At 36.8% G+C, this 115,343-nt stretch carries 91 protein-coding genes, 3 pseudogenes and 2 riboswitches; of the genes and pseudogenes, 12 read left to right on the top strand and 82 right to left on the bottom strand.

The annotated features are described in order from the left end of the window. Positions 1-164 precede the first annotated feature (164 nt). The 22 genes and pseudogenes from AC6I0I_RS02405 to AC6I0I_RS02300 form a co-directional block, all read right to left on the bottom strand. A complete protein-coding gene (locus tag AC6I0I_RS02405) occupies positions 165-1,259 on the bottom strand; it encodes a sensor histidine kinase (protein WP_262953543.1) in 1,095 nt (364 codons plus the stop codon). Positions 1,260-1,463: 204 nt separating this feature from the next. Then, positions 1,464-2,189 carry a LytR/AlgR family response regulator transcription factor gene (locus tag AC6I0I_RS02400; protein ID WP_262950146.1) on the bottom strand — a complete coding sequence of 242 codons (726 nt, stop codon included), beginning with the start codon at positions 2,187-2,189 and terminating at the stop codon, positions 1,464-1,466. 1,121 nt (positions 2,190-3,310) lie between these two features. Further along, on the bottom strand, positions 3,311-5,647 hold the full coding sequence (locus tag AC6I0I_RS02395; protein ID WP_262953544.1) for a hypothetical protein: 2,337 nt from the start codon (positions 5,645-5,647) through the stop codon (positions 3,311-3,313). Positions 5,648-5,660: 13 nt separating this feature from the next. Further along, positions 5,661-6,194 (bottom strand): hypothetical protein, encoded by a 534-nt coding sequence (locus tag AC6I0I_RS02390; RefSeq protein ID WP_262953545.1) that lies wholly within the window; start codon positions 6,192-6,194, stop codon positions 5,661-5,663. 12 nt (positions 6,195-6,206) lie between these two features. Then, positions 6,207-8,357, bottom strand: coding sequence for a hypothetical protein (locus tag AC6I0I_RS02385; RefSeq protein WP_161832142.1), 2,151 nt, complete (start codon positions 8,355-8,357; stop codon positions 6,207-6,209). A 24-nt stretch (positions 8,358-8,381) separates the two neighbouring features. Next, positions 8,382-9,311 (bottom strand): type IV pilus modification PilV family protein, encoded by a 930-nt coding sequence (locus tag AC6I0I_RS02380; RefSeq protein ID WP_161832141.1) that lies wholly within the window; start codon positions 9,309-9,311, stop codon positions 8,382-8,384. Between the two features lie 9 nt (positions 9,312-9,320). Further along, positions 9,321-10,637 (bottom strand): hypothetical protein, encoded by a 1,317-nt coding sequence (locus AC6I0I_RS02375; protein ID WP_262953546.1) that lies wholly within the window; start codon positions 10,635-10,637, stop codon positions 9,321-9,323. Then, positions 10,627-11,187 carry a PilN domain-containing protein gene (locus tag AC6I0I_RS02370; RefSeq protein WP_161832139.1) on the bottom strand — a complete coding sequence of 187 codons (561 nt, stop codon included), beginning with the start codon at positions 11,185-11,187 and terminating at the stop codon, positions 10,627-10,629. Before AC6I0I_RS02370 ends, AC6I0I_RS02375 begins: the two co-directional genes overlap by 11 nt. Before the next feature lie 198 nt (positions 11,188-11,385). Further along, positions 11,386-12,516 (bottom strand): pilus assembly protein PilM, encoded by a 1,131-nt coding sequence (gene pilM / locus AC6I0I_RS02365; RefSeq protein ID WP_161832138.1) that lies wholly within the window; start codon positions 12,514-12,516, stop codon positions 11,386-11,388. A gap of 135 nt (positions 12,517-12,651) precedes the next feature. Continuing rightward, complete coding sequence (locus AC6I0I_RS02360; RefSeq protein ID WP_317453422.1) at positions 12,652-13,050, bottom strand: prepilin-type N-terminal cleavage/methylation domain-containing protein; 399 nt, start codon at positions 13,048-13,050, stop codon at positions 12,652-12,654. Between the two features lie 77 nt (positions 13,051-13,127). Beyond that, on the bottom strand, positions 13,128-14,330 hold the full coding sequence (locus AC6I0I_RS02355; RefSeq protein ID WP_262953547.1) for a type II secretion system F family protein: 1,203 nt from the start codon (positions 14,328-14,330) through the stop codon (positions 13,128-13,130). Positions 14,331-14,340: 10 nt separating this feature from the next. Then, positions 14,341-16,029, bottom strand: a complete 1,689-nt coding sequence (locus AC6I0I_RS02350) for a GspE/PulE family protein (RefSeq protein WP_262953548.1) — start codon at positions 16,027-16,029, stop codon at positions 14,341-14,343. A gap of 60 nt (positions 16,030-16,089) precedes the next feature. Then, positions 16,090-16,764 (bottom strand): prepilin peptidase, encoded by a 675-nt coding sequence (locus tag AC6I0I_RS02345; protein ID WP_161832134.1) that lies wholly within the window; start codon positions 16,762-16,764, stop codon positions 16,090-16,092. A gap of 266 nt (positions 16,765-17,030) precedes the next feature. After that, complete coding sequence (locus tag AC6I0I_RS02340; RefSeq protein ID WP_262953553.1) at positions 17,031-17,768, bottom strand: prepilin peptidase; 738 nt, start codon at positions 17,766-17,768, stop codon at positions 17,031-17,033. 750 nt (positions 17,769-18,518) lie between these two features. After that, a complete protein-coding gene (locus AC6I0I_RS02335; protein WP_161832132.1) occupies positions 18,519-19,547 on the bottom strand; it encodes a type IV pilus twitching motility protein PilT in 1,029 nt (342 codons plus the stop codon). A gap of 367 nt (positions 19,548-19,914) precedes the next feature. After that, positions 19,915-21,360 (bottom strand): glutamate/gamma-aminobutyrate family transporter YjeM, encoded by a 1,446-nt coding sequence (gene yjeM / locus AC6I0I_RS02330; RefSeq protein ID WP_262953549.1) that lies wholly within the window; start codon positions 21,358-21,360, stop codon positions 19,915-19,917. A 119-nt stretch (positions 21,361-21,479) separates the two neighbouring features. Then, entirely contained in the window at positions 21,480-23,126 is a 1,647-nt protein-coding gene (locus AC6I0I_RS02325; protein WP_497993652.1) for an EAL domain-containing protein, read from the bottom strand. Positions 23,127-23,310: 184 nt separating this feature from the next. Beyond that, a riboswitch (cyclic di-GMP riboswitch) is annotated at positions 23,311-23,394 on the bottom strand. A gap of 299 nt (positions 23,395-23,693) precedes the next feature. Continuing rightward, positions 23,694-25,211, bottom strand: coding sequence for a sensor domain-containing diguanylate cyclase (locus tag AC6I0I_RS02320; protein WP_262953551.1), 1,518 nt, complete (start codon positions 25,209-25,211; stop codon positions 23,694-23,696). A gap of 58 nt (positions 25,212-25,269) precedes the next feature. Further along, positions 25,270-25,950 carry a prepilin-type N-terminal cleavage/methylation domain-containing protein gene (locus AC6I0I_RS02315; RefSeq protein WP_161832128.1) on the bottom strand — a complete coding sequence of 227 codons (681 nt, stop codon included), beginning with the start codon at positions 25,948-25,950 and terminating at the stop codon, positions 25,270-25,272. Between the two features lie 1,412 nt (positions 25,951-27,362). Then, positions 27,363-29,486 carry a putative mucin/carbohydrate-binding domain-containing protein gene (locus AC6I0I_RS02310; protein WP_497993667.1) on the bottom strand — a complete coding sequence of 708 codons (2,124 nt, stop codon included), beginning with the start codon at positions 29,484-29,486 and terminating at the stop codon, positions 27,363-27,365. Positions 29,487-29,972: 486 nt separating this feature from the next. Then, positions 29,973-30,401, bottom strand: a pseudogene (locus AC6I0I_RS02305) (hypothetical protein); the annotation flags it as partial. A gap of 217 nt (positions 30,402-30,618) precedes the next feature. After that, entirely contained in the window at positions 30,619-31,509 is an 891-nt protein-coding gene (locus tag AC6I0I_RS02300; RefSeq protein ID WP_161832126.1) for an immunoglobulin-like domain-containing protein, read from the bottom strand. A gap of 1,116 nt (positions 31,510-32,625) precedes the next feature. On the opposite strand from AC6I0I_RS02300, the gene galU reads away from it, so the two are divergent. Continuing rightward, entirely contained in the window at positions 32,626-33,510 is an 885-nt protein-coding gene (gene galU, locus AC6I0I_RS02295; protein WP_161832125.1) for a UTP--glucose-1-phosphate uridylyltransferase GalU, read from the top strand. 68 nt (positions 33,511-33,578) lie between these two features. On the opposite strand, the gene AC6I0I_RS02290 is transcribed toward galU, so the two are convergent. The 11 genes from AC6I0I_RS02290 to AC6I0I_RS02240 form a co-directional block, all read right to left on the bottom strand. Then, complete coding sequence (locus tag AC6I0I_RS02290) at positions 33,579-33,983, bottom strand: hypothetical protein (RefSeq protein ID WP_161832778.1); 405 nt, start codon at positions 33,981-33,983, stop codon at positions 33,579-33,581. A gap of 380 nt (positions 33,984-34,363) precedes the next feature. Then, positions 34,364-34,819 (bottom strand): IS200/IS605 family transposase, encoded by a 456-nt coding sequence (tnpA, locus tag AC6I0I_RS02285; protein WP_161832950.1) that lies wholly within the window; start codon positions 34,817-34,819, stop codon positions 34,364-34,366. A gap of 248 nt (positions 34,820-35,067) precedes the next feature. Then, on the bottom strand, positions 35,068-40,101 hold the full coding sequence (locus AC6I0I_RS02280; protein WP_262953844.1) for a CehA/McbA family metallohydrolase: 5,034 nt from the start codon (positions 40,099-40,101) through the stop codon (positions 35,068-35,070). A gap of 143 nt (positions 40,102-40,244) precedes the next feature. Beyond that, complete coding sequence (locus AC6I0I_RS02275; protein ID WP_161832776.1) at positions 40,245-41,384, bottom strand: YibE/F family protein; 1,140 nt, start codon at positions 41,382-41,384, stop codon at positions 40,245-40,247. A 296-nt stretch (positions 41,385-41,680) separates the two neighbouring features. Further along, complete coding sequence (locus AC6I0I_RS02270; RefSeq protein WP_497993651.1) at positions 41,681-46,306, bottom strand: NPCBM/NEW2 domain-containing protein; 4,626 nt, start codon at positions 46,304-46,306, stop codon at positions 41,681-41,683. 801 nt (positions 46,307-47,107) lie between these two features. Next, positions 47,108-50,347, bottom strand: a complete 3,240-nt coding sequence (locus tag AC6I0I_RS02265; protein WP_262953842.1) for a DEAD/DEAH box helicase — start codon at positions 50,345-50,347, stop codon at positions 47,108-47,110. Between the two features lie 257 nt (positions 50,348-50,604). Beyond that, positions 50,605-51,141 (bottom strand): hypothetical protein, encoded by a 537-nt coding sequence (locus tag AC6I0I_RS02260; protein ID WP_262953841.1) that lies wholly within the window; start codon positions 51,139-51,141, stop codon positions 50,605-50,607. A 159-nt stretch (positions 51,142-51,300) separates the two neighbouring features. Further along, positions 51,301-52,725, bottom strand: a complete 1,425-nt coding sequence (locus tag AC6I0I_RS02255; protein ID WP_262953840.1) for a sensor histidine kinase — start codon at positions 52,723-52,725, stop codon at positions 51,301-51,303. Then, on the bottom strand, positions 52,722-53,390 hold the full coding sequence (locus tag AC6I0I_RS02250; protein WP_262953839.1) for a response regulator transcription factor: 669 nt from the start codon (positions 53,388-53,390) through the stop codon (positions 52,722-52,724). Before AC6I0I_RS02250 ends, AC6I0I_RS02255 begins: the two co-directional genes overlap by 4 nt. 145 nt (positions 53,391-53,535) lie before the next feature. Next, positions 53,536-54,048: a hypothetical protein gene (locus tag AC6I0I_RS02245; RefSeq protein ID WP_262953838.1), complete on the bottom strand. Its 513-nt coding sequence runs from the start codon at positions 54,046-54,048 to the stop codon at positions 53,536-53,538. Positions 54,049-54,207: 159 nt separating this feature from the next. Then, on the bottom strand, positions 54,208-54,963 hold the full coding sequence (locus AC6I0I_RS02240; RefSeq protein WP_262953837.1) for a trypsin-like serine peptidase: 756 nt from the start codon (positions 54,961-54,963) through the stop codon (positions 54,208-54,210). A gap of 193 nt (positions 54,964-55,156) precedes the next feature. Between AC6I0I_RS02240 and AC6I0I_RS02235 the strand changes: the two genes are divergently transcribed. Beyond that, positions 55,157-56,443, top strand: coding sequence for an ISL3 family transposase (locus tag AC6I0I_RS02235; protein ID WP_289461271.1), 1,287 nt, complete (start codon positions 55,157-55,159; stop codon positions 56,441-56,443). A gap of 202 nt (positions 56,444-56,645) precedes the next feature. Here the strand turns inward: AC6I0I_RS02235 and tnpC (AC6I0I_RS02230) are convergent, their stop codons facing one another. The 6 genes and pseudogenes from tnpC (AC6I0I_RS02230) to AC6I0I_RS02205 form a co-directional block, all read right to left on the bottom strand. Next, positions 56,646-57,941 carry an IS66 family transposase gene (gene tnpC / locus AC6I0I_RS02230; protein WP_262953812.1) on the bottom strand — a complete coding sequence of 432 codons (1,296 nt, stop codon included), beginning with the start codon at positions 57,939-57,941 and terminating at the stop codon, positions 56,646-56,648. Further along, entirely contained in the window at positions 57,938-58,171 is a 234-nt protein-coding gene (locus AC6I0I_RS02225; RefSeq protein WP_262953809.1) for an IS66 family transposase, read from the bottom strand. The genes tnpC (AC6I0I_RS02230) and AC6I0I_RS02225 overlap by 4 nt, the downstream gene beginning before the upstream one ends. Before the next feature lie 107 nt (positions 58,172-58,278). Continuing rightward, positions 58,279-58,635: an IS66 family insertion sequence element accessory protein TnpB gene (gene tnpB, locus AC6I0I_RS02220; protein ID WP_262953810.1), complete on the bottom strand. Its 357-nt coding sequence runs from the start codon at positions 58,633-58,635 to the stop codon at positions 58,279-58,281. Further along, positions 58,625-58,819 carry a hypothetical protein gene (locus AC6I0I_RS02215; RefSeq protein ID WP_262953811.1) on the bottom strand — a complete coding sequence of 65 codons (195 nt, stop codon included), beginning with the start codon at positions 58,817-58,819 and terminating at the stop codon, positions 58,625-58,627. The genes tnpB (AC6I0I_RS02220) and AC6I0I_RS02215 overlap by 11 nt, the downstream gene beginning before the upstream one ends. A 407-nt stretch (positions 58,820-59,226) precedes the next feature. Further along, positions 59,227-59,679 (bottom strand): type III toxin-antitoxin system TenpIN family toxin, encoded by a 453-nt coding sequence (tenpIN, locus tag AC6I0I_RS02210; RefSeq protein WP_262953931.1) that lies wholly within the window; start codon positions 59,677-59,679, stop codon positions 59,227-59,229. A gap of 335 nt (positions 59,680-60,014) precedes the next feature. Beyond that, a pseudogene (locus AC6I0I_RS02205) lies at positions 60,015-60,951 on the bottom strand (transposase). A gap of 304 nt (positions 60,952-61,255) precedes the next feature. Between AC6I0I_RS02205 and AC6I0I_RS02200 the strand changes: the two are divergent. From AC6I0I_RS02200 to tnpC (AC6I0I_RS02185), 4 genes are all read left to right on the top strand, one after another. Beyond that, positions 61,256-61,450: a hypothetical protein gene (locus tag AC6I0I_RS02200; protein ID WP_262953811.1), complete on the top strand. Its 195-nt coding sequence runs from the start codon at positions 61,256-61,258 to the stop codon at positions 61,448-61,450. Then, positions 61,440-61,796, top strand: coding sequence for an IS66 family insertion sequence element accessory protein TnpB (tnpB, locus tag AC6I0I_RS02195; RefSeq protein WP_262953810.1), 357 nt, complete (start codon positions 61,440-61,442; stop codon positions 61,794-61,796). Before AC6I0I_RS02200 ends, tnpB (AC6I0I_RS02195) begins: the two co-directional genes overlap by 11 nt. Positions 61,797-61,903: 107 nt before the next feature. Continuing rightward, the gene (locus AC6I0I_RS02190; RefSeq protein WP_262953809.1) at positions 61,904-62,137 is read left to right on the top strand and encodes an IS66 family transposase; all 234 of its coding nucleotides are present in this window, start codon (positions 61,904-61,906) and stop codon (positions 62,135-62,137) included. Continuing rightward, entirely contained in the window at positions 62,134-63,429 is a 1,296-nt protein-coding gene (tnpC, locus tag AC6I0I_RS02185; RefSeq protein WP_262953812.1) for an IS66 family transposase, read from the top strand. Before AC6I0I_RS02190 ends, tnpC (AC6I0I_RS02185) begins: the two co-directional genes overlap by 4 nt. Before the next feature lie 250 nt (positions 63,430-63,679). Here tnpC (AC6I0I_RS02185) and AC6I0I_RS02180 read toward each other — a convergent pair whose 3' ends face one another. From AC6I0I_RS02180 to nrdD, 7 genes are all read right to left on the bottom strand, one after another. Beyond that, positions 63,680-64,393 (bottom strand): LytR/AlgR family response regulator transcription factor, encoded by a 714-nt coding sequence (locus AC6I0I_RS02180; protein ID WP_338506840.1) that lies wholly within the window; start codon positions 64,391-64,393, stop codon positions 63,680-63,682. Positions 64,394-64,398: 5 nt separating this feature from the next. Further along, positions 64,399-66,258: a diguanylate cyclase domain-containing protein gene (locus AC6I0I_RS02175; protein WP_262953798.1), complete on the bottom strand. Its 1,860-nt coding sequence runs from the start codon at positions 66,256-66,258 to the stop codon at positions 64,399-64,401. Between the two features lie 405 nt (positions 66,259-66,663). Further along, positions 66,664-68,511: a LysM peptidoglycan-binding domain-containing protein gene (locus AC6I0I_RS02170; RefSeq protein ID WP_338617494.1), complete on the bottom strand. Its 1,848-nt coding sequence runs from the start codon at positions 68,509-68,511 to the stop codon at positions 66,664-66,666. Positions 68,512-69,083: 572 nt separating this feature from the next. Beyond that, positions 69,084-70,088: a hypothetical protein gene (locus AC6I0I_RS02165; protein ID WP_262953801.1), complete on the bottom strand. Its 1,005-nt coding sequence runs from the start codon at positions 70,086-70,088 to the stop codon at positions 69,084-69,086. Positions 70,089-70,166: 78 nt separating this feature from the next. Next, the gene (locus AC6I0I_RS02160; RefSeq protein WP_262953802.1) at positions 70,167-70,652 is read right to left on the bottom strand and encodes a dUTP diphosphatase; all 486 of its coding nucleotides are present in this window, start codon (positions 70,650-70,652) and stop codon (positions 70,167-70,169) included. A gap of 22 nt (positions 70,653-70,674) precedes the next feature. Next, complete coding sequence (gene nrdG, locus AC6I0I_RS02155) at positions 70,675-71,178, bottom strand: anaerobic ribonucleoside-triphosphate reductase activating protein (RefSeq protein ID WP_262953803.1); 504 nt, start codon at positions 71,176-71,178, stop codon at positions 70,675-70,677. A gap of 112 nt (positions 71,179-71,290) precedes the next feature. Next, on the bottom strand, positions 71,291-73,414 hold the full coding sequence (gene nrdD, locus AC6I0I_RS02150; protein ID WP_262950725.1) for an anaerobic ribonucleoside-triphosphate reductase: 2,124 nt from the start codon (positions 73,412-73,414) through the stop codon (positions 71,291-71,293). 751 nt (positions 73,415-74,165) lie between these two features. Between nrdD and AC6I0I_RS02145 the strand changes: the two are divergent. Continuing rightward, positions 74,166-74,933 (top strand): annotated as a pseudogene (locus tag AC6I0I_RS02145) (Rpn family recombination-promoting nuclease/putative transposase). A gap of 163 nt (positions 74,934-75,096) precedes the next feature. Here AC6I0I_RS02145 and AC6I0I_RS02140 read toward each other — a convergent pair. The 8 genes from AC6I0I_RS02140 to AC6I0I_RS02105 form a co-directional block, all read right to left on the bottom strand. Beyond that, on the bottom strand, positions 75,097-75,918 hold the full coding sequence (locus AC6I0I_RS02140; protein ID WP_161831059.1) for a metal ABC transporter permease: 822 nt from the start codon (positions 75,916-75,918) through the stop codon (positions 75,097-75,099). Beyond that, on the bottom strand, positions 75,911-76,621 hold the full coding sequence (locus AC6I0I_RS02135; protein ID WP_161831058.1) for a metal ABC transporter ATP-binding protein: 711 nt from the start codon (positions 76,619-76,621) through the stop codon (positions 75,911-75,913). Before AC6I0I_RS02135 ends, AC6I0I_RS02140 begins: the two co-directional genes overlap by 8 nt. Before the next feature lies 1 nt (position 76,622). Then, positions 76,623-77,723, bottom strand: a complete 1,101-nt coding sequence (locus AC6I0I_RS02130; RefSeq protein WP_161831057.1) for a metal ABC transporter solute-binding protein, Zn/Mn family — start codon at positions 77,721-77,723, stop codon at positions 76,623-76,625. 1,125 nt (positions 77,724-78,848) lie between these two features. Beyond that, on the bottom strand, positions 78,849-79,688 hold the full coding sequence (locus AC6I0I_RS02125; protein ID WP_497993650.1) for an Rpn family recombination-promoting nuclease/putative transposase: 840 nt from the start codon (positions 79,686-79,688) through the stop codon (positions 78,849-78,851). Positions 79,689-80,162: 474 nt separating this feature from the next. Then, complete coding sequence (locus tag AC6I0I_RS02120; protein ID WP_161831056.1) at positions 80,163-80,897, bottom strand: hypothetical protein; 735 nt, start codon at positions 80,895-80,897, stop codon at positions 80,163-80,165. A gap of 2 nt (positions 80,898-80,899) precedes the next feature. Further along, positions 80,900-81,265, bottom strand: coding sequence for a hypothetical protein (locus AC6I0I_RS02115; protein ID WP_262950730.1), 366 nt, complete (start codon positions 81,263-81,265; stop codon positions 80,900-80,902). A gap of 376 nt (positions 81,266-81,641) precedes the next feature. Then, positions 81,642-82,718, bottom strand: a complete 1,077-nt coding sequence (locus AC6I0I_RS02110; protein ID WP_161831054.1) for a glycosyltransferase — start codon at positions 82,716-82,718, stop codon at positions 81,642-81,644. A 277-nt stretch (positions 82,719-82,995) separates the two neighbouring features. Next, complete coding sequence (locus AC6I0I_RS02105) at positions 82,996-83,388, bottom strand: hypothetical protein (protein WP_161831053.1); 393 nt, start codon at positions 83,386-83,388, stop codon at positions 82,996-82,998. A 452-nt stretch (positions 83,389-83,840) separates the two neighbouring features. Here AC6I0I_RS02105 and cls point away from each other — a divergent pair, with 452 nt between their 5' ends. Next, positions 83,841-85,376: a cardiolipin synthase gene (gene cls / locus AC6I0I_RS02100; RefSeq protein ID WP_262953805.1), complete on the top strand. Its 1,536-nt coding sequence runs from the start codon at positions 83,841-83,843 to the stop codon at positions 85,374-85,376. 82 nt (positions 85,377-85,458) lie between these two features. On the opposite strand, the gene AC6I0I_RS02095 is transcribed toward cls, so the two are convergent. Beyond that, complete coding sequence (locus AC6I0I_RS02095) at positions 85,459-85,947, bottom strand: DNA-deoxyinosine glycosylase (RefSeq protein WP_262953806.1); 489 nt, start codon at positions 85,945-85,947, stop codon at positions 85,459-85,461. Positions 85,948-86,073: 126 nt separating this feature from the next. Further along, positions 86,074-86,715, bottom strand: a complete 642-nt coding sequence (locus AC6I0I_RS02090; protein ID WP_262953807.1) for a YoaK family protein — start codon at positions 86,713-86,715, stop codon at positions 86,074-86,076. 702 nt (positions 86,716-87,417) lie between these two features. On the opposite strand from AC6I0I_RS02090, the gene AC6I0I_RS02085 reads away from it, so the two are divergent. Then, the gene (locus AC6I0I_RS02085; RefSeq protein WP_161831049.1) at positions 87,418-87,942 is read left to right on the top strand and encodes a flavodoxin domain-containing protein; all 525 of its coding nucleotides are present in this window, start codon (positions 87,418-87,420) and stop codon (positions 87,940-87,942) included. A gap of 44 nt (positions 87,943-87,986) precedes the next feature. Continuing rightward, the gene (locus AC6I0I_RS02080) at positions 87,987-88,505 is read left to right on the top strand and encodes a hypothetical protein (protein ID WP_262953808.1); all 519 of its coding nucleotides are present in this window, start codon (positions 87,987-87,989) and stop codon (positions 88,503-88,505) included. 390 nt (positions 88,506-88,895) lie between these two features. On the opposite strand, the gene AC6I0I_RS02075 is transcribed toward AC6I0I_RS02080, so the two are convergent. The 12 genes from AC6I0I_RS02075 to AC6I0I_RS02020 all read right to left on the bottom strand — a co-directional run bounded on the left by AC6I0I_RS02075 (position 88,896) and on the right by AC6I0I_RS02020 (position 101,179). Next, entirely contained in the window at positions 88,896-89,423 is a 528-nt protein-coding gene (locus AC6I0I_RS02075; RefSeq protein WP_161831047.1) for a VanZ family protein, read from the bottom strand. A 236-nt stretch (positions 89,424-89,659) separates the two neighbouring features. Next, the gene (locus tag AC6I0I_RS02070; RefSeq protein ID WP_161831046.1) at positions 89,660-90,979 is read right to left on the bottom strand and encodes an amidohydrolase; all 1,320 of its coding nucleotides are present in this window, start codon (positions 90,977-90,979) and stop codon (positions 89,660-89,662) included. Positions 90,980-91,045: 66 nt separating this feature from the next. Continuing rightward, on the bottom strand, positions 91,046-92,098 hold the full coding sequence (locus AC6I0I_RS02065; RefSeq protein WP_161831045.1) for an ABC transporter substrate-binding protein: 1,053 nt from the start codon (positions 92,096-92,098) through the stop codon (positions 91,046-91,048). Between the two features lie 22 nt (positions 92,099-92,120). Next, entirely contained in the window at positions 92,121-93,149 is a 1,029-nt protein-coding gene (locus AC6I0I_RS02060) for an ABC transporter ATP-binding protein (RefSeq protein WP_161831044.1), read from the bottom strand. 10 nt (positions 93,150-93,159) lie between these two features. Then, positions 93,160-93,942: an ABC transporter permease gene (locus tag AC6I0I_RS02055; protein WP_161831043.1), complete on the bottom strand. Its 783-nt coding sequence runs from the start codon at positions 93,940-93,942 to the stop codon at positions 93,160-93,162. Continuing rightward, entirely contained in the window at positions 93,935-94,768 is an 834-nt protein-coding gene (locus AC6I0I_RS02050) for an ABC transporter permease (RefSeq protein ID WP_161831042.1), read from the bottom strand. Before AC6I0I_RS02050 ends, AC6I0I_RS02055 begins: the two co-directional genes overlap by 8 nt. Positions 94,769-94,799: 31 nt before the next feature. Further along, positions 94,800-94,900: riboswitch (purine riboswitch) on the bottom strand. Positions 94,901-95,177: 277 nt separating this feature from the next. After that, complete coding sequence (locus AC6I0I_RS02045; RefSeq protein ID WP_161831041.1) at positions 95,178-95,906, bottom strand: HAD family hydrolase; 729 nt, start codon at positions 95,904-95,906, stop codon at positions 95,178-95,180. A gap of 216 nt (positions 95,907-96,122) precedes the next feature. Further along, on the bottom strand, positions 96,123-96,449 hold the full coding sequence (locus AC6I0I_RS02040) for a hypothetical protein (protein WP_161831040.1): 327 nt from the start codon (positions 96,447-96,449) through the stop codon (positions 96,123-96,125). 89 nt (positions 96,450-96,538) lie between these two features. Then, positions 96,539-97,858 carry a hemolysin family protein gene (locus AC6I0I_RS02035; RefSeq protein ID WP_161831039.1) on the bottom strand — a complete coding sequence of 440 codons (1,320 nt, stop codon included), beginning with the start codon at positions 97,856-97,858 and terminating at the stop codon, positions 96,539-96,541. A gap of 214 nt (positions 97,859-98,072) precedes the next feature. Then, positions 98,073-98,750: a hypothetical protein gene (locus AC6I0I_RS02030; protein ID WP_161831038.1), complete on the bottom strand. Its 678-nt coding sequence runs from the start codon at positions 98,748-98,750 to the stop codon at positions 98,073-98,075. Between the two features lie 47 nt (positions 98,751-98,797). Then, positions 98,798-99,271, bottom strand: coding sequence for a hypothetical protein (locus AC6I0I_RS02025; protein ID WP_262950744.1), 474 nt, complete (start codon positions 99,269-99,271; stop codon positions 98,798-98,800). Positions 99,272-99,622: 351 nt separating this feature from the next. After that, entirely contained in the window at positions 99,623-101,179 is a 1,557-nt protein-coding gene (locus tag AC6I0I_RS02020; protein ID WP_317453424.1) for a glycerophosphodiester phosphodiesterase, read from the bottom strand. Positions 101,180-101,347: 168 nt separating this feature from the next. Between AC6I0I_RS02020 and AC6I0I_RS02015 the strand changes: the two genes are divergently transcribed. Further along, positions 101,348-101,599 (top strand): DUF1653 domain-containing protein, encoded by a 252-nt coding sequence (locus AC6I0I_RS02015; protein WP_161831035.1) that lies wholly within the window; start codon positions 101,348-101,350, stop codon positions 101,597-101,599. Between the two features lie 30 nt (positions 101,600-101,629). Here the strand turns inward: AC6I0I_RS02015 and AC6I0I_RS02010 are convergent, their stop codons facing one another. From AC6I0I_RS02010 to AC6I0I_RS01995, 4 genes are all read right to left on the bottom strand, one after another. After that, positions 101,630-102,184, bottom strand: a complete 555-nt coding sequence (locus tag AC6I0I_RS02010; protein WP_237658871.1) for a DUF1836 domain-containing protein — start codon at positions 102,182-102,184, stop codon at positions 101,630-101,632. Positions 102,185-102,200: 16 nt separating this feature from the next. Beyond that, complete coding sequence (locus AC6I0I_RS02005) at positions 102,201-103,052, bottom strand: DegV family protein (RefSeq protein WP_161831033.1); 852 nt, start codon at positions 103,050-103,052, stop codon at positions 102,201-102,203. Between the two features lie 462 nt (positions 103,053-103,514). After that, positions 103,515-104,294, bottom strand: a complete 780-nt coding sequence (locus tag AC6I0I_RS02000) for an Rpn family recombination-promoting nuclease/putative transposase (RefSeq protein ID WP_262953685.1) — start codon at positions 104,292-104,294, stop codon at positions 103,515-103,517. A 272-nt stretch (positions 104,295-104,566) separates the two neighbouring features. Next, a complete protein-coding gene (locus tag AC6I0I_RS01995) occupies positions 104,567-104,812 on the bottom strand; it encodes a hypothetical protein (protein WP_338506805.1) in 246 nt (81 codons plus the stop codon). Between the two features lie 487 nt (positions 104,813-105,299). Between AC6I0I_RS01995 and AC6I0I_RS01990 the strand changes: the two genes are divergently transcribed. Then, the gene (locus AC6I0I_RS01990) at positions 105,300-106,286 is read left to right on the top strand and encodes an HD domain-containing protein (RefSeq protein WP_262953684.1); all 987 of its coding nucleotides are present in this window, start codon (positions 105,300-105,302) and stop codon (positions 106,284-106,286) included. 278 nt (positions 106,287-106,564) lie between these two features. On the opposite strand, the gene AC6I0I_RS01985 is transcribed toward AC6I0I_RS01990, so the two are convergent. The 10 genes from AC6I0I_RS01985 to AC6I0I_RS01940 form a co-directional block, all read right to left on the bottom strand. Next, the gene (locus AC6I0I_RS01985; protein WP_262950747.1) at positions 106,565-107,818 is read right to left on the bottom strand and encodes an ABC transporter permease; all 1,254 of its coding nucleotides are present in this window, start codon (positions 107,816-107,818) and stop codon (positions 106,565-106,567) included. After that, the gene (locus AC6I0I_RS01980; protein ID WP_338506801.1) at positions 107,815-108,732 is read right to left on the bottom strand and encodes an ABC transporter ATP-binding protein; all 918 of its coding nucleotides are present in this window, start codon (positions 108,730-108,732) and stop codon (positions 107,815-107,817) included. Before AC6I0I_RS01980 ends, AC6I0I_RS01985 begins: the two co-directional genes overlap by 4 nt. A gap of 76 nt (positions 108,733-108,808) precedes the next feature. Further along, entirely contained in the window at positions 108,809-108,982 is a 174-nt protein-coding gene (locus tag AC6I0I_RS01975) for a hypothetical protein (RefSeq protein WP_202618692.1), read from the bottom strand. A gap of 254 nt (positions 108,983-109,236) precedes the next feature. Further along, the gene (locus AC6I0I_RS01970; protein WP_161831027.1) at positions 109,237-109,383 is read right to left on the bottom strand and encodes a cyclic lactone autoinducer peptide; all 147 of its coding nucleotides are present in this window, start codon (positions 109,381-109,383) and stop codon (positions 109,237-109,239) included. Positions 109,384-109,394: 11 nt separating this feature from the next. Beyond that, a complete protein-coding gene (locus AC6I0I_RS01965) occupies positions 109,395-110,702 on the bottom strand; it encodes an ATP-binding protein (protein WP_161831026.1) in 1,308 nt (435 codons plus the stop codon). A gap of 2 nt (positions 110,703-110,704) precedes the next feature. Next, the gene (locus AC6I0I_RS01960; protein WP_161831025.1) at positions 110,705-111,412 is read right to left on the bottom strand and encodes a LytR/AlgR family response regulator transcription factor; all 708 of its coding nucleotides are present in this window, start codon (positions 111,410-111,412) and stop codon (positions 110,705-110,707) included. Positions 111,413-111,577: 165 nt separating this feature from the next. Beyond that, positions 111,578-112,411 (bottom strand): cysteine ABC transporter substrate-binding protein, encoded by an 834-nt coding sequence (locus AC6I0I_RS01955; RefSeq protein ID WP_161831024.1) that lies wholly within the window; start codon positions 112,409-112,411, stop codon positions 111,578-111,580. Beyond that, a complete protein-coding gene (locus AC6I0I_RS01950) occupies positions 112,408-113,145 on the bottom strand; it encodes an amino acid ABC transporter ATP-binding protein (RefSeq protein ID WP_432766973.1) in 738 nt (245 codons plus the stop codon). The genes AC6I0I_RS01955 and AC6I0I_RS01950 overlap by 4 nt, the downstream gene beginning before the upstream one ends. A gap of 34 nt (positions 113,146-113,179) precedes the next feature. Beyond that, a complete protein-coding gene (locus tag AC6I0I_RS01945; RefSeq protein WP_161831022.1) occupies positions 113,180-113,857 on the bottom strand; it encodes an amino acid ABC transporter permease in 678 nt (225 codons plus the stop codon). Beyond that, positions 113,838-114,497, bottom strand: a complete 660-nt coding sequence (locus AC6I0I_RS01940; protein ID WP_161831021.1) for an amino acid ABC transporter permease — start codon at positions 114,495-114,497, stop codon at positions 113,838-113,840. Before AC6I0I_RS01940 ends, AC6I0I_RS01945 begins: the two co-directional genes overlap by 20 nt. Positions 114,498-115,343 lie beyond the last annotated feature (846 nt).

The following is a 115,343-nucleotide window of genomic DNA, read 5'->3' as shown; positions in this document are numbered from 1 at the left end:
TTCACCTTTTATGAGATATCTTTCTACCACATAGGGAACATCGTAATAGCAGATAGTTTTTATACTGAAATAACTACAACAATTTTAATTTTAGTTGCTCATCGAAAATACAATTAACACTTAATAGATAGTTACTTCGTGTAATCACCAGCATTGAGTATCAATTACTTGTTAATAACATTCATTAATAAGATATCTGTCTCAAATACATTATTTTCATAATTCGTTAAAATATATCCATCATATTTCTTAACGATTTTATGTATTTGCTTCATTCCTAGTCCATGATCCCCTTTAATTTTACTAGTTAAATAATTGCCATGAATATCAGTCTTAACATCATTTGAACAATTTTTCATCTTAATTGCTAAATTTTTTTTGATAATAGTTAAATCTAATTCAATAAAAAGGTTTTCCCCTGTATACCGATTACATGCCTCAATCGAATTATCTAAAAGATTAGAAAAAAGTGTACACAAATCAAATGTAATTATCGATAAATTTGATAAATCATCAATTTTTATTTTAATGGCTATCCCCTGCTCCTGGGCCATCAATCTTTTAGAATTCAAAATATAATCCATTGCCTGATTTCCTGTTTGTATATAAAAAAAAATTCCATTAATGTGTTGAAACTCTGCCTTCATTTGCATTAAGTATTCTCTGGCCTCTTCATAAAATTGCTCTTCCATAAAAAATGATAATAATTGTAAATGGTTTGCCAAATCATGACGATATTTACGAACTTCTAAATTTGCCGCCTCGACATCCTCATCATACTTAGATTTCAAGTCTATGTTTTTATATGCCATTTCCACATAAATTAATCGATTAATATGGTGTAATAGTAACCCCTCAACTAAAACATAAATCGTATATGTGAGTAAAAAAATGAAACAAACTAATAATGAGATACGACGATCAGATGCATAGATTAATTCGTCGAATATAAATAACCAAAATAGATTTATTGCCGTTAATATCACAATCATACGTTTTTCTAAATACACTAATTTAGGAAACCACTTTGTAATTTCATATAAAACAACCCACTGCATCCCTAAAAAAAGGGACATTATAGGGAAAATAGGATATTCAGTCGCCGTCTCTAAGTGAAACATTTTATAAAATAGCAATTGACAAAATAAATAAATTCCACTCGTCGCATTTTGAATGACCGTCATCCAATATATTTTTTCTAGAATTCTACCTTTTCTGTAAAGAATGATATAGATTAAGCAGATTAAAAAAGCACTCATAGTCCCCTTAGAAAAGAAAAAAATATCCAAAATGACAAAAACACTACTTATTAACCCTATTTTTAAAAAGAGGGTCAAGCTATTTTTATTATTTAAGGGATTATATTCTTGCCGTTCAAAATTTTTGATTAAAAAAAAGGTGAGGATTCCATTACTAATTATGTAAAATAAGATTTTCAAATCAAACAACACCTCTTTTCCATTTTAACGATTATTTTTAAAATAAGTAATAAAGGATTCATACACTTCCTTAAGACGACTTTTACTGACTGGAATTCGCACCCCATTGTCTAAGACAATTTCATTTTTATTAATTACATCGATACATTTTAAATTAACAATATACGATCGATGACATCGACAAAACTGTGGATTTGGTAACTCGCTCTCAACTTGACTTATTTTCTCCTTAAAAGTCAAAACGTCATCAACCGTATGAATATCAATATAGTGATCAAAAGAAATGAAGTAATAAATATCATCATAGTTAACTTTTATTAACTCCTTCCCCCTTTTAACTAAATAATACAAGGCTTCTTTCCGTGAATATTTTTCATACCATCTATTAAGCGTCTCCACAACATTTTTCTTACTGATAGGTTTCATTAAATAATCTAACGCCTGAACCTTATATCCTTCAAAAACATAAGAATCTCCACCAGTAATAAAAATTATCGCGACATCCTCATCTTTTTGACGAATATATTTAGCACACTCGATACCTGACATTTTTTTCATCAAAATATCTAAAAAAATAATATCATAGTGTTTTATCCCATTCCAATGAAACAAAAAACTTTCTGCATTTTGATATGATGAAATCTCTACCTTTACTCCTTTTAGTGACGCCCAGTATTCTATATAAGTTTGATTAATGTGTAATTGGTCGATGTTATCTTCACAAATAGCAATACGGATAGGTATGTTCATGATTCCAACTCCTTACATAATAAATTTACCTAATTCACTTTAAGAATCCTTATCTCTAACTCGAGGTTATACTCCTAATAATTCACAGTAAAGTTTAAAAGAATCCTAGAAAATGACATTCACCTATCCTCCCATCACCTAGACGGGTACCATTCTCAAAATAATAAAAAGGTTGGCTTTTAGAAGATTATTAACTCTGATTCTTTACTCTATAAAAAACTGTAACTCTTCCATCAAATGATTATGCATAAAGTCGATACTGATCCCACTTACTATCCTAATTCCTGTATATCTATACACATCACGATAATATTTAGTCTAGATGGTCTTCAGCATTAAACACATTGAAATAGAAAATACATATAATTTTAAAATTGTTGATTACTCCTCTATTCAGATATAGATATCAAATTTTTATTTAATTCACATTCTTTTAAAACGAGTCCCCCTGAAATCACACTCGAAAATTTACCTATTTAATCCCCTATAAGTTACTTCCCATTTTATCAATTAAAATATTATTCATGTTATTATGATATCCTATTTTACAAAAAAATTACAGATATTTTACCAAAAATATCTTATCTTTTTAACCTTCATCCAGATGCTATTATTTTAATTTTATCTCATTACTGAAGACATAATACCTTCCTCATCTATCTCTCACCCGCCTACGATCCAGTCCCTCTTTTTATTTTATCATAAGGTACGCTCACCTAGATATTGACATGCACTTTCAAAGGGACAATCAGGGCAAATAACCTGAATTCGTCTAAATGTTGACACTATATTTTGTAAATTACGGATTTATTAGGGAGACGATTAGTAACGATATAAAAAGAAAAGCTATCAATTCCGTAGTTTCAGCTTACAGAATTGGTAGCTTTATATGCCTCTATATTATTACATGCTTACTAATCTCATTCCTTTGTATCATATGGCTAATATATATTAATTAATCACAAGTTAGAATAAACTTATGATTAATTTTCCCTAAAAAATTATTCATTGAAAATTGGGCTTCAATGCCTACGATGTTCGTATCTTATCTCTTAAAATTATCTTGGAATAGAACTAAACAAATTCGACGAAAACGTGCACACACATAGATATATTTTATTTCAAAATAAAGATGGTAAATTTCCTTTTGGTGCGACATCATTATCGACATCAAGACCTTCTATTTCAATGAACTTTTCGGTTTCATCAATGGTTACTGTACTTCTATACTTATGACTCCCTTTAGGCATCTCAACATGATATAAAATGAGGAGTTGATCATTGGCCTCTACTTTATTATATAAGTTTAAGCGAACATGCGTGTATGTGGAAAAAGAAGCAATATATTGTTTCACCGACTCAATCGGCTCCAAATTTATTTGTCCAGTATCATCTCGCTGGATACGATAGGTACGTATTGACTCTTCACTTACTGGTAATCTTGAGTCAATAGAAAAGGAATAATCTTGATAATATGGCTGATATTCGAAAAGAGCTGCTATATAAACCATTGAACCTTCAATAAAACGTTTAGGTGCGTTCATTTCATGAGAAATAATTTCGATCTTATCACCATGAACTCCACCGTACAATCCATAATCTAATTTAACTTCCGGTTTTATTACCGTAAAATTCGGCGATAAAATCGTTTTTTCAGCTTCGGATCCATCTCGTTGCTCATAGTGAATGATTGATTGATTTTTAAATGTGATTTGCTCATCAACCTGCGCATTCGTCACCCTTACTTTAAAGAATACCTCAACAGGTTGAGCACGATATTCACATCCTGTAGAATCCAACTGATACTCAATTTCCAATGGTAAGGTTTCATATCTTGTATCCCCCACGTTCTGTAGGCCCTCAATAGCTTCAAATTTATTTCCTAAATCAAAAACTAATGTTGGACTCACGGTGAATGATGAGACTGGTTCAGTTAACATTTTATTTACCTGCCCTATCGTTTCCTTGAATTCGGGCTCACTCGATATCGAAAATACCGTAACCCATTCATTATCTGATAAGGACACTAATGATTCGTTCTTCTTCTGAGATAGGTCAAGAATAATTAACTTACAATTTTGATGTTTCAAACGTTCTATCATCTCAGAGTCCAACTCAAATGAATGATTAGACACCATGACAATTGCCTTAGAATCCGTTTCAGTTGAAAGAGAGATTAGACGAGTTGCAGCATCTAATGACTGTTCTATATCCCACTCATTCTTTGACTTTTTAATTGATAACTGTCTTAATTCGTTCATTAATGAAGACTTTTCTGCTTCATTCGCCAATGAATAAATTGGGGGTGCTATATCTGTTAAACGTTTAATCTGTTGTAATTTAGGACTCATCACGCCAACTTTCATTGGTGATTGAATACTTTCTAACATCTTTTCCATCCCTACAACTACCGAATTCAAGTCCATCTTCGATAATGAGTTAGTTGGATCGACTAAAAATAATGTTTCTGTAAAAGTGGGAATTAAGCCTTCACCCGATTGTACTGGTTGAGGATTAATTTGATAACCTATATTCACAAGTTCATTATTATGAACCGTTGTATCTAGACCTGTTGTTAACTCCACCTCTAAATTTGGACTATAAACCTTCTCAATTGAAATATGCTTCACAGGATGATTATAACTTAATTCAACCATTCGGTTTTCATTTTTAATCATCCACCCTTCAGGTAATGAAGATTCATCAACAACTAAAATATACTGTCCCGACGGGATATTTTCAAATAATATCTGCTGACTTTCTATTTGACTTATTTCGTAAAATTCTAATCTATTTGACAACGGGATTTCAATCGTCTGATTTAAGATCTCTGCCCGTTCGTTCCCGTGTAAAGCTGAATCTGCTTTAACTAAATATAATTTCACTTGTTGAAGCAAATCTGCATCTAACCCTTCTTCTAATATAACTTTCACTTGTCCTTTTTTAACTTCAAAATTTGGCGTATAGACAGATTGAGTTCGATACCGTTCTGTCAAAGTCCCCACTAGTTGATAGCTTTTTGGGGCACTGTCTAAAATACTATCAATTTTTATTTGAAATGTGTATGAAGGATTCTCTGAACTCAATATAGCTTTTGAAGGACCGATGAGATGAAATTCTTTAGGCATTTGCATTAATGATAGATTAAATGGAACTTCTTCCTCATAATTTCCTTTTAAGGTAATCGTTGCTTCGATGGAATCCCCAACTAAATATCCTGACTGGGATACCATAAAATCGACCTCTTCTTCTACAGTGGGTTTCGAATTCGTTTTTGAATTTTCCAATATAAAATCACGATTACTAAAATACTCTTTAGACTGGGATAAGGGAAGTTTTGAGTTTAAATCATATATAGAATCGGAAGATAATTTTGCATAGGTATTCATGTTAGGGATTAGGAAGCATCCTAAAAGAAGTCCGACATTAAAGATTGATATTCTACGTTTTTTTCTCATCCCATTCAACTCCTCAATTTTTAAAATTTCTAAAAACAATATAGTTATCTAATTGATATTCCAATGTGTCCATTCCCCTCTTTTTTTCTAAAGAAACGTTCAACTCAATATAGTTAGAAGTTTTTAAGTCTTGACTGGATGATGGAATTACTTGTATTTTTTGAATTAACGAAGAAACGGTTTGTGTCTGAATCAGTTCCTGTTTCCCCTCATTATTTATCTCATATAGTTTATAAATTAATTTTCCGTCCTCTACTAAGTATTGATGAAAGAAAACCTCATTTTTAAAAACAATTGATTTAAGAAAATTCCCTTCATTATCAAATTCGACGTCCACCACGCCTTCGGATTCTAATATGCAATTAAAAAGGTGAGCCTGAATATTTTGGGCATGCAATTGTAATTCTGATAACGTATCTATTCTATCTAAAATTTTATTATTATTAATTGAAAGAACCGTAATAACACTTCCTACCATTAACATAATAGACATTGAAATAATAATCTCAATTATGGTAATTCCCTTCTTTTTTATCTTTTTTTTCATACTTTATCACCGTTATTTTACTAATCGCCAGTTATTAACAGCTATATAATCTTCGACATAGTAGTTTGTGTTCATTTTGTCTAATGTCGCACCATCTACAACCTCAACCTCTGTTTGATTAAGGATTTCAGTATTCCTATTAAAAAGGTTTTTGAAAGAGTCGTAATTTAAGGCAATAATTTGTTGAGTGACTTTCTTATCATAGACTAATTGAATCCCATCCTGATCAGAATTATCAGCTTCCATTATTAAATCTCCACCTGCAATGACATTACCTATTAAATAAACATTTCCTACAAAATGTACATCGCCTGCCGTCACAATAAACGCTTTATTAACATCCGAAATTCGTTTTACTACATTATTCTTTTGACGGTCAACATAAATAATATCATTCGTTCCAAATTCATTTTTTTCAACCTTAATCACAATATTTTCGTCGGCATTTGCAATTACTTCTCCATAATAATTTCGAAACTCTAGATTGGGATGACTGCGAAGATAATCAAAATTAATTTGTGCCTCACCGTTTTTACCGCTTGTAATACTTTTTAACACCAGCCCTTTCTCGTAATCACTTACCTCTGCCTTCATTCCCATATTGTAGACTTGTCTTGCATACTCCTGACGTTTATCCATTAAAAAATTGATCTCATCTTCTGAAAAGGTAGCCTGTCCTTTTCCAACAGGTTGTTGTTCGCTAACCCATGCTCCTATGGTATGAACATCTTGAGGATTTAAAGAGACGCCACCTGTGCTAAGCGTTAGTGCCCCATCCTGAGCTGACTTAACAAAGTATTCTGCTTTTGCTTGAATGGATGAATCATTTTCAATAGATTCAACAAGGAGCATTGGATCATAATATTTCAACTGAACTTTTCCCTCATAACCAGGTAAAATACGATTATAAACTAAGTAATTGCCTCGAACTGCAACAGATTCACCGGTTTGATAGGGATCTTTCGTGTCAATATAGGCAACACCTGACAAATAAGTAGAATCCTTAACCGTAACTTTTGCTCCCTCACTATTGATAATTAAACTACTAGATTCCCTGAATGGTGTTCCGTCTGCCTTCAGTTCATTTTTATCATTTAGCCCATACAGATTACTCATCCAAACTTTAGTTGTTATTTTTTTATCTAATGCCGCTTGCGGATTAACCACTAAATCATTATCTAATAACAAACTTTCTTGAACTATTAATTCGGCGTGTGTTGGAAGAGCTGTTTCGTTCGTAAACTCTCCAATATAAAGATTTCTCGCGAAGATATTCCCATCAATTTCAACGTTTGATTGGTTATGTAAAGAGACAGTCTCATTCGTCATTAAATCTCCCTCAAGTTTTACAAGAGCGTCTTTAATAATAATCCCATTTTCATACTTTGAATCTAGAGATTGAATAGAAGTTGACGCTTTCTCCTTTCCTTTAATCCGAATATTTCCCTTAATATCTATACTTCCTTTGAAATCCGCATTTCCGTCAATATTAACAACGCTATCTGTAAATACTGGATAATTAGGAATCGTCTTCGTAACTAATTGTTGTTGAAGAGCCCCTTGGTAATGAGGCACTTTCATGGTATATTGAACACTAACTTGACGTTCACTGACCTCTTTCGTCATACTATGTTTCATAAATGTCGAAATAAACAAAAACTTAAATGTCAAATTATCAGGATCTCTGTCTTGTACGACCTCAATCTCGATTTCTCCCTCTGGCTTAAAATCAATCGATTGAAATCGGGTTTGTGATTGCCCCTGAGAATTAGGATTAAAAACAGGATAAGTTAAGTTATTGATAGAGTCTTGTAAAATCCCTTGCGAATTCTCACTTTCTTTTGTTTCAAACACTTTAATAAAGGTGGATTGAAATAGTTCGTTCATCTCTTCTTGCGACTTTTCTAAATCCATGTTTGAATCAAACTTTGTTTCAACCTCATGATTGGCTCTATCAACCGCATAATCAAAAACCTTCACTAAAATATTGTATGCCGTCTCAAGACCCGATTCGGCTCCATATAAACTAGCAACATTTTCACTATTCCGATTTGACATCTTGAAATCATTTAAGACAACTGAAAGAAAAACCATTCCAACTGTAAGAATAGTCATCATAAGTACTAAAACGGTGATCATCGTTGCCCCTTTTTTCTTTTTCATCAAAACTACCTCCCTTCCTTAATTTTATTTAACTTCTTTTATTTTTAAAGGAAGAACACTTTTACTTTCATACAAAGCTCCCTTGGAATTAATTTGCTTAATTTGGACAACCACCTCATAAAGATCACTTACATTTTCCATCAATGAATCCTGAGGTAATTCAGATAAATAACTAACCGAGGTATCTAAAGAATTTACAGAATTATTTTCATAATCAAATTTAAGATTAGAACTATCCTGAGCCTGGTCTAGTTGAACATAAATATTAATATTGTAACGAGATTCATTCACTACAGGAATTTCAAATTTACGACCTAATTCTCCTTTTACTCTTATTGTCACCAAAGCTTCATTTTTCATTGTATCCTCTTGATAATCAAGCACAAATTTATCCTTCACGCATTTTTTTGTTGTTTTATCTTTTGTTAACTGACATAATTGGACTTCTTGTGCCCCTGTCGATTTATCTCCAACTCGTAAAACAAATGTTGGACTCATTAACTCCCCATTAATTAATAAATGAGATGAACTACCTTGCAATCCCTCAAGGATAAAGTTTGGTTGTTTCATTAATTGATTCATACTGGGATTATTAGAATAACGATTATTATCTATCACTTTCTTTAATGTTAACATCACTTCCAAGTTATCCTCTGTTTGTGCCGTAGCACTAAAGCTACCATCTGTTCCCTCTAATTTAGAAAAAGAAAGGCTAAGCCCTATTTCCTCCAAACTATTTTCAAGTGTAATAGACTCTTTTCTTCCTAAATATTCAATAATCCGTTGCCCTAGTAAAGTAGCTTGCTGACTCTGAGAGCTATTTTGGCTTATCTTAATATTGGTCGTAATCGTCATAAGAATCGGTAGCGATAAAATAGCAAGTAATGCAACGCTAATGATGACCTCTATTAACGTAAATCCTCCATTTTTTTTATAACGATAAAATTTATTCAAATTACCCACCTACTTAGTTATAACATTTACAGGCGAACCTTTACTCACAACTTTGACACGTGGATTCGTCGAATCATCGCCGCTTACTTCAACTTCTACCGTTAAATCCGTTTGATTATCTACGGTTAATTCGACTCCTGACTTATCTGTTACATCTGGGCGACTTTCACTCATGACTTGGAAATTAATCGTTTTCTGTGTAGGAATAAACTTTTGAGGTTGTGGATCTTTTGGATATTGCCCCTCACTTGTTTCAAGACGATAAAAATAGTCATCTCCCACTTTTGTTAACGTCACCTTCACTTTTTCAACTTCATTTTTATCTACCATTAAATAGGATTCACGCGTCTCATCTAAAGCCTTTCCTACCGTTACTGATGGTAAATCAGAGACTGATGAGCGAACAAGCATCATAAAATCATACGTTTTAACCCCCGCTGATAATAATTTCTCCATCGTTTCACTGTAAGCCCCTGTCGCTATTCCTCCCATAAATGGATTCACCTTTCCATAAACATTTTCAATTGTCCACTTTATATATTCTTCATCTTTATTTTCAAGCCGCGGAATCGCGTAACACTCTAGTGTAAAGTTACCTGATACCCCCGTATCTGTCGGGGTGAGTGACAGGTTCGTAATCACAAGATTATGCTCCCAATTTTGAATGTCCTCAATCATATTCTTTACATTTTCATAAGCACCTGTAAATGCAATGGAAATACTCATCACTTCCACCGTTGCTTCACTTGTAGATGGATCCTCTAACTCGGCTTGTCCCGTAGAAGATTCCCCCTCTACATTAGTTGATTCATTTAAATCGGGTATCGGTGTTTGATTCTCTGTGATCACGCTCCCATTCAAATTAGGATTTTTAGTAACTCCACTCTCCGTTGTTGAACCCATTAAGGCATCATACTTTTCCGCTAAAGGGTTTAATGAACCACGAGGAACTTCATAAACTCCACCTGTAAAAGGCGTAATCGGTTGGGCATCTATTTCTGAAAAACTAATAGTCGCTTGAATTTGATGATTAGTAAGTAGCTGGTCTAATTCTAAAATAATTTTTTCTTGAATTAGTGTCGGATATAACTGATTGGTTCTTTCAGCAATCGACGTACTCAGCTGTTCAATAGTCTTCAATCTTGTCTGTAGTGTACTAATATTTTCAAGTACTTGTTCATGTCTCATTTCAATAGCCGCTAAATTCTGAGAAAGCTGCTTTACTTTCGAACGATCCTTGAGAAAAATAAACTGATAATAAAGAAAAAGAATAGTGATTCCAATAATAATCATTAATATACCTTTATCCCGCTGGCTAATCTTCATATTGTTGATCCCCCTTTACGGTACATGTCACGCTAATCGTATACGGTGCTTGCTCAGAAATACCTCCAACATAGACATCTACAATGAACGGTAATTGCTTCAAGTTGTGCTGAAATTCTGCTACCGATGGACGAGAATCTGAGGTTGCCTGCATCGTAATTGAACCGTCTGTAATATTCAAACTCCCCAACGAAACCCCACTTGGTAGCGTTGCACTGATTTGATCTAATAAAACTTTTGTGATTAAATCTCGTGATTGAATACCTTTTACTAACGGCGTTAATTGTTCATCATAACTTTTTAATACTTCTAGCATTTGAAATGCAAAATCTGATTCCGCTATTTGATTTGCAATAGGTGGAGCTGCTAAAAGGTCCTCCACTTCTTGAATAGACTGCTTTAAATGCAACAATTCAAATTGATTAAACAGAAATGTTCCTGCAATACCCGCACCAATAACTCCTAAATATCCATATCGGAAGATACTCCGTCTTTTTTCAGACTGATTTTTTAATACATACGTACTAAAAAAGTTAATATCACGTTGCATAACTGACCTCCTTGTAAAAAAGTAATCTCACCTTTTTAATCTAACTAAATACCCTCCCATTAACTTTAATTTTTCTCTCTCCTTATTTCAATGAATTAAAACTAAGGGATATTTGCCTCTACTCTATAGGCGACACTTAAATGTGTGCGCTTCATGAAAAGGAAGGGAAACACCACCTACTTCTCCCCACCTTTGTCGTTATAAACGAATGATAGCCCCTATAGCATTCGCATAAAATGGAATATTCTCATCAGGTACTTCTAATGAAACACCTGTTAATTTCTCTAATCGTGTGGTCGGGATACCGATTTTAAGCCCTATATAATCCGCCAGTCCCGGAATAACCGTTGATCCTCCAAAAATATATATATGATCAACGCTATTCCCGACCACTTTATTTTGATAAAAGCGAATGACCCGAACTAACTCATAAATCATTTCATCAACGGCTGCTACAACCGCTCGGGACTCTACATCTTCCCCATATAAGTCTACCTGATCAAAAGATACTGTTGATTTTATAGACAGATTCGACAATTCACTTACTCGATTTTCAATAGCAGTACTTCCCGATTTAATTAAACGTGTAAACTGAATATTTCGCTTATTAAAAATACTTAAATCGATAAATTGACTTCCTATATCTACAAAAGCAAGAGTACCTTCTTCATTTGACACTCCTTTTAGTAAATTAGAGTAATTAGCTAATTTACCGATTGCATTATAGCTTAAATCGAGTGCATACGGCTTTAACTGACACTTTTTCAATAACTCATAATAACTTAAGGCGATTTTTTCTGGGAAAGTAATGACATTCAATTTTAACTTTTTCTCTTCATTTATTACCACTTCATCAAGTACAACATATTGAATTAAATAATCTGACATATTAATCGGTAAAAATTGTTGTATTTCATAACGGATGACCGTGTCCATTTCCTCTTCATCTACTGGCATAACAAACAACTCACGATTAATGATTTGTGTTGAATTTATAATACAAATTGTATCTTTTGCTTTAATTCCATGAGCTTTTAATTGCTCAGTTAACAATGCAATGAGTTTCGTTTCATTGGTAATCATTCCATTCTCAATACATTGCTGATGAGGAATCGTTATACATTTCATGATTTTTAAATGATTTTTTTGATATCTTCCTTCTACAACTTTAATCGATTCTGACCCAAAATCGAGTGAAACTACTAGTTTAGGTAATGCCTCTACTTTTTTTATCTTCTTTTTACGCCATTTAGAAAAATTTTTTTGGTTAAAAATATCTTTAATATCTAATTTCATCAATTCACGAAGATCAAGCTTTTTATCTTCCATTTTTTCACCTCAACTTACCTTATATTTGGAAAAAGTGTAAAGTTTGATCTTTACACTTTTTCTCTCGTATTATGAATTAAATAATTATCATTTCCTATATTGCTCCAAATTTACTTCTTCGTAAGAGGAGATATCCTATTCCGGTTTAGTAGGAGTTGATCCAGGATAAAGTTCATTCCCTTCCTCATCAAAAATCTTTACATTTCCAGCATTATCAATAGTGAATTTAAATGCTTCTCCCTCTTGTGTTTTTGGAATTGTCGTTAATCCCCACGCACCAACATTTTCCGCTGATACCTCGGTTTCCCTTTCATATTTTTGTAACTCTTGGCTTGTCATCCCTTCAGCCACTTTTGCTGTGATAACTGAGTAAATTGTACGCGCATTTGCTAATTCTGTTGTATTATTAGCTTTTTCACGAATGTTTCCAAAAGCTGGAATTGCGATAGCTGCTAAAATGGCAATAATAGCAATAACAATAATTAACTCAATTAAAGTAAATCCACTTTTCTTCTTTTTTAATTTTTTTAACATACTACTACCTCCATGTATTTTTTATTTTTATCTTAACTTAAGACTTTATCAGTCTAAGAAGTTAACAGTTTTATGCTTTACAATTGCGTATACATCTCAAACATTGGAATCATAATCGCCATGACAATAACCCCAATGATAATTCCCATAGCAACAATCATTAATGGTTCAACTAAGGCAGTTGTCATCTGAATTTGAGCCTCTAACTCATCTTCATAAAAATCCGCTGTCTTATGTAAAATATCATCTAAAGATCCTGTTTGTTCACCAATATTAATCATCGACGCTAACATTGATGGAAAGACCCCGCTATCACGAATTGCGTGACTAAATATTTCTCCTTTAATGACCTTTTCCTTCACTTCCGTCAATTTATCTTCTACTAATTTATTTTGAACGACTTCCGATGTCATTTGAATCCCTTGTGCAATGGGAATTCCCCCGGCTAGAAGGGTTGAAATAGTACGTGTAAATCGTGCAACAACAATTTTTTCATTTAACGGTTTTAAAATAGGCGCCCATAGTTTAAACTGACTCAATCGATAATATCCTTGATCAGTTTTCGAATATAATCTAAATAAAAATATAACAACAAAACTAACGCCCATAACGATGAAGAAATAAGAAGATAAAAAACTACTTACTGCTAACAAACCTTTAGTTAAAAGCGGCAGTTCAACTCCATTTTGATTAAACATCTCGATGAATGTCGGCATAACATAAGTTAAAATAATCATAACTGCAACAGTTGCAACTGAGGCTAAAACCGTGGGATATATCATCGCACTTTTGATTTTGTTACTCACTTTATTTTCTTTTTCATAATAAGTTGACATTCGTAATAAAATCACATCTAAATTTCCACTAATTTCTCCAGCTGAAATCATTTTAACTAGTAAATTGGGAAACACGTCACTATGGTGATTCATTGCTTTTGATAACATGGTTCCATTTTTAACTTCATTATGTACATCGGCTACCGCTTGTTTTAAAACCGGATGAGTTAACTGTGTAGCCAGGATATGTAAACATGAATCAAGTTTTACACCCGCATCGACCATTGTATAAAACTGTCGACAAAATATTGCGATATCTTTTAGTTTAACCTTTTTTTTAAAACCTATTTCAGTATTTAGTAAATCATTGACTTCTTCAACCAATAAAGGATAATGATTATTTGCCACTAAGATTGAGATAACCTCATCTTTAGATTTTGCTACATAGAAACCCTCAACTTTTTCTTTCGTTGCGGTTAACGCACGATATCTAAACTTCGCCATTTCATTCCTCCTAATGGTTTAGCCCTGCAATGTCAATCATCTCTTCTATTGTTGTTACACCTTGTAACACGAGCTTTCGACACTCAGTAGATAACTCTGTCATTCCATTTTGTAACGAAATCTCGCGTAAGAATGTGGCATCTTTATTTTGCGTAATTGCAATCCGATGGTCTTTCGTAATTTCCATTATTTCATAAATCCCGATTCGACCCGTATATCCTGTATACTGACAATGTCCGCATCCAGCCCCACGATGTAAGATGAGCGATTGTTCAGTTGGAATATTTAAATAGGACTTTTCCATTGGGGATGCTTCATACGACTCTTTACACTGCTGACAGATTCGCTTTACCAGTCGTTGAGCGATTACACCTGTAATGGAGGAGGCCACAATATACGGCTCCCCTCCCATATCAATCAAGCGATTCACTGTCGTTGGTGCATCATTGGTATGTAACGTACTTAAAACTAAATGTCCCGTAATGGCAGCACGCATTGCGATTTGTGCAGTCTCTTCATCACGGATTTCTCCGAGCATCACTATATCTGGATCCTGACGAAGAATACTTCGTAATCCACTCGCAAATGTTAATCCTGCTTTATTATTAACATTTACCTGGTTAATTCCTTTTAACTTATACTCTACGGGATCTTCAACTGTAATAATATTCACTTTTTCGGTGTTTAGATCATTTAATAGTGTATAAAGCGTCGTTGTTTTACCACTCCCTGTTGGGCCTGTAACTAAAATAATTCCATGAGGATTGCTTAATAGTCGATCAATTTTTGCATTATTATCTTCACTAATTCCTAGATATTCGCGTCCTACTTTAAACGCTAGTTTATTCAAAATACGAATAACAATCTTTTCACCATCTGCCACGGGTAAAATAGAGACACGTAAATCTACATCATAATTATCGGTTTTCATCATAATCGAACCATCTTGTGGAATACGTTTTTCCGCAATATTAAGTCCCGCTAAAATTTTAATCCTCGCAACAATTGGAGCTAATAATTCAATACCTAATTTATTAATGAGACATAAGTCTCCATCAATTCGATAACGAATTCGGACTTCATCTTCAAAGGGCTCAATATGTACATCTGATGCTCGCATCTCAATTGAATTTTTAAATAAGAACTCGACCATTTTAACAACTGGCGCATTTTGAAGGTCTTCTAACTCTGCACCATCATCAATCATGGATTGACTATTTAAGGATTCTTGACTCAAAGCTTCAGCTGCTTTTGTCACTTCTTCACTTGTATAGTGAATTTTAATAAATCTCTCGATATCTCTTAAAGGGGCAATGTACACTTGTACTTCCAAAGCGGTTGCAATTGAAATATCATCAATTGCAAAAATATTCAACGGGTCACTCATTGCCACTTTAATTTTATTAACATCTAATTCAATTGGAATTAATCCATATCTTTCACATAAGTGAGGTGACACCGTTTTAAGTGCCCGTTTATCAAATGTTATTTCGTTTAAATCAATCGATTGAATCCCTGTTTGTTCTTGAATTGCATCTATAATATCGGATTCAGTTAATATATTCTGTTCAACTAAGACCTCACCTAACTTCTTACCTAATAAACGTTGTAATTTTAAGGCCTCTTGTAATTGAAAATGAGTAATCTTTCCGGCTTCTACTAAAAGATCGCCTAACCGTTTTTTCTCCATTAACGCCATATTTATCCATCCTTTTATTAGCATGTTATCTTAATTTAAACACATGAATCCTTTTTAAATTTAAAATAAGCTCAAATAAAAACCAATGATTTCTTTTGCACCTATCATTGAAATCATTGCCCCTGCTACCAAATAGGGACCAAATGGCATTTCATCACGCAACGTCTTAGAACGTCTAAGTAATAAGACAACACCACCTAATCCCCCAAATACAATACCCATAAAGAGGGTTAATAAGACTCCCTCTATACCTAGAAACAATCCGCATAACGCAGCGATTTCAATATCACCCTCTCCCATCCCATGAGTTAAATACACAATAAGTGCAATCACAGCAAACCCTATAAACGCACCAATTAACGACGAAATAGGCGATATAGCGAAGACAATATACTCTAAAAAAGTAAAGGTAATCCCAATACACATCGTCACGATAGTCGTCACGCGATAAACACAGAGCACTTTAAAATCAATATAAGCAATTAATCCCATCATCATCATAAAAAACAGATTTTTAACAAACATGAACGATAATCCTAATTTTAAATAAAGAAGTACAGCAATAACGCCCATGCTAAATGAAAACCAATTGAATAGCTTTCCTGCTTTTAATTGTTGATACCCTTGGATTAAACTTTTTTTATCGAAGGATTCAGGTTCTAGCATCAATACATTCCCAGTCAATTGAATGATGACACCTACTATTATTCCAATCATTGTTATGAATATTAACATAAAATCCCCTTTATTTCAGATGAACATTCCATACGCAATAATAGAAGAACTGCAACAATCATCAATTGTTTTTTTTTATTTTTTATGTTAGATTTTTCCTCGTATGAATGGTTCATTCAATTTAAATTAATAGACTTTCCCAAATTAATATATCTTAGCATTAGACAAATTTCAATATTTTTTTCGTAAATGAATGGTTATCGTACGTATATTATGTTCCATCTTCAATCAATATACTAGGACTATTTCCCCATCTCATCTTCTTATCAGTAAATCTCCATTAATTTCCCTAATAAATAACAATAACTGATTAAAAAAATTCCCATCGTTAATAACATTGCCGGATACTTCACTCGGTGAATAAACAGATCGCCTATTTTAACACCCACCACGATGAATATAGCTGTCATGAATATTGAACTTTGTCCTAACAAATATCCCACCAATGCATAAAAAAGAACCTTTCCTTCGATCAATTCATGAATTTTTAATTTTATGACATTGAGTTTACAGCCAATTAAACTAATAAAACAACCAATTCCTGCCTCAGCTAATGTCATTAGGAAATCTTGTTTCAAATAAATGACTTGCCAAAGAAGTAACAGACTTAAGAAAAATAAAATTACATTTTGCGGGGAATTTTGATAATAAAATTCTGAAACCCCAACAATAATGAATAAGGATAGGACTAACCAAACAAGATAAATCGATCCGTTAGAAAACCCATTCCACCCATAAAGAATAACGGGAATTAAAAATAAAATTCCGGCTAACACCTCAGATAGTAAATAAATAGGCTTAATCTTTACTTTACAATGTCGACATCTTCCTCTTTGAAGTACATAAGAAAATATCGGAAGAAGTTCGTAAAATCGCAACTCGTGTTGACAGGCTAAACAGCGAGAACGATCATTCACCCAATTTTCACCAATTGGTAATCGATATCCTACGACATGATAAAAAGAACCTAGACAGGTTCCTAAAAAGAAAACTAAACTATACATCACTAACAACTTTCTCTCTCCTTGTATAATAAGTTGACGCCCTTATTAATAGGCGTTATTTGTTATTTGAAACCTAAGTGTTCACTTTACTTTTCTTTACATCAGTTCACTTAACGGATTCTCGTCTCTTTGTCTAGAAATTTCTCAATCATCCTACATTATAGGGAGTGCGACTACATCCATCAGAAATATACCTATTCCTCCATAACCTACTACCTTTAAACACCACGCCACGCCTATGCGGCGTGCATGCAAAATACATCGATTTTCCTCACCTCTTCTTAATAGACCAAGATTGAATCACAAGAGAAGAGGTTGAATACTTATAAACAGATGGGTCGTTAAATTTAGACCTCCAAAATATTTTTCCTCAAAAAAACTATTCTAAAGTCTCACCCATCAATTAACCAAAAAGAGATAGTGAAAGGACTAAAACTCAGTTCAATTTATACCTTTTAGCCTAATACGTTTTTATCTGAAGGCTTCGACGTAAAGTAACTTAGATGCATTGAGGTTGTCGTACAAACTCCCCTTTCTCGAACCTCTCTGCTATAAACATGATTCCCTCTCAAAGGAGTTCGATACTTTTATTTTGATGTTAAGATACTTTAGCCTCTTTCTGACATTCAATTAGATTTTTAAAGTGATTCGATTTTCAAATTTATTTCACCTAAGTGATTAAAGACTTGAACCACTATGATAAATAATCTATTTTCTTTATACTCTGAACTTTTTTCAAAGCATAACGTGTCACTTTTGATCTAAATAAGCTAGTGAATCTTCTGTTCCAATAACCCCGCGCATGATCCATTCATGAATGGCCATTTCCATTGTCTGCATTCCAATATCGCGTCCCGTTTGGATAACACTTGGAATTTGAAACACTTTCTCTTGGCGAATGAGATTCGCAATCGCTGGGGTGTTAACCATGATTTCACATACGGCTTGACGTCCATTCGTATCTTGGCGCTTAAATAGTCGTTGTGCCACTACCCCAACTAAACTTCCCGCTAATTGTGTTCTAATTTGTGTTTGCTTTTCTGCCGGAAAAACATCGATAATACGCTCAATGGTAGAAGCAGCAGATGATGTATGTAACGTTCCTAAAACTAAATGGCCCGTTTCCGCTGCGGTTAATGCAATTTGGATTGTTTCAAGATCACGCATCTCTCCAACTAGAATAATATCTGGATCTTGACGTAATGCGACTCGTAATGCCTGATTAAAATCATGAACATCTGCCCCTATTTCACGTTGATTAATGATACATTTTCGATGATTATGTTGAAATTCAATTGGATCCTCTAATGTAATAATATGTTTTTGAAAATTTTCATTTACATAGTCAATCATCGCCGCAAGCGTTGTCGATTTCCCCGATCCAGTTGGTCCAGTAACCAACACCAATCCTCTTGGCTTTTCAACGAATTGTTTTAAAACAGGTGGAAGTTGTAATTCTTCAAAACTTGGAATTTGAGTCGGTATAGGACGAATCGCTAATGCCCATTGTTGACGTTGATGATAGGCATTCACACGAAAACGTGAAAAATTTGGAATCTCATACGAAAAGTCTAATTGTAAGTTTTTTTCAAATTCTTTGAACCCCTCCTCTGAAAGTAACTCTTTTACTAATTCTTCAATGTGCTCTTGAGTCATGACTTCTTGATTAAGTGCTACTAATTCACCGCGTAAACGTACCATGACGGGAACACCTACCGTAATGTGAATATCTGAGGCCTTTAAACGAACGGCTTCTATTAATAAATCATTAATTTTCATTCTTTCTTCCTCCTATTCTTCATTAAAACTCGTGCATCTTTTTAAATGAAACTAGGCTAATGCATGACTTTTAAAATAGAGTATCACTTTAACTTATTTAAAAGCCCATCTGGCCTCTTCATTAAACTTTTCCCATAGGTCATAAGTATCATACATAAAAAAACAATTTATTTATCAGATAATCTTGCAAATTTTAAATCGTTTAAAAACCTTTAAAATTTGTTTCTTTATCAAACGAACCCCCTACCCTTCATTTAATATTCTCAGATGAAGGGAGAGGATTTCGGAAAACTTGCCATAAAAACAAAGCAGTTCATCTCAATCTATCTAAACCCAGGTGACTAGCTTTTCTTAATTAGACTACATCCTATCTTTTATTTTTAAATCGATTGACATACGTTCGTTGATATCGACTATAGATTAAATTTGAAATAACACCAAAGAAAATTGGTCCACTAACGATCCATCCAAACGTCTGATAATCGTGATTTAATAATGGATTAATAATTGTAAACAAACTGGCAAAAGTAATGGCACATATAGCTACTATACTAATCATCAACGTAAACCATTTATTTTTATAAATAACAAAGGTACGCCCCTCTTTCTTTATAAATCTAAAAATAATAAATGAGCTCACTAAAAAGATAGTTGGAATCGCTCCTGAAATACCTGTCATTAATAATAGTTTATCAAATAAATACGTCGCTGCATTTCCTCCAAAAGAAACAGTTAAAATTAAGACGATACATACCACAGTTTGAAATGCCATCGCCGAAATAGGGGTTCCACGTTGGTATCTTACAAATAATTTTGGCCAAATTTGTCTTGGCGTTCCTTCAATTAATTGTTTTAATGGAGCATACGAAAAAATAACCATCGCAGCACTTAATGAAATAAACATCGATACTCCAACGTACCTCATTAAAAACATTCCCACTTGTAAACATGTTGATTCCCTGAAACCAAGAGCCATTCCTAATTCATATCCTAAATTTTTTATAACAATGTAAATAAAATTACCCGAGTTAACCTCACTATTTGCTAATACGCTGTTCCAATCTACTACGGATTCGACAGCAAATATTCCTATAATATACAGTAGCGGAATGACCAGAATTGATCCTATAAACCACTTGAATATTTTTTCAATAGAACCTTCAACTTGACTTACAAAACTAATAACCGTTTCAATCCCGCCAAAAGCTAAAATAGTTAACGTGAAAAAGGAGAGCATTGGCACTATTCCTTGAAAATCGATATTAAATGATGGCAATACAAAGTGTTTAATCTCATAAAGGGCTTCCCACTTATTAACTATTAATATTGTTATACCAATAAGAAATATCATTACATTTAATATAATATTAATGATTCCGCCAATTAAAGTTGCTCTCATTATACTTTTTAAACCACGTGAAGTAATAATAAAAATAATAAGAAAAAAAGTCCATCCTAAAATACCAAATAGTTGTGCATTAGATATCCCTAACATTTCAAATCTTTCTTGGGAACTAGAAAATAACCCAGGTAGTGGAGCCCATATCGTAAAAGCCGTATTAACCATCCAAATCAAATAAGATGTATACCATAAAAATGTAACGATAAATGCCCATCGCGATCCAATTAAGTTTTGCATCCAATCATAAATTCCATTATGATTTTTAAAACTAAAGGAAAATTCACTCATCATAAACGAAAATGGGATGAAAAAAACTACAGCTGCTAAAATAAACCAAAATATCGCCTGATATCCCATGAAATAATATCCCCGCATAATTTGATTAAAACCAAATATACATGTCAACATCATGAAAGGTATCTCAAACCCTCTGAAATTTTTTTCATAATTCACCCGCTCCTGCTATGATTTTATAAATAATAAAAAATGTTTTTATTATAAGAAAATGTAAATCTAATAGATTTACATTTTTAATCTTTTTTATTTTCTATAACTTCTATTTCTGGAATTGTGAATGTTTTAATCGATTCAATTCCGATAGGAGGAGAATATAAATAACCTTGGATATAAACAGATCCCGGATATAACTTTATTAAAGAATCTAATTGTTCTGGATATTCTACTCCTTCCATTACCATCTTGCGATTATTATGTTCAATAATTCTACCAATAAATAAAACCGTTTCTTTTCGTATTTGTGAAGATTGAATCTCATCAATAAAATGTTTATCTAATTTAATAACATCGTATTCGATTTTATCTAATATATCTAAATTCGAATACTCCACACCAAAATCATCAATGGCAATTTGGATTCCTAATTGTCTTAGCTCAGCAATAATACCATTCATAAACTCACGGTCTTCTAATTGATAACGTTCCACAATTTCAAAGCATAATTTAACTTTCGTTAAGTCAACATCTTTTAATATTCGCTTAACTTCATCGATAAATGTACTACTTGCTAATTCTTTGAAGGAAACATTCATCGAAATGTAGAACTCCTCATCTAAGTCCTTAGTATTTGCTTTAATTTCTTCAAAATCCTTTAAAATTTGAGATAAAACCCATAATGTCATTTCTTCCATTAAGTCTAATTCATAAATATCGTTTAGAAAAAATGCTGGACTTAAAACCTTGTCTCCATCTTTTTTACGCAATAAAGCTTCACAGGCTATAATTTTATGTTTTTTAAAATCAATAATAGGCTGATAGTATACAATAAATTGATTATTATTGATTTGTTCTTTTAACTGCCTACAACTCACCCCATTTTCCATTTTAATAATTACTTTATAGATAACAAATCCTATCCCCGTAAAGAAAACAAGAACGAATAATAAGAGATAGATTTCTGATTGTTTTTTATAGTCATTAAAATATGAACTATACAAGTCTTCTATTTTTTCCCTAGATGTACTATCCTCAAAGAAAGAATCAATCTTTTTCATTACATCTTCATTTTCTTTCGTTGACATCATATAAACCGGCCCTACAGAAATTTCATAAATTTTATTAAATTTTTGAAATGACTGATCGGTTGAAGATGCCAATGTGAAATCAATTTCATTATTTTTTAACATAAGGGATAATTCATCAAGAGAGGACACCTGCTCTCTTTTCACTGAGATATCAAATGAATCCAATATATCAGCAAATTGTTGAAAGCTTAATATGTTTATATATCCGTAGGTTAATCCTTTTAATGCATCTATATGACCAAATTTGATATTAGGATCATTTGTATAAACGCCCATACTATCAATACCGATATAATATTTACTATAAATAAATTCTTTTTCACGTTCAGGCGTTTTTCCAGCACCAAAAACCAAATCTATTTCATTATTTTTCAAATTTTCAATAGCTGAATCTAAAGAGATATCAACATATTCATACTCAATCCCCGTTGATTTCGAAATAAGTTCCATTAAATCGTAATAATACCCCATTCGCTTTCCATTATCATCGAAATAGTAAAACAAATCATCCGGATAAAAGCCTATCTTTATAACTTTTTTATCCTGTGCTAATACTTCTTCGGATAAATTAGTCCCTCCCAAAACGAGTTGTCCTAAGAAAATAAAAATAGTCGCATATCCTAAAATATTAACCATTAACTTTTTTAAACCTCTTGTCTTAATCCTCTGACTTTTTATAAACTCCTTTATATCTATAATAGTTTTTTGTTTTTTCATTATTACCCTCCAATTACATATTCAACTCGTCCTACTTTTTCACCACTCATTATAATTTTCTATACAAAAGATAATCTTTGAGTCGCGAGGACTATGATAAATTTGTAAGTTAGCCGGTTGTGCCATTTTCTCCTGATTTCCAAGGCACCCATATACAGAGAAATCCATCATCGAATCTAAACTTATTTTATATATTCAAGTTGTTATAAGAAAAAAGAATTTTCAAAACAATTAAAACCTAATAATTAATAATTTAATTTAATCTACTCAACAGAAGACAAACATTTATTTTAATATTATCATATGTCATATTTGCTATCTAAAAGGAACCTATTCAGAAAGTGTTTATGAGAAATAAGGGCCTTCATCCCCCTCTCCTCCGGCTTCAATTACAACCAGTGAGTCATTCAATACTAGTTCATCATTCGCAGGAAAATCTTTAATCGCTATTTTTAATGATTCTTCTTATAGCGTTTCTTTATACATTTAATCTTCAAAAAAGTAAACTTTATCTTTTCCTTTATTTTTTTTATGCTTATACATCATAAAATCACTTTTATCAATTAATTCTTCTAGTGTTTCACCGTCGTATGGGTAAACAGCAACCCCCAGAGAAAATTCAATATTAACACTAATTTCCTCCGTTAATGCTTCTGGGGATTCAAAAAGAGGCGCAATATACTGTTGATAATAATCAATAAACTCAGATCTATCTTCATATCCTTTATAAATGAGAATAAACTCATCCCCGGAATAGCGCGTCACAATCCCTCGATTACCAAGTGCTTGTTGCATTTTTTCGCCAAATCGAATTAACAGTAAATCACCCATTGTATGTCCATAAACATCATTAATCATTTTAAATTTATTTAAATCAACGAACACCAATGCAAATGGCTCCTTAGTTTTCAAGAGCTCTGCTCCTAATAGAGCTAATTTTTTTCGATTCGGTAATGAGGTTAATTCATCATAATAAATGAGGGACTGAATTTTATTATCAAATGTTTTCTCTAACGAACTCGCTAACAATTCTAGCTGTTTAAACTCGTCAACTGAATGTAATGAGTGTTCTTCATTCGATAAACTTTCTATTAAATCTTTCAACTTTATAATCGCCTTTAATGCAGGTCTAAAAGCCAATTTAACCCCTGATACTAAAGAAACTGCGATAACTAATCCTGTTAAAAAAGCTGAGATTCTAAAAGTAGATAGACTGTTAGTAATGAGTTTATTTGCTTTTATTGAATCAAGATTAAAAGTGAATTTAACCTTGTTATTTCCGAATACCCCTTCAAGATCTCTCGTATAATAAGATTTACTATCATTTATTTGAGCGCCTATTGACGAACTATTACTTTTTAAGTAGAGGGAAGCACTCAAATCTCCTGAATAAAACGTTGCATCAATATATTCAACTAACTTATCAACAAAAACATCAAGTACAACTGCTCCTAATAAGTCATTATTCTCATCAGAGTAAATAAACGTTACAATTCCAATTGCCTCTCTTCCGGTACTATAATCGGTATGAAGGTCTGTAATGATCGTTCCCGGATTCTCAATTAAATACTCCTCTTTAAACCATGGACGAGCTGGTAGTATAAAGTTATTATACAGTTCCCCACCCGTGAATAAGTATTCTCCTTGCAAACTTACAATATTAAGCGTCTCAGCAAAAGGATACGTATTCAATAGCGTTTCAAAATTATCTATTTGTAACATAATATCATCAATATCATCTTTCGTTAGTAGTTGATATTCATGATTTCTTTCTAGTATATCTACAATCGTCTGATTTGTGGATATTTTCTCCGTCATGGATTTCAATACTTCAACATCTCGTGTTAACTGATTACTCATCTGATTATAATGAACATTCGCAGTTAATTTAACGGCATCATCTAGCAAAAATCCTGTTAACCATGACGTGGAGTATAAAAAGGTGGCTAAGAAAAGACCTGCAATGAAAATTAATCGATGGTTTACCTTACTAATTAACCTCAATCTTAATCCCCTCACTTCTTCTTAAATTAACCCATTCAACACTTATCATTATCAACCTTTATTCCAATGGTTTTAACTCTCCTGATATCGGATCCATCACACCCTGATTTATACTTCCATCTTGATTATCCAATACAATAATCGTTCCGTCATCTGTCACTACCGTTACATTAGTGTATCCACCTAGAATTAACTCACCAGACGTATGGTTTGGATTACTGTTCTCTGACTTATATTGATAATCATAATGAAGAATAACCATTTTGAATAATCGCCCAGAATAAGGATCGATAATCGAATCAAGATAGTTTGAAAATGATGGGATTCCTTGGTTTGGTTTACTTGAATCTGATATTAAAGTACAACTAGATGCTGGAAAATCCGGATAGAAAGGATTTTTACAATTTTGTAAAAGTCCGAATGTGTCTGGACTAATATAGGTTTCCCATTTATACGAATCTCCGTCACTAATCCCAATTATCTCAAGGCTTGTGTATTTTTTATTGGTTGAGTCATACTTAAAGCCTCCTAATTGACGAATCGCCTCATCATTTTCTGTCACATAATGAACAAGTGATTTCATTAAACGGTCCGCTGTGACAGTCATCGCTGTATTCTTTGATTTTTTCACCACTGATCCAAACGATGGGACTGCAATAGCAGCAATAATTGCAATAATTGCAATCACAATAATAAGCTCGATTAACGTCATCCCCTTACGTTTTATATTTTTTTTCATAAATTATCTCTCCTCGTATAATAAATTTATGCCATTTTTTCTGGAGGTTACGCACCCTAACAAACTCAAGAGAAACTTCAATTTTCCTTTTTTCATTTCATTTAACAGTTCCCCTTTTTTTGTCTAATATCTTCACCGACATTTCACAATATAGGTAGTAGAGTTAAGCTATCAGAAATACACCCTTATACCCTATAGTTTGGCTAATTTTTAAGACTACGACCTAGACCAAATCTTTACGGTATACCTTAAGGATCTATCGACTCCCTTCATGATGCCTTCCATAGTTGGCTAGGAGGCACGATGGAGCGAAATTTTAGAATGCTTGTCCTCTATGTTTTTCCCCTGTGTTGAACCCAAGAGAGATTCATTCGCATTCGAAGTTATTTCAAATTTGTTACAGGGGAAGGTGTTCCCTTCTATAAAATCGTTGATTGGTATGGATGTGAACCCCGAAACCTCACCACCTTTAACTCAGCTGAAGCTATAATGGCTAATTTACGTGATATTATAGCATATAATCAAAAAATAATTCAAAAAACGACATAACCAATTATTTTTTATACGTAAAATTTATGACGCAAGTACAAGCTGCTAATTAAAAAAAGGAGAATAGATGCCTTCAACTATCTTGAAATCTAAAATTTATTAAACAATTGATTTTCTTAGAAAAAAGCTTGATGGATCATCTAGCAAAAAAAGTAAAGTTTCCCAAATCAATTTCCTTCTTCAATACAACTCATATGAGAAGCTTCTTAGACAAACAGCGAATGAATAGAGAAAATTACATCTCTTCAATAAAAGGCATTAGGTCTTAATTCAAATTAGCAAAAGGTTTATCGGATGAAGCATTTAATAGTATAACGACTAGAGAGGTATATACATATACGCTTTATAGTCACTCACTGTCCTAATAGTTGAGGATAGCGATGAATTTTTCTACCACTTTACATTTCGGGTAGCCTATCCCACTTAAAGAATCAAAAGGAATATAAAACTAATTTTCTTTTCAAACATTACTTAAAGATGATTTTTTAAGACACCTAAAAAGGATAAGAAATCCAATATATAGTACCAGTTATATTTTAAAAAAATAACTGGTACTCAACATACTGACATTGCTTGTGAAAATGTCACTGTAAAATTCGTCGGAAATAGGAGTTCATTTATCTTTCTCCCTTCACCTCTTCATCATAAAAATCAAACTCATCAAGTTTATACACAAATAATGATGTATTTCCTACGAGTTTTATAATAATAAAACCCCTCTATATCAGGACTATGATTTATGAGCCTTATATTTAAAATGAAAATTTAATGTTCATTTATACTTCTAAGGTTTCCGATTCGTCTAGCAACAGAAGAACCAAAGGGAGTACAGGTGAATAATTAATGGAATGCATCGTATTTAATTATTTTTTCTTTCTAAATGTAAGAAGCCCTCCCGCAACAAGTAATAAACTACCTAAATATCCCATGATATTTGTATATCCTGTGATAGGTTTTGAAGGTTGAGGCTTAACATCCGGTTGTCCTGGATTCTCCGGTTGTTCCGGTTCACCTGGTTGTTCTGGTTCACCTGGTTGTTCCGGCTCACCTGGTTGTCCTGGATTCTCCGGTTGTTCCGGTTCACCCGGTTGTTCCGGATTCCCTGGTTGTTCCGGTTCACCCGGTTGTTCTGGATTCTCCGGTTGCTCCGGTAACTCTGGCTGTTCTGGTAATTCCGGCTGTTCTGGCAACTCAGGTTGCTCCGGTAACTCAGGTTGCTCCGGTAACTCAGGTTGTTCTGGTTCACCTGGTTGTTCTGGTAACTCAGGTTGCTCCGGTAACTCAGGTTGTTCTGGTTCACCTGGTTGTTCTGGTAACTCAGGTTGCTCCGGTAACTCAGGTTGTTCTGGTTCACCTGGTTGTTCTGGATTCTCTGGTTGCTCCGGTAACTCAGGTTGTTCTGGATTCTCTGGTTGCTCCGGTATCTCAGGTTGTTCCGGCTCACCTGGCTGTTCTGGTTCACCTGGTTGTTCTGGTAACTCAGGTTGTTCCGGCTCACCTGGTTGGCCTGGATTCTCAGGCTGTTCTGGTAACTCCGGTTGTTCTGGTAACTCAGGTTGGCCCGGATTCTCAGGTTGTTCCGGTTCACCCGGTTGTTCTGGTAACTCTGGTTGTTCTGGTTCACCTGGTTGTTCCGGCTCACCTGGTTGTCCTGGATTCTCCGGTTGTTCTGGATTCTCAGGCTGTTCTGGTAACTCAGGTTGTTCTGGTTCACCTGGTTGGCCTGGATTCTCCGGTTGTTCTGGATTCTCAGGCTGTTCTGGTAACTCAGGTTGTTCTGGTTCACCTGGTTGTCCTGGTTCACCTGGTTGTCCTGGATTCTCCGGTTGTTCTGGTAACTCAGGTTGTTCTGGTAACTCAGGTTGTTCTGGTTCACCTGGTTGTCCTGGATTCTCCGGTTGTTCCGGCTCACCCGGTTGTTCTGGTAACTCTGGTTGTTCTGGTATCTCAGGTTGTTCCGGTAATTCGGGTTGGCCTGGATTCTCAGGCTGTTCTGGTAACTCAGGTTGTTCCGGCTCACCTGGTTGGCCTGGATTCCCAGGCTGTTCTGGTAACTCAGGTTGTTCCGGCTCACCTGGTTGGCCTGGATTCTCTGATTGTTCCGGTTCACCCGGTTGTTCTGGTTGCTCAAGTACAGTAATTTGGATTGAAAGATCTAGCCTATTTTTATCTGAATCAAAAATCACGTAGTTAACGACGTAGCTCCCCGGGATGTTGACATCTAAATCTGTTGTAATTTGAGTATTTTCCGATGTTAATGTCAATATTCCGTCTTCGTTGTCTTTAGCTTCAATCAGGCTATACAAATCAATTTCTGCCCCTACAGTAAAGCTGAACTCTTTTATTTCAACTAACTTCGGTATCCCGCCTCTTTTTATTCGATCATACAATGTTTTATATTTAACTTGATCCTCAGTTCTTAACATTTCGATGGCCATTAAAATCTCTTGCTTCACGCCAATATTTTTATGTTTGTTTTCTAACTCTTCTTCTGTTACATTTTCTTGATATTCATCTATTTTTCTTGTTAAATAACTTTTTAAACGTTGATAGCTAGCATTAACCCCCTCTTCCTCTGACATAGTTTCTTTACGGAATCCATAATCAGTAACAATATATCGGGTAGTTACCTCTGTTGTACTATAATCTGACAGTTCTTCTCCATCTAACGTACTAAAAACTTTTACATGATTTCTCGGGTTAACGTGATAAACTTCAACAATATATCTAGAATCAATATCAATATCAGTCACTATTGCCCCTGATGCGCTAAAATATTCTCTACCTTTTACTTCTTTTTTATAAACCTCATTATTTTGGTTATCATAAATAGTAACTGAGGTGTAAATTTTATCTGGTTGAGATTCCCACGTACTATTTTGATTTCCTAAATTAGCAGCGCCTAATGTAATTTTTGCTTTATTAGATTCTGTTAATTCTAATTTAAATCCGTAAGTATTATAAATACCTTTAATTCCTAACCACATACTATTGTTGTAATCAGGCGCTGATAGAGTAGTATATTCATACTCTTTTTTACTTTCTCCCTGACTCACAATAACATAGTCATAATCGTATTTATAATTAGACATTTCATTAGGAATAGACATTTCATTAGGAATAGGCATTTGTAATTTATAAGTTCCTAGTGGCATATTCTCTAATTCAATTATTGGATTTTCAACTTTAACTTTTTTAACTAATCGGTCACCATCTAATAAGTATAGGTACTTATCTTTAATTTGGTTAAAACCATCAATCTTAATATCAATTTGTAATTTACCCGTTAATTGAAACTTATTCAAAAGATCATTACTCACTAATGAATAGTCCCCTGCTAATCCTTCATCTACCTTAATGTTTGTCGTTAGACCCTCATCAGTAACCATATCACCAAGCACACCTAATAGCTTATAGTCATTGTCAAAAATCATCTCTTTTGTTTCTGAAGATACTTTTATTCCCCAAGCTTCAAAGTAAGGAATCACATTATATCCATACTGTTCTGCAATCATTCGTACAAATGCATCTTGGTTATTTATTGTATTTTTATAATCATGAGCATCACAATATCGTCGATACCATTTATTTAATTCTCTTAATGTTTTTTCAGAATCGAGACTTTCGAAGAGATTTAATAAAACATACAGCTGTTTAGAAAAATCCAAATCATAAAACGTCTTACCCTCTATCCTTTCTTTATTAGGTATGGTTTCTGATTCATCTATTAAACCTCTACTGCTGCTTCCACCAAGCCCACCAGCAAAATCGTAGTTAGTTGAAAATCTATCGGTATACATGCTATAGTACTGAAAAAACCATCCAAAAAAGTTGTTAGAAACCTCTCCTAACGGCATCCCTACTTTTCCTAAAGAGCCTTGATATCCGTGGGCAAATTCATGTAATCCCCCCCAATTCCGTTGAAAAAAAGAAGCAACACTAGGTCATTAACACCAACGTGGTCAATCGAGTAATATGCAGCACCAGCACCATGCCTATTAGCTTTTACTTTATACCGGCTTCTTACATTCTGATCAAGTGGGTTCTCTGGATTAAAGTCTAATCCTAAACAGTAATCGAAAAAATCCACGACTTCTTGCCAATAATATAAAAACTCGTCTAAAATGTATGGAACCCATTGGAAAAGTCAGTTGGAATTGTAATCTTATCAATATCATGATAGGGAACGAGCACTGTAACAACTTCGTTTTCAATAACCGCATAACTATCAGTATCCTTTCGCCAATTCTCCATAAATGATGTTTCGTCATCTTGATAATGATAATAATTCAGTGATTTGATATTTGGGTCTATGAATTCGATTTCTACAACTTCCTTTTCCAAATTATCTCCGCTATTAGTTTTAAGAAAAGGTACAGATCCATAATCTGCAGTGATAAGTAACTCTGAATTATCTGACTTTACAACTACCGATTTTTCTGTATGAGAATCATTATTCATCAATTGAAACGTCTTATCCTTACTGCCCGATAACATCTTAATTTTAATCGATGAATGGGCGGGCATAAAAATTCCTAAATGTTGACTATCTCCTTGATTTGCACGATGTGTTCCTACCTTTGCCATATTGTCCATCGATGGAAGGGTAAACAATGTTCTTTCTACCTTTGGATTTATATCTGGCGCATCCGTTACCTCTACAGGAACAGTTAGCGTTGTTGTATTTTGATGTGAATCTGTAATAGCATATTGAACAGTATAACTTCCAGTTTTCGTTGTATCGACTGTATTAGAAACTAATTCAATTTTCTTCGTTAAATCACCGTCTTCAAAATCCCTCGCAAAAATTCTATACTTTGCATCATTTACATCAAAAGAATCCCCTATTTTAATGACAACTTTCGTTGTCCCATAAAATTCTGGTGCATTTAATTCACTATAATAGCTACCTTGATGAGATTTTGCTTCTACATCTAATGATGATTCTGAAAAAACACTCATTACACCTATAGAAATGTAGATATACGACTTAACTTTAAATTTTCTCACGAATAACACAATCCTCCTTCATAAATTTTAAAAATATAAATGACGTATCTCCCTGTATGATATTCTCCTTTATTAAAAACGAGCAAAAATAATCCCGGATTAAAAATAAGACTAATATCTATTAACTTTTTCAAATTTTCAGTGCCATTTATATAAAACTACCCCCTTTTAATCATGCTGCTCGCCAAGTAGACGCTTCGCCTTTAAAAACTATTTGGAGTTACTTAAGAATGCTCTATTAGCTACTAACTAATCTCCCTTGGATGAATAAAAAATTTTTGGGGGGCCGAAGATATTAAAAATACTTTTAGACAAAAATATCCTTTCACAAAAATTTTCTCCTCTAAAAAGTTTTCGGCGTCGACACCTCGCGAAAAAAAAGATTCTCTTTCAAATCTCATCCATTTATAATCAATTAAATTAATACAATATTCATGAAATTATTAGACATTATTTCCCCAGTATGAATTAATTGTATAATATTTATCTTTTTTTTATATATTTTATACGTGTTTCGACAAAATCCATACGTATTTCGACAAAAAGTTACATATCAAAGTTATAATTCATTTTAATACTCTAAAAAAGACCACGAGCACGAGAGATAGTTACTCTTCTCTAAAAAAAATAAACTATTTGAATCTAACATAACTTCCCCCGGTTATTCTTAAACTAATATCAAAGTATAAACGATATAACACACTACATTCCTGATGAATTATTAAAGCTCCCTCATAAAAGATACAAAATAAAATGGATAATAGATTAGGAGGAATCGTTGTTCATTTTAAGGTAATCCATCCCTTAATCCAATTGACGACATTACATTACATGAAATCAAAAATATGACTCCCCCCCGATAGATTAAGGAGCATCCGTTGATTTTTTAAAAATATCACCTAACCTCTGTTCCTCCTGAATCCCAATTAAAAGATCTCTATAACGAAAAACCAGTTCATCCCTTGTAAGCTTTCTATTTATAGAAACAAATTTAGACATAGCTCGTGTTTTTTTTTATATTATTAACATAAGCACAAGATTATATCGACATTTTTTTTATTTTATGGTATAATCTTGCTATCTTTAATGAAAAGAGAGAAAAGGAGTTAGATGTAGATGAGAAAACCAGTTCGTAAAGCTGTTATTCCTGCTGCTGGGTTTGGAACACGCTTTTTACCGGCAACAAAATCACAACCAAAGGAAATGTTACCTATCGTTGATAAACCAACGATTCAGTATATCATTGAAGAAGCGATTGCTTCTGGTATTGAAGAAATTTTAATTGTTACGAGTTCAACGAAACGTTCAATTGAAGATCACTTCGATAAATCATACGAATTAGAAGACACGTTAGCGAAAAAAGGGAAAACAGAAATGTTAGAAATGGTACAAAACATTTCGAACATGGCTCAAATTCACTATATTCGTCAAAAAGAGGCTAAAGGATTAGGACATGCCATTTTATGTGCCAAAACATTCATTGGTAATGAACCATTCGCGGTCTTACTTGGAGATGATATTGTCGTTAACGATGAAAATCCAGCAACGCTTCAATTAATTAAAGCGTACGAAAAAAATGGATGCTCAATCATGGGTGTTCAAACTGTTGCTGATGAAGATGTTTCTAAATACGGAATCATGAAACCTTCAAAATCACACCAAGCAGACGGACGTTTAGTTAAACTTTCTGGAATGGTTGAAAAACCAAAACAAGAAGAAGCCCCATCAAATTTAGCCGTTATGGGACGTTACGTCTTAACACCAGAAATTTTTGAAATGTTAGAAACGCAAGAAGCTGGGGCTGGAGGAGAAATCCAGTTAACAGATGCGATCGACCGTTTAATGGATCGTCAAGCCGTTTATGCCTATGACTTCGAAGGACAACGCTATGATGTTGGAGATAAATTCGGATTTATTAAAGCAACAATCGACTTCTCATTAAATCGTAAAGATTTACGTGATCAAGTTCAAGCTTACTTAAAAGAGTTAAACGAAGCGTAATCAATAAAAAAGAACGTCAATCATTAAATGCTAATGATTAGCGTTCTTTTTTTATACCGTCATCCTTGTTAACAGATATGAGAAGGATATTCCCCTCCATCCTCTAAGTACTCACACGTTAGCTCCACATGGGCCGGGGAAATTTTATCAAACGTGATGCTATCAATGGGGAAAAATTCAGTATCCGTCGATGAAATAATAAACCCTCGCTCCACCTCAATCTCATTCCCCAGATGATGAGAAAATGGAATACATCCGCCAACCTTAACGGGGAGATTGATCGGATGTTGTCCTATTTGAACAGGGAGTACCTCATCAGGCGTGAGAGCGAATGACGAGTTTTTTTCAAAAAGGAGTTTAATCATCCACTCCCCTTTTCCGATGCGCTCAGCTCCTAAAAAATAGATTTTTTCCTGATCGTCCTCCGATTTCAAAAAGGAATTACCGATAAAACACTCCACTTGCCGTTCCATCTGCGTCACCTCCTTTATTCCATGCTATATTCATTATAGAATATTTTGTAAAAAATAATCTTTATCCCAATAACTCATAAAATTTTATAATTTAATATAATTTTACTGAATAAAAATCGTCCTTTTAACCATCATATAAAGGTAAGTAATAAACTTACTCCCCCTAAAAACTTCATATTATTCTCTCCCTAAGTGGTAGCCTTCCCCCTGGCTGCCACTTTTTTATGCATCAATAAAAACTACCCGTCAAACGGGTAGTTTTCTCCAGGGCTATAAGCCCTGATTACCGGCTAGCGTCTCAAGGCGCTAGCTTTCACTTTGTTCAAGCTACTTGCCATTGCCACCTTTGCTCACCCCTAAAGGAGTGCTCGTTCTACTGGCTACCCCTTAAAGGGGTCTTCATATTCTTTTACACTTAATTTATCCATCGCAATATCATGCTTTTCCTGATCCTGAATATATTTCCTTATCGTTGCCTCATTTAGGCCAACCGTACTGACATAATATCCTTCTGCCCAAAAATGCCGATTTCCAAATTTGTATTTCAAATTTGCATGTTTATCAAACATCATCAATGCACTCTTTCCTTTCAAATATCCCATAAAACTAGATACACTCATTTTAGGTGGAATACTTACTAACATATGGACATGATCTGGCATTAAATGCCCTTCAATAATTTCAACTCCTTTATAGGCACAAAGTTGTTTTAAAATATCTCTTATACTTGTTTTATATTGATTATATATTATTTTTCGTCTATACTTAGGAGTAAACACAATATGGTATTTGCACATCCATTTTGTGTGCGATAAACTATTTGTTTGATTCGCCATAAAAATCACCTTCTCTTCTAAAATAGTAGCTTGAACAACTCTATTATAGGAAAAAAGGTGATTTTTTAATGGGGTTATAAACTTTTATTCGCCACCCGCATAGCGGGTGGTTTTATGTTTCACACGCTTTGCGTGTTCAACAGACTAAAGTCTCTAACGAAAAAAGGCTAACCCATCCCCTACTAAGAAGGGACAAGTTAGCCTTTACGTCACTCATGATCTAATTTCTTAAACAATTTTTAACTTCATTATTTTTTCATGAAACGCTGTTTTCTCATGAAGATGAATCCTAACCCGATAAGTGTTAAGCCCACGAATAAATATCCCATTAATGCTTGTCCTGTCACAGGTCGTGATCCTTCTGGTTGTTCCGGTTGCTCAGATGTTCCCGAATTTTCCGGTTTTTCTGGTTGCTCAGGTGTTCCTGGGTTTTCTGGTTGTTCCGGTTGCTCAGGTGTTCCTGGCTGATCCGGTTGTTCTGGCTCTTCAGGTGTTCCCGGTTGATCTGGTTGTTCTGGCTCTTCAGGTGTTCCCGGTTGATCTGGTGTGTCGCCAGCAACGACGACCACTTCATCTGTATTACGAACGCGAATTCGTTTACCTTCCGCATCTTCGGCAGCTAATCCGATGGCTGAAATCGTGTCACCGACGTTGATACGCTCAACCCATTTTCCAACAGCCTCTTGTGATTCTCCACCACCGATGTACCCTTGGATATGAACACGAGCATCTCCTGAACCATCATTGACGATGATTTTTCCTGACGCCGCGTCAATCGATTGAACCGTTCCTTGCACGCGAACTAACAATCCTTCATATTTTTCTAACATACTATCCGCCGTTGATAAGTTCGTTGGATCCACTAATTGAATGGATTGATCAATAATTTCAACATCTGTTAACTCTTGAACCTCACCTAACTGTGTATCCCCTTCGTATGAACCAACAATTCCGGTAATACGAACTTTTTGTCCAAGTTTTAACTTTGTATTTGCGATTGGGTGAATTGTAATTCCACCTGTTTCATCTTGCACATAAACAACATCAAAGAATGTATTTAACGGGTTCGTATTTCCTGCCGTAATAATTCCTTCAATCGTATGCGTTTCACCCGCTAAATCCGGTTGATTATCTCCATCAACATCCGTATGAAGCGTCGCAATTGGAGTAATTTCCGCCTCTTTCGCTGGCGCCACCTCATTAATAATATTTGTCATAATCGTACGGTTTGAATAATCACGCGTTGGATCCATTTCGAAGTCTGAGAAGAAAGTCACCCCAGAAGCAACAATTTTTGCTCCGTTCTCTAACGTCTCAACCGCTAAAGCAATAACCTCTCCCTCTTTTAACGCTTCAAAATCACCCTGCTTATCAGCATCCGAGTTCTTCGTTGTTTCATGGCCGCGAACAACTAAATCAACCGTTGCTGACGCATCTTTAACTAAAACCGAGTTTCCACTATAGAAACTAAACTTATAATCTTGGTTATTGGCATTTCCTTGCTCAATTTTTCCAAAATCAATGCCCTTCGTATAAGGACTTTCCTCATTATAATCATCAAAGTATAATCGATAATTTTGGTTACTATATTCCTTCTCGTCAATGACTTGGTCATCGTTAAATCGTAACGCTGAACCAATCGCTTCTAACACCTTGTTTCCTTGGGCCGCATTTCCGTACTCACCCTCTTTATCACCGTAATCCGCCTTGGATGTGATAATCAGATGTCCACCTGCTTCAACGTAGTTTTTAATTGCTAATACCTCATCATCCGTATAATAAAAATCATTTGATGGGTCAGTTAAGATTAAGACATCCATTCCATTTAAGACGTCTGTTGTAATCGGCTTATCATTCACATGAACAATTCCACCTTCTTGCGCCACAAGTTCTGTTACATACTTCATATTATTTGGATATTTCGCATCCGCAACATAAGCATTTTCATGACTACCATCAATTAAAACGTGACTGACTTCACTTGAATCGAACGCTTTAACTTCTAGGCGTTCCGTATACTCGCGTGTCGCCCCATTAACCGTTAACGTAATCTTCGCCTCAATCACATTTTTACCTTTTTTCGTGATTGGGAAAGTTGCACTCAATGTCTTTGTATCTGATGGATCAATAGCTGCTAATGCATCACTGCCTGCTGCTTTTTCTTCACCATTCACATAATATTCAACTGAAACATTCGTTACTGGTGTTGATTCATTATTATAAACCACCGTATCTACCGTTACCTCATCACCGACTAAGACTTTTGAAGAACTTGCTGTGACTTTTGAAATCCCAACATTCTCTTTTTCACCAATCCAAACTGGGGCTGTCACGGCGATATCTAAGTCATTTTGTGTGACTTTCACATAGTAATACGTTGATGAAGCATCGGGCGTAAAAGATAACGTCCACTCTTTTTCTGTTTGGTCAACGTCTGTAATCTCGTGTGCCACACGTCCACCATCTGTAATTAATTGGATTTTATCAATCGTATCTTTCGCATCTGGATCTTTAACTTTAACATAAACTTCTGCTGAGTCTTGTTCAGATAGAATCGATCCCATTGTTGCTCCGTTTAACTCATAAGAAATTTCTAAGTTCTCATCTTCTGTTGAGTAAACACGACGCTCGCGAATCGCTTCATATAAATCATCGCGTGTTAACGCTTCTGCCTCAATAACTGTACGCGCCGTATTGGCATTCCCCCATAACCCTTTATGATTATCTTGGTTATTCGTTGGAGCCACATGCCATCCTTTATCTAATGCACGTGTATAATATTCATAAGATGGGAAGTGCGCACTACTTCGAATCGGTCCATCCCCGTTACCAACTTCGATTAACGTGATTAATTGATCAATGTCTTCATCATAGAATCCGAAGTCTGCAAAATCACCGAATGTTGTTCCTGGGTGGTTAAACTGTGAAACCGATTGCGGTTGTGTTTTTAACGTTGAATAGTAGTTACGTAAATTCATCGCTGAATTCGTACGCGTTTCAAACCCTGCCGTATTGAACGTATTCATGTGTCCATATTTACCTGTTCCGGCTGACCATGTCATCTCGTACGCATAAATCGCAGCAAAAGCTCCATCTTCGTTATACTTATCCGCTGCATTTAATCCCGTTTGCCATTTTTCACTCATCGATCCATCCGCAATGTTCGCTTGCGTATCATTATCAAATGAGTTTGAATGATCTGTTACGGCCAAGAAATCAACACCGGCAACTTCACGTGCATGCGTATACGCATCATCAATCGTTCCAGCACCGTCTGATAAATTCGTATGTGAGTGTAACTGTCCAAAGAATAATTGGCGCTCAACATCTGATACTTTAAACGACCATTCTTTAACTAACTCATTACCTGCTAGATCGGCTAACATTAATTGAACGGTGTGCGTTCCATTCTCTAACGCTTGCTCCACTTGATAAACAACTTCCGTTTCAGAAACCGTCGCCGCTTTCGTGACATCCTCACCGTTAACGATTAACTGAACAGAATCCACGTCCACACCTGAACGATCGCTATATTTAGCTGAAATTTTAGGTGTTTTATTTTTTCCTACATTCGCCTGATCGGCAGGTGAGATTGAGGTAATCGTTGGTTTCGTATAATCCTCTGCAGAAATTGAAATCGTCATTAAATCTGTCGTCGCTTCATTTCCTTCAACATCTGTTGCTTGAATATAATACTCGATTCCTTGGGCTGATAATTCCTGTGTTCCAATAATCCCTTGGTAAACGCCATTTGTTAATCCCATCGGAATCGTTTTAAATTCAGTTTCACCTACGACACGATAATATAACGTCACTTTGCCAACTTTACGATTATCTGTCACGTTGGCTTTAATGATCACTTCTTCATCTAAATTTCCTGACGTCACTTCGTCAATCATTTCAATGACAGGAGCAATCGTATCCGCTTCTTTTTCACCCAGTTCTTGAGCGAATAAACGCATATCATCGAATGCAATATTCATTTTCCCTTTTTCTTCAACAAAAATGCGAAGACGTGTCGCATCTTCAGGAATACGCACTCCAAATGATTCAAACTTACTACTAAATGAGTTAAACATCGCTAAGTTTTTCCACTCATCTTTAAAGTTTGATTGATATTGAACACGTAATACCGTTGTTCCACTTGCTTGTGAAGCGTTCCCTTTAGCGGCGAACTTTAATAATCCATTCCCGATTAAACGGAATTCACTCGTTTCAACGAATTGTCCTTGTTTTGTTAACTTTAATGCTGGACCGGCTTCATTTCCACCTGAGTATTTATCATCGGCTGATAAATTCGTTTGCCATCCTTCTTGTAACGTCGGGAACTCTTTGAATCCCTCTTCAAAAACCGTAATTGGATAATCCGTCGCTGTCGTGACCTCTAAACGTTTTTGACCGACATATTTCTTATCATTGATGATCGCCACGGCTCCAATTTGGGTAATTCCTTCTTTTAACGCTTGAATTTTCCCTGAGTCATCAATCGTTAAAACATCCGGATTGGTTGACTCATATTTAACATCTGAGACGATGTCCCCTTCTTTTGTTGTCGTTTGAACGGTTGAAGTCATTCCTACTTCAAGACTTGATGCCCCTGATACGACAGGCTCTCCATACGCATCAACCTCAGGTTTTTGCGTCTCATCGTTCGCTGGTGGGTTTACCCCTTGATCAGGTTCTCCCTGTTCAGGTTTATCTGTTTCTGGTGCATCCGGTAATTGATCGCCACCTTCAACGATGCTTCCAACCCCCGTTAACTTAACACCATCTAACGCAACATTAAAAGCACCACGCTTTTCTAACACAATTTGTAATTGCGTCGCTTCTTTTGGAACAAGAACTTCTGTTTGAACAAAGCTTGTCTCAAATGACGTTAATGTGTGTAGCTCTTGCCACTCACCGTTGATCGCTGCTTTAACTTTTAAAACAGAATCTCCTTCTCCTGTTGCTGAATACCCTTTTGTTGAAAATGATAATGTTGCCTCTTCTTTCAACCCAAAGACTGGCGTTTTTAAATAATATCCATCTTTATTTAACTTCAATGATTTAGATGAAGTGACACCACCCGAATAAGGTTTTTTATCCGCTTTGGCCTCCCATCCTTCTGCTAATGTTGGATATTGACTAAAATCAACACTTAAAAATTCCGTTTGTTGTTGATTTTCTGCTTCTTGCACCACTTGTGCATAAGCTTTTGGACTTGGAACAACAAATCCTGAAGCAAGCACGCTAAAGGCTAAGGTTCCGTTTAATAATTTCTTTAAAACTATACTCCTCATAATACCCTCCAAGTCTAAATTCTAGTTGCAATCTATTTTGGCCTTTTTCTTACAACTCGTCCGGATTATACCATAAAATTGTGTCCTTTTAACATTATTTCGGTAAAAATGTAAAAAAAAGACGGAAAATTCCATCTTTTGTCTTATTTTTGTTTCATACAGAAGAAGGCTGCCACTAAAACCGTGACTGGTACTGTAATGACAATTCCAATACTCCCGGCAATCCCTTGAATTAACTCCGTTCCAAGGACATCTAAATTAATGAGTTGTAATGGACTAATCGTTGCCGCATAAATCAAAATAACCGTCGATAATGAGCCACCCGCTAGTGCTAAAATTAACGTATTCGTCATCGTTCCAATCATATCTGTTCCGACATTCATTCCACTGCGGATCAATTCTTTAGACGATAACTTCTCATTCACACTCGAAAGCTCAAACATTGCCGACGCAATCGACATCGCCACGTCCATGACCGCCCCAAGGGACGCTACTAAAATTCCCGCAAGCAAGAGTCCCTTCACTTGTAAGTGACTCGTTTCTGAGACATAAAGCAACGCCTCCGTATCTTGCATCGTCCCCCCTGATAAATGGGCGAGCTCACTAAAGACATACGCCACTAACGCTGCAATTAAGACCCCGGCCAATGTTCCAATCATCGCTGTGATTGATTTCTTATTAAGTCCCGCTACTAACCAAAGCGTCACAAACGTACTTAAGAAGACAATGAGAATCGCCGCTAACACCGGATTCATTCCTGATAATAAAAGAGGCAACATTAAATAAATGACACACACGCCGGTAAAAAATAACGACACTAATGATTTAATCCCTTTTAACTTTCCAATCCAGGCCACTAACGCACAAAAAATAAGCGCGAGCAGGCCTAAAACCGAATGGCGTTGATAACTGCTCACCGTTAAATCTAAAATCTCGCCCTCATGAATATACGTTCCCACAATAATATCCGTGTTCTTTTGAACAATCGTATTATACAAACGACTAATATGATTTTTAAACGTATGGACCTCTCCTTTATAAGGGCCATCCGTCAACTTCACTTGAATCTCTTGAACCCCGACCGTAAACTCTTTCGTGTAATTATCTGGTCCTAAATCCTCATTCACCACATCAAGGACGGTCGCAGAATAATACTGCACATCACGATTTAACCGATTCGGTAAATATCCTCCCTCAAAAATTAAACCTGAGACCCAGACCATTACTGCACACACGACCAATACAACTGCAATCGGCCACCACTCTCTCAAATACCGCTTCATAAAAACTGCTCCTCCTAGTTCCTAAATTCCTGTTGTCCTCTAACATCCTAAAAAAAGGAATGTTGCCCTTTAAGTATACAACATTCCTTTAATAAACAAAATACGACATTTAATTTAATTTCAAGCACTTACTTTAGAAAACTGCTTCAAAATATTAATACTTTTCGATCATCTGCTAGTCCAGAGACCCCGCATCTAGATATTTAATGGGAAGGCTCCAAACTCGTTTTAAAATTTCACTGGATAGAAAATGAATTCCATTTTTTAATCCTCATGAGATTAGTTAAGAAAGGGACTTAACCTCTCCTTTTATTCTTACGACCTTTCATTCCGATCAGTCCCGAAATGATTGATAAAGCCCCTGCTACTCCAAGTGCTCCATTTAATCCTGTCTTAGGTGGCATGCCTTGATCTTGATTCTCAAGTTGTTCCGATTCACCTGGTTGCCCTGGATTCTCTGGTTGCCCTGGTAACTCAGGCTGTTCTGGTTCACCCGGTTGTCCTGGGTTTTCAGGTTGTTCTGGTTCACTTGGCTGCCCTGGATTTTCAGGCTGTTCTGGTTCACCTGGTTGTCCTGGATTTTCAGGCTGTTCTGGTTCACCTGGTTGTCCTGGATTTTCAGGTTGTTCTGGTTCACCTGGTTGCCCTGGATTTTCAGGTTGTTCTGGTTCACCTGGTTGCCCTGGATTCTCAGGCTGTTCTGGTTCACCTGGTTGTTCCGGTTCACCTGGTTGCCCTGGGTTCTCAGGCTGTTCCGGTTCACTTGGTTGCCCTGGATTTTCAGGTTGTTCTGGATTTTCGGGTTGTTCTGGTTCACTTGGCTGTCCTGGGTTCTCAGGTTGTTCTGGTTCACCTGGTTGTCCTGGATTTTCAGGCTGTTCCGGTTCACCTGGTTGCCCTGGATTTTCAGGCTGTTCCGGTTCACTTGGTTGCCCTGGATTTTCAGGTTGATTCGAATTTTCAACAAGTGAATCTAAGTAATCCAAGATTGCCGTTTGCTCCGATTTAACATGAAATACGAAATAGTACGTTTCATGGCCGTTGCTTAACTCTAAGGCGTAACATAAATCATTCTCTACCTCTAGGACACTTACTTTTAACGTATAACGGTCTAACATGTTATCTATCATTTGGGATAAATCATCCACCGTCGCAAGCTCATTGATATTGAAATGCAAAGGGGCATCTGCCGTTGCATTTCCCATCACCGGAATTAAAAGATCTAAATTAATAAGATCCACTATTTCATCCGGAATGAAGTAGTCATTCACCGTATCTGCAACTATCCAATCTACTTTAGCTGTTGTTGTTCCTTCATTTCCGTAATCATCTACATATTCAAACGTAAATTCACCATTTTCAGTGAAAACATATGATGCCGATCCATCATTATTTGTCACTGTAATTTCTTTGCCGTTAATCGCTTTTACTTGCACATCCTCAGTTATTAACGTTGCTGTAACCGGCTGAGTCGTACTCTCCATCGTACTATAAGTCACATCTAATATTGGCTTCTCTTTATTAATCCATGTGACCTTTGCGGTAAACTCGCTTCTATTACCAGCCTTATCTTTAATAATAAACGTAAATTCTCCGTTTTCTGTAAATTCATACGTCGATTCCCCATTATTATTTTCAACCGTAATCTCTTCATCGCTCATTAGCGTTGCAGTCACATTCTGATTTGTTTTCTGCTCACAATTATATGAAATCGTCGCCGTTGGGGCTACCTTATCAATCCAATCAACTGTCGCTTCATATGTAAATTGTTTTCCAGTCGGTGATTGATAAGTAAAAGTATAGCTTCCATTTTGAGTGAATAGATGGGTAGCCTCTCCTATTACCGTATAGCCTTCAGGTAATTGAAGAGTTGCTAAGACATCCTGATTCGTTAACTGCTCGATATTATAGTTAACTGATACTTGCGGTTCAACCTCTTTCGTTGTATCTTCAAAGAAATTAAACATTCTACCTGAAACAAACTCATTCGGACGCGCACCATGCGTACTCACTGCATGGAACATGACATATTTTGTTAACGTTGGCTCATTTAAATTTAAAGTCTTCCATCCATTAGTATTTGGTAAATGACGAATTTCTGTATTCTTTTCCCAATTCACACCATCCATACTCGTATAGATATCTACATCTTTTAGTTTTCCATTTCCACCGTCACCAAAATAATCAATAGACGTTAAATATTTAGGCTGATTAAATTGAACTGAATAATACTTATCTTTTTCACCACTAAATGAATTGTGCCAACCGGTGTAAATATTTCCGTCAAGCATATTAATCGCCGCATGTTCCGTATCATTATTTTGAGAAGAATATAAATAAAGTGAGACATTTTCTAATGGAATATACGTTCTATCTGCTTGTTCAATATCTTCTGTAAACTGACAGTCCGTCATCTCACTTTGTAGGGCTGTTCCCGAGGCACGATATCTAACTTTTAATGTTCGATTGCCTGTCAAACGTTCATCTTCATATAAAGTCCATGTTTGACCGCCATCCTCACTGTATTCAAGCGGAACAATAGCTCCCTTAATTTGATTTTCAAGATCATTGACATAAATGTTAGGGGTTTGCTGCTTAGTAATATCAATCGTATAAATTTCTGATGTCCCTACAAGTGAAATTTGAATATCATCAGTCGCATTAATTTGTTGTAACTCTTTTTCTGATAATGTAACCTCTTTGTCACCCGTTTCCTTTTTCGTTTGCCAATTATCTAAACTATATTCCCAACGAATGTTTGAATTAGCATAAGCTTCATCAATCTTAATCTTCCCAGCATTTTCTCCATCAAATGAAAATGAAGCCAACTCCGTTGTATAATCACCTAATAAATATTTAGCGACACTTATACATTCATTAGGTTGAGTTGAATCTGAAGCTGTTGCTTGAGTAGCTCTTTGTAACGTTGTTGTTCTTAACATATCAAAGACAACTTTATCCGTATCATCTGTCATAAAGGGGTCCATTAAATTCATTAAATCAACAAATGGCAACGGGAAATAAGTTAAACCATTCGCTACCTTTTGAGCTAATCGTAAATAATCTGCACTTGTTTTACTGTCTACTTTGTTATAAGTCTCAATTAATCCTACTAATGTATCTAAATTATAATTTTGAACTTGGAGTGCCTTTTCATAAATTTCTTCCTGCTTTGTTGGCTCAGATTCATATGATTTAGCTAATAAATTATAATAAGAGGCTGTGATATAATCCGCATAATGATTTAAGGCGTGTTGGGCTAAAAGTACGTAACTGACATTAAAATAAGAAACCCACTTGCTTGTTTTTGATCCCCATCCTAAAAGTAGGCGTTCACCCTTTTCAGATTCTCTAAAACCTGAAATATCATTTTGGATAACCCAGGTTCCCTGTCCATTACTATTTTCTCTATAAGATAGCGTTGCTCCATGGCCTGGCTGACCAATTCCGGCAGAAGGGATTCCAAATACTTGTCCCAAATTAGCATACGTTTTTGCTAGTCCCCCACAAACGGAACCATCTTCAAACACCATCCAAAGCTTATGAACCCCTCTTTGTCCATATCCTGTTAACGAGCTAATGTTATATTTATTGTTCCACATCTCATAATTTTCTTCTAAATAAAACTTTTCATCATTATAATTATAACCATCTGTATATTCAATATATTCATAAGCATCTAAATGATTTTTACCGTTTACTTTTCTTGCCAAAGCCGTATCAATCAACCAATTAATTTCTTCATCGTCAATTTTGTTATCTGTCACCCATCGCATTAATTCAATCGGTAAATTTTTAAATAATTTGGCATCTCCACCTTCGGCTATACGTCCATTTAAATAATTTTCTTTATAAATTTTATATCGCTCAACGGCATTCGAAGGAGTACCATTTCCTGTCCACAATCTTATAGTCTGTGCATGACTCAACGAAAGAGAAAGCGCTAATTTTAAATAAAATTCTCCATTTACTGGGTCTTCAAAATCATCTTTATATTCATGGTATAGCTGAGTTAGCACATCCATGGATTGAACATAAGATCCAGATTTCTCAATTTCACCCCCCATAATATATAATTCTAAAACATGCGGGTGATTCAAAAGCCAAGTGATCGTATTTTTATGATCATCGCTTTTAGCAATAAGTTTTTGAAGGGTATAAAATCCTACTCGTTGCGTCAGCGTTCTTTTTAAGACTAATTCTTTAATTTCATCCGTCAATTGATGACTTTCATTGTACTTTTCTCGGATGATTTTATCATAATCTGAAACACTTTTAACCCCTTGAAGGTACTCAGACGAAATATCATAATCAGGTACCATGATACGTGGAGCGGCATAAACAGAATGGTCGTTTCCATTTGAACCATTATCATCAGCATAAAGTTTTAAATAATTTGCCCCTGTAATATCAATATCAATAAAGACTGCATGATCATTCCCTTTAAGAACATCCGTCTCAAACTTTTCTTCCCAATTTTGACCATCAACAGAAGTTAAAACTTTAAACTTTACTCCATTTCCTCTATCGCCTTGAGATTTATCCACCCCAACATAAGTCGTAAATCGTGAATATTGATTTGAATAATGAGAGACATCAAATACAACAGTTGATGTGGCATGTGCCGTTATCCCCTTATTGAACTCTAGTGCTTCGCCATCTACATTAAGCTTAATGGTTCCACCCTCTAAAGTTTGATCTAATTTTATGTCCCCCCATGCAGTATGAGATAAATTCGACATATAGCCCATATCTGATAAATACATAAATTGAGTATTATTATTTGGTGTATTCGCTGATAGGCTAACTTCATTATTTTTATACGGAATAGCATGCGCCTCTACCTGTTTATTATTAATTAACGTTGTTGTCGAAAGGGTCGTGATGACAACGGCAACTGTTTTCTTTTTAAGTTTTTTCATAGTGCAATCCTCCTTTATGAATTTATGATAAAACTTTTGCAAATTCGTCTGATTGACCATCACTTAGAAACATCATCTGTTCACAAGTTGAGTAACTCGCTCTTTGTTTTCACGTATCACCTTCTTAGTAAAGAGACAACACCCTCTATTTAACATATCGCCCGGTTGATCACCATAGATTCAATGATAAATTTAGTACCTCTAGTTTTTGAGTGAAGATTCTACTTTCCCCCCTCTATAAATAATACCTTTCATTAATAATATCCCCTTTACCCTCAAATCAAATTTCTCTTAAAAAATGAGTGTATCTTTTTCTACAGCAAATTCATTTTTTAACGTTCTTCAACAAACAACTCCTATGCACCAAGAAAGAATCCATGAAACCACTCGTGTTCATCGAGATGAATCACCGCAGATTTTCACCGACTAGCTAGCCATTATTTAGCTTTTCGTTCAGCAAACTCCCGAGAGGATATAAAGAATCATTTCCTCAAAAATCCTAGTTCGAGTGTGTCGTATTTTGTCTAATTCCATCGAATATTTTAGCACAATTTTTTAAATAAGAGAATACTATCTTCCATAGAAATGGGTTTAAACAAAAAAGTTCTCGTCGATATAAAGACGAGAACTTTTTCTCTAATCAAAATGTTTCAAATATAGTTATGATTAGTTGTCATTAACGAAGGGAACTCAATATTTATCCTCATTTGATCTCCCTTCTAATGGATAGACTTTTCTTACTGAAAAATTAAAGACTAATTTTCAAAAAAAGTATCGACTACCTAAAGTTTTTTCTACCTCCTAAGCCTCAAATAACCCTTCGATGTCTTCCATTGAAAGATGTGTAATAAACGTTTCACCCTCTTTGACGAGCGAATCCGATAACTCTAACTTTTGTTGTTGTAACTTCTCAATCTTCTCTTCAATCGTATCCTTCGCAATTAATTTATATACGTGCACCTTATTCTGTTGACCCATTCGGTACGCACGATCCGTCGCCTGATTTTGGGCACTCATATTCCACCATGGGTCATAATGAATCACGACATCAGCTCCCGTTAAGTTGAGCCCCGTTCCACCTGCTTTTAGGGAAATTAAGAAGACGTCTCCTTCCCCATCATTGAAACGAGTGGCTAACTCCATGCGTCGTTCTGATTTTGTTTCACCCGTCAATGTAAAATATGAAATTCCTAACGCATCAAGTTTCGGTGCCATTAAATCAAACATTGATGTAAACTGTGAGAACAATAAGATGCGATGGCCACTTTCTTTACATTCTTGAATAAGTTCTAAACATAAATTTAATTTCGCGCTTTCAGCATGATAGTCCTCTAAATAAAGGGCAGGATGGCAACAAAGTTGGCGAAGTCGTGTTAACATAGAAAGCATCTTCATACGGCCTGCTCCATCGCCGCTTTCTCCTAACTGTGATTTCAGTTCCTGATTCATACTAACAAGCGTCGCCTCATACAACTTGCGTTGCTCTTTTTCTAACTCACAATAAACAACTGACTCTACTTTATCTGGTAACTCGGTTAACACCTCTTTTTTCAAGCGTCGTAAAATAAACGGTGCCACCAGTTGATGAACGCGCGCTAATAATTTTTCATCCTTATCTCGAATTATCGGATTCTCATACTGTTTTTTAAACTTCGAATAACTTAATAAATACCCTGGCAAAATAAAATCAAAAATCGACCAAACATCTGCGATCGAATTTTCAAGCGGCGTTCCTGTTAACGCGAATCGAACGTCACCTTCTAACTTTTTTACAGCTTTGGCATTTTGGGTCGCTTGATTTTTAATATAATGCGCCTCATCTAAAATAATGTAACGAAATGCCGATTCATACGCCTTAATATCCCGTCTTAATAAATCATATGAGGTTAAAACAACATCATAATCAATTAAATTCTGTAATTTTTCACTCCGTTGCGTAGCAGTTCCCGTAAGTGTTAATACTCGCATATCCGGCGCAAATCGCTCAAACTCTGCAGCCCAGTTAAATACAAGCGAGCTTGGCATCACGATTAAACTCGGTTTCTCTTGACCGCCCTCATACTCCGCACACAACATAGCAATGACCTGAAGTGTCTTTCCAAGCCCCATATCATCTGCCAAAATCCCCCCCATGCCGTAATCAGCTAATGTTTTCAACCAGCGATACCCCGTCTCCTGATACGGTCTTAGCGTTGCCTTTAATCTACTAGGCAACACGTATTCCATTTCATCTATTTGTTCAAAATCATTGACTAGTTGTCGAAAGGCCTTATTTTTCTTCGACTTAATCCCATTTTTTTCAAGAATTCGTTCTAAATAAAGGGCACGATATTTTGAGAGCTTAATTTCCTCTTGTTTTAAATCCTCCTCAGTTAACTCTAAATCTTCTACTAAATTAAAGAAAGATTGCATCGATTCTGAATCTAATTGTAAGAAACTTCCATCCTTTAAGCGATGATATTTCTTTTTCAATCGATATTGGGCCAACACATCGTTGTACTCTGCTAAATCAAAAGATAAATCTTCTAGCTTAAATGTCATCAAATCACTCTGTAAACGAACCCCCACCGAAATGTTAGAGGTTGTTTTTGCGCTCATCCCTTTAAATTTATCCGTGACATTCACCTCATGACGCGTCATTAAAGCCGTAACCCCAAGTCTTACAAATTGATAAATTTGGGCATCATCACGTAACACGAGCTTATCTTCCTCTCGCTCAAACGCATAGGCATTCAACGTATTCATTAAATCTGCTTCTTTTACCTTATCTCGAATCACGTTCGATGGAATGTCTTCGGTCAGTGGGTGATACGTCCGCTTGTTGTAATCATATTCGATTTTAGCCTCGACCTCTAACGCTTCATTCAAATCAAGATAAACTTTACTATCAAGCTGAGGAACGCTATACCTCTGTTCTAAATAAGCAATACTTTCTTCTGTTAAATAAGGTTTAATTTTGGGGTATACGAGCGACAAAAACTCAGGAAGTTGATCTTTGATTATCTTTAATTTTCCTCCTAAAGCAACTACCTGTTTGAGGATAGGGAATGCATCCCGTGAAAAATCCCGGCTAAATGGAGCACATACCTCCTGTGTGACAATAAATGGGATTCCTTTTAGTCCATGGAATAAAAAATTTGTCTGGTTAGGAGACAGTACAATGCCCCCTCCTTTAATCGCCTCCACTTTAAACCCTAGGTTGGGTGCTTCATTGCTCATCAAAACAGACTTAAATTCATGTTTTTCAACCAGACACGTAAGACGCTTTCCTAAAAATAACTGATGAAATTCTACTAATTTGGATTGACTTAAAAAGACCCCTCGACGGGCTGGCAAGTGTAAATCGTATTGATCCGCATACGATTGTTGATCTTCAACAATCCCTCGAACAAACTCTAACAGGGTCAATGATTCCGGCGTAAATAAATCCAGCTGATGATTAAACGTTAATTCCTTCCCATAATGGAATTCTTGTTGATTCTCAACATACTGAATAAATTTAAAGATATCTTTCACCACATACAATCGTTTGCGACCAATCTGTAATTCTAAATGAACTTCATTATTCTCAAATCGTAATCTTGGAACTAACTGAACTAACTCCTCATCAGAATATTTAATTGATGTAACACTAGAAAGCGATTCTTCATACTCATTAAATAGTTCAGTAACTAGCCGTTTTTGTAAAAATGATTCTAACGATTCCCACTTTATTTTCCGTGGAGATGTCTGTTGTTGTTTAACATACATTAACACGGCAACCGTATGTCGGCAAAACTCCCCATTTCCTCCATAAAGCGGGCAACCACACCAGAGCGTCCTTAAATCGCCCGATTTATCAAACTGTAACTCTACCTCCAAGCGGTGACCCCGGTCTTCGATATACGCGAGAATTTTATATTTATAAATAGAATCCTCATTAACTTTAACAGCATAAAACTCTTTAATAGCACCATTCTCAAAGAGATTCTGTCCCTCCACATAGGTCAACTCACTGCCTGCCACTTGCTTAATGATGGGGGCCGTAATCTTTAATTTCATTCAAATTCCTCCTAAACTATCTCCATTATATCAATTATGGTTCCTTTATGACAAATTCAAACATCATTACATAAAAAAGAACCTCAAAAGGTCCTTAAACGACGGTCAATAAGCCTATCACTGATGTCACCGTTTTGTCTTATTCATCTCTTTTAACTTCTTTTCAAACAATATCCTTTACTTCATCTGACAGTCTAGAGAGTTAAAATCTCACTAGGTCATTCTCTAAAAAAGACGTCTTTCTATCCTACCCTTTCTTACAAACTTAAGGTCACCTTGGTAAGCTTGGCAATTTCACATGGATTATTTTCTTTAATCAGCGCCTCTAGATAAGCGAATAGATGATCGTAACATTCTAAAAAAGCTTTTCCTGCCAGGAAAAAGATAACACCTTCAAAAGTAACCCTAAAACGTTTAAAAGGTTTATGATAAACGGTCATAATACTCGTATGAGATTGGAAATTAGGATAAGGTTTCTTATCAGCAAATTGAACGATGTCCTCATAGGTTTTTAACGTGGCTAACTGTTGCAGGATTGCTTCTTGATCCTTTGCATCAACCGAAAGGAGACGATATTGATTGGTCAAAAACTTCGAAAATTGATCCGCGTTAAAAATAGATTCCTTCGCCCGAAATTCATAAACATGTTCCCGTTCAATCAGTTCGTAAGCTGATAGAGGGAAGACTTCATTAACGGCTTCCATCATTTCCTCAAACGAAACTCTCTCACCCAATAACTCCTTTTTACTAATCACTACCCGATGATTAATCGTAAATAAAATGTAAGTTCCCATAAACGCAATCCCTCTTTTCAATTAATTTTTCTATTAACTCTCTATCAAAAAAAGTTAGATAATTTCATTTTACTTAAACTATTCTAGTTTATACACCACTGATCCAAAACATCCTCTCGCAAAGTTTCTTTTAGCGCTGACGATTCACCTCGATAACGTTTATTTAAACGTCAATTCAAACTTCATTCCTGTTTCTGTTGCTGTAAACGAGTAAGGAATCTGATGCGTCGTCAACAACTCTTTGACAATGTAAAGACCGAGACCATTGCCGCCACTGTGACGTGCTCTCGAAAAATCTGGACGATAAAAGGCATGGAAGACTTGTGATAACTCCTCCTCTGACAACGGCGTGCACTCATTTTCAATCGTTAACGTCGTTCCTTGTGTCCAAATCCGAATCGTGCGCCCCGACTCCGTATAATTCACCGCATTCGAAATAATGTTTGACAATGCCTTTGAAATCGCAGTGACATCCAGCCAAATCACGGAAGAGGCCTCCAATGAGACATCCACCTCGATTCCCTTCGAATTCGCCAACAATAAATACGGCTTCAACACCTCAAGCACCCAGTCGCGAAGCTCAATCGCCTCCACCCTATCGGCTTGATAACCAATTTGTAGGCGCGACGTATCTAAAATATCTTGCACCATCTGACTTAACCGGCGCACCTCGTCCTCACATTTTTGCAAGTAAAGCTCACGATCCTTATATCGTCCAATTCCAAGGCGCATGTTTTCAAGCATAATGCTCAACCGAGTGAGGGGCGTCTTCAATTCGTGTGAGGCGGAACGTAAGAAATCGAGCTTTTGTGTTTCGGCACGACTCACATTCTGAATCTCTTGCTCAAGCGACAAAATCGTGGCACCAAGCGTGTCATATAAACGATTAATATTACTAGCCAATTCCCCAATCTCATCCTCACTATCGACCTGACAATACGCATCGGCCTGCATCTGCTTCATTCGATGTGTCTGCTCACAAATCGCTCGGATGGGATCGGTCAGGGCACGGGCATAAAAATAGGAGGCCACTAACGAAATCAGAAGACTCGCGCCGATACTATACGGTAGCAGTTTAAACACAACGCCGCTTGCCTCCCCAACAGGCTGAAGATCAACCGATAAATAAAACGTGGCCGTCTGATGAAAAGACGTCTGGATGGAGGTTCGAAGCATGAGTGTTTGTTCCGATGGATAAAATCCATCATGAGGAAACTCGCGCAACGCCTCAATATCTGCAACCAATCCCCCCTCGGAAGGCATCACGATGGTATCTTCGCCGGTTGAGTCAAACGGTATAATTTGAAACGATTGAAAATCATAAACCTGTTTCCCTACTTGTAAAACGAGATTTAAATTGGACTGATGGGCATACTGTTTTGCCGTCGATATAAATGCCTGCTCATCAAGCGACTGCACCAGTGAGGTCAACGTTGCTTGATGTTGCGTTAACGTCGCTTCTTTCTCTTTCACATAAAACGGAGGCAACCATAACGAGATTAAGACGTGCACCGTTAAGATCATGGCACCCATCAAACTGAACGTAAACAAAAAGGTTTTAAAAAATAAGTTTAATTTTTTCATGCCGTCTCCTCATATTTATAGCCAATCCCTTTGACCGTCACTAAACAATCGAGTCCTAATTTTTTGCGTAAATTTTTAATGTATACATCGATCACGCGATCGGTTGGCATTTCATCGGGATTCCAAATAGAGTCGATCATTTGTTGGCGCGTTAAAACGTGCCCTTTATTTTTTAGTAATAGCTGAAGCAATTGGATCTCCTTCGGTTTAATATCGACCACCATCCCTCCTTTTTTGGCGGTATACCCTAAAAAGTCAACCGTCACGTCGCCGTATTGCCACTTATGGACTTCCTCCCGTTTCGCCCGGCGTCGTAATAACGCCTCAATTCGCTTATGTAAAACTGCCATGGAGAATGGCTTCGCCACATAATCATCGGCTTGTTCATCAAAACTCATAATTTGCGTATACTCATCGGTCATCGCGGTTAACATGATGATTGGAACCTCACTGACCGAGCGAATGTGGTTCAATACCACAAACCCATTCAACTTCGGCAACATAATATCTAAAAGAACGAGATCAAAGGCGGATGCTTTGAATAAATCAACCCCTTGTTGACCATCTTCGGCTTCTACAACGACGTAGCCCATTTCAGTTAAATAATCGACCACTGCCTCTCTAATCAATTGATCATCCTCCACAATTAAAATTCGATGTTTCACTGGAATCCCTCCTCTTTCTAACGTTCACTCTTTATGACCATCTTACCTTATTCCTTCTAAAAATGCACGACTTATTCAACATCCTCCCATCAGAAAAAGGGAGCCTCCTCTCGGGTAGGCCCCCTCTTCAAGCAATGTTCGCACTCTATTTCATTTCGAGTGTCGGATAGTCAGAAGATGCTGTTGCGCCTTCCACAATTTCAACCATGTCATAGTAACAATCTTCCTCTACTTCTCCCGTCAACTTATCTGTCCAACGATACACGCCTGTTGCCGGATTCACTTCCTCAATCGTATCGGTGCTTTCAAACACTTTGTAAAACTTGTCTTCTTGACCGAGCAATTGGCCAAGCTCCTTTTCATCTAGCCCCCGGCGTTCCTGCGGCGTCATCGCCATCACTTCCTCGTATGTATACGCATCGTACACATCTGATGACAACGTTTGGTCATCCGCTATATCATAAAGCACATCAAACGCTGAGGAATACGTCGCTGTATCGTTCCCCATCTTCAACTCACGGTCCATTTGATTCGCAACGCTCGCCTGACTCACGACGTGACCGAGTCCTAACGCTCCAACAACACCTGCACAAGCTAACGCTAAATATTTTTTATTCATCTTCATCATTCCTTTCGTCTCATTCATTCGTTCTTCCATTAGAGGCTCGCCCCTTGGATTACTTACATTATAGCTGGCGTGTGTGAAACCTATATGAAATATTATCGTCACTTTAATAAATGTGCTTCGCTTCTCAACACAGTTTTCAACCTAAAAATCCCCCTGCCAAATCCATGATTCAACAAGGGGATTTTCTAATTATAAATGCTTTTGAACAAAATCGTATAACTCATTATTTAATAGGAAGCCGTAAGTCACATAGTTTTCGCCTTCTTCATCGTTACATGCATTCGTTAAACCAATCACTTGCCCAGCTTCATTAAAGACCGGTGACCCTGAGTTTCCACCTGAAATAACTGCATTGTACATTAACACATTTCCACCGACGAGTAAGACTTCTCCTTCACTCTCCCATAACGATCCATACGCTTTATCCGCTGGATATCCAACCGTTCTCACATAATCGGTTTGTTTCACTTGTTCAATCGCCTTCTTCGATGCCAATGTTAAAGTCGGAGCGACATCATTAATCGTTCGACCATCTGCTAACGGCTCCACTTTCACCATCGCTAAGTCCTGATCATCACCTGGGGCCATGATTAATTCTTTTACTTTAAAGTCTAAGAACTCGCCATTTTCCTGTTTTAAACGAACAAGTAATTGACTTACATCATCCGCACACGCACTCACGACGTGCTTATTTGTTAACAACGTATTTTCACCCACAACAAATCCTGTTCCATGATTTATTTCGTCAAATGGCTCACGCATGTCTTGAATTAAGGCCACCCCTTTATTATCCCCTTCCACAGAAGTCAGAGGCACACGATCCTGAAGAGGACGCGTCGGTTTCGGTAAATCTAATCCTTGAGCAGGGCGCGTCAACGCCACAAACGCACCTCCAACTAATACGACTAAAAATCCCGCAATCATCCATAACTTACGTTTTTTCATCTATCTCATTCCTTTCCTATCAGCTCATCAATCGGGAACTCCGTCCCTTCGATTGACTTCATTATACCGGTTCTATAATATTTAGTGTTGCTGATTAAGCAGCACTTTTTTCATAGGATAAAAAAAAGAGACTTCAAGTCTCAATCCTGTTACAATGTTATCGACTAAAACAATATTGAAAGGATAAGATTTAATGTCTCACTCATATTTTACTAGAAAACTTTTAAATATTAAAGATAAAAATATTACATTTTCAGAAGATTATCTTGAGGAAGTGAAGTTGAACGGAATTACTAGCTTTATCTTTAAAGGTATTCTTACGTATCAACCGACTCATTGTCAAAAATGCGGAACCCTATTTGATTCAAAATTTAAGAAGCATGGATTTAAAACCTCTCGAATTGTCATTCCAAAAGTCTCTCTTCACGATACCTACTTAGACCTAAAAAAACAGCGTTATTATTGTGGGCATTGCCAGTCTACTTTTACACTAAGTACTTCAATTGTTGAAAAGAACTGTTACATTTCTTATCATACGAAACACGCCATTGCTTTAGAGGCCCAAAATAAAATTTCTGAATGTGATATCGCACGTCGCCATCAGGTCTCTCATTCAACCGTCAATCGAATCATCCATAGCTTTTATGAATCTCAAACCTTAAACCTTAATTATTTACCTGAAAATCTCTGTTTTGATGAATTTAAATCCGTTAAGTCTGCTGAGGGGCATATGTCTTTTATTTTTTGCGATGCTGACTCAAAACAAATCATCGATATCGTTGAAGATCGTCGTTTAAACTCCCTTCAAGCTTATTTTAAACGATACACAAAGGAAGCACGTCATCGAGTAAAAAATATTGTGATTGATATGTACGCTCCTTACATCAGCCTCATTAAGGATCTTTTTCCTCATGCCCAAATTATCATTGATAAATTTCATCTCGTTCAACATCTCTCTCGTGCACTGAACAAAACTCGAATCCGATTCATGAAAAAGTTCAAAAAGCATGGTCGTAAATTCAAACGTTATTGGCGCTTATTTTTAAAATCTCACGCTTTACTTAATACCACCACTTATCGATCAGTTTACTGCTTTAAACAACCCATGCGTGAAATTGATATCTTAAACTTTCTACTTGATTTATCTCCTGAATTAAAAGCAACCTATGATTTATATCAAGAGTTACTTTTCGCTCTTCAGACAAAAAACTTAAAACGATTTAATCATTTACTCGAAACGGAACATCCGCTTGTTTCTCCTGAGTTTCAAACGGCTTTCCAAACCTTTAAAACTTATCAATCCTATATTAAAAATACACTCTCAACTCATTACACAAATGGTCCCATCGAAGGAATTAATAATAAAATTAAGGTCATTAAGCGTATTGCCTTTGGATATCGTAGTTTCTATCACTTTAAATCTCGTATTCTCATGGTTCAAAATCTAACAAAGCCTAAAACGAAAATCCTAGCAGCATAGCTACTAGGATTTCGATTTGAATTTTCGTTGTAACAGGTTACAAATTAATCAGCAACACTATTTGACAAAGAACCATTATACCTTGCCCATATGAAACGAATATGAAATATCATCGTAAGCACGTAATAATAACACGGATACAAAAATAGCTACCACTCCTGTAAACTAAAGGTACAGAGTTGGTAGCTATTATTTTATATTGTTACCGACAAATCTCTTGGACTGTTTTTGCCCATGGCAAAAAGTCCACCAATACGCCTGGATTTCGTATGAAGTCCGTATTAGGTAGTTTTTCAAAAAGATAAGTGAGATATTTGGATGGATTTAGACTATTTTCCTTGGCTGTCTCAATGATAGTATATGCCATCGCATTGGCAGTCGCACCCTTCATACTGGTTGAAAAAAGGTAGTTTTTACGGCCAATCGCGATAGGGCGAATTGCTTGTTCAGCTAGATTATTCGAGGCTTCAAGATTTCCATCATCTAAAAAGCGCAAAAGCTCTACCTTTTGATTGAGGGCATACATAACCGCTGTTTGAAGTTTTCCTTTCATCACATAGAAGGATTCGAGCCACTTGAAAAATTCTTCGATGACTGGTTTGATGATCAGTTGGCGCTGTTTTTGACGTTGCTCAGGAGATAAATCTTTAATCGTCTTTTCAAAACGAAAGATTTGATCGCAGTATTCGACTGCCTTTTTTGCCTTACCATTATTCCCAGGTATCTCAAAAAACTTTCTTCTGACATGAGCCCAACATCCAACTAATTTCACGTTGGGAATATTTTTATAGCCCGAATACCCATCACAGTGAAGATAACCTTTAAATCCTTCTAAGATAGTGGTTGCCACCGCGCGTTCACGTGTTAGATCAGCGTGGTAATAAGCTACAGGATGTTGGGCATTTTTGATGGTTCTAAATAACCAAATCCTTGATTGAGAGGTGGCAGGTTTTCCATCCGCTCGATTTAAAATTTGATACGGTGTTTCATCTGCGTGTAAAACGGTCTGTTGAACTAGTTCATCTCTCAATCGCTCATAAATCGGAAGTAACCAATCATAAGAGGTAGTGATTATCCAATTTGAGAGCGTCTTATCACTCACACTTAATCCATAGCGTGCCCATTCTGATACTTGTCGATAACAAGGAATACTTAAGACATATTTTTGATGAAAAACTTCAGCTAACACACTCGCTCCGGCAAAGCTTCTTTGAATCGGAGCTTTTGGAGTTTCGGCACAACGAATCGGTTTAGCTTCGATCGATGCATCATGACAATCACATGCATACGCGTAACTAATGTATCGCTTTTTATATAATCGGGCTGGAACGAAACAAACTTCGTCACGAATGACCTTTTTTCCTATCCGTTTCATTTCGTTTCCACAATTTGTACATAAGCAGTCTTCTCCATGTAATTGACAATGGATTTCCTCAATCGGTAAGTCCTTGATTAATTCTGCCTTCCTTCCCTTTTGTTTTTTACGTCGATAGGTTATTTCTTCGACGGTTTGGTCTTCAGTTGTCTCTGTCTCTTCAAAAAATTATCTGGATTAAATAATGAAATTTGGCCATCGGCTACTTTAGTCTTTTCACTCGAAGATCCAAATAGTTTTTTAGTCATGCATTGAATTTGTTCATTTAATTGGCGAACTTGTTCTAAAAGTTCTTGATTTTGCGCAAGTAAGTCTTTGTTTTGTTTCATTAATTGTTGTTCAAGTTCTGTCATCAAATTCGCCTGCTTTCAAAAAGGTTTCGTTGTAAGATTAGTATACCTAATCTTACAACTTATGAAAATAGAAATAAGAGATTTTTGTCGAAAATCCCTTATTTCTATTAGTATAAACATCCTGTTTTAGCAGGTTTAATGGCTTTGGGTTGTTGAATGGATAACCCCTCTAATAACCAACGGAGTTCTTGGGCCGTTAATTTCTTAACTTCGTCTTGATCTTTAGGCCATTGTAAATTTCCATTTTCAATTCGTTTGTACAATAACATAAATCCATCACGATCCCAGTACAAAGCTTTATATCGATCCTTTTTTCTTCCACAAAACAAGAAGATGGCATCATTAAATAAATCTAAGTTGTATTTATCCGAGACAACACTAGCTAAACCGTCAATCCCACAACGCATATCAGTATGGCCACAAATGATAAAGATATTTTGAACCGTAGTAAAATCAACGAGCATACTTAGACATCTCCGCTAGAACAGTATGTAAGATATATTTGTTCACACCATTGTAAAACGTAACTTCAGCATCCTTAATTTTAAAGTGACAAACAGGTGTATTTTTATTAGTCTCAGATACTGAATTAGACTTTAAATTAGAGTCACTCAATGCGACTGGAACTATAATAGGATTTTCTTTCATAAAAAATAGACCTCCTTTTCTTTGATAGCTACAGTATAGCTCAAAGATGGAGGTCATAATAGACATGTTTATATTACGTGCTTACATATCATCACGCATTCGTTGAAAATAAACGTTTTTTCTCATCAAAAAAGAGGTGACTCCCTATCACCTCTTTAACCTTCTTATTCAGGTTCTATAATTTTTGGTATGGGTGAGATTACTCACACCTTTTTGATTGCCATAAATATTGAGACAAAAAAAGGGACATAGTCCCCAAAATCCCATACAATGTAATCGACTAGAATAACACGAAAGGATTGGGCTTATGTCTCACACTAATTGTATCTAACTTTACTTGATTTAAAGGAAAAAAAATCAATCCCTCTAAACCCATCCTTCTCTTCTTCTATAAATAAATCTGCTTTTTATGGTTCAATCCCTAATTCCTTATGAAAATACTGCAGAGAGGAATACTTACAAAACGTTTGATTCCGTTTTACATCCAATCGCTTAGCAGCCTTTTTATATTGATTAAGATAAGATTTAAATCCTTTCATTATCTTATATTCATTTCCCTTAAGAGCATTAAATTCATTCTGTCTTATTCGAACTTCCGAGGAGCTTTTATAGGTCGGACTTGTAATTAAAACCGCCTTCGTATAATCAATCCCTTTAAGATCATTCGGATGACTACTATCCGTGATAAAAAGATATTGATGACGAATATGAGATCGAAAGGGTAAAGCAAACTCTAACCCATCTACGATGATAAAAACAACAGCATAGGGCCGGTCATTTTTATGTAATATTTCAGAGTAAACCGATTGAGGATAATCTTCGTAAAAATCCTTTGTAAGATATATCAACTCCACCCCCATCAACCATCCCTCCTAATTTATAAAAATAGCCCCTTGTAATAAAGGGACTATTTTTCATCAATTGAGCCTTTTTTATTTTTAGTTATTCGCGCTCTACGAATAATATCATCAATTGAGCCTTTTTTATTTTTAGTTATTCGCGCTCTACGAATAATATCATCAGATGGGATTTTTACCATCTATTTTATCTTATGTTTATTACATCTTTATTATACGTCTAACCTTCCTATTTTGCAACAGTCAAACTTTTACTTTTTATATCTAAAATATTACTTTAAAATTTCTATCCACCATCCAACAATTGACTGAACAGATTGAGGATTGTCAACACTAAACTAAACAACTTTTTTAAGGTTATTTTCACGATAATTCACTGGGGATAGATACCCTAGTGATGAATGGATTCTATGGTTGTTATACCAATTGACGTAGTCGGCAAATTCATAGCCTAGTTGTTCATCTGTTTCGAATAACCATTCCCTAGTAATGGTTGATGGTTCGCGTTTCTCACTGCTAGGTGACCCATTATTCACAAATTCTGTTTTAATAACTTTATACGTTGCTTCGGTTACAGCGTTGTCATAGGGACATATTCCTCATTAGTGGAGGATACTTTCAATTAAAATCGAAAGACAAAGGCTCCCCTTCATGCTTAAAGAACGGTCAATGTTAAAGGTATCTAAAATCTTATCAATAATTTTATTTTTGAATTCATTTCCTCGATCAGTATGAAAAATTTTTATTTGACTAAGGTTAATTTTGACGATAATAAACGCTTTTTTTACTAATTCTGCATTCTTATTTGAGCCAGAGCTGTAACCGATCATTTCACAATTAAATAAAACTACTAGTACGCAAAGATAATGCCAATGATGCCCTACTCTATTTAAATGCGACTGTTTGTCAAATTGACGATTAACGATATTTTCAATTTTAGCTTCATTACATTTATCCGTATGTGGTTTAAATTGAGCAACAGTATAGTTAGATACAAGACCTTCCTGTTTCATGATGCGACCAATGCGACGACGGGATACTTTTTGTCCCATTTTATTTAACTCTTGCTTAATTTTTCGAGTTTATTGCCCATCAAAGGAGGATACCTTTCCTTTGGAAAGGACGGGGACCCTACTTATTAAGAAGAGAGGGTGAGATATCATATTCTCGAACAATATCACATTTACGTTTACCATTTAAATAGAGTTGGACTAATTGATTCTTAAATTCATCTGTATATGTACGTCTAGGTTTACGGGTTTTAGGTTGGGTCATGTTAAAGCTCCTTTTTATTATTATTAATTTATTTTACATGACCTCAAAAAAATTGTCTAATTAATTGTAACCTATCCAACCGTTTACTCAAAAACAGGAATAAACCGATAACAATGATACCACCAGTGAAAATGACTTCTTCATATTTAAAATTCCTCCTATCTATTCACTTATCACAAGATAATATCCATATTTTTACAAAATTTCATTAAAAAGAAAGTAAGCACGTAATATAAACATGTCTATTATGACCTCCATCTTTGAGCTATACTGTAGCTATCAAAGAAAAGGAGGTCTATTTTTTATGAAAGAAAATCCTATTATAGTTCCAGTCGCATTGAGTGACTCTAATTTAAAGTCTAATTCAGTATCTGAGACTAATAAAAATACACCTGTTTGTCACTTTAAAATTAAGGATGCTGAAGTTACGTTTTACAATGGTGTGAACAAATATATCTTACATACTGTTCTAGCGGAGATGTCTAAGTATGCTCGTTGATTTTACTACGGTTCAAAATATCTTTATCATTTGTGGCCATACTGATATGCGTTGTGGGATTGACGGTTTAGCTAGTGTTGTCTCGGATAAATACAACTTAGATTTATTTAATGATGCCATCTTCTTGTTTTGTGGAAGAAAAAAGGATCGATATAAAGCTTTGTACTGGGATCGTGATGGATTTATGTTATTGTACAAACGAATTGAAAATGGAAATTTACAATGGCCTAAAGATCAAGACGAAGTTAAGAAATTAACGGCCCAAGAACTCCGTTGGTTATTAGAGGGGTTATCCATTCAACAACCCAAAGCCATTAAACCTGCTAAAACAGGATGTTTATACTAATAGAAATAAGGGATTTTCGACAAAAATCTCTTATTTCTATTTTCATAAGTTGTAAGATTAGGTATACTAATCTTACAACGAAACCTTTTTGAAAGCAGGCGAATTTGATGACAGAACTTGAACAACAATTAATGAAACAAAACAAAGACTTACTTGCGCAAAATCAAGAACTTTTAGAACAAGTTCGCCAATTAAATGAACAAATTCAATGCATGACTAAAAAACTATTTGGATCTTCGAGTGAAAAGACTAAAGTAGCCGATGGCCAAATTTCATTATTTAATCCAGATAATTTTTTGAAGAGACAGAGACAACTGAAGACCAAACCGTCGAAGAAATAACCTATCGACGTAAAAAACAAAAGGGAAGGAAGGCAGAATTAATCAAGGACTTACCGATTGAGGAAATCCATTGTCAATTACATGGAGAAGACTGCTTATGTACAAATTGTGGAAACGAAATGAAACGGATAGGAAAAAAGGTCATTCGTGACGAAGTTTGTTTCGTTCCAGCCCGATTATATAAAAAGCGATACATTAGTTACGCGTATGCATGTGATTGTCATGATGCATCGATCGAAGCTAAACCGATTCGTTGTGCCGAAACTCCAAAAGCTCCGATTCAAAGAAGCTTTGCCGGAGCGAGTGTGTTAGCTGAAGTTTTTCATCAAAAATATGTCTTAAGTATTCCTTGTTATCGACAAGTATCAGAATGGGCACGCTATGGATTAAGTGTGAGTGATAAGACGCTCTCAAATTGGATAATCACTACCTCTTATGATTGGTTACTTCCGATTTATGAGCGATTGAGAGATGAACTAGTTCAACAGACCGTTTTACACGCAGATGAAACACCGTATCAAATTTTAAATCGAGCGGATGGAAAACCTGCCACCTCTCAATCAAGGATTTGGTTATTTAGAACCATCAAAAATGCCCAACATCCTGTAGCTTATTACCACGCTGATCTAACACGTGAACGCGCGGTGGCAACCACTATCTTAGAAGGATTTAAAGGTTATCTTCACTGTGATGGGTATTCGGGCTATAAAAATATTCCCAACGTGAAATTAGTTGGATGTTGGGCTCATGTCAGAAGAAAGTTTTTTGAGATACCTGGGAATAATGGTAAGGCAAAAAAGGCAGTCGAATACTGCGATCAAATCTTTCGTTTTGAAAAGACGATTAAAGATTTATCTCCTGAGCAACGTCAAAAACAGCGCCAACTGATCATCAAACCAGTCATCGAAGAATTTTTCAAGTGGCTCGAATCCTTCTATGTGATGAAAGGAAAACTTCAAACAGCGGTTATGTATGCCCTCAATCAAAAGGTAGAGCTTTTGCGCTTTTTAGATGATGGAAATCTTGAAGCCTCGAATAATCTAGCTGAACAAGCAATTCGCCCTATCGCGATTGGCCGTAAAAACTACCTTTTTTCAACCAGTATGAAGGGTGCGACTGCCAATGCGATGGCATATACTATCATTGAGACAGCCAAGGAAAATAGTCTAAATCCATCCAAATATCTCACTTATCTTTTTGAAAAACTACCTAATACGGACTTCATACGAAATCCAGGCGTATTGGTGGACTTTTTGCCATGGGCAAAAACAGTCCAAGAGATTTGTCGGTAACAATATAAAATAATAGCTACCAACTCTGTACCTTTAGTTTACAGGAGTGGTAGCTATTTTTGTATCCGTGTTATTATTACGTGCTTACATAAAACTTACTTCACTTTCGACAAAATAGAATAATATACGACAATATTATACACGAATGCGTACCAAATTTCTATAAAATTTCAAGTTTCACCGATTGAAACCATAGAAAAAGGGAATCCTTCTCGGATTCCCTTTTTCTCTTCATCGACCGTGAAAGAACTTATAGACTACTCACATATTCCATAAATTTCTCTTTAAATTGTTTATATTTTCGTAAGGAGATATAAACTTCTTGACCGTTCGTTAACGTGACACTATCTTTCCCCACTAATTTAACATGCTTCAAATTAACAAGATAACTTGAATGTGTTTGCGCAAAGTGATGATGTTCTAGTTCTTTTTTAAACTGTGCTAGACTTTTAGAACTGACATAGACTTCATCCTTTGTATAGAGGTTAACCTTACGACCCGCTATCTCTAAATAAAAGATATCTTCTACGGCGACTTTTGCTACCCTTTTATCTTGAGAGGCTAGTACAAATGGCGTCTGCTCAATCAGTTGATCCATAACCTCTTCAATTTCTAAATATAAAGACTCATCAGTGATCGGCTTAATAAGAAATCTTGAAGCAAGTACTTTATACCCCTCAGGCCAGAAATTTTCATGCGCCGTTAAAAAAACAATTTTTGTTCGGTGCGATTGTTCACGAATTTTTTTTGCTAACTGAATTCCATCAATGCCCGGCAAATGAATATCAAGGAACACCAAATCATATGCCTCTTTGAAATGGTTTAAAAATAATTCAGCACAATCAAATGCTTTTATATTTAACGAAATATTCTTTGCCTTTCCGTAACGCTCAACTTGCGTCATAATTTGCTTCATTTGAAACGACTCATCCTCACAAATTGCAATACGGTACAAAAAAATCACCGTCCTTATTCATCTTCATCTTTTAACGATTTCATATGGCGTTGCACTTCTTTTAAACATCGATCTAAATCAAAGTGATTTGATAACTGATAGGATAGTCCGCTCGCTCTCATTAAAAGTTGTCCCTTTGTTATCCCAGTATTAAATCTAATATCTAATGCATGAAAAGCTTCAATCGCTTGATTCATTTTTTCATGAATGCACGCTTCTTGATCAAATAGCATCACAATAAACTGATGTCCATTATAACGAACAACGAATCCCTCGTCAAATGTTGATTTTAATAAATCAACCGTTTGTCTTAAAATTCGATTTCCTGCCATATACCCATACGTATCATTGTATTTTTGAAAAGATTCTAAATCAAATAACATGACCTGTAAGGTCTCATGCTCCTTAATTAAAGAGTGAATTTCTTCATCTAACCATTCGTAACTTAATGATTGAGTCAAGGCATCGATTTTTTTCGAGTGTTCTATCTCCCTTTTCAAACGGCTAATCACTCGTCTTTGATAGAAGTATCCACTCATTAATATGCCAACTCCTATCAATATTAAAGCATTTAATTTAAACATTTGTTTCTTTTCTGAGCTATCTTTCAAATTCATAATTTGATCAACATCTTCAAATGAAGGCTCTTTCAAATATTCCTGGTCTAAGTAAAACTCATTCGCATAAGGAACACTATTTCCCCTTATTTGAGATAAATAGTCTTTCGCCTGACTGTAAATAAAATACACACTGACTGTCGATAACGCTCCAGTTCTTGATTGTTCTAATAGTGTCTCATATTCTGAGTATAAATCAATATCTACATTCAGATTTCGTTTAACTTCAAGTTCGAGTGTCTTCCTCCACAACTTAGAGTATTCATCTACTGCCGCCGTTTCTAGTAATTTCAGGGCTTCCTCATACTGACCTTCGGAAATTAATAAATCTGTCTGTAATAGATCGTAGTAATCATCAATGACTCCGGATTCTTGTTCTCTGATTTCATTTAAAAACTTAATAGATTCATCATATCCGTGGAGTTGGTAGTAACTATTCATTAAGAAATAGAGATAACCCATCGGATCGATGTCATACATTGTTTTATCAATCACTCGAAGTAATTCAAAGGTTCCTTCATAGCGTTCTTCAGCATAGTAAGCCATCGCTCCAAGATATAAAATATATTGTTCTAACATTTTATTATTTTGATCTTGCGCCAACATCCATGATTGATAAAGGTAATACATGACCCCTTCGTAGTTATGACTAATTAAACTAATCTCCATCATTAATAAATTTGTTTCAATGATTCGCATAGGTGTTAAGTCTAAATAGTTTGCCAACTGAGCTAAATTAGCAACAGAATCGAGGCGACTAAGCGAGTTCACATAAAGTTTCGCGCGTGATTCATAAACATCTGCTAATAATGAAAGTTCTTGGCAATCAATCGCATATTGTTGCGCTTTTTCATAATAGAGTTGTGACTGTTTAAAATCGCCTAACAAATAATAATTATTTGAGATTCCCATATAAATCATGATTTGTAGCTTATTCGACTCCGTATTTGCAACACTCAGAGCACGAAAAAGATAATCATTTGATTTCTCGTACTCGTTTGAATAATAGTGTAATTGGCTTAACCAATAATATCCCTGTTGTAATTCCTGTCTCGATTTCACGAATTCTAACTCTTCATTAAGATACTTTTTTTGTTTTTTTATATATTTTGAATCTAAATGATAATATTGTGCCATTTCGAAGTTATGCTCAAACTTATCAGTCCTAGTCATTTTATACTGATGGCTTACCACTCCAATTAGTAAAATGAACACACTAATTAAAGCCAGTATGATGATAGTAAACCTCCGCTTCAAAGCTACTCCTCCTAAATCCATTCTTGCATGTATGCTGGATTTATCATAACATCCTAATCAGAGGGACTCAACATTTTTCACATTTTCGTTGACTTTTTCGACAAAAATGTCTATGTTTATCGAATTAATACAAAGCGAAAAGCCCTCTCTATAGCTAACATCACGTAATGGGTTAACTCATCACCGATAAAACTTATGGAGCATCACTATTTATTTAAAAGGGATACCGTGAAGAGCGGTATCCTTTTCTAGAAAAACGGAAATTCTTTTATTGCTTTATCTCTTAGTATTCAGCGTGAAATTCATTGTTACCATCTATATCTAACAGAAGCACACAATATTTTCAATACGCGGTAACCCAATCATCCTTAATCTTTTTATATCGGGCTCGAATCTCTCTTATCCTTAATATAGACGTAACGTTTCTCCAGGATAAATTAAGTTCGGATTTTGGATGCCATTTAATCTCGCTAACGCATTTGCACTCGTTCCATAGCGAGCCGCAATTCCGGATAACGTATCTCCACTTCGTACCGTATACGTTCCTTGTCCGCTTGCTGTTGCACCAGAATTAGATCCTCCTGATACTGCTGCTGTTCCGCTAATTTTTAGCACTTCACCTGCATAAATTAAGTTCGGATTTTGGATGCCATTCAATCTCGCTAACGCATTTGCACTCGTTCCATAGCGAGCAGCGATTCCGGATAACGTATCTCCACTTCGTACCGTGTATGTTCCTTGACTAGTGGCTGTTACATTAGAATTAGATCCTCCTGATACTGCTGCTGTTCCGCTAATTTTTAACACTTCACCTGGATAAATTAAGTTCGGATTTTGGATGCTGTTTGATCTCGCTAATGCATTCACGCTAGTTCCATAACGAGCGGCAATTCCCGATAACGTATCCCCACTTCGAACCGTGTATGTTCCTTGACTAGTGGCTGTTGCATTAGAATAAGATCCACCTGATACAGCTGCGGTTCCACTTATTTTTAAGACTTCACCTGGATAAATTAAGTTCGGATTTTGAATGCCGTTTAATCTCGCTAATGCATTCACGCTAGTTCCATAACGAGCGGCAATTCCCGATAACGTATCCCCACTTCGAACCGTGTATGTTTCTTGACTAGTGGCTGTTGCATTAGAATAAGATCCACCTGATACAGCTGCGGTTCCACTTATTTTTAAGACTTCACCTGGATAAATTAAGTTCGGATTTTGAATGCCGTTTAATCTCGCTAATGCATTCACGCTAGTTCCATAACGAGCGGCAATCTCTGATAAGGTGTCACCCGACTGTACGGTATAGCTTCCTTGTCCAGATGTTGTTGAACCTGAATGAGTTCCACCTGATACAGACGCGGCTCCTCTTATTTTCAATACCTCACCTGGATAAATCAAGTTCGGATTTTGAATGCCATTTAATCTGACTAATTCATTCACAGTCGTTCCATAGCGAGCGGCAATTTCCGATAACGTATCGCCTGACTGTACCGTGTACGTTCCAACATCGGTTGGTGAAGAACTTGGAACTTGTGGTCTTGCATGATCAGGGACTGTCGGAATTCCACCTTGATCAGATAAGAAAATATCCGCTGTATAGTAATCTAAATCGACCGAGCTTCCATAAATTCCAGGAACCCTTCCAGATTCACTATACTGAAACCCTACCCACTCTGTCCACTTTCCATTATTCCGTGGCTGACTCACACCATACTCAGCAATCCAAAGTGGATACTGGGCAACTGCATTATTCCAGATGTAACGCGCGCTTGATAGATTACTATATACCACAGCTCCCTTACCACTCAATGATTCAACAGTTTGCAAAAAGGCTAATCCAATTTCGTTGATTTCCCATGTAGATAAGGATCCATAATATTCAAAATCCATCGCTAAACGGCAATCAATTTCTTTTCCCTCTAAAATAGAAACAAAATAGGCGGCCTCGGAACGAGCCTCTTGAACACTTTCAGCTGTTACATAATGATAAACCCCAACTTTTAATCCCGCTTCCTTAGCCTTTGCATAATTAGCCTCAAACATCGGATCCATCCGGTGCCCTTGACTTGATTTAATATATACGACCTCAACACCCGAATCACGAACAGAATAAAAATTAATATTTCCTTGCCACTTACTTACATCGATTCCCCGATATATCGTTTCACTGCTTGGACTCATGGCAAAGGCAGTGAAACCCGTTATTAACGACAACACTAGACTGAGTGTTACCACCAGAAATTTCTTCATAAAATCGCTCCTTTAATGTATACTCCATACATTTTATGAAGAAAAAAGATGAGCGACAGGGTGATTATCTCTAACAACTAAAACATCAAATAGTTTTTTTACTTCCCTAAAAAATCAACTCGCAATGACAAAAAGAAGCAAAAGAGATTGAAAATCTTAACCCCCTCCAACCATTCAAGAAAACCTGCCATGTCCCGGGAAATAAATTGCCCCAATTTGTTAAAAAACAATAAAAAAAGTCCTTATCCAAGGACCTATTTTATATTGATACAATTCGTTCACCCATCAACACTCGATTTTTCCGACTAAAAGAACCACCAAGCGACAATTCCAATAACCCCTAATAATCCATAAGCAACCGTTAACCCTTTAAAAACACGCCTAATCACTTCATCACTCATCGTACCCCTCCTTATTACATCATAAGAAGCAACAAAGAAGGATCTTCCTAATCTTTACGCCGATTCGTCCACATTTTTCACCTTACATCCCCCCCCTTTGTTTTGTCTTTAAAGAAATGGGCTCATCTCAAAAGTTAAAGGATGTAGTGAAAACGTAAACTTTATCTCAAGCTAGATTTTTAACCTTTGAGATAAAAAGACCTTGACTCCTCCCGCAAAAAGAGGTAATGCTAATAAAAAAAGAAGAAACTGCATCAAAGACCCGCCTCCTCGATACCCTAACAAAAGAACTAATAGCAGAGAATGAATCATATAAACTTCCATCCCACAAACCCCCATCGTCTTAAAAAAAGAGGAGCGGCATTGAAGTTTCATTAATAAACATAATAAAAAGGCGATGAAAATATAAGGAAGTCCCCAAGTGATTAGCGTACCGCCACGAAGATACCATCCGTAACTTAACAAAAAGACAAGCGTCGTCCCAGCAAGAAAGGTCGAAAACCGATAACGTATCATCCGGAATAAATAATATTGATATTGGCAACAAAAGGCCCCGATTAAAAAACAAAACGCCACCGTTGCATTCCAATCCAACTTCAAACTAATAAAGGCATAAATCAAACTAAACACACCCAGCAACTTCATTTTAAATCTCGTCCGGTAACTCACATAAAAAGCGGTATAAAAATAAAGCGTGGCCCCAAGCAACCAAGCACTACTCCCATCAAAAAAATGGGTTCCTACTGTTTGGTAGACAATAGTCCTTAAATCTACCTCGTTTCCTTGAAACATCATTACCAAATATTCTAAAACGTTCACCCCAATAAAAAGAAAAAGAAGTTGTGGCACTTGATGATAAAAGAGTTTTTTTACCTGTCGTTTACTTTTTCGATACACTGACATCCACTCATATCCACAAGTAAAAAGATAAAGGATTGATCCTAACGTCCCTACCTTTAACATCGATGCCATTAACGGGGTAGCATGCGTCAATCGCTCACCCACACTTTGCATCACAATTAATAAAATAGCAATTCCCTTCAATGTCCCAATATTGTTTCGATTTAAAAAAGCGTAGCCGCCCCTCCCCCAGATATATGACCGGATGGATAAAAGAAACGGCATCACTAAAAAAATGAAGACATAAACAATCCATCCCTGCGATAAATAAAGCATCTTTTTTCCCCCTTTTGTTAAAATTATATCTTATTCGAGAGAAACGGACAAATAAAAAAAGCAACCGACGTTGCTTTTTTATTTTCCTGATGACCCAAAGCCTCCTGTTCCACGCTCTGATTCCATCGCTAATAATTCATCGCGACTAATTTCTTTAATCTGTAGCTTCGGCACCTCAACCATTAGGCATTGACAAATTGCCTTTTCATACGGATAAACGATACACTCAGGAAATGACTGCGGGGTAGCACTTTTAGCAATAACAAGTGGTTGCGGATTATGATTGGTTACCGCAATAAACCACTCGCCACGGTATCCTGAATCAATGACCCCACATCGCTGACCGATTCCTTTTGATCCCGTTGAACTTCTTTCTTTAATGATTGCAACATACTGACTTGAAAAAGCCGATGAAATTCCCGTTGGAATTAAAACTGTTTCATGGGGTTGAATCATCTTGTATGGTTCATCGAAACAAGCATATACATCGAATGCCCCATCTTCTTCTCGTTTTGATGGAATAATCGCCTCATCTTTTAGCTTCGCAAAATAAATTGAATTCATCGTTATTCTCCTTTTACATGCTTTAATAGTTTTCAAGTAGTGTTACTTTTCCTTCACTCAATGTTTTTTGAACGTCAATAATGCGTTGGTTTTTGCTCCCTTTAAAACGGAGTCTTAAATCTTTTTGTTCTTCAATAAAGGGACCATCGACTAATATGTCACAATATTTCAGGATTTCTTTTGTCTTTTTATGCATCATAATTTCTTCAAACGTATATCCAGAATAGATCCAAATGTTTTGTCCCGTCTCTTCTTTTATACGGCAAACTAAATCTTTTAAATCAGTATCACGAACTTGATCCATTGGCTCCCCACCAAGAATCGTTACCCCATGAACGTTTGGATTTTTAATATGTTCAATAAACTTATCCTCAATTTCCTTCGTCCACGGATGCCCATAGCGAAAGTGTTTGTAGTCTTGGTTAAAGCACCCCTTGCACTTGTGGGTACATCCAGAAACGAATAACGTTGAACGAATTCCCGTCCCATTTGCCGTGTCAAATTTGCGTATTTGTGCATAATACATGAATCATCACTCCCAAACTGTCCTCTAAATAAAACAGAGCCCGTCGGCTCCGTTTTAACTCCTTCTTATACTATAATCCATTCGAAGACATTTATACAACTCATTCGCATTTCTATAAATGTAAGACGCGATTTTTGATTTCCTCTGTTTTTCCTTTATTCCAGAAGTTGTCACCTAAATAACCACATGTGCGGCGAATAACATTCATTTTTGCCTGGTCTTTATTATGACAATTCGGACATTCCCATGTTAAATCGTCATTAAGTAAAATTTCCCCTTCATAATGACAGACATGGCAACAATCAGACTTTGTATTAAACTCTGCATACTGGATGTGATGATAAATATAGTTGACCACTTGTTTTAAAGCCTCTAAATTATGGGACATATTCGGAATTTCAATATAGGAAATACATCCCCCTGTTGAAATAGATTGGAATTGTGATTCAAACTCTAACTTAGTAAATGCATCGATTTCTTCTCGAACATCCACGTGATAAGAATTCGTGTAATAGCCTTTATCCGTCACATCTTTAATTTCTCCGAATTTCAGTAAATCAATTTTAGCGAAGCGATAGCAAAGTGATTCAGCCGGGCTACCATATAGTCCAAAGCCAATGCCTGTTTTTTGTTTCCAGACCTTGGTTGCTTCTTCAAGTCGGTGCATGACTTTTAACGCAAACGCCTCTCCATCAGGGTGCACATGTGACACACCACGCATCAATTTCGTAACTTCATATAAGCCAATATACCCAAGTGAAATCGTTGAATACCCATTTTCAAGCAAAGGATCAATGACAGCACCTTGTGGTAATCGTGCAATGGCTCCATACTGCCAATGAATCGGTGACTCATCCGATAACGTTCCTTTTAATGCCTCATGTCGGCACATGAGCGCCTCGTAACATAGTTCTAGGCGGTTATCGAGTAGCTTCCAAAACTTCTCCTCGTCACCATTTGAAACAATCCCGATTTGTGGAAGGTTGATACTCACAACGCCTTGATTAAAACGTCCTTCGAATTTATAGTTTCCGTCTTCATCTTTCCATGGCGATAAGAATGAGCGACACCCCATTGGACTAAAGACGTTTCCTTCATAAATTTTACGCATTTCCTTCGCCGAAATATAATCTGGATAGAGTCGTTTTGAACTACATTCAACCGCTAATTCGGTGATGTAGTCATACTTTCCACCCTCTAGACAATTATAGTCATGAAGGACATACACTAATTTAGGGAACGTCGGCGTTGTATAAATGCCTTTTTCATTTTTAATTCCTTGAATCCGTTGTTTTAAAATTTCCTCGATGATTAAAGCTACTTCGTCTACATATTCATCATTTAAATCTAAGTTCAAGAATAGGGTGACAAAAGGGCTTTGGCCGTTTGTCGTCATTAACGTGTTAATTTGATATTGAATCGTTTGAACACCTGATGCAAGTTCTTTTTTCATCAACACTTCAACCGCTTGTAATCGTTCTGCTTCGGATGAAATCACGTCTTTTAACATGGCCATATATTTTTCTTTGCTTCGTCTTAAGTATTTTCCAAGATGGCGAACGTCGATGGATTGCCCACCGTACTGGCTACTCGCAACTTGGGCGATAATTTGACTCATGACTGTACACGCCACTTGAAAGCTTTTCGGACTCTCGATCATTCGCTTATTAATGACGGTTCCGTTATCTAGCATATCCTTAATATTAATTAAACAACAGTTGAAGATAGATTGCATGAAGTAATCCATATCATGAAAATGCAGGACACCTTCATCATGTGCTTGAACGATACGAGCCGGTAACTTTTTACGTCGTGTAATATCTTTTGAAACCTCACCGGCAATCAAATCTCGCTGAGTAGAAGCCATCATCGGGTTTTTATTTGAATTCTCGTTCATGACTTCCTCGTTGCTTAAATCAATGAGGCTTAAAATACTGTCATCTGTTGTATTTGTTTCACGTTTAAATTGTTGAATCGCTCGATATCCTTCATAAGCCTTCGCGGTTAACTCCTGACCATTTTCAATAAGCTTCAAATAAACAGCCGTTTCAATTTGAAAAATAGTCGGTGTTTTATGTTGGTGGGCAAACGTTTGATTAATCTCATGGGCAATTTTATTGGCCACATTCTCATTTATAATCCCACTTCCATACTTCATCGCTTTTAAAATCGCTTGATAAATTTTCGATTCATCAAATGCGACATGACTTCCATCACGTTTAATTACCTCACGCATGTCCTCACCCTCTCCAAGACAGGAATCATTAGGAACCTCCTAAGAATATCCCGCCCCTCAACTTTTTTTATCTTTCATTAAAAACTAGATTAGGTCCGCTAAACAGACCCTAAAACATCTTCCAACATTATTTGACCCAAATCGATTATTGGCAAAATAATTATAATCTATCATATTAAAAATCAAACTAAAATTCAAGCATATAAGACAAGATAAATCATGTAAATCATTAAGCCTATTTTCATCCCTATTTCACCAAAATACCACCTCCCTTAAGTCTATGTTTTAGACAAAAAATTTATACCGGGTCATGGCATTGCCCGTACGTATCCTCCGCTACTAGTTGTAAAATGTTTAAACTTAAAAAAAGGAAATCTCTATTTATACGCGTACTGTAAGATAGAAAGATGTCCGAACATCTTGAATATGTTATAATGATTGGAGGAAACATAAAAATGAAAAATTTGAATGATTTAATAAAACAAGTGAAGGGAGATGGAGAAGACGTGGGTCCCCTACGCTAAGGAGTGAGTGTAACGAACTCTTAGCTATCCTCAACTAGTAGGGAATGGACCTGTGTTTATTACCACCGACCATGGACTTTGTGTTCAAGGGACTGTTTGGGAACGGGTTCCCTGGCGTACGAGGCATAGCCCGTACATATCCTCAACTGCTAGGGCCTGGGTTCCCTGCGCCAAGTAGCGAAAGCTCTTGGCTATCCTCCAATAGTAGGGCTTAGAAAAAGCCGGAATTGTTAATTTCATTTTTAAATGCGGTGTTAACACCTGATGAACCAATTACTTCAATTACGTTCAAGGATCGAACGATTGATAAACAATATAAAAATGATAAACTCGGATCGTTAGATATTTTAGCTAAGACAAACAAAGGGGAGTTAATTAATGTTGAGGTTCAGGTAGCGGATGAAAGGAACATGATTGAACACAGTTTATTTTATTGGAGTCGGTTGTTTTCTGGGCAACTCCAAGGTGGAAATCCCTATCAAAAATTAGAACGAACAGTTTGTATTAACCTCCTAGACTTTGATCTACTTGATACACTTGAATACCATAGCTGTTACGTTTTAAAAGAACGCGAGTGAAATGAAATATTAAGTGATTTATTCGAACTTCATTTTATTGAACTTAATAAAATAAAAGACATAAAACAGTCAAGCGAGATTAAGAACCAGTTAGAGGCATGGCTTGGATTTATTAAACATCCCGAAAGTCAAGTTAGCTATGAATTAGCACGCCAGGATGAAACGATTCGTGAGGCAAAGGATGAACTGCTCGTCCTAAGTTGTAATGAGCAATTTCGTTTATACTATGAAGTGCGTTTAAAAGCGTTACTTGATGAGACGAGTCGTCTACAAACTGCACGAGATGAAGGAAAAATAGAACGAGATTTAGAAATTGCCACGAATCTTTTAGACGTCTTAGATGATGAAACCATCTCGCTAAAAACGGGATTACCTTTAAACACCATCCAACAATTACGAAAAAGTTCAACTACATAAACACTCGTCCACATTTTCTGTTTGACCTTCTCAGGGTAGCCCTTTTGGCTACCCTTTTCCTATTTCTTAAAAGAACCACCCTCGATTTACGGTCCTCCTTCTACCCTCCATCAATAGAATTCTTCATTCATAAAAAAAGTTGCCTCCATCGGAGACAACTTTTTTAGATGCGACGCATGAATGATCCAATCACGCTAAATAGAAGAAAAACAGCTGCATTAACTAAGACAACACTCGCACCTGCCGGCGTCGAATATAAGAAAGAGACAGTCATCCCAATAAAAAAGCACGCCACTGAAATAATTCCAGAAGAAATCATAACGCGTTTAAAACTATTAAAAATACGCATCGATGTTAAGGCAGGAAAGATAATTAAACTCGAAATTAACATCGTTCCCATAATCCTCATTCCAAGTACAATCGTAATCGCGGTTAAAAAGGCGATTAACATATTATAAAGCTCTACATTAACACCTGTTGCCTTTGCAAAATTCTCATCAAAGGTCGTGGCAAAAATACGATCATAACAAATAAGAAATAATAAAAATACAATGACTGAAAGAACAATACTTATCTTTACATCGCTAGAAGTCATCGCAAGGACACTCCCAAACATGTAACTATTAATATCTGCATTCAGTCCGCTCGTAAGCGACGTGACTGTCACCCCAATCGCAATAGCACTACTTGAAATCAAACCAATAGCTGCATCCCCCTTAATTTTACTATTTTGAGAGATTCGCAGTAAGAAAAAGGCCGCAATAACAACAACCGGAACGGCTATCTTCAACGGAGCCAAGTTCAAAGCCATCGCAATAGAAAGAGCCCCAAACCCGACATGAGATAACCCGTCCCCAATCATCGAATATCGCTTTAAAACAAGGCTAACTCCTAACAAGGCTGCGCATAATGAGACGGCACTACCGACTAACACAGCACGAACCATAAAACTATAAGAAAACATTTCTTGCCAAATACTAAACATGTTTTACCGCTCCTATATGATGGCACGAATTCGTAAAACATAAATACTCATCCGGTGTCCCATAAAATACAACTTCTTTATTTAACCTTAAAATCTTCGTCGCATGTTCTAACCCACTATTCATATCATGCGTGACCATAATAATACTCATCTTGTAATCCCGATTCAACTCCTCAATAATCTCATACAGATGCTGAGTCGTCACAGGATCAAGCCCTGTTACAGGCTCATCTAATAATAAAATCTTCTCTGAAGCACAAAGCGCACGCGCAATTAACACACGCTGCTGCTGTCCTCCTGATAAATCACGATAGCATTTATCCTTTAAATGTTCAATCTTTAATTTTTTTAAATTATTCAGAGCACGCTGTTTTTCTTCTTTCGAATAGAACGGGCGCCATCCCCGTTTATTGAGGCACCCCGATAACACGACTTCGTACACCGAAGCGGGAAAATCCCGTTGAACAATCGTCTGTTGTGGAAGATAACCGATATCGTGATTTTTTAATTGGGCCCCATATTGAATAGACCCTGATTTCGGCGTTACCAATCCTAAAATGGATTTCATTAATGTACTCTTTCCGGAACCATTATCTCCGATAATACATAAATAATCGCCATCCTCTAAATCAAAGTTCACGTTTTTCAACGCCACTTGATTATCGTACTGTACATTTAAATTTTTACAAGATAAAATTGCCATATTAATTCAGTCCCACTCTTAAATTTTCCACGTTTTGTTTCATCAACGAAAGGTATGTTACCCCTTGATTAAACTCTTCTTTAGAAACATTGTGGCATGAATGTAATAATAACATCTGAGCTCCTGTCTCTTCACTAATCATTTGTGAAATTTTTGGATCCACAAGTTCTTCATAATAAATCGCTGGAATTTGTTGCTCTTTCATCTCCTTAATCATTTGAGCAACAAGGGCTGCACTTGGTTCAGCTTCAAATGGTGCACTAATATAATTAATTCCGTATTCATTTGTTAAGTATTGCATCGCGAATCGGCCACCATGATAAATTGTCTGACGTTTAGCATGAGCTACGACCTCTTCAAACTCATGATTTAACGCCTCTAACTCATTTAAATAGGCATCGGCATTTGCTTGATAGTAGTCCGCATTTTCAGGATCTACCTCACATAAAGCCTCTAAAATATTTTGCACCATAATCATCGCATTTTTAGGGCTTGTCCAAATATGAGGATCGTATGTATGGTCATGCCCATCGTGGTCTGAATGTTCTTTTGCAATTGTCCCATGGTCATGATCTTCCTCAGATTCATGATCGTGTCCAACCTCTGCTTCATGATCGTGGTCCGCTTCAGATTCGTGATCGTGTTCAACCTCTGCTTCATGATCGTGGTCCGCTTCAGACTCGTGATCGTGGTCTTCTTCAGACTCATGGTCATGTTCATCAATCGTACAGTTTGGGGCAATTAGCGAAACACCCTTTGAAACATCTAATACTAAAACATCGTTATTATCAACACTCTCAATAATACTATGCGCCCATGGTTCCATAGATTCACCTGTATAAATAAATAAATCGGATTTATTTATATTAATGAGGTCAGCTGGGGTTGGCTCATAAGAATGAGAATCCATCCCAAAAGGTAATAATAAGGAAACATCTACCTTATCTCCTCCGATAGCACGCGTAAAATCGTACTGGGGAAATAGCGTCGTTACAACTTTGACTTTATCAACTTCATCTGCCTTCTGTTGATCAGTCCCGCACCCAACAAGTAGCAAAAGGGTGGACATCAAGCCGGCAATAAACAATCCTCTTTTTCTCATAAAACTCCTCCTTAAAAACATACTTTACCTATGTTATGTCTATTTTAGCATAGTTTCATACAAATGATAATAGTTATCACCTGAGTTGAATATATGTGCATTTACTCATATATTGTCGTGGAAATGAAAAGAAATTCCTCTTTTTTATCTCCCCTCCTCACATCCAAAGCCTCCATCAAAAAATCACTTTTTTCCTATAAGTCATTAAGGAACCAAAAGCTGAAATTCAAAAATTAGTTACTAACCTCAAAACTATAAAAAAAACATATCGATTAAAATTTCCATATCATATTTATTCAAAAATAATTCATACAGATACCAACAATAAATTATTAGAGTTAAATAACTTTATAAGATCATAAAATTTATTGCATTTTTTTTAAAACTAAATATATACTATATATAGTGAATAGCGGTGGATGTTTGCGGACTACACCTAGGAGAGATGGATGCGTCTATCTCTCCTTTTAATTTTATAGTAAACGTTAAACTTTATTCCTTTATTGCTAATCCATTCCCTTAACAAGACAGTGATATTTTTTTCATAGTAGCGGTGGATACATTTATCTCGTAAATACTAAGTAGTCCCGTAGTGTAGAGGTTCCCAAACATACACTTCCGTAAAGATGAGCAACGTAAAAAAACATTATCTGAGTTCGGAATGACCCTGAGTTGAGATAATGTTTTTTTATTGGTTATTCTACTTATTTAGATTGAGATAAACTGGGGGGACTAACTATGATAACCACGATTTATCTTATTTCTGCTCTACCTATGCCTCTCCCTAGTTATATTTTAAACTAGGGAACCAGGAAATTACAGAAAGAGGAACTAATTAAATCCTTCTATCCAAGGCGAATTGATAAAATTTATTGTCCTGAAACATCTATGTTAGGGCTAAAAGGGATAACCTTTCCACCTTACCTTTATCTTTTACCTTCTCCATAAAACATTTCATTTTCATCTCACTTTACTTGCCCTAAATGCCCTTATAGAAAGATATACAGCTATCCTCAAAAGAAATTTAACAGTCATTCATCCCATGAACTCCATTCCGACTAAACAGAAAAGAGCTAAGCACCTCACCTGGCACTTGGCTCTTTACATGCTTTTACTGTATTATACCTACATTTTGGTTCTCGTAGCTTCTACTTCTTCTAAAGATAATCCTGTTGTTTCTACGATAAAACCATTGTCTAACCCTTTTTGAATTAAATTTTTCGCAATTTCTAATTTCTCTTTTTTTGCCCCTTTTTCCTCTGCAAAGGCTAAGGCACTCGCTTCATCTAGCATCGCTTGTCTACGTTTTTCAAACAATTCTCTTTCCACTTTATTCCCACTTAATCGAATTAACTCCGCTTTAGCTGATTTGATTTCAGATTCAACCGCTTCTAATTCTCTGACTACTTCACTATCAGGTTGATTAATAAAATGTAACCACGCTTCTAGCTTACTTTTGACCTCGTCCGCATGTTTCACATGTTTCATTTTCTTTAGCTCAATAAAGTGTAATTCAATGATATCTGTTAACTCTTCATGGGTTTCACAATCCTTTAAACGATAAACACTATGAAATTTATCATGGTTCAATAAATTAAAATCAATCAAGTTGATACAAATCGTACGGGCTAATTTTTGATAGTCGTTCCCACTCTCTAATTGACCCTCATATAATTTACTCCAATAATAAAGACTTCGTTTAATCATATTGTATTTATTATCGAGTTGAATTCCAATGTTGATATGTTCCCCTTTATCCGTCGTTGCCCGCACATCCAATCGGCTATATTTATCCGTAAGATACTCTTTATCAATAGTTGTATCCTGTAAAGTGACTGATTTAATGGGATCACTCGGATTCAATACCGCATTCAAAAAGGAAATGAGGATGTTCGGATGCTTCTCATTTCCAAAAATTTTCTTAAATACAAAATCCATCTTAGGTGGTAATAGGGCTAACGTCATTTGACTTTCTCTTCCTTTCTTCTTCACTCTATATTTTCTTCTACTAGTTCTATTATAAAGGATTCCTAACTCATAAACCATATCCTAGAGGTAAATGACAATAGTTGCACTTAAGTATTGTCCAATAACCTCATTTATCCTGTTTGCTCTCATCTTCATTCAAAAGAAGGTAACCTCTCCTAATCATACATTTCCGCTCACGCTAACCCTTTCATTGATCCCGATTAGCATCATCAACTAACAAATCATAACCACTCTCTTAATGTTTCATCAGGGATAAGTGACCCACTCCATACGACCAACTTACCTGATAGTCATAGAAAAAGCCATCAAGGTATCGTAAACCTCGATGGCTTCGTTATGAGTAATTATTTGATAACTGGAACACGATAAAACATTGATGTATCCATATTTGACAACAAATAACCCCTTATGTCTTTGGCCCCCTAACAACGAGGAACCCGTTGATTTTTATTATTGATGTAAGCCATCAAAAATTTGTTTTTGCTCGGTTAACGTCGTACGAGTAGATGACGTGATATACAACGGCTCATTGTCTTGATAAAGTGTCGTGTAAATATCTCCTGTTACATTTGAGCCGTAAGTTAATTTAATCACCTTGTCTTCCCCTTTAAGCGTATAGGCATGCATCACTTCATCCATATCCCCAACAACAAAAGAATAATCTGTGACTTCAGATAGGTCCTCATTGACCTCCTCACTTACCTCAGGCTCAATATTGAACATCGAACGAATTTCATCGATCGTTACTGTCTCTTCACTCATCCGACTCGCAACTTCCTGATAACTCCCTAACATCTTTGTCGGTGTTTCATTTAAAAGGTCCCTAATCGCTTCATCCTTTGCGACAACCGAAGTCTTACTTACCATATTCTCTTGTGCAACAGTTAATTTGCTCATCGAATCGTGCCAATCATACATGAGGCTAGCCACTTGATCCGCACTGACTTCAACCGTTAACTTCTCATCTCCTTTTTCGAAGACTTTAATGGTTCCTAAATCCTCGGTCGCCTCTCCTAACGTTTGAGGGAGTTTATTTACAGCGACGCTTTCTCCCTGCGCTAAGACTTCTGACGTTTTAAAATAATAATCACTTAAACTTTCCGACTCTTCCTGTGAATGCGGCGATTGGCATCCTCCAACCCATAAACTTAAAGCAACGACAGCCATTGTTCCTATTTTTTTCAACTTCATCCCTCTTTCCTATCTTCATCCATTTCCTTTAATCGTTCACTCACATCGTTCATCAATTTTTCAAAATATCTTAGTCGATGGTCATATTGCTTATACGCTAGTGCCTGTAATTGACTAGGCCCGTATAAAATAGATTCATTGTCATACTCCTCAAAGTGCGCTAATTTCTTAGTTAACCCCTGTTCATTGGCCTTGTCAATGAGCTCGCCTAATTGTTTAAATTGATGATTATACCACCACTTAAATGGAAGTTTAATAAAATAACCTACGATTCCGGCATCCGTGAACCCATCTAAGCTTGCAGCAAGTTTACATCGTTTCGCACACACGAATAACCGATGATACGTCTGTTCCATCTCCAACACGTCCCCCCTCCTCTTTGCCTTAAACGATACTTTCATTATAATACAAATTTATCCTCTGTTATAGAAGTGTAATGAAAAATTTGTCTTTTAAAGAATATTTTAATTATTTTGTAAAATTGCCATCATTTTCACACCACTTCTTCCTTTAAGCAGCAATCCCCTCCTTCATTTTAGACGGGACTCAATCATTCATCCTAGCTTTCGAACCTCATGCCCCAAAAGGTCGCATACGATGCCCCCTTTAACGTGAGAAAAAAAGCACCCCCCATGGATGTCTCCATGCGGGGTGCTTTAATGGGGATTACGATTTATTTAATGGAAGTTCCATGTTTGAGCTTTAAAAAATGAGATCAAAAAGGAGTCATTTTTTCCTTTACTTTAACGCTTTAGCGATTAATTCATAGTTCGACTTTAATCTCTTATTTTGAGGGGCACAATTAAGGGCCAGTTGCGCATAAATGAGTGCCTGCTCATAGTTCCCAAGATAATACTGACTAATGGCTCCTAAATCATAGGGTGTTGCATCCCAAGAACTTGGATCCGTAATATAAGAAAGTGGTCGTTCCTTAATCTTTAAAGCATTTTCCACGGCATAGGCTACGCCGAACCAGTCAGACTCTTTATAAAACTGTAACGCGAGTTGAATATATCCCTCTCGAAGATAAGGTGCCTCCTTAATGGCTTTAAAAAACCATGTCTTCGCCATTTCCGGCTCTTTGAGTGCCGCATATGATTTCGCAATATATCGCATCGAGGCGGCCCGCTCAGCATCCCAAGTGGCAGTTGGCAAACTAAGGTGACGTTTCAAGGTCGTAATGGCTTCATCATAACGATTATAGTAGAAATATTCACGCCCAAGGTAATGCACGTTTCGATCATCATTGGGATTTTCTTTAACCGATAATTCTAGAAGGGGTAAGTATTGCCCGCGTGATTTAGTTCGATCCGGATAATGATTTAACTGAATGCCTGTCAAATAGACGACGCGTTCCATCCCTTCGCCTAAATATTCTAACACCTCATGTACAGGGTGCGTCCAACGGTAGTGATGACGTGTATGAATTTTATCATAATCAAAAACGGAACCTTCCGTTCCATCCTCATTAAAACTCCACGTATACCGATAATGCCCCCTCGTCACCCCTTTTTTCCAAAGCTTTTCAATCACTTGACGCCAACCCGGTTCTAGCACCTCATCTAAATCGGTGCATACACACACATCACAATCCTCTGGAACCAATTTTAAAGACTCATTTCGAGCCACGTCAAATCGCCAAGGTGTAATAACCTTCTGTTCAACAATGACCCCTCTTTCCTTTAGTAGTGCTACTGTTTGATCGGTGGACCCCGTATCTAAAACATAAATTTCATCTGCCTCAGACATCGAATCCACCCACCTACTCACAAACTGCGCTTCATCCTTGCAAATCGCATAAACACAGATTTTCATACTATCCCTCCCCAATAATCCCGCTATCCCTACATTGTATTCAAAAAATCTTCCTTTCATTACTAAGACCGACACCCGATTACACTAGCTTCTCCCTGCTTTACATAAAGAAAACCTCTAAAACTCTCAACATAAATGTGATCGGAAACGAATAAGACGTTGTGGCTTGATTCCACCGATTAAACGCCTAAAAAGTTAGCGGGAAAAATCATGTAACATCCTCCTATTAATCCGCATAAAAAAGGATCTATCCTATCGAATAGATCCTTTTATTCACTTATGTTTTCTTGATAAACGTATGACGACATTTTGGACAGGTAATCTCGATTTTTCCCTTTTTTCGTGGAACTCGTAATTGTTGTCCACATTCTTTACATTTAAAATATTTATACTGTCTTCGGGCCTTTAGGTGTCGATATTTATTCATCATCTTTGTTTGAATAGGATACCAATATTTTAAAAATAAAATATTTTCTTGATGTCGCTTCAACTTATTCTTTGAAAAAGCTCGATAGTAACACAACACTAATGGGATAAGTGACAGAAAGCGAACCATCGACCATCTAAACACCATTCCTATCAGTACTAAAACAATGGATAAAATTAATAGCGCGAGTGACAGGTGATCGACACCTGTTCGATCTTCCATAAACTTTTTAAACCGATCCAAAGCAATCCCTCCTTAATGGCTGACTTGTTTTATATTATACTTCATCTTCGCCTAAAGTTCCAAATCTGTCTTCAAAAGACATCCCCGCCTTTCTCCGGTTGCTACAATCCGTCTACAGATTCAAAGGACAGGTTGCTGCGCGCTAACAAAGGACATTCCTCTAGTTAAACATAAAAAAACGATGGGGAGGCATCCCACAGCGACATCAATTGATTGGAAAACAGTTGATTAAAAATCTCAAAAAAAGAGGATGCCGATTGGCAACTAAATAAAGCCGTCATATCTCCTAGGTAGGCGACATATACAAAAAGAGAACCTCTATTTTCGGAGATGACCGTTTTTATCCGATTTTTGACCCTTGTAATCAACCATCTTTTATTTACGAGTGTCTCAGGTTTTGCTATAATAAATTCCATTATATAACTAATTGTTTAAGAAGGAGAGACGTACGAGTGAAAAAAGTTTTAAGAATTCTTTTAGGACCGATTGGATTCACGGGACTTTTAATTGCCCTACAAGCCCTTACTTTAATTGTTGTCATTGCCTGGTTCCAACAATATTTTGTTTACTTTTATGCCTTTTGTATCATTCTTAGTATTATTGTCGTGATGACCATTGTGAATAACCGACTAAATCCTGCTTATAAGATTGCCTGGATTATCCCTATCATGGCCTTACCCATTTTCGGGGGACTCTTCTATTTACTATTTGGTAGTGAACATTTAAGAAAACAATTTTTAAGCGAAATGCAGCCCATCCTTAAAAAGATGAACTGGCATTTACAACAAGATGAACAAGTCTTTAAAACACTTGAACAAACCGACCTGCGGGCAGCCAATCAGTCAGCCTATATGAGCAACTACGCGATGTGCCCTGTTTATCAACAAACAACGAGTGAATACTTAAGCATTGGGGAAGAAAAATTTGAACGTTTAATAAAAGAGCTGAAGGAGGCTAAACACTACATCTTCCTTGAATACTTCATTATTGAAGAAGGCGTGATGTGGAATACCATCCTCGATATTTTAAAAGAGAAAGCGGCTGCAGGCGTCGATGTCCGCGTCATTTATGATGGATTTGGATGCTTATTTACGCTCCCAACCGACTATCCACAACAACTTGAAAAAATGGGAATTAAGTGCTGTATCTTTAATCCTTTTGTTCCCCTCCTAACCATTCGCATGAATAATCGGGATCACCGTAAAATATGTGTCATTGATGGCCATACAGCCTTTACCGGAGGAATTAATTTAGCCGATGAATATATAAATGCCATTGATAAACACGGTCACTGGAAAGATAACGCCATTGTGATAAAAGGAGATGCTGTTTGGAGCTTTACTATTATGTTTTTAACCATGTGGGGATACATTCGTAAAGTCAATGAAGACTTTGAAAACTTTAAACCCCATCTTTATCATCCCGCTCCCTTTCAAACGGATGGCTTCGTTCAACCGTATACCGATTCTCCACTTGACCGCGAAACCGTTGGTGCCAATGTTTATCTCAACCTGATTAACAATGCAAAATCTTATGTCTACATCGCCACCCCCTATTTAATTTTAGACCATGAAATGACGATGGCTCTATCTCAGGCAGCGAAACGAAATGTCGATGTAAAAATTATAACGCCTCATCACGGAGATAAGTGGTATGTCCATAGTGTAACACGTGCGAACTATTCCGAACTCATTGATAATGGCGTTAAAATTTACGAATATGAGCCGGGGTTCATCCATGCGAAAAATTTCATTGTTGACGATGAATACGCCGTTATTGGGACGATTAATTTAGACTATCGCAGTCTATATCTTCACTACGAATGTGCCACATGGTTATATAAGACAACGAGTGTTTTAGACATCCGTGACGATTATTTAAAGACGCTCGCTGTTTCTATCCCTGTTAGCGCAAGAGGTTTAGAAAAGATGCCGTGGTATATTAAAATTATTTATGCCTTTTTAAGAATTTTTGCCCCACTGATGTAAAGAAGAGCCCTAGGGCTCTTTTTTTATTAGTTATCATGGGAACCTTACTCAAACATTGCCCCACCTGCTTTTGATGCTCTTGCTAGAGGTATTTTAAAATTTGGGCGTATTCCTTTTTTAACTGTTCGTCATTGATTCGACGATTCGCTGGACTCGTTGAAGGAAGGCCGATTGCCTCTATGTGTGTCTGCCCATAGCAATACTTTTGATATAAATCAGTCGCCTTCTTCCCGGTTGTAAAGATGGTTTTGATCTCCGTTTTATCAAGCAGTTTCGTCAAATCATTGGGAACTGGGCGCTTAATACTCGCGTCTTCCGCACCTTCAATTTCACACTCCGCTAGCACATCCCAAAGCGCGAGATGATGACGGTGTAAAAAATCAATTTTTTGTTCAGTTGTCGTTAATGGATCTTCCTCAAACAACGCGGCCAACACTTTCCAAAAGCGATTTTGAGGGTGACCGTAATAAAAGCCTACCTCTCTCGATTTAGGCGATGGCATTGTTCCTAAAATAAGAACCTTTGACTGACGATCATAAACGGGGCTTAACGTATGCTTCACAAGCGCCATCTTTTTTTCCTCCTTTTCCTCGTGTTTTTCTTCCTATTATTCCTCAGTTCTTCGTGTTTTATAAGCTAGAACCTTCACCCCAAATGTCCCTACTCGCTCTTATGGGAAAAATCTTTTACCACATCCTTAACGCTTTCGAATCTTAAAAAAGACCCTTATTAACATGAGGCAACAAATCCAAACGGTCCATGTTTTTAAAAAGGGAATAAGGATCGCCCCCATAAATGCTCCGAAACAAAAGGAGGAAATAATGAGCAAATAATTATGCCCCTTAGCTTTTTCAGTCTCGTTCTTAAATAAATAATAGTCCATCCAAGATTGAGCTGCTGATCGTAAGTTTCCCGTACAAAACGTCGTTGCATAAGCTGCCCCTTGAATTTTTCTAAAAGTGCTAACCTGCATCGAACAAATAAAAGAAATCACAAGGTTAACCATTAACGAAGGAGCTGTTAAGGGATAAAAACCAATGAAAAAAAGTAGCACTATTTCTACCCCAATTACCGCCTCGTGCCACCGCTCGTGTAACTTCAAAACCTCTGTGACCGCCGCCCCTATAAAAAATGATAAAATCGGAACCAAGTAATAAAAAACTTGCCCCCATTCTTGATGGGCTAAACTTAATGTTAATAATACCATATTTCCTGTTTGTGCATTCGCAAAAACGCCCCCGTGTAAGAGATAGGTATAACTTTCTAAAAAGCCGCCGACTAACGCTAGCAGTACCCCCACTTCGCGTGATTCCCACACGATGACTTGATCCTCACTCATCACTAAATCGCCTCCCCTCTTTATCACTTTATGTCATTTTCCTGAAGATGAGGATAAAAAGGAGCCATTCTTTTTTCTTAACTTTGGTGAAACCTATAAAAAAAATAATGAGGCTAATCCTCATTATTTTTTTTGTTTATCTTGCACTTGCAAACGCTTCGTATAAAAATGGAACGAAATCAATAAAGCAATAACTACAAGGGGGACTAATAGGACAAATAAAACGCTCCGTTGATCGAAGAAAATTCTAAAATAAGCATAAGCTTCTAATAATAAAAATAAGGTAACCGATAAAACAATGAGATGATAACCTATTATCTTTAATAACTGCTGTTGATTTTGATAGCTAGGAGCAACTAACGTTGCCCCTTTCCTCGTTAAAAAAGGATTCCTATTACTAATAACGGAAGAAATCTAATCCCATTCTCCAATGTAACTTCCATCCAGTCACTCATATTATCCCCTCCATTTTTTCTATATTTTACCGCAAGACACCTGATGAATCAATCATTTAAACATAAAGAGTACACTTAGCTATCTCCCCTCTCTCCTGCTCGACTTCTCAACGGTGCGTTTCCCTCGTTGAAAAAGCTAATCTTCCCTTTCATCAACCCGCTTTCTTTAAAGAATATGAAGCAGTACTCATATCTGATTGCCCCTTTTGAATACAATGTACTAAGCCAAACTTAAAAGGGGGATTTTATGACATCGACGCTTGTTATTTATACAACTAAATATGGAACAACTGAAACATATGCTAAACAAATCGCGACAGCGTTGAAAGCTGATTTAAAAGAAATAGCGAATGTGGAAGCACATGATTTAATCTTTTACGATACTGTTATTTTCGGGGCGCCTCTTTATCTTGGAAAACCGTATCATTATGAAAAGGTATTGGATGTGATTCGCCTTTACCCACCTCACCTCTTTCTTACCTTTTTAGTGGGCGCAAGCCACCCAACAGAGGAAGAATTAAAGCTCATCAAACATTTGCTTCCGGTTCAAGACGATCACTTATTCTACTTCCCCGGACGTCTTGATTACCAGACACTCACGCTAAAAGATAAATTTCTTATGCAAGGATTAAAACTATGGATTAAAGGGCACGCTAAAAAAACAGCGGATGAAGAAGGCATTTTGGAAAGTTTTAAACATCCGGTTGATTTAAGCCAAGAAAGTTATACGCAACCACTCATTAACTTTGTGAATGAAAATGCCTTAAACTAGGCCCTACTCGTTATGCTATAATGGAATAAACGGAGGGGGATTTCATGAAAAAAGTTTATACCTATCTATTGATTGGTTGTCTATTTACAACACTTGATCTTTCCATTGGCGGACTTCACTTGCTTCCCGATAGCATCGGCTATCTACTCATCGTCATCGGTGCCTATCTCGGGGAAAAGCACCAACGCATTCAAGAAATGGTCCAAGCTAAATACTTAGGGATAGCCCTTATTGTTTACAGTCTGATTTATCCATTTCTTCAGGAGGCGGCGGGAAATGAGACGTTGTGGCCGTTAGTAAGCCTATCGCTGACTGCCCAACTGGCGACCCTTTATCTTTTCTATTCACTGATCAAGGCAGAATATATTTGGCATCCACAAACGCAAACACGCCTGTTTATCACGAATTATTTAACCCTCGGGATTATCCAATTCGTTGCCACCTGCCTTAGCTATTTCGTTCCTGTATTAGGAATTTTATCAGGAGCATTAGCCCTGATTATCGCCATTTACCTCATTTATATTTTCTATACGTTGCGGGAACAACAATCAACACCTGAATAAAGGGGAGCGAATTCGCTCCCCTTTTACTTCTATCACAAACGTCCCCTCTAAATCTTAAATAAAGAAAGATTAGAACTCTCGTTTCCTAAGTCTCCTGTCTACTCTTATCAAACACTAAAACAAAGATCATTCGATTATCCCATCTCCCCTGAATCTAACTTCAGTTTCATACCTATGCCCTGAGATTCATTTGAAGAACTCACCTTTCAATGGTTACTGGAGGTATTGTTTATACTCCCGATAGGTTAGACGCGAACACCAAGTGTGAAATGAACCATTGAACATGGAATGAGTCAGCTAAAATGGGCTCCCCCATCCTTAAGGTTGTCTAATAAAAAAAGTAAGTAGAATGACTATAGTCATTCTACTTACTTTTTTACTATTTAAAATTTATTTCCGTTTTAAATCTAATAATTTTTTTCCTAATAAAACTCCTATATACGTGCCTAATGTATTCATAATAATATCATCTAGTTGAAAAAAGCGGCCTGTAAATAATTGAATAGTTTCAATAATAGATGTGAATAAAAATCCAATTAATATTCCATAAATCTGTCGAGATTTAATTTTTTTAAATACTAAGACAGAAAAAAAACCATAGGGAATAAATAATAAAATATTTAAAAGGGTAGCAGGAGTAATTCCCTCTGACAGAAGAGTTAAACTCACGACTGAACTTCCATCTAAAATAGATGTAACACCAAATGTCCCTCCTATAATTGCTTCAATTATCCCCGTAATTAGCAAAATACTAATGACAACAATCAACCACATTAGCTCATTGAATGTATTGAAAAACGTTATATCAGCTTTTTTACCTAAAATAAATTTTAAACTAATAACAACTAATACTATACACAAGGCTATAGGGATAGCCGCCAATAAATAAAAAATTCCATTTGATAAATGATTTAACAATACATCTCTCCCCTATTCCATTTTTTTCTAATTATACCCCAATTTATTATGAGTTTCAATTCTAATCTAACATAAACTATTAAAGGCTTTATTGTGATATCTCTTTTAACGGATTAACCCTAGGGGCGGTTAACTGATAGTTTCACGGAAACTTCCTGATGCGCAAGAGAGGGAGAAGCTAAAGCCTAAACCTCACCTTCCATCATCCTCTCATTTTTCGTCGATACGCTTCCTTTTTATAATTCTTTCGCGCGCTCAATGGCGCGTTGCCTAAACGTCTGCATTTCTTTAGCTAACGATTCCTTAACGTGTTTTTGATTGAAAATGGATTGCTTATTCTTTAAAACTTGGCGCCCATTAATCCAAACTGAATCAACATTAGAGGCGTTCGCGCTATAGACAATCGCCGAATACGGGTCATGAATCGGGAACATATTCAAAGAATCGGTCTCAATTAAAACAAGATCCGCCTTCTTCGAAACTTCTAGCGATCCAATTTCATGTTCCATCCTTAATACTTTAGCCCCCCCGATCGTTGCAAGCTTCACTATCTCTTCCGCCTTAAACAATGAACGGTCCTTATAATGCGTTTTTTGGGCATAGACAGCCGTTTTCATTTGGGTGAAAAGATCGAGTGTATTTCCACTACTTGGTCCGTCTGTTCCTAATCCAACAGCCAGTCCGCTCGCCACCATTTCTTTAACTGGCGCGATTCCTTTGCCCGCTTTCATATTTGAGCCGATGCAATGGGCCACACGCGTCTGTTTCTCACTCATAAGCTTCATATCTGATTCGTTTAAATGGATACAATGTGCCGCAATCAATCGATCACTTAAAACCCCGATAGAATCTAAATATTCAATGGGCGTCATTTGATAGTTCGTTCTAAATTCCTCCATCTCGTAATCCATTTCCGCCACGTGCATCGTTACCAGGGCATCATATTTAACTGCCAACTCGTGGGCGGCCTGTAAGGCCCACGCTTCATTGGTGTTTGTCGCATGAGGGGCAATAATCGGAGTAACGAGTTCGTGTCCTTGCCACTCCTTTATAAAATTTTCACCGTAGGCCAATCCGCCATAAGGAGCCGTAGTATCACATGTTGCGAAGTTAATAACCGTCTCTCCTAATACGCCGCGCATTCCTAATGCTTCACACGCCTTAGCGACTTCCTCTTCAAAATAATACATATCTAAAAAAGTCGTGACCCCACTTTGTTGCATCTCTAAAATTCCATACTGGGCTGCATGATAAACTAACGAAGCCGTCATGCACTCATTTTCAAGAGGAAAAAGATAGCGACGTAATCGATCCGGACAATCATCGCCTAATGAACGAAACGGAATCATCGAAACATGGGCATGGGTATTAATCATCCCCGGCATTAAAATGCCTCCTCGCGCATCGATCACTTCATCTGCTCTCTCTAGTAACGTCGCATTCGCTTCCCCTACGTAGGCAATCCGTGTCTCCTCAATGAGCACCATCCCATTTCGATAAGTAGTTAACTGTTCATCCATCGTTAAAATCCAAGCATTTTTTATTAATGTTCGCATTCAAACACCCTCCTTAAAGAAAAATATCCAATACATCTGCATTGGATATTTTTTTATTTTATTTCATTAACGGTTAATTAAACGATTCCATTGATCAATCCAGTTATTTAATAACGGGTTAACAAATGAGTAATCAATCGTACGTGCATTTTGTGCGACTTCACCATACGTTTTATTTTGAGCCACTTCTGCTGATAACTCTACATTTTTATTGGTTGGCGCCTCATTTAACGTCACCGCTGTTTTTTCTTGTAACTCTTGACTTAAACGCCAGTTCACATATTCATAAGCTAATTCTTTATTTTGAGAGTTTTTATTAATATCGATAGTATTAAAGTTAGCGTATGTTCCTGACGCTGGAACAACAAATTCAACCGTTGGCTGTGCTTGTTCAATCGTTGGGATAGCAAAATCTCCAACAACCGCAACAGCGATTTCTCCAGATGCAAACATATTCGCTAAGTCACTTGATTTCGCATACGTTTTAACGATGTTTGGTTTTAAGGCTTCTAATGCTTTAAATGCGGCTTTTCCTTCATCTGATTCAATGTTTCCTTTTGCGTAATCATTTGCAACATAAACCATGGCTGGTCCAAATGTCGTTGTAATATCAGGAATTGAAATTTTTCCTTTTAATTTTTCATTCCATAAATCTGACCAATCATTAATTTCAAATCCAACTGCTTCTTTATCATAAATAATTCCGATACTATTAATCACATACGCAGCTCCAGCTCCTGATTCCGCTAATTGTTTAGCTGGATCAATTAAAAACTCAGCATTCGGAATTTTTGAGTAATCGATTTTTTCAAATAATCCTGCGTCATATCCATTCGCAGCTGCCGACTGTGATAATTCCATAATATCTACCGCCGCGTTTGGATTATTTGCTAATTTGGTATAACGCTCGTTTGTTCCTCCCACTTCTAACACAAGTTCGCAATCAAACTTTTCTTCAAAAGGAACCTTAACTTCTTTCTCCCATACTTCTTGACTTAATCCCCATGTTGAAACAACTAATTGCTTTTTAGAAGACTCGTCTTCTGACTTTCCTGAACATCCTGTCATCACTGTTGTTAAAAGTAATGCTCCAACTAATAATTTCCATTGTTTTTTCATTGGTCTAAACTCCTTTTGCGCATTAAACTAAGACGATTTTGTTTGATGGTAAGTGTAAAATAACTTCATCATTCACTTCATAACCTTTTGGTCCTGCATGATTTACGATGATTTTTCCAACTGCTGTTTGAACTTCATATTGATAACTTTTTCCTAAAAACGTGCGAACTTCAACCGTCCCTTTCACACAGTTTTCTCCCACTGTTTCAACAACTTCGATATCATCCGGACGAATCGTTCCAAGTGTCATGTCTCCTTCTTTTACTTGATCCACTTTAAACATCGTTTCCTGACTTAAAAAGAGCTGATCTTGGTGATGTTTCATCGGAATAAAGTTTTCAAATCCGATAAAGCGCGCGACAAATTCGGTCTTTGGTCGTGCATAAATATTTTCTGGTGTATCGTATTGTTCAATAACCCCTTTATTCATGATAGCTACTCGATCCGAAATCGCAAAACACTCCTCTTGATCATGCGTTACAAACACAGTCGTAATTCCTAACGACTTTTGAATACGTTTAATCTCAACGCGCATCTGAAGACGAAGCTTCGCATCTAAATTACTTAATGGTTCATCTAATAATAATAATTTAGGTTCAATAACTAAAGCGCGGGCTAAAGCGACACGCTGTCTTTGCCCCCCTGAAAGTTGTTTTGGTAAACGATCTTTATACTCTAACAATCCACAGACTTCTAACATCTGATTAACTTTCTTCTCGATGTCTTGCTTATTCATCTTACGAAGCTTTAATCCAAAAGCAACATTATCTTTAACTGTTAAATGAGGGAATAATGCATAGCTTTGGAATACAAGACCAAAATTACGTTTATGAACAGGAGTTTTTGTAACATTATCGTCATCTACTAAAAACTCTCCATCCGCTATATCAATAAAACCGGCGATCACTCGTAACGTTGTTGTCTTCCCACACCCACTTGGACCGAGTAAAGACACCAATTCGCCTTCTTTCATTTCTAAGTTTAATCCTTTTAAAATATCATTTTTTCCGTCATATGTCACACGAATATCATTTAATTCTACGAATGCCATGGTCTTCCTCCTATTTCGCTAATGAGTTAATTCCTAATGTCTTTTCAACGATAAACATAATTACAATCGTGGCTACCATTAATAAAACAGATACGGCAGAAACCGTTGGATCATAATAATATTCAATGTAGTTCATTAAAGCCGTTGGCAAGGTTGAAATACCAGGACCTGTTAAGAACATCGAAACCGGAATATTATTAAATGAATTAATGAAAGCAAGTAAGAAGCTTGAAATGATCCCACTTGAAATATTCGGTAGAACGATTTTGAAAAATGTAGTGAACTTGTTACATCCTAAACTCCAAGCGACCTCTTCAATTGAGAAATCAAATTGTTCGAGTGAAGCCCCTACAATTCGGATAATATAAGGTAAGACAACTAAGAAATGTCCAAATAATAATCCTTGAAAAACGGGAAGCTGAAGTTTAATCACTAAAAATTGAAATAAGGAATACCCAATTACAATTCCTGGAACAATCGTCGGTGATAGAAAAAAGCTCTTTAATAACTTCTTCCCTCTTAGCGAATAACGCGACATCGCATAGGCTGCAGGAATTCCAATGATGAGCGCAATAAGTGTCGATATAAATGCAAGTTTAAAACTTAAAGCAAACGCATCAATAAATGTTTTTGAACTTAAGGCTTTAATAAACCAATTAAACGTAAAGCCTTTAATGGGGAACGAAATCGTATTCTCTGTTCCAAAGGCTGTGACCGTAATAATCAATAACGGAAAGAATAAAAAGATAAAAACCGCAAGGGAAATAAAGGTTAAAAATTTGTTTTTACGCATCTAACTCACCTCTCTTATCTACTTTTGCGGCAATCACATTTAATCCTTTCATCACGATTAGCGTGGTGATAATCATAATCGCTGCAATGACACTCGCACCTGTCCAATCATTTAAAGACATCGCGCGTTGATAAATGAGGGTTGGTAAAACAAGGGTTTTATTTCCTCCTAAAAGTTGTGGCGTCGTATACGCTGTTAGCGATCCAGTGAACACCAACACAGCACCTGTAATCATTCCGGGAACACTCATCGGTAAAACGACTTTCATAAAAGCAATGAACCGATTGGCGCCAAGACTTTCCGCTGCTTCCATCATGTCATTATCGATGTTATCCATGACACCGACTAACGTCATAATCATAATGGGTAAGAATAAATAAACGGTTCCGATAATCACAGCAAACTCTGTGTATAACAAACTCATCGGTTCATCAATCCACCCAAGGTTCATGAGGCATTGATTAATCACACCATTTTTTCCTAAAATATTAATCCATGCAAAACTTCGCACAACCGAGTTCGTTAATAATGGAAAAATAGAAATTGCGATTAATAATCCTTTCCACTTTGATGAACAACGTGAAATAAAATATGCGGTCGGTAGCCCAAGTAGCGTACAAACCAAGGTAGTAATCAAGGAGATTTTCAGCGTTCGATAAAATATTTCTAAATAGTAATCGTCTTTAAAAAAGTTGACATACTGATTTAAAGAAAATTCATGGCTAAACACTGTTGGCCATAATGTTGCGCATAGGGGCAACATTAAAAATAATAAAAGCAAAACAAATCCTGGAACTAATAAAACATAAGCTGAATTTTTCTTCATGTTGTTACCTCCTTGCGATAGAACACCGTCCCCATGTTCTATCTCTTCTCATAGTCCGATTTTTTACGGAAATCGGGTAGAAACATACGCACCTTATTTGCGTTATATATGAAAATAACCTTGATAACCGCCATAATTATACCAAATATCCCTTCTAAATGATATTTTTTTGTCATTTTTGGTATAAAGAAAGGGTTTTTTATCTAAAAAATAAAAATAATGTCTTATTTACAGAACTTCCTTCCCGTGAAAAACCGCTTATTACTAAATGGAACAAGGATAAGCGCTATTCACTTAATCACGGCAATTAAGATGGCTTTTCATTTTAAGACACCCTCTCCCCCAAAAATATTCACACAAAAAAAAGTCTCTCATCCTTTCGTGAGAGACTTTTTAAACGTTGCTTTTCTTATAGTAATTCAATGTGATCCATATCTAATTTATATTTCACGTCTTTTCGTTCAACGATGACGTTGATTTTTTGTCTTAAGGTTTCATCTTCCATTAACTTCGTAATAAGTTCCCTTGTCGGATTAATGGCAAATGGTGTTCCTACTGCGCGAAACATCGTTAAATCCCCAGTGGTATCCCCATAAGCAAAACTTTGACTTAAATCAATATCATACTTCGCTTGAAGTTCATCGATTGCTTTTTGTTTACTTACCGCATCCCACATCGGAATCACATGGCCGTTATAACGTCCCGCTTCATCCGTTTCATAAATCGTTCCGCGATAATCATCCATTTTATATTTATTTGCCATTTTACTCACTAACTCATAAGGTGATCCAGAAATCGCGATCACAATATGTCCTTGCTCTTTATGCCATTTCATTCGTTCGCGTGAGAACGTATAAATTCGATCCCCTTTTTGATTAATCACCTTTTGAGCCACATGCTCAATATGTTCCTTACTCACCCCTAGAATCGCTTGTTTATAGGCGTCCACCATTTTAAGTAAGTACTCATCATAATCCCCTTCACGACGATCCCATTTTAAATAAACAGGCTTCACTTCATGATGCCAGACTTCTTCTTCAATCAGTTCATATTTAATAATTTTTTTAAAAACCTCGGTAATTAAACCTTCACGATAAATCGTTCCGTCAATATCAAAAAATGCAGCAATTCGAGACATGTGCAACACCTCCTACTAATTTTTAAAACCATTGAATCTTACCTGACTATTATACAATTATTTACATCTAGAAACAAATTCATACGCTCATCCATTAAATCCCTTGTTTGTTCCTAAACAAATGTAACTTCTATAGTTTATTAAAAATCATCGACTCTCATGCTAAAAATACACGACTCTTTGCCAAATCTTAATAAAAAAAGCTTAAACAATCGTTTAAGCCTCTTTATCTGATGAATTTGAAACAACTAGTGGGGGTTCCTTTGTCCCCGCTGATAAGAGTCGTTCGATTAAAGAGTTCACAACCCCTCCACCGCGACTCACTACAAGCCCTGTCACAAATTCACCAATATACGGACATGCCATATCCATTCCAACCGCTTCGAATAAGTCAAATGGAACACACATACAAACCGCCACACTTAAAACAATGGCTCCAATTTTTTTATAACTAACCTTACCGTTTTTCTTAACAATCGTATTAAATGTTTCAACCGCCGATTCTACAACAACAGAAATAATAATTAAAGGTACTAAGTTCATCCCTAACTCCCCCTCTATCGATCAAGGCCCCCATGATATCGGATTAAATTCCTTCACCTCTTTACATCTATATGTCCAAAAATGTCCTTTTATGTTAGATGGGTGGACGGAATATAAATTTTAACGCGCTCAATGCGTCGATCTTTTACCTCATCGATTTTGAATACGAAGTTCTCATACGTCACGGTACACGTCTCACCTTCATTAGGAATATAGTTCATTTGTTGTAGTAAAAAACCTCCAAGTGTTTCATAGTCTTCTCCCTCTTGTGACAAGTTTAAGTGCAACTTCTCATTTAAGTCCTTAATACTTATCAACCCGTCCACAAGATAAACACCTTGCCCGATTTCTTCAATCACCGCATGATCGTCATCGTACTCATCCTCAATCTCTCCCATGACTTCCTCGATTAAATCCTCGATGGTTACAATGCCTGAAAAGACACCATATTCGTCAATTAAAAAGGCGAGATGCGTTCTCGATTTTTGAAGTTCTTTAAATAGCTGATCAATATTTTTACATTCGGGCACAAAATAGGCAGAATGAAGCAGCGGTCTCACTTCTACATGATCAAATCCAACGCGATAGGCTTCTTTTAAAACGTCTTTTAAATAGAGCACCCCAACGATTTGATCCAATTGATCTTCATAAACAGGAATGCGCGAGTAATTTTCTTCTAGTAACTGTTCGATGGCTAACGGTTGATTCACATTAATCATATAAACCTCTGTCCGTGGGGTCATAACTTCTTTGGCTAATTTATCATCAAACTCAAAAATACTATTAATCATTTCCTTCTCAATTTGATTAATGACGCCGTGTTCCTCGCCCGCATCAACGAGCGATTTTATTTCTTCACGAGACACTTTTTCTTCTAATTTCTCATCGTTTAGTCCGAAGAGTCGCAAAACAACATTCGTTGAAAAAGATAACCATCGAACAAAGGGCTTGGCCAGTTTTGAAATTAACACAATGGGCTTAACTGCAATCATCGCCAATTGTTGTGACTTTTGAAGCGCAATTCGCTTAGGAACCAACTCCCCTAAAACAAGGGTGATATAGGACAAAAGAAGCGTCATGACAACGACGGAAACCCATTCCGCATAAGGAAATCCAAAGCTAGCTAAATAAATTCCTAACCGCTTTGAAATCGTGGTCGCTGCGGATGCACTTGAAAAAAAACCAGCTAGCGTAATCCCGACCTGGATGGTCGATAAAAACAAATTAGGTTCTTCTAATAACTTCAACAACGAAAGGGCCCTGCGATCCCCACTCTCTGCTAATTGTTTAATGCGGGTTCGGTTAACAGAAACAATCGCCATCTCTGCCGCCGCAAAAAAGGCATTTAAGACAGTCAAAGTGAAAATTAAAATAACTTGTAGCGTGAAGCTCATCGGTTCGGGGTCCATAACATTAATCTCTCCTCTAATTAATACAGCTACCGATTGCGGATGGCTTTTCGGTAGAATAACTATTTATTGTTCTAATGTATTATATTCCCGCCTCACAAAATTGTCCCTCAAACAAAAAAATCCCTATCGGAAACTCACAACAAGTGTCCATAGGGAATGATGCGTTACCCTCGAAGTGGCAACCACCTCATTACTAACCTGTCTCTAAAGGTTAAAAATCAAATTTATGCCTAAACGTGTCGTACCAGTCCGTTGCCCACTGTTGCTCCTGACAGAGCGCTAGAAGTTCATGTTCATCGTTAATGCCCCGTTCCGTAATGAGACGATGCGTTTCTTTATTCACGATTAACCCATTATCAATCTGATCCGCCAACTCCTTGTAAAGGGCATAACTTCTAATATGGGAAAATTCACAGGTTCTAACAACAAGTGGTTTCCCAGTTAACTCATCCGACTTAATTTTATACTTCGTTCTTCGTTTCTTTTTCAATCCCTTACGTGCTGCATTCAGAGTGTAATCATACTCGATTCGTCGCAATTTCACCGTTGGACAGGTATTAATCGCTTCATAGTATTGTTTAGACGCCTCCAAATTGGCGCCTTTTTTCCCTACCCCATTTTCCTCAATATTTTTAGCCAGATGCTCAAGTACCTTATACCCACGAACATATTCCTGGCCGTCGAACGATTGTTTAAGGCTATCTGGAACACAAGCGACGAAGTAACGGGCATTCTTTTTTGTCGTTCGTAAAATACTATGCAGTTTCTCTACCTTAATCCACATCCAACCTTTACTATCAATAAGAACCCCCTCTTGCCAGGCGCGTTCAAGTTCAGTTTGAACCTTCCGACTAATCTGGCCTTCCATGACAGGGTTTTGATACTCCACCTCTTTACCTTTTAAATAGGTTGTGAGCTCATATTTGGGTTTAATGGCTAGTCCCTCCCCACCATTTGTTGATACAAATCATTGAGTTTCGCCATCGCTGCCGTTGCCTGTTGATGAGAACAAAAATCGGGATGAATCACTTTAGAAATTTGTTCGCGCCACGCCTTAGCCGCCTTTTTACTACTAAAATGAGACGCATTAACCCCCAATTTTTTCAATCGGAGTTCTCCATCAAGTTCAGTTAAATAGAAAATATACTCACTCGCCCGTGAATTAAAATAGCCCGCTTCGGCTTCCTGCTTAACGTCCCCTTTTAACGAATGAACACATTCACCCGTGGATAACTGTTGCAGCTTTTCAACCTTCTCGCGAAACTCACAAATTGAATCTAATAATCCTTGCCAACTTCGACCCGACACATGAAGTTGACTCCATCCTTCTTCTTTAATCTGTCCCCGTACTTCATTAAAACTTCCTAATTTCTTCAATTCCTCTAAATCATTCACTTTCAACCAGTCCAAAAACATTCCTCCTTTAGTTTAACCCGCACTTTTAACTCCTCATCACCCTTAACAACTTGATTAACCTCACCACGCAACTAAACCCCTACTAAACTTTATTCCAGCAACGATCGCCTCAGAACATAAGTGTCCCGTTTTATAAACTTTTTCACAACTTTCCCCCGCTTAAGCGTTGATCCCTCCTCTTTCTTAAACCACCGATCCTGTTTCAATAGTATAGGGGCACACGAGAGAGAGGAGACACGTAAAAGCATCAAAAGATATCGTTTGCTCCCCGTGAGCCTACCCTTTTTCAACACAGGAGGCAAAGACATGCTCCCATAAAAAAAATCATCCAAAACGGATGATTTTTTACATGTAATCTAAATGAATATGCAAATCTCGAATCATAAAATGGCTTTTTCCTGCAGCCTTTGGCCCAATGATCACTCGATAATACGACTGATCACCACTCACCGAATTCATCGCAAGAAACTGTCCACTCATATAATGCCAATTTCCATGGGCCGTACTTTTGATACTATGTTCAACTTCTTGCACACGCCCTTCTTCCACATATTCAAGCCCAGCCCGGATGCTATCCTCCTCCATGCCTAAATAAAAGAATGAAACGGTGACTACATCTCCAACAGCGAGGGGCGCCAACTTAACTTCTAGCACATTTCCAAATTCCCCTTCATCAAACACTTCTAAGAGTTGGCCCTCTTCGTGGTATATCCACCCCTCGTTTCCTTTTTCCTTAAGTGGCGACGACAAACTATTGATATACTCTGATTGATGATGGAACAAATAATCTTTTCCCCCTTTACATCCAACCAATGATTGGCGATACAACAAGGTATTCGTTGTCATAAAATCGACGCCCATCTTCATCAATTCTTGCATCTTTTCATTTAAATCTACCGTCCAAGTCGCCACTAATACTCCCTGTTGATGGGCTTGATGGACTAACTTTTGAGTTACCTCTTTATAACGACAACTAATCGCCATTTTATACTTGGCACAGACTTTAATATTTTCCTCGTTGAGGTGTGCCAACCACTGTAAGGTCATCGCTTCCTCAAGTTTACGAATTTGCACCAACGTCTTTTTCGAAAAAGAAATAATGATGACTTGATGAGCATCGCCCCACTGCTTAATCAGACGAATCAATCGTGAAATACTAGACTCCTCGATTTCTTTCACCTCAATAACTGGTACAATCCCCCACGACTTACAGACGTCTAAATATTCTTCGAGCGTTGGGAGTTTAAGAGATGGATAGCGTTGAATTTGATGGCCGGATATGATGGTTAATTGTTGAAGTTCCTTTAAGGTGTAGTCACTAATTCTTCCAACACCATTCGTCATTCCTTCTAGGGTTGAATTATGTAAAATAACAAATTCCCCATCCTTCGTTTCATGAATATCACACTCTGCGCCATAATAGCCATAGCGTCCCGCAAGTTCATACGCGGGAATCGTATTTTCAGGAGCAATCGAACTTAGTCCCCGATGGGCAATCAGACGTGTTTTAGCTGGAACATGAGGCTTTGGTTGAGGCACGATATCTGAGCGGGATTTTCGCGTCTCACTTTTCACCTCGACATAAAAAAAGACCCATCTTTCTTCCCCGCCCCCTTCTTCTATTAATAATTCGCATAAAAGGGGGACATTAAAGTTAACAAAATGCTCCGTTAACGTTAAAAGAATGGCTCCATTTTTAGCGGGAGAAAGGTTACAACTTTCGAAAACGGGTTGGTTATTCGATTGCACCCCTTCTACCTGAACGCGACAATTTTTCAAATTGACGATGTGCTCGTCCTGAATTAAAACCACCTCTAATACACATAGGTCTCGCGTAAAATCAAGCGTTACCTGTCTTTTTTCACGATCGGATAAATCGAGTCGCACAAATTTCTTATACATCCGGCATCTCCCCTTTATTGATACACGTTTAAAACATAACGTTCTCTATCTTATATATACCCACTTTTGTCCATGTTGTGACAAAAGATCGTCCATCTTCATCGCATGAATGACTCCTTAACGGAAATACTATCATTGGGTGTTAAACAAGTGAGGAGGATGTAGGCTATGCGAGATATCAGTGCTTTAAAAGGGAAAATTTTTAGGCATTTTAAAGGAGATTTATACCTCGTTGAAGACGTCGTCAAACATTCTGAAACGCAAGAGTTAATGGTATTATACCGGGCCCTTTATGGGGATTGTGGACGCTTTGTTCGTCCCTATGAAATGTTTGTAGAGAAGGTTCCTAATGGGAAAGAAAATCCAACAGGGCAAACCTATCGATTTGAGCTCTATACCGTTTCAAGCATAAAAAAATAAATCTATTGATCGCTCAATAGATTTATTTTTTTATTCCTTTAACGTCTCTGCTTTTTGTTTCGCCTCTTTTTTCGTTGGCAGGGCCACGTCCTTTTCTAATAAATAGTTTTGGATAAATAATTTATGTGAAATAGACATCACGGCCGAACGTAAAACTTCTGTTTCAAACGTAATCGTTGTCGCCGAATTAGGTTCAACTGTTTCCCGTGTTCCAAAAACGTATTGCAATGCCTGCTCTAACTCGACACAGAAGAAATCATAGGCTTGTTGGATCGGATAGAGGTTCGTTTGAACGGTAATCATTTGACAGATTTCTGTTAAGCTATAAACTTGCTTAAATAAACAAACGACAATCAGATAGGCCAAATGATTTTCTGTATATCGTCTCCCTACTGGCGGTCTTACGACGCGTTGCTTTACATAATTATTCAGCATGGTTGGAGTTAATAGTTTTTCATCTCTATTTAAATTTAGGGGTCCTAACAACTCCTCAATATAAGCAATCACCTGATCCTTATAAAGAGGAATAGTCGGTAATTCTTCATATCTTGGACAATGAAATTTTAAGATTTCTTTATGTTCCATGCAGCTTCCCATCCTTTTATTTGAAGATTGGGTGTTTTTTTATGACTTGAATTGCTACACATCCGGGACCTCCCTGTGCGGTGAAGACCGGAGTCAGTAACATGATTTCAGTTTCTACACCTTCTATTAATTTTTTTACCATTTGTTCCGCCTCTTTAGCAAGTTCTTCATGACATGCATGAGAGATATAAACTTTATAGTCTTCATTCACACCTTTTGCTAATAAATCCTCGCTAATCGCCTGAATCGCCTTTTTAAAGGTTCTTTTTGTTGAAAATTTTGTAAGACGTGTGGCATCTTCAGAAAGCGTCATAATGGGAACTAATTTAACGAGTCCTCCAATTTTTCCTACGAGCGGTGATAATCGTCCACCGCGAACAAGGTATTCAAAGTCCTGCGGAATTAGGAATGAAGTTGAGGTTTGAATAAGGGCCTCAATCTCATCAACAATAAGAGATTTTTTCATCCCTGTCTTCGCTAATGCGACGGCTGTTTCTACTAAGTAACGATGAGGTCCACATAAGGTCTTTGAGTTAATGACTGTGATTTGGTCCCCGTGGTCAACCATTGATTTTGCCATGCAGGCAGATTGATACGTTCCTGATAATCCGTCGGCTAATGAGATATTAATGATTTCCTCATCCGGGTATTGTTCATACATGTCGACTACTTCACCAATTGCGGGTTGTGATGAGCTCGGAACATGCCCCTCACCAATTAGTCTTACCAATTCAATTGTTTCTAACTGTTCAAATTCTTTATATGACTGCCCGTCTACTAGAACAGATAATGGACGCACGTCAAACCCTAACGATTGCGCCTCTCTTGTTGAAAAAAGTGTTGATGAATCCGATACAATCCTTACCATAAAAACCCCTCCATATTCAATAAAAAGCTGAAGACACCGTCTATTTGGACGAATAAGTGGAAAGCAATCGTCCTAGACACATGAAATGTGTTGGTGCGGTTGCCACACTTAATCGGACAAATGGTGTCTAAAGCTAGATTCAATAAAAAGCTGCAGACACTGCCTATTTGGACGAATAGTTAAAACCCTATTACCCCCGATATCCTTCGCCACACCGTCCTGTTGTACAACCTAACCGTGCAACGGGCCCCTACAGCTTCAATTGGTATCCATAACAGACAACATTTGTTGAAAAAGATAACCCATGTTAAATGCTATAATCTATTAATTAATCTACATTATCTAGTTTCAAATACTATATAACTTAGATTACCATTAACCGCTTATAAAGTCAACGGGTCTTCATCATCTTCCCTAAAAAAAATCACGGGCTTTATTCCCGTGACTTTAGCTATTTAACCCTTAAATTTCTCCCCTTAGTTGATGTACAAGATCGACAGGTAACCCGGTTTTACGTGAAATCGTTTCATCATCTAAAATATCTAATAAATTCTTAGCAATTTCTAAATCGCGTTGCATCTTTCCTTGTTCGATTCCCTGTTCTATTCCCTCGTCACGTGCTGTTTGTAGCCGGCTCGTTTCATCAAGTAAGGCCTTTAAGCGGGCCTCGTAGTATAAACGGTATTTTTCATTACAGCTTAAGACAAGGAGTTCGTCCTTTGCCTCGCGAATCGTTTCATGTTGATGCGCCAGCTCATAGCTCACTTGACTTTCGGGATGTTTAATAAATTCAAGCCAAGCCTCCAATTGTGTTTTTATTTCACCCGCATCTTGAATATCTTTTATTTTATCTAGTTCAATGAAATGAATTTCTAAAAGGTCACTGAGTTGTTCATTTCGTTCGCGTTCCTTTAAAACGTAACAACTATGGTATTCGGCGGTATCAAGCAAGTCAAAAGATAAAAGATTAATACACACTGTTCGTTCTAATTTCTGATAAGGATTCCCACTCTGAAGTTGCCCGGAAAACAAACGACCCCAATAAAACAAACTGCGTTCAATCATATTCCTCTCATCCGCCACCTGAACCTCAACATTTATGAGCTCCCCTTTATTGGTCGTCGCTAAAATATCTAAAGTGCCGGGTTTATCGTCTTTATATTGTTTATCAAGTGTCCGATCCTTAAAGGTAATTGAAGTAATTGGTTCATCTGGCATTAAGACAGCGTTTAAAAATGAGATTAACAGTTCTGGTTTTTTCTAAGCCCTACTATTGGAGGATAGCCAAGAGCTTTCGCTACTTGGCGCAGGGAACCCAAGCCCTAGCAGTTGAGGATATGTACGGGCTATGCCTCGTACGCCAGGGAACCCGTTCCCAAACAGTCCCTTGAACACAAAGTCCATGGTCGGTGGTAATAACACAGGTCCATTCCCTACTAGTTGAGGATAGCTAAGAGTTCGTTACACTCACTCCTTAGCGCAGGGGACCCAAGCCCTAGCAGCGGAGGATATATTTACTTCGTAAATGCTAGGGAACCCCCCACGATTTGGTAGACGGCGATGGTTAGGGTGATGAAGGCGATGTTAAGGATTAGGCATCTGGTGTATCGGTTGGTGATGGTTGGATCAAGTCCTAACAGGCCGATCATGATTGCAAGGCTGGCTAGTCCGAGTTGAACAATGGTTGGTGTTCCCCCGACTCCTATGAGCAAAACTGCGAATCCCCCAAAAAATAATTGTGCTTTTTTTAATTCGTTCAAAAAACTCTCCCCCTTCTCTCTTGTTATAAAGACTTCGATGGATATTAAAATGATTCTACTTACTTTTAAAAAGGGGACCTAATAGATAGGCGACCACGGCACAGAGGAAGACCCAGAGTCCAAAATGTAATATTTGATGGCGCACTATATTGACGACATGATGACATCTTAAAAAGTACATCACTCCTTGATCAAGGGTATATGTTAAACAGAAACAACTTATTAAAAATAAAATCGCTCTTGATTTTCTCTTCATTCTCTACTCGCTCTCCCTATCAATGCTTTATCTCCTTGAAATGTATCATATTCCTGTCTATATTCCTACCCCTTTGTGCTAACTGGTCAATAACTGTTGCAGTTTGGACAAATTAGACCAAGTCTAAACCAAAACCACCCTCTTTTTTCCCCTAACTATTCAACTCATCTTGACAACCTGGCCCGTTAGAATTAAACTAAAACGATATTTTAATCGGAAGGAATGGTGCACTTGAAACAAGTTCAAACGATAACTGATATACTTTACGGAACTTTTGAGGTAGAAGCTGTTTTGGGCGAGCTCTTAACGTGTGATGCCCTCTTAAGACTGAAAAACATCCACCAAGGAGGAGGTGCGTTTCTTGTCAATCAAAATTGGAGCACGACGAGGTATGAGCATAGTGTCGGCGTCATGATTTTAATCCGACTTTTAGGGGGAACACTTGAGGAACAAATTCTCGGACTTCTCCATGACATTTCACACACGGCCTTTTCGCATGTGATCGACTATCTCATGGAGGAGGCGGAAGAAGATTACCATGAAAAAATTTACGAGGAAGTGATTGAGAGTTCACAAATCCCTTCTATTTTAAACAAATATGGAATGGACGCTAAAGCTCTTCTAACCATGAATAGTCTCCTACTCGATAGCCCGCTTCCTAATCTTTGTGCCGATCGCATTGATTACACCTTAAGGGACCTATTTCATTGCAAATTTATTAATAAAGATGAAATCCATTCGTTTATCAACGCTTTAACGGTAAAAGACAACGAGATCTGTCTCACTTCTCAATCGATGGCTGAGTGGTTTACTAAAGTTTATTATCGTGAGGTCATTGACTTCTTTATGGATCCCCTAAATATTTACGCCAATGATGCCCTGACGCGTCTATTAAAGCAAGCCCTCAAAAAATCTGTGATTACCCTTGAAGACTTCAAACGAGATGACGCATGGATTCTTGATAAAATAACCGCAAGCCAAGACCAGGACCTCCTTCAACTCCTGAAACAGATTAATTCCCACGTCATCCTCATCGAAGATGACTCCCAGTATGATATCTATCGTAAACCTAAACCACGAATGGTAGATCCCCTTCTATGCATAGACGGGATGGACCCTGTCCCAATCAGTACAGTATCGACAGAAATACAGCAATTGATTAAGGTAGCCCTCAAAAAATTACATCGCGGAACCTACTTAAAAGTGATTCCGTATTAAAAGATAAAGACTCGTCCAACAATTACGACGAGTCTTTATCTTTTACACCTATTCATACATTTACTTCGTAAAGCCCTACCAGCGGAGGATAGCTATGAGCTTCGCTACATAGCGCAGGGGACTTAAGCCCTAGTGGTGGGGGATTGTTCGCCTTGCTCACTGCTAGGGGACCCCCTAGCAGTTGAGGATATGTACGGGCTATGCCACGTACGCCAGGGGACTTAAGCCCTACTAGTGGAGGATAGCCACGAGCTTCGCTACTTGGCGCAGGGAACCCCCTACTTATTTGTTTTGATGAGTTTGAGGGCATCTTTTAGTTTGATTGGGTTTCCGTATCGGAGGGTTGCCATGCGATAGATTTTCGTCGCCGTGTAGGCCACGACTATTGTTGAAAGGATTAGTAAAATAAACGATATGCTGATTTCTAGGAAGGATACGCTCCCCATCGCAAATCGCGTTGGCATGGTCATAAATGAACTAAATGGAATAAATGAGGCAATTTTCATCGCGGAACTTTCAACGTCTCCCATTCCAAACATCGTGACAAAGAATACGATCACAAAGATCATGGTAATTGACGTGATACTCGAACTCACGTCCTCTGTTTTTGAAACGAGTGCTCCGAGCACACCAAAGATAAAGGCATAGAATAAATAACCTACTCCACCAAAGAAGGCAAAGATGATTAGGATATCATGCGGAATATCAAAAATTCCATCTAACATCGAATTCCAGGCCCCTTTATTCACTTGATAGGCAATCATTCCTGAAGCAATCATCAATCCAAATTGTATAAAACTTGCTAGGGCCGCAGCGATCACCTTTCCACAGATTAAACTCGTTGGATGAACACTTGTCACTAAGATTTCAATCGCTCGATTACTCTTCTCACTCGTTACTGATGTTGCAATCAATTGACCATAGGTAATGATCATAAAATATAGACCAAAAACGAGCAAATATGTATACGTATAATTATAAATTCCGTCTTTGCCTAAAATAGTCGTTTCTGACGTAATCGGAGCATTATAAGAACTTTCTAACTCCTCAAAATTTAACCCATGTTTAGCTGCATAATTCACACGATTAATCAATGATAACATCTCTGAAAAAATGGCCTCATTCGAATCACTAAACGTAGAGTTTTGAACAATGTAATCAAAGTTAGTAGAACTGTGCACAACAAATCCACCATCAACTTCTTCCTTCTCGATTAAGTTCTTCATCTCATCTTCACTATCCACGCCCACAAATTTCACAGATGGGAAAAACTCAGCTAAATAATCCGAATGAATCCGTTGACCTTTATCTAAAATCGCCAAATGAGATTGTTCCTCATCACTTAAATCTTCCGCTTTTTCCTCTGAAGACGTCTCCTCCAATGAAGGAATCCATTGACTCATATCAAAGACAGACGGGAGCGACAGACCGACAATCAATAAAGCGGAGACAAGAATGGTTGTTAGCACGTAGCCCTTACTTTTAAAATAGTGAGTCAGTTCAAAATATAAGACGGTTAAAAACTGTTTCATGCCTGATCACCTACCTCTAAGACAAAAATATCCGTTAATGTTGGTTCATAAATCGCAAACTTTTCAATATCGACATCGGTTGTTAACAGCGCCGATAATAAATCATTTTTCGTTTGATTGTTTATTAATTGTAAGACAAGGAACTCCTTTTTCATCTCGAAGACGTTGACTAAATCAGCAAGTTGTTCTTCACAGATCGCCTTTAAGTCGCTTAAAGAGTAGTTATTCGCACTTAAAATGAGTCGATTTTTTCCAAACTCTTTCTTAATGGCTTTTAAATTACCGGTTAGTGCAACCTCACCCTTGTTAATAATCGCTATTTCTTCACAGAACTCTTCAACGTATCCCATTTGATGAGAACAGAAAATCACTAACTTATTTTGCTGAATAAGTTCATTTACAACGTCTTTAAGAACTTGTGAATTAACTGGATCAAGTCCGCTAAACGGTTCATCAAGAATGACAATCTCAGGATTACACGTTAACGTCTGCGCCAATTGAACCTTTTGCTGATTCCCTTTCGAGAGCGTTTCTAGCTTCCTATTTTCATACCCTAAAACGCCTAATTTCTCAAGCCATTTCTTAGAACTTTGGATCGCCTCTTTTTTACTCATTCCCCTTAGCATCGCTAGGTAGACAAGTTGTTCTAAGACGTTCTTCTTCGGATAAAGTCCTCGTTCCTCAGGTAAATATCCAATTTGATGCTCACTCGGCTTAAACGGTCGGTTGTCTAATAAAATTTCTCCTGAATTCGCCTTAAAGACATCCATCAGAATCCGAATCGTCGTTGTTTTTCCTGCACCATTTCGTCCTAATAAACCGAGTGCTTTCCCGCTTTCCACCGAAAACGAAATCCCATGAAGAACTTCAGTCTCCATAAAACTCTTCCTTAAATTTTTAACCTCTAACCTCATACGCCCTCCTAAAATGTTCTTTTAACATCTTTTAGCTCCGTCTTAACTAATTGAAAAAAGTAAACATATTTTGTATCTACCTTTTCTTTTTAGAATCTAGGCTAAGACCAATAGCAACACCTAAACATAATCCGATAGCTATTTGATTTAATACTACACCAAAAATCAGCCCTATTCCTATAAAGATTGGAAAGTAATAACTATGGCTGATTTTTTCACCCGCATCTTCTTTAACACAGATTTTTTTCAAGGTCATTCCCTCCCTAATAAATTATTAACGATAAGAATGATTATATCACACAAAATAACCTATTTACACCATTTTATTCCAACTGAGCAAGATAGAAAGCCAACTGGGCATTATTTATTATCATCTTCAGTTAAAATCCATCATTTGATGGATGAAGCTTTGCCTCGCCCCGTACCGAGAAATCGCGTAAAAAAAGAGCTTATTATGAAGTATAATAAGCTCTTTTTTTTCTGCTCTTCACTAACATCGGAAATTTATTTAATTTTCTTTAAACGGCTTAATTCTTTTGGTTCTTTGGGTTGGTGAACAAACCATAAACTCGTACTGTTCGCTGATAACACCGCAATCGCGAAGCATACCATTGATAATTGTTTCAGTAAAGCTAATCCGATTTTTTTCATCTTTTCTTCCCCTATTCCGGGATGGCAATTAAAATACTCAAATGAAATTCATTCTCTGAGTGATTGATTACCATCTCTCCTCCATATTTATCTACAATGTATTGAATACTTGAAAGACCAATCCCGTGTTCCTCACGATCGGTCTTCGTTGTTTGAAGGCGATTGCCAACCATTTTAATCTCATTTACCTTAGAATTCACTAATTTAAATACCATAAAGCCATTCATAACTTTACACATCATATCGATATACTTCTCTTCTCGATCCCCCATCCGTTGACAGGCCTCGATGGCATTGTCGAGCGAATTCGCAAACAAGGCACAAATTTCAACATCTGACATAAAATCTAACTGACTAATATTAATTTGGTCATCAAATTCAATTCCGTATGCCCGACACAGGTGGAGTTTTTCACTTAAAATAATATCAAGTGCTTTATTTCCTGTATATCGAAACGTTTCAAATTCCTTGACTTGCCCCTCCAACTCGCTAATATATGCCTGCATCTCTTCTATCGTCGGCAAGTGCTTTAGACAAAGGAGGTGGTTGTGCAAATCATGGTACACATGACGTAAGCGTTGATGAGCTTCCTCCATCCGATCATATTGTTGATAACTCGTTTGCATCAGTTTATTGATGAGTTCCACTTCAGACCGTTGCTTCTCATTTCTTATAATCATATTGATAATAAAAAATAAGGACCCAATAGAGAAAAGCATCAATACGGTAATCAACATCAGTCCCATTAGACTATATCGCTCATCTGCTGGGCGTGTAAAGTTATAACCATAAATCGCAAATAAACTTACTAATGTAGCCGTTACCGGAATCCCGATTAAAAAACTTTCTTTTAATTTAAAATTAAAGGACGGTTTACCCTTGTGCAAAACAATTAAACTCAGAATCATAAGCGATTTCGAAACAATCATGGCCTGTCCTCGAAATACAGGAGTACCAATCACTAAGGTCATATCTTCTAAATGATAAAACACAACTAGCACAATGACTGAAATTAACTCATACGCCATAAGAGCTAAATAAAATAACAACGCTACGATGAAACTATTTTTTAAAGAACCTTTGTACACCCCTTTAAACACAAAGATGCTCGCAACAATCATCCCCACCACCCGCGTATTGGGATCGATGGACACAATATCAATAAGCCCCATGACTAAAAATACGAGCATAAAAAGTTTTATATTCCTTTTGAAAGGGACCGTCGCATGTCCCAGGAAGTTGGCCGCTATTAAGAAAAAGCCCCAATCCATCCCAATCGTTACGTAATCTATTATCCGCCACAATGTTTCTTGACTCATCATCATTGATCTCCTAATAATTTTAACATAGATAGTTTTAAGTCGCGTATCCGATGTTTACTCACAGGAACCTCCTCTTGTTGAATGCGAACCGCATTCGAAAGTAACCGATCAACATGTACTAAGTGAATGAAGTAACTTTTATGACTTCTAAAAAACGGATAGCCACTTAGCCTTCGCTCAAGTTCCGATAAACTCATTCGAATCTCATACGTGCGATTCGACGTATGAATCAAAACCCCAGGCTTTTTCGTCTCAATATATAAAATTGATGGAATATCAATTCGATAAAAGACTCCCCGATTCTGAATAAGTAAATGGGCATCCTGCCTTAACAATCGCTCCTCAATACACGACATCACATGCTTCAACACTTTTTTATCGTCCAATGGCTTTAGCAAATAGCGATAGGCACGAACGACGTACCCCTCCTGCATAAACTCCATCAACGACGTTAAAAAAATAATATCCACGGTTGAATCAAACGAACGAATTTCCTTCGCTGTTTCAATCCCATTTAATTGCCCCATGGTAATATCCAATAACAACACATCTAAAGATTGTGGATAAGAGGCTAATAACTCTTCACCTGATGAAAACTCATAAATCTCATAGGTTAACTCATACATTTTTAAATATTTTTCAACTAACTGTCGCGTCTTTAAACGGACACGTGCTTCATCATCACAAATACCAATTCGAACAATCATCCCATTCTCCCCTTATCCTCTCCTGTTACTCTACATATTCTAACATATTTCGCTTTCTGTGGCTACCTGTTCTATTTAAACAAAAAATCCCTTCTTTCGAAGAGATTTTCTTATTCTTTCTATTAAAAGAAACGATTTCATATCCGCAAAAACGTCCACTTCTATTTAATCCTCTAATACCCCACCTTCAATAACAAGATTGTCCACATCAGCTGCTTCCCCATAAACAGGCGCTAACGTCTGTTCATACGCCTCATGGAAAAATTGTTCCTCACCTAACGCCTTAATCTCATCATTGATCCAATCTAGCAACTCTTTATTATCTTTATTCACCGCCGCTGCAATCGTATCAATATTACCTAAACTCTCCACTCCGACACTAAAGCCCTCATTTTCAAGCGCCCAAGCTAGAACCTCCGTATTATCCGTCGAAAGTGCATCCCCGCGCCCATCTAATAAAGCCCCATACGCTTCCGTATACTGATCAAACTTCAACAAATTAACTTCTGGATGATTTTGTGTAAAATACGTCTCCGCCGTTGTTCCCTTACTTACAATGAGCATTTTGTTAGCGAGTTGCGATACATCTGTAATCAGTGCACGATCAGGAGAAACAACACCTAGTGCCACCTTCATATAAGGGAGCGTAAAGTTTACCTTTTCGGCGCGTTCTTCTGTTACCGTGAAGTTCGCTAAAATAATATCTACTTTGTTTGATAATAAATATTCTACACGACTAGCCGCCTCAACAGGTACATATTCAACCTCAACCCCTAAGTCCTTAGCTAATCGGTTTCCAAAGTAAACATCATATCCTTGATAATCCCCATTGGCATCCACGTAACCGAATGGTTTTTTATCACTAAAGACCCCTATGACTACTTTTCCACTCTCTTTAATTTCGCTTAATGAACGAACATGGGAATCATCCTTTCCACAAGCTGCCATAAGACCGAGACAAAAAACAAGACTTAAAATGCCTAATATTCGCTTTTTCATTTTCCATCCCCCTCTGATTCAAACGTAAACAGATTTAAAAACTGTTTGACACGTTCCGTTTTAGGACAAGTAAAGAAACTCTCCGGATCATTTTCCTCAATGATTTGCCCTTCGTCCATAAAAACAATTCGATGAGCAATAGCCCGTGCAAACTGCATCTCATGTGTCACAATGACCATCGTGCTTCCCTCTTTCGCCAACGATAACATGACATCCAAAACCTCACGAACCATTTCCGGATCAAGCGCCGCCGTCACCTCATCAAATAATAAAATTTTCGGTTGCATACAAAGCGCACGTACAATGGCGACCCGTTGTTTTTGCCCACCTGATAATTCCCCCGGATAAGCATCCTTTTTATGAAGTAACCCTACGCGTTCAAGCAACTGTAAAGCTTCTTCAACCACCTCCCTTTTAGGACGCTTTTGAGCTTTTACAGGACCGAGGATAATGTTTTGTAAAACATTCATGTGTGGAAAAAGCTCATAGCTTTGAAAGACCATCCCAATCTTTTGCCGCACCCGGGAAAGATCCCCTTTTTGATGACTAATTTGTTCACCTTCAAGCAAAATTTTTCCTGCCTGAATATCTTCTAATCCATTGATACAACGAAGTAACGTACTTTTTCCACAGCCTGATGGTCCCAAAACAACGACGACCTCTCCCGGATTAACCGAAAGAGAAAGCTGACTTAACACAGTGTGATCGCCATACTTCTTCGTCACTTCTGACATTTGTAATATGGGTTTCTCCATTTAAATCCCCTCCTTAACCATTCCAACGTTTTTCAAGGTGTGTCGCCCACTTCGAGATGGGATAACAAATTAAAAAATAGAGTAAAAAAATAACGCCATAAATCCAAAGGGGAGCACTCGGCGTCGTTAGGCGGGCAGACTCAATGATTTGCTGTCCAACTTTTACGACTTCCACGACCCCAATTAATACGATAAGCGATGTCGTTTTAATCATGCGTGTCACTAAATTGATTGTCTGTGGCAGAAGACGCCGCATCGTTTGTGGAAGAATGACATAGACATAAATTTGCCATTTATTTAAAGCTAAGGCTGCCGCAGTTTCATATTGATGCTTAGGTATCGATTCTAACGCCCCCCGTACTAAATCGCCCATTTCTGCAACTCCCCAAAAGGAAAAGACAAGGACGGATGCCCAAAAGCCTGATAAATTAATTCCTAACGATTTACTCAATCCGAAGTAAACTAAAAATAAGAGGACTAATTGTGGAACAATGCGAACTGTTTCTAAATAGACCCGACACATAAATTGCACCACTCGATTTTGTAACCTCATCACCATTCCCATTAAGAGTCCTAATATAATTGAAAGGCACACTGAAATTAAAGAGACTTGAATCGTGACGCCTAATCCTTCTAATAACCGGATAAAATTCCTTCCCTCGAATAAAATATTAATCCCTAACTCCTGCATATCGCACCTTCCTTTCTATAAAAGCAAGTATCAAAGAAATAGGTAATAATAAAATCAGATACGCTATGACAAGCATGAGCAACGCCTCATCCGTTTTATAGTATAAGCCGATTAACCCTTTCGCAACATACATTAAGTCGGCCAATGCAATCACGCTAAACACTGACGTTTCCTTAATTAAAAATATAATATTCGCACTAAATGCAGGAAGGGCAACTGCGATTGCCTGTGGTAACGTCACATACCAAAGGACCTGCCATTTCGTCAGCCCAATACTTAATCCTGATTCCACCTGTCCTTTAGGTATTGCCTCTAAACCGCTCCGAAAGGCCTCAGACATATAACTACTCCCCAAAAAAGTTAACCCAATGATTCCACATACCGATGAATTTAAAACGATGCCAAGCTTCGGTAATCCAAAATATAAAAAAAATAGCTGAATTAAAAGAGGAGTATTTCTTGAAAGTTCAATATATACGCCCACTATCCGTTTCAGGATCGGAACATTGTAGTAACAAATTAGACAACAAACAAATCCAATAACAATGGATAATAAAATTCCAATCCAAGCAATACCGAATGTCAATTTTGCTGCTTCCATATACATGGGTGTATACATTCTCACAAATTCAAAATCCATAGGCTCCCCCTCCTTCCTTCTCTCCTATCCGCATCAAGCCTATCGTAAGCTCATAACATCATATGACAAAACCACAGAATTAATGACAACAAAACATTTAAATATAAAGGCTCGTCACCGCTCGTCCCTGAGAAACTCTCCTCCTAATGGAATGCATCTCATTAAAACTGATGAAACCTTTTAATGTCCACCCTTTCATCAATGAAAAAGTTTAACTCCTTCCCCCTCAAATTAGATGGACCACGCTTTAAAGAGAATTTTATAATTAACCCGAAAAAAAATTTCTTTCATTGTATAAAAATAACAATTTTATCCATAACATAGATGTAAGTTTTATAACTTGCTCTTCCAAAACTCCTTATTTTATATACTCCCCTTTCTCTCCCAACTGACTCCCCCCTCAGTTGGGACTTTTTTTTGTTATTCATAGAGGTTACTAGCAAACTTAACATATGGGTCAATCGCTATTGTTTCTAATCAAAAGCCGACCTAAACTTAACAACGATAAAACAACCTTCATTATTTATCGCTATCTCTTTTCTTAAAAAAGTCGCTTTCGTTGTATAAAAATAACAATTTTATCCATAACATAGATGTAAGTTTTATAACTTGCTCTTCCAAAACTCCTTATTTTATATACTCCCCTTTCTCTCCCAACTGACTCCCCCCCTCAGTTGGGACTTTTTTTGTTATTCATATAGGTTACTAGCAAACTTAACATATGGGACGATCGCTATTGTTTCTAATCAAAAGCCGACCTAAACTTAACAACGATAAAACAACCTTCATTATTTATCGCTATCTCTTTTCTTAAAAATATTTCAAGCCAATTGAATAAACAGTAAA

This window comes from Turicibacter sp. St.80E1 (genome assembly GCF_059728495.1).
The sequence above is the reverse complement of the archived record's forward strand: the minus strand, read 5'-3'. Positions and strand labels throughout refer to the sequence as shown.

Excerpts from the sequence above, each read along its gene's own strand:
- AC6I0I_RS02405 (WP_262953543.1), bottom strand. The coding sequence starts at position 1,259 with ATGAGTGCTTTTTTAATCTGCTTAATCTATATCATTCTTTACAGAAAA.
- AC6I0I_RS02400 (WP_262950146.1), bottom strand. The coding sequence starts at position 2,189 with ATGAACATACCTATCCGTATTGCTATTTGTGAAGATAACATCGACCAA.
- AC6I0I_RS02395 (WP_262953544.1), bottom strand. The coding sequence starts at position 5,647 with ATGAGAAAAAAACGTAGAATATCAATCTTTAATGTCGGACTTCTTTTA.
- AC6I0I_RS02390 (WP_262953545.1), bottom strand. The coding sequence starts at position 6,194 with ATGAAAAAAAAGATAAAAAAGAAGGGAATTACCATAATTGAGATTATT.
- AC6I0I_RS02385 (WP_161832142.1), bottom strand. The coding sequence starts at position 8,357 with ATGAAAAAGAAAAAAGGGGCAACGATGATCACCGTTTTAGTACTTATG.
- AC6I0I_RS02375 (WP_262953546.1), bottom strand. The coding sequence starts at position 10,637 with ATGAAGATTAGCCAGCGGGATAAAGGTATATTAATGATTATTATTGGA.
- AC6I0I_RS02370 (WP_161832139.1), bottom strand. The coding sequence starts at position 11,187 with ATGCAACGTGATATTAACTTTTTTAGTACGTATGTATTAAAAAATCAG.
- pilM (WP_161832138.1), bottom strand. The coding sequence starts at position 12,516 with ATGGAAGATAAAAAGCTTGATCTTCGTGAATTGATGAAATTAGATATT.
- AC6I0I_RS02360 (WP_317453422.1), bottom strand. The coding sequence starts at position 13,050 with ATGTTAAAAAAATTAAAAAAGAAGAAAAGTGGATTTACTTTAATTGAG.
- AC6I0I_RS02355 (WP_262953547.1), bottom strand. The coding sequence starts at position 14,330 with ATGGCGAAGTTTAGATATCGTGCGTTAACCGCAACGAAAGAAAAAGTT.
- AC6I0I_RS02350 (WP_262953548.1), bottom strand. The coding sequence starts at position 16,029 with ATGGCGTTAATGGAGAAAAAACGGTTAGGCGATCTTTTAGTAGAAGCC.
- AC6I0I_RS02345 (WP_161832134.1), bottom strand. The coding sequence starts at position 16,764 with ATGTTAATATTCATAACAATGATTGGAATAATAGTAGGTGTCATCATT.
- AC6I0I_RS02340 (WP_262953553.1), bottom strand. The coding sequence starts at position 17,768 with ATGTATAGTTTAGTTTTCTTTTTAGGAACCTGTCTAGGTTCTTTTTAT.
- AC6I0I_RS02335 (WP_161832132.1), bottom strand. The coding sequence starts at position 19,547 with ATGAAAATTAATGATTTATTAATAGAAGCCGTTCGTTTAAAGGCCTCA.
- yjeM (WP_262953549.1), bottom strand. The coding sequence starts at position 21,360 with ATGATGTTGACATGTATATTTGGTTTTAATCAAATTATGCGGGGATAT.
- AC6I0I_RS02325 (WP_497993652.1), bottom strand. The coding sequence starts at position 23,126 with ATGGTTAATATTTTAGGATATGCGACTATTTTTATTTTCTTAGGACAA.
- AC6I0I_RS02315 (WP_161832128.1), bottom strand. The coding sequence starts at position 25,950 with ATGAAAAAAAATATAAAACGTAAGGGGATGACGTTAATCGAGCTTATT.
- AC6I0I_RS02310 (WP_497993667.1), bottom strand. The coding sequence starts at position 29,486 with ATGTGGTTAGGAATTAAAGGTATTTATAATACTTACGGATTTAAATTA.
- galU (WP_161832125.1), top strand. The coding sequence starts at position 32,626 with ATGAGAAAACCAGTTCGTAAAGCTGTTATTCCTGCTGCTGGGTTTGGA.
- AC6I0I_RS02290 (WP_161832778.1), bottom strand. The coding sequence starts at position 33,983 with ATGGAACGGCAAGTGGAGTGTTTTATCGGTAATTCCTTTTTGAAATCG.
- tnpA (WP_161832950.1), bottom strand. The coding sequence starts at position 34,819 with ATGGCGAATCAAACAAATAGTTTATCGCACACAAAATGGATGTGCAAA.
- AC6I0I_RS02280 (WP_262953844.1), bottom strand. The coding sequence starts at position 40,101 with ATGAGGAGTATAGTTTTAAAGAAATTATTAAACGGAACCTTAGCCTTT.
- AC6I0I_RS02275 (WP_161832776.1), bottom strand. The coding sequence starts at position 41,384 with ATGAAGCGGTATTTGAGAGAGTGGTGGCCGATTGCAGTTGTATTGGTC.
- AC6I0I_RS02270 (WP_497993651.1), bottom strand. The coding sequence starts at position 46,306 with ATGAAAAAACTTAAAAAGAAAACAGTTGCCGTTGTCATCACGACCCTT.
- AC6I0I_RS02265 (WP_262953842.1), bottom strand. The coding sequence starts at position 50,347 with ATGAAATTAAAGATTACGGCCCCCATCATTAAGCAAGTGGCAGGCAGT.
- AC6I0I_RS02260 (WP_262953841.1), bottom strand. The coding sequence starts at position 51,141 with ATGGGAACTTACATTTTATTTACGATTAATCATCGGGTAGTGATTAGT.
- AC6I0I_RS02255 (WP_262953840.1), bottom strand. The coding sequence starts at position 52,725 with ATGAAAAAATTAAACTTATTTTTTAAAACCTTTTTGTTTACGTTCAGT.
- AC6I0I_RS02245 (WP_262953838.1), bottom strand. The coding sequence starts at position 54,048 with ATGGAAGAACGAATGAATGAGACGAAAGGAATGATGAAGATGAATAAA.
- AC6I0I_RS02240 (WP_262953837.1), bottom strand. The coding sequence starts at position 54,963 with ATGAAAAAACGTAAGTTATGGATGATTGCGGGATTTTTAGTCGTATTA.
- AC6I0I_RS02235 (WP_289461271.1), top strand. The coding sequence starts at position 55,157 with ATGTCTCACTCATATTTTACTAGAAAACTTTTAAATATTAAAGATAAA.
- AC6I0I_RS02225 (WP_262953809.1), bottom strand. The coding sequence starts at position 58,171 with ATGACAGAACTTGAACAACAATTAATGAAACAAAACAAAGACTTACTT.
- tnpB (WP_262953810.1), bottom strand. The coding sequence starts at position 58,635 with ATGCTCGTTGATTTTACTACGGTTCAAAATATCTTTATCATTTGTGGC.
- AC6I0I_RS02215 (WP_262953811.1), bottom strand. The coding sequence starts at position 58,819 with ATGAAAGAAAATCCTATTATAGTTCCAGTCGCATTGAGTGACTCTAAT.
- tenpIN (WP_262953931.1), bottom strand. The coding sequence starts at position 59,679 with ATGGGGGTGGAGTTGATATATCTTACAAAGGATTTTTACGAAGATTAT.
- AC6I0I_RS02200 (WP_262953811.1), top strand. The coding sequence starts at position 61,256 with ATGAAAGAAAATCCTATTATAGTTCCAGTCGCATTGAGTGACTCTAAT.
- tnpB (WP_262953810.1), top strand. The coding sequence starts at position 61,440 with ATGCTCGTTGATTTTACTACGGTTCAAAATATCTTTATCATTTGTGGC.
- AC6I0I_RS02190 (WP_262953809.1), top strand. The coding sequence starts at position 61,904 with ATGACAGAACTTGAACAACAATTAATGAAACAAAACAAAGACTTACTT.
- AC6I0I_RS02170 (WP_338617494.1), bottom strand. The coding sequence starts at position 68,511 with ATGAAGAAATTTCTGGTGGTAACACTCAGTCTAGTGTTGTCGTTAATA.
- AC6I0I_RS02165 (WP_262953801.1), bottom strand. The coding sequence starts at position 70,088 with ATGCTTTATTTATCGCAGGGATGGATTGTTTATGTCTTCATTTTTTTA.
- AC6I0I_RS02160 (WP_262953802.1), bottom strand. The coding sequence starts at position 70,652 with ATGAATTCAATTTATTTTGCGAAGCTAAAAGATGAGGCGATTATTCCA.
- nrdG (WP_262953803.1), bottom strand. The coding sequence starts at position 71,178 with ATGTATTATGCACAAATACGCAAATTTGACACGGCAAATGGGACGGGA.
- nrdD (WP_262950725.1), bottom strand. The coding sequence starts at position 73,414 with ATGCGTGAGGTAATTAAACGTGATGGAAGTCATGTCGCATTTGATGAA.
- AC6I0I_RS02140 (WP_161831059.1), bottom strand. The coding sequence starts at position 75,918 with ATGTTTAGTATTTGGCAAGAAATGTTTTCTTATAGTTTTATGGTTCGT.
- AC6I0I_RS02135 (WP_161831058.1), bottom strand. The coding sequence starts at position 76,621 with ATGGCAATTTTATCTTGTAAAAATTTAAATGTACAGTACGATAATCAA.
- AC6I0I_RS02130 (WP_161831057.1), bottom strand. The coding sequence starts at position 77,723 with ATGAGAAAAAGAGGATTGTTTATTGCCGGCTTGATGTCCACCCTTTTG.
- AC6I0I_RS02125 (WP_497993650.1), bottom strand. The coding sequence starts at position 79,688 with ATGACGTTAGCCCTATTACCACCTAAGATGGATTTTGTATTTAAGAAA.
- AC6I0I_RS02110 (WP_161831054.1), bottom strand. The coding sequence starts at position 82,718 with ATGAAAATCTGTGTTTATGCGATTTGCAAGGATGAAGCGCAGTTTGTG.
- AC6I0I_RS02095 (WP_262953806.1), bottom strand. The coding sequence starts at position 85,947 with ATGGCGCTTGTGAAGCATACGTTAAGCCCCGTTTATGATCGTCAGTCA.
- AC6I0I_RS02090 (WP_262953807.1), bottom strand. The coding sequence starts at position 86,715 with ATGAGTGAGGATCAAGTCATCGTGTGGGAATCACGCGAAGTGGGGGTA.
- AC6I0I_RS02085 (WP_161831049.1), top strand. The coding sequence starts at position 87,418 with ATGACATCGACGCTTGTTATTTATACAACTAAATATGGAACAACTGAA.
- AC6I0I_RS02080 (WP_262953808.1), top strand. The coding sequence starts at position 87,987 with ATGAAAAAAGTTTATACCTATCTATTGATTGGTTGTCTATTTACAACA.
- AC6I0I_RS02070 (WP_161831046.1), bottom strand. The coding sequence starts at position 90,979 with ATGCGAACATTAATAAAAAATGCTTGGATTTTAACGATGGATGAACAG.
- AC6I0I_RS02065 (WP_161831045.1), bottom strand. The coding sequence starts at position 92,098 with ATGAAAAAACAATGGAAATTATTAGTTGGAGCATTACTTTTAACAACA.
- AC6I0I_RS02060 (WP_161831044.1), bottom strand. The coding sequence starts at position 93,149 with ATGGCATTCGTAGAATTAAATGATATTCGTGTGACATATGACGGAAAA.
- AC6I0I_RS02055 (WP_161831043.1), bottom strand. The coding sequence starts at position 93,942 with ATGCGTAAAAACAAATTTTTAACCTTTATTTCCCTTGCGGTTTTTATC.
- AC6I0I_RS02050 (WP_161831042.1), bottom strand. The coding sequence starts at position 94,768 with ATGAAGAAAAATTCAGCTTATGTTTTATTAGTTCCAGGATTTGTTTTG.
- AC6I0I_RS02045 (WP_161831041.1), bottom strand. The coding sequence starts at position 95,906 with ATGTCTCGAATTGCTGCATTTTTTGATATTGACGGAACGATTTATCGT.
- AC6I0I_RS02040 (WP_161831040.1), bottom strand. The coding sequence starts at position 96,449 with ATGAACTTAGTACCTTTAATTATTATTTCTGTTGTTGTAGAATCGGCG.
- AC6I0I_RS02035 (WP_161831039.1), bottom strand. The coding sequence starts at position 97,858 with ATGGACCCCGAACCGATGAGCTTCACGCTACAAGTTATTTTAATTTTC.
- AC6I0I_RS02020 (WP_317453424.1), bottom strand. The coding sequence starts at position 101,179 with ATGTATAAGAAATTTGTGCGACTCGATTTATCCGATCGTGAAAAAAGA.
- AC6I0I_RS02015 (WP_161831035.1), top strand. The coding sequence starts at position 101,348 with ATGCGAGATATCAGTGCTTTAAAAGGGAAAATTTTTAGGCATTTTAAA.
- AC6I0I_RS02010 (WP_237658871.1), bottom strand. The coding sequence starts at position 102,184 with ATGGAACATAAAGAAATCTTAAAATTTCATTGTCCAAGATATGAAGAA.
- AC6I0I_RS02005 (WP_161831033.1), bottom strand. The coding sequence starts at position 103,052 with ATGGTAAGGATTGTATCGGATTCATCAACACTTTTTTCAACAAGAGAG.
- AC6I0I_RS01985 (WP_262950747.1), bottom strand. The coding sequence starts at position 107,818 with ATGAAACAGTTTTTAACCGTCTTATATTTTGAACTGACTCACTATTTT.
- AC6I0I_RS01980 (WP_338506801.1), bottom strand. The coding sequence starts at position 108,732 with ATGAGGTTAGAGGTTAAAAATTTAAGGAAGAGTTTTATGGAGACTGAA.
- AC6I0I_RS01970 (WP_161831027.1), bottom strand. The coding sequence starts at position 109,383 with ATGAAAAAAATCGGATTAGCTTTACTGAAACAATTATCAATGGTATGC.
- AC6I0I_RS01965 (WP_161831026.1), bottom strand. The coding sequence starts at position 110,702 with ATGAGTCAAGAAACATTGTGGCGGATAATAGATTACGTAACGATTGGG.
- AC6I0I_RS01960 (WP_161831025.1), bottom strand. The coding sequence starts at position 111,412 with ATGATTGTTCGAATTGGTATTTGTGATGATGAAGCACGTGTCCGTTTA.
- AC6I0I_RS01955 (WP_161831024.1), bottom strand. The coding sequence starts at position 112,411 with ATGAAAAAGCGAATATTAGGCATTTTAAGTCTTGTTTTTTGTCTCGGT.
- AC6I0I_RS01950 (WP_432766973.1), bottom strand. The coding sequence starts at position 113,145 with ATGTCAGAAGTGACGAAGAAGTATGGCGATCACACTGTGTTAAGTCAG.
- AC6I0I_RS01945 (WP_161831022.1), bottom strand. The coding sequence starts at position 113,857 with ATGCAGGAGTTAGGGATTAATATTTTATTCGAGGGAAGGAATTTTATC.
- AC6I0I_RS01940 (WP_161831021.1), bottom strand. The coding sequence starts at position 114,497 with ATGGATTTTGAATTTGTGAGAATGTATACACCCATGTATATGGAAGCA.